This window comes from Amycolatopsis sp. NPDC049159 (genome assembly GCF_040648295.1).
Lineage (GTDB): Bacteria > Actinomycetota > Actinomycetes > Mycobacteriales > Pseudonocardiaceae > Amycolatopsis > Amycolatopsis pretoriensis_A.
This window is the reverse complement of the sequence record NZ_JBEZDL010000024.1, coordinates 1-107,623: the sequence shown is the minus strand read 5'-3', so window position 1 is coordinate 107,623 and position 107,623 is coordinate 1. Positions and strand designations below refer to the sequence as shown.

At 72.0% G+C, this 107,623-nt stretch carries 106 protein-coding genes and 1 pseudogene; 53 read left to right on the top strand and 54 right to left on the bottom strand.

Translation table 11 applies throughout. The annotated features are described in order from the left end of the window. On the top strand, positions 1-1,406 hold a 1,406-nt coding region (locus AB0B33_RS37445; protein ID WP_360780931.1), incomplete at its 5' end, for a hypothetical protein. Between the two features lies 1 nt (position 1,407). Here AB0B33_RS37445 and AB0B33_RS37440 read toward each other — a convergent pair. Then, entirely contained in the window at positions 1,408-2,802 is a 1,395-nt protein-coding gene (locus AB0B33_RS37440; protein ID WP_360780928.1) for an NAD(P)/FAD-dependent oxidoreductase, read from the bottom strand. A 133-nt stretch (positions 2,803-2,935) separates the two neighbouring features. On the opposite strand from AB0B33_RS37440, the gene AB0B33_RS37435 reads away from it, so the two are divergent. Next, the gene (locus AB0B33_RS37435) at positions 2,936-3,364 is read left to right on the top strand and encodes a histone-like nucleoid-structuring protein Lsr2 (RefSeq protein ID WP_360780925.1); all 429 of its coding nucleotides are present in this window, start codon (positions 2,936-2,938) and stop codon (positions 3,362-3,364) included. An 18-nt stretch (positions 3,365-3,382) separates the two neighbouring features. Here AB0B33_RS37435 and AB0B33_RS37430 read toward each other — a convergent pair whose 3' ends face one another. From AB0B33_RS37430 to AB0B33_RS37410, 5 genes are all read right to left on the bottom strand, one after another. Then, complete coding sequence (locus tag AB0B33_RS37430) at positions 3,383-4,114, bottom strand: lipoate--protein ligase family protein (RefSeq protein ID WP_360780922.1); 732 nt, start codon at positions 4,112-4,114, stop codon at positions 3,383-3,385. Next, on the bottom strand, positions 4,111-5,499 hold the full coding sequence (locus AB0B33_RS37425; RefSeq protein ID WP_360780919.1) for an NAD(P)(+) transhydrogenase (Re/Si-specific) subunit beta: 1,389 nt from the start codon (positions 5,497-5,499) through the stop codon (positions 4,111-4,113). The genes AB0B33_RS37430 and AB0B33_RS37425 overlap by 4 nt, the downstream gene beginning before the upstream one ends. Next, on the bottom strand, positions 5,496-5,810 hold the full coding sequence (locus AB0B33_RS37420; protein WP_086679991.1) for an NAD(P) transhydrogenase subunit alpha: 315 nt from the start codon (positions 5,808-5,810) through the stop codon (positions 5,496-5,498). Before AB0B33_RS37420 ends, AB0B33_RS37425 begins: the two co-directional genes overlap by 4 nt. Beyond that, complete coding sequence (locus AB0B33_RS37415) at positions 5,807-6,919, bottom strand: Re/Si-specific NAD(P)(+) transhydrogenase subunit alpha (RefSeq protein ID WP_360780915.1); 1,113 nt, start codon at positions 6,917-6,919, stop codon at positions 5,807-5,809. The genes AB0B33_RS37420 and AB0B33_RS37415 overlap by 4 nt, the downstream gene beginning before the upstream one ends. Positions 6,920-7,042: 123 nt before the next feature. Beyond that, positions 7,043-7,696: a TetR family transcriptional regulator gene (locus tag AB0B33_RS37410; protein WP_360780912.1), complete on the bottom strand. Its 654-nt coding sequence runs from the start codon at positions 7,694-7,696 to the stop codon at positions 7,043-7,045. Positions 7,697-7,788: 92 nt separating this feature from the next. Here AB0B33_RS37410 and AB0B33_RS37405 point away from each other — a divergent pair, with 92 nt between their 5' ends. The 6 genes from AB0B33_RS37405 (at position 7,789) to AB0B33_RS37380 (ending at position 13,022) form a co-directional block, all read left to right on the top strand. Continuing rightward, positions 7,789-8,856 carry an FAD-binding oxidoreductase gene (locus AB0B33_RS37405; protein ID WP_360780909.1) on the top strand — a complete coding sequence of 356 codons (1,068 nt, stop codon included), beginning with the start codon at positions 7,789-7,791 and terminating at the stop codon, positions 8,854-8,856. A 10-nt stretch (positions 8,857-8,866) separates the two neighbouring features. Then, positions 8,867-9,976 carry an acyl-CoA desaturase gene (locus tag AB0B33_RS37400; RefSeq protein WP_360780906.1) on the top strand — a complete coding sequence of 370 codons (1,110 nt, stop codon included), beginning with the start codon at positions 8,867-8,869 and terminating at the stop codon, positions 9,974-9,976. A 7-nt stretch (positions 9,977-9,983) separates the two neighbouring features. Continuing rightward, positions 9,984-10,184: a hypothetical protein gene (locus AB0B33_RS37395; protein ID WP_086859936.1), complete on the top strand. Its 201-nt coding sequence runs from the start codon at positions 9,984-9,986 to the stop codon at positions 10,182-10,184. A 451-nt stretch (positions 10,185-10,635) separates the two neighbouring features. Beyond that, positions 10,636-11,940 (top strand): sensor domain-containing protein, encoded by a 1,305-nt coding sequence (locus tag AB0B33_RS37390; RefSeq protein ID WP_360780904.1) that lies wholly within the window; start codon positions 10,636-10,638, stop codon positions 11,938-11,940. A 9-nt stretch (positions 11,941-11,949) separates the two neighbouring features. After that, on the top strand, positions 11,950-12,594 hold the full coding sequence (locus AB0B33_RS37385; RefSeq protein WP_125306195.1) for a response regulator transcription factor: 645 nt from the start codon (positions 11,950-11,952) through the stop codon (positions 12,592-12,594). A gap of 17 nt (positions 12,595-12,611) precedes the next feature. Next, positions 12,612-13,022 carry a secondary thiamine-phosphate synthase enzyme YjbQ gene (locus AB0B33_RS37380; protein WP_360780900.1) on the top strand — a complete coding sequence of 137 codons (411 nt, stop codon included), beginning with the start codon at positions 12,612-12,614 and terminating at the stop codon, positions 13,020-13,022. Here AB0B33_RS37380 and AB0B33_RS37375 read toward each other — a convergent pair. Further along, complete coding sequence (locus AB0B33_RS37375) at positions 12,960-13,964, bottom strand: ABC transporter permease (RefSeq protein ID WP_360780897.1); 1,005 nt, start codon at positions 13,962-13,964, stop codon at positions 12,960-12,962. The genes AB0B33_RS37380 and AB0B33_RS37375 overlap by 63 nt on opposite strands. 100 nt (positions 13,965-14,064) lie before the next feature. On the opposite strand from AB0B33_RS37375, the gene AB0B33_RS37370 reads away from it, so the two are divergent. Continuing rightward, a complete protein-coding gene (locus tag AB0B33_RS37370) occupies positions 14,065-14,760 on the top strand; it encodes an HAD family hydrolase (RefSeq protein ID WP_360780894.1) in 696 nt (231 codons plus the stop codon). Positions 14,761-14,870: 110 nt separating this feature from the next. Next, positions 14,871-16,994, top strand: coding sequence for a DUF2156 domain-containing protein (locus AB0B33_RS37365; protein ID WP_360780891.1), 2,124 nt, complete (start codon positions 14,871-14,873; stop codon positions 16,992-16,994). A gap of 206 nt (positions 16,995-17,200) precedes the next feature. Here the strand turns inward: AB0B33_RS37365 and AB0B33_RS37360 are convergent, their stop codons facing one another. Both AB0B33_RS37360 and AB0B33_RS37355 read right to left on the bottom strand, forming a co-directional pair. Continuing rightward, entirely contained in the window at positions 17,201-18,109 is a 909-nt protein-coding gene (locus tag AB0B33_RS37360; protein ID WP_360780888.1) for a hypothetical protein, read from the bottom strand. Beyond that, positions 18,109-19,857, bottom strand: a complete 1,749-nt coding sequence (locus AB0B33_RS37355) for a proline--tRNA ligase (protein WP_360780885.1) — start codon at positions 19,855-19,857, stop codon at positions 18,109-18,111. The genes AB0B33_RS37360 and AB0B33_RS37355 overlap by 1 nt, the downstream gene beginning before the upstream one ends. 122 nt (positions 19,858-19,979) lie before the next feature. Here AB0B33_RS37355 and AB0B33_RS37350 point away from each other — a divergent pair, with 122 nt between their 5' ends. Then, entirely contained in the window at positions 19,980-20,333 is a 354-nt protein-coding gene (locus AB0B33_RS37350) for a VOC family protein (protein ID WP_360780882.1), read from the top strand. Between the two features lie 38 nt (positions 20,334-20,371). After that, on the top strand, positions 20,372-21,274 hold the full coding sequence (locus AB0B33_RS37345; protein WP_360780879.1) for a 2-hydroxyacid dehydrogenase: 903 nt from the start codon (positions 20,372-20,374) through the stop codon (positions 21,272-21,274). 9 nt (positions 21,275-21,283) lie between these two features. Here AB0B33_RS37345 and AB0B33_RS37340 read toward each other — a convergent pair whose 3' ends face one another. Beyond that, on the bottom strand, positions 21,284-22,237 hold the full coding sequence (locus AB0B33_RS37340) for a GNAT family N-acetyltransferase (protein WP_360780877.1): 954 nt from the start codon (positions 22,235-22,237) through the stop codon (positions 21,284-21,286). A 55-nt stretch (positions 22,238-22,292) separates the two neighbouring features. Between AB0B33_RS37340 and yaaA the strand changes: the two genes are divergently transcribed. Next, the gene (gene yaaA, locus AB0B33_RS37335) at positions 22,293-23,039 is read left to right on the top strand and encodes a peroxide stress protein YaaA (RefSeq protein ID WP_360780874.1); all 747 of its coding nucleotides are present in this window, start codon (positions 22,293-22,295) and stop codon (positions 23,037-23,039) included. Here yaaA and AB0B33_RS37330 read toward each other — a convergent pair. Beyond that, positions 23,026-23,442, bottom strand: a complete 417-nt coding sequence (locus AB0B33_RS37330; protein WP_360780871.1) for a GNAT family N-acetyltransferase — start codon at positions 23,440-23,442, stop codon at positions 23,026-23,028. The two genes, yaaA and AB0B33_RS37330, sit on opposite strands and share 14 nt — an antisense overlap. Positions 23,443-23,534: 92 nt before the next feature. Continuing rightward, the gene (locus tag AB0B33_RS37325) at positions 23,535-24,605 is read right to left on the bottom strand and encodes an FAD-dependent oxidoreductase (RefSeq protein ID WP_360780867.1); all 1,071 of its coding nucleotides are present in this window, start codon (positions 24,603-24,605) and stop codon (positions 23,535-23,537) included. An 84-nt stretch (positions 24,606-24,689) separates the two neighbouring features. Between AB0B33_RS37325 and AB0B33_RS37320 the strand changes: the two genes are divergently transcribed. Then, a complete protein-coding gene (locus AB0B33_RS37320; protein ID WP_247012767.1) occupies positions 24,690-25,244 on the top strand; it encodes a suppressor of fused domain protein in 555 nt (184 codons plus the stop codon). A gap of 19 nt (positions 25,245-25,263) precedes the next feature. On the opposite strand, the gene AB0B33_RS37315 is transcribed toward AB0B33_RS37320, so the two are convergent. After that, positions 25,264-26,115, bottom strand: a complete 852-nt coding sequence (locus AB0B33_RS37315) for a LysR substrate-binding domain-containing protein (RefSeq protein ID WP_360780864.1) — start codon at positions 26,113-26,115, stop codon at positions 25,264-25,266. A gap of 82 nt (positions 26,116-26,197) precedes the next feature. Here AB0B33_RS37315 and AB0B33_RS37310 point away from each other — a divergent pair, with 82 nt between their 5' ends. After that, positions 26,198-27,085 (top strand): MBL fold metallo-hydrolase, encoded by an 888-nt coding sequence (locus AB0B33_RS37310; RefSeq protein ID WP_360780861.1) that lies wholly within the window; start codon positions 26,198-26,200, stop codon positions 27,083-27,085. A 6-nt stretch (positions 27,086-27,091) separates the two neighbouring features. Here AB0B33_RS37310 and AB0B33_RS37305 read toward each other — a convergent pair whose 3' ends face one another. Continuing rightward, on the bottom strand, positions 27,092-28,624 hold the full coding sequence (locus tag AB0B33_RS37305) for an NAD(P)/FAD-dependent oxidoreductase (protein ID WP_360780858.1): 1,533 nt from the start codon (positions 28,622-28,624) through the stop codon (positions 27,092-27,094). 271 nt (positions 28,625-28,895) lie between these two features. Between AB0B33_RS37305 and AB0B33_RS37300 the strand changes: the two genes are divergently transcribed. From AB0B33_RS37300 to AB0B33_RS37290, 3 genes are all read left to right on the top strand, one after another. Continuing rightward, positions 28,896-29,858 carry an RIO1 family regulatory kinase/ATPase gene (locus AB0B33_RS37300; RefSeq protein WP_360780855.1) on the top strand — a complete coding sequence of 321 codons (963 nt, stop codon included), beginning with the start codon at positions 28,896-28,898 and terminating at the stop codon, positions 29,856-29,858. A gap of 325 nt (positions 29,859-30,183) precedes the next feature. Continuing rightward, positions 30,184-31,785: a DEAD/DEAH box helicase gene (locus AB0B33_RS37295; protein WP_247012777.1), complete on the top strand. Its 1,602-nt coding sequence runs from the start codon at positions 30,184-30,186 to the stop codon at positions 31,783-31,785. Between the two features lie 96 nt (positions 31,786-31,881). Then, positions 31,882-33,057, top strand: coding sequence for an 8-amino-7-oxononanoate synthase (locus AB0B33_RS37290; RefSeq protein ID WP_360780851.1), 1,176 nt, complete (start codon positions 31,882-31,884; stop codon positions 33,055-33,057). Positions 33,058-33,136: 79 nt separating this feature from the next. Here AB0B33_RS37290 and AB0B33_RS37285 read toward each other — a convergent pair whose 3' ends face one another. Both AB0B33_RS37285 and AB0B33_RS37280 read right to left on the bottom strand, forming a co-directional pair. Continuing rightward, positions 33,137-33,571, bottom strand: coding sequence for a GNAT family N-acetyltransferase (locus tag AB0B33_RS37285; protein WP_360780848.1), 435 nt, complete (start codon positions 33,569-33,571; stop codon positions 33,137-33,139). 18 nt (positions 33,572-33,589) lie between these two features. Beyond that, the gene (locus AB0B33_RS37280; RefSeq protein ID WP_360780845.1) at positions 33,590-34,408 is read right to left on the bottom strand and encodes a serine protease; all 819 of its coding nucleotides are present in this window, start codon (positions 34,406-34,408) and stop codon (positions 33,590-33,592) included. 166 nt (positions 34,409-34,574) lie between these two features. On the opposite strand from AB0B33_RS37280, the gene AB0B33_RS37275 reads away from it, so the two are divergent. Beyond that, the gene (locus tag AB0B33_RS37275) at positions 34,575-35,435 is read left to right on the top strand and encodes a M15 family metallopeptidase (protein ID WP_360780842.1); all 861 of its coding nucleotides are present in this window, start codon (positions 34,575-34,577) and stop codon (positions 35,433-35,435) included. Between the two features lie 96 nt (positions 35,436-35,531). Further along, a complete protein-coding gene (locus tag AB0B33_RS37270; protein ID WP_360780839.1) occupies positions 35,532-36,926 on the top strand; it encodes a mycothione reductase in 1,395 nt (464 codons plus the stop codon). 45 nt (positions 36,927-36,971) lie between these two features. Here AB0B33_RS37270 and AB0B33_RS37265 read toward each other — a convergent pair whose 3' ends face one another. The 3 genes from AB0B33_RS37265 to AB0B33_RS37255 all read right to left on the bottom strand — a co-directional run bounded on the left by AB0B33_RS37265 (position 36,972) and on the right by AB0B33_RS37255 (position 41,026). Beyond that, positions 36,972-38,762 carry a proprotein convertase P-domain-containing protein gene (locus tag AB0B33_RS37265; protein ID WP_360780836.1) on the bottom strand — a complete coding sequence of 597 codons (1,791 nt, stop codon included), beginning with the start codon at positions 38,760-38,762 and terminating at the stop codon, positions 36,972-36,974. Positions 38,763-38,848: 86 nt separating this feature from the next. Beyond that, entirely contained in the window at positions 38,849-39,745 is an 897-nt protein-coding gene (locus AB0B33_RS37260) for an XRE family transcriptional regulator (protein WP_360780833.1), read from the bottom strand. Between the two features lie 51 nt (positions 39,746-39,796). Next, on the bottom strand, positions 39,797-41,026 hold the full coding sequence (locus tag AB0B33_RS37255; RefSeq protein ID WP_360780830.1) for an MFS transporter: 1,230 nt from the start codon (positions 41,024-41,026) through the stop codon (positions 39,797-39,799). 48 nt (positions 41,027-41,074) lie between these two features. Between AB0B33_RS37255 and AB0B33_RS37250 the strand changes: the two genes are divergently transcribed. From AB0B33_RS37250 to AB0B33_RS37230, 5 genes are all read left to right on the top strand, one after another. Beyond that, on the top strand, positions 41,075-41,758 hold the full coding sequence (locus tag AB0B33_RS37250; RefSeq protein ID WP_360780827.1) for a GntR family transcriptional regulator: 684 nt from the start codon (positions 41,075-41,077) through the stop codon (positions 41,756-41,758). Between the two features lie 91 nt (positions 41,759-41,849). After that, the gene (locus tag AB0B33_RS37245) at positions 41,850-42,338 is read left to right on the top strand and encodes a hypothetical protein (protein ID WP_360780824.1); all 489 of its coding nucleotides are present in this window, start codon (positions 41,850-41,852) and stop codon (positions 42,336-42,338) included. Between the two features lie 69 nt (positions 42,339-42,407). Further along, entirely contained in the window at positions 42,408-43,250 is an 843-nt protein-coding gene (locus AB0B33_RS37240) for a DUF4097 family beta strand repeat-containing protein (protein ID WP_360780821.1), read from the top strand. Positions 43,251-43,276: 26 nt separating this feature from the next. Further along, positions 43,277-44,233 carry an ATP-binding cassette domain-containing protein gene (locus tag AB0B33_RS37235; protein ID WP_247012799.1) on the top strand — a complete coding sequence of 319 codons (957 nt, stop codon included), beginning with the start codon at positions 43,277-43,279 and terminating at the stop codon, positions 44,231-44,233. Continuing rightward, the gene (locus AB0B33_RS37230) at positions 44,233-45,036 is read left to right on the top strand and encodes an ABC transporter permease (protein WP_247012801.1); all 804 of its coding nucleotides are present in this window, start codon (positions 44,233-44,235) and stop codon (positions 45,034-45,036) included. Before AB0B33_RS37235 ends, AB0B33_RS37230 begins: the two co-directional genes overlap by 1 nt. A 1-nt stretch (position 45,037) precedes the next feature. Here the strand turns inward: AB0B33_RS37230 and map are convergent, their stop codons facing one another. The 3 genes from map to AB0B33_RS37215 form a co-directional block, all read right to left on the bottom strand. Then, positions 45,038-45,895: a type I methionyl aminopeptidase gene (map, locus tag AB0B33_RS37225; protein WP_360780817.1), complete on the bottom strand. Its 858-nt coding sequence runs from the start codon at positions 45,893-45,895 to the stop codon at positions 45,038-45,040. 23 nt (positions 45,896-45,918) lie between these two features. Continuing rightward, on the bottom strand, positions 45,919-47,712 hold the full coding sequence (locus AB0B33_RS37220) for a penicillin-binding transpeptidase domain-containing protein (protein ID WP_360780814.1): 1,794 nt from the start codon (positions 47,710-47,712) through the stop codon (positions 45,919-45,921). A gap of 61 nt (positions 47,713-47,773) precedes the next feature. Beyond that, positions 47,774-48,628, bottom strand: coding sequence for a GNAT family N-acetyltransferase (locus tag AB0B33_RS37215; protein WP_247012807.1), 855 nt, complete (start codon positions 48,626-48,628; stop codon positions 47,774-47,776). Between the two features lie 100 nt (positions 48,629-48,728). On the opposite strand from AB0B33_RS37215, the gene AB0B33_RS37210 reads away from it, so the two are divergent. Beyond that, positions 48,729-48,935, top strand: a complete 207-nt coding sequence (locus tag AB0B33_RS37210; RefSeq protein ID WP_360780811.1) for a DUF4177 domain-containing protein — start codon at positions 48,729-48,731, stop codon at positions 48,933-48,935. A 56-nt stretch (positions 48,936-48,991) separates the two neighbouring features. Here the strand turns inward: AB0B33_RS37210 and AB0B33_RS37205 are convergent, their stop codons facing one another. Then, the gene (locus tag AB0B33_RS37205) at positions 48,992-49,384 is read right to left on the bottom strand and encodes a VOC family protein (RefSeq protein ID WP_360780808.1); all 393 of its coding nucleotides are present in this window, start codon (positions 49,382-49,384) and stop codon (positions 48,992-48,994) included. Further along, complete coding sequence (locus tag AB0B33_RS37200) at positions 49,381-50,187, bottom strand: AraC family transcriptional regulator (RefSeq protein WP_360780805.1); 807 nt, start codon at positions 50,185-50,187, stop codon at positions 49,381-49,383. The genes AB0B33_RS37205 and AB0B33_RS37200 overlap by 4 nt, the downstream gene beginning before the upstream one ends. 83 nt (positions 50,188-50,270) lie before the next feature. On the opposite strand from AB0B33_RS37200, the gene AB0B33_RS37195 reads away from it, so the two are divergent. Then, entirely contained in the window at positions 50,271-50,525 is a 255-nt protein-coding gene (locus AB0B33_RS37195; RefSeq protein WP_003057586.1) for a hypothetical protein, read from the top strand. A gap of 19 nt (positions 50,526-50,544) precedes the next feature. On the opposite strand, the gene ispG is transcribed toward AB0B33_RS37195, so the two are convergent. The 3 genes from ispG to dxr all read right to left on the bottom strand — a co-directional run bounded on the left by ispG (position 50,545) and on the right by dxr (position 54,236). Beyond that, on the bottom strand, positions 50,545-51,678 hold the full coding sequence (gene ispG / locus AB0B33_RS37190) for a flavodoxin-dependent (E)-4-hydroxy-3-methylbut-2-enyl-diphosphate synthase (RefSeq protein WP_247025242.1): 1,134 nt from the start codon (positions 51,676-51,678) through the stop codon (positions 50,545-50,547). 132 nt (positions 51,679-51,810) lie between these two features. Beyond that, positions 51,811-53,031, bottom strand: a complete 1,221-nt coding sequence (locus AB0B33_RS37185; protein WP_360780802.1) for a site-2 protease family protein — start codon at positions 53,029-53,031, stop codon at positions 51,811-51,813. A gap of 2 nt (positions 53,032-53,033) precedes the next feature. Further along, complete coding sequence (dxr, locus tag AB0B33_RS37180; RefSeq protein ID WP_360780799.1) at positions 53,034-54,236, bottom strand: 1-deoxy-D-xylulose-5-phosphate reductoisomerase; 1,203 nt, start codon at positions 54,234-54,236, stop codon at positions 53,034-53,036. 94 nt (positions 54,237-54,330) lie between these two features. Here dxr and AB0B33_RS37175 point away from each other — a divergent pair, with 94 nt between their 5' ends. Both AB0B33_RS37175 and AB0B33_RS37170 read left to right on the top strand, forming a co-directional pair. Beyond that, on the top strand, positions 54,331-54,585 hold the full coding sequence (locus AB0B33_RS37175; RefSeq protein WP_360780796.1) for a DUF2631 domain-containing protein: 255 nt from the start codon (positions 54,331-54,333) through the stop codon (positions 54,583-54,585). Positions 54,586-54,610: 25 nt separating this feature from the next. Beyond that, positions 54,611-55,273 carry a peptidylprolyl isomerase gene (locus AB0B33_RS37170; RefSeq protein WP_360780793.1) on the top strand — a complete coding sequence of 221 codons (663 nt, stop codon included), beginning with the start codon at positions 54,611-54,613 and terminating at the stop codon, positions 55,271-55,273. Position 55,274: 1 nt separating this feature from the next. On the opposite strand, the gene AB0B33_RS37165 is transcribed toward AB0B33_RS37170, so the two are convergent. The 3 genes from AB0B33_RS37165 to AB0B33_RS37155 form a co-directional block, all read right to left on the bottom strand. Further along, positions 55,275-57,476 carry a restriction endonuclease gene (locus AB0B33_RS37165; RefSeq protein ID WP_360780789.1) on the bottom strand — a complete coding sequence of 734 codons (2,202 nt, stop codon included), beginning with the start codon at positions 57,474-57,476 and terminating at the stop codon, positions 55,275-55,277. Positions 57,477-57,549: 73 nt separating this feature from the next. Next, positions 57,550-59,319, bottom strand: coding sequence for an MFS transporter (locus AB0B33_RS37160; protein WP_360780786.1), 1,770 nt, complete (start codon positions 59,317-59,319; stop codon positions 57,550-57,552). A 125-nt stretch (positions 59,320-59,444) separates the two neighbouring features. Next, positions 59,445-60,893, bottom strand: coding sequence for a PLP-dependent aminotransferase family protein (locus AB0B33_RS37155; protein WP_360780783.1), 1,449 nt, complete (start codon positions 60,891-60,893; stop codon positions 59,445-59,447). Between the two features lie 28 nt (positions 60,894-60,921). Between AB0B33_RS37155 and AB0B33_RS37150 the strand changes: the two genes are divergently transcribed. Continuing rightward, positions 60,922-61,698, top strand: a complete 777-nt coding sequence (locus tag AB0B33_RS37150; protein ID WP_360780780.1) for an L-histidine N(alpha)-methyltransferase — start codon at positions 60,922-60,924, stop codon at positions 61,696-61,698. Positions 61,699-61,783: 85 nt separating this feature from the next. Here AB0B33_RS37150 and AB0B33_RS37145 read toward each other — a convergent pair whose 3' ends face one another. Both AB0B33_RS37145 and AB0B33_RS37140 read right to left on the bottom strand, forming a co-directional pair. Beyond that, complete coding sequence (locus AB0B33_RS37145; RefSeq protein ID WP_360780777.1) at positions 61,784-65,029, bottom strand: tetratricopeptide repeat protein; 3,246 nt, start codon at positions 65,027-65,029, stop codon at positions 61,784-61,786. A 241-nt stretch (positions 65,030-65,270) separates the two neighbouring features. Next, positions 65,271-65,999: an alpha/beta fold hydrolase gene (locus AB0B33_RS37140; RefSeq protein WP_360780775.1), complete on the bottom strand. Its 729-nt coding sequence runs from the start codon at positions 65,997-65,999 to the stop codon at positions 65,271-65,273. Positions 66,000-66,045: 46 nt separating this feature from the next. Here AB0B33_RS37140 and AB0B33_RS37135 point away from each other — a divergent pair, with 46 nt between their 5' ends. The 3 genes from AB0B33_RS37135 (at position 66,046) to AB0B33_RS37125 (ending at position 69,037) form a co-directional block, all read left to right on the top strand. Then, positions 66,046-67,299 (top strand): cytochrome P450, encoded by a 1,254-nt coding sequence (locus AB0B33_RS37135; protein ID WP_360780772.1) that lies wholly within the window; start codon positions 66,046-66,048, stop codon positions 67,297-67,299. Next, complete coding sequence (locus tag AB0B33_RS37130; RefSeq protein WP_360780769.1) at positions 67,299-68,186, top strand: LysR family transcriptional regulator; 888 nt, start codon at positions 67,299-67,301, stop codon at positions 68,184-68,186. Before AB0B33_RS37135 ends, AB0B33_RS37130 begins: the two co-directional genes overlap by 1 nt. Positions 68,187-68,290: 104 nt before the next feature. Then, the gene (locus tag AB0B33_RS37125; protein WP_247012843.1) at positions 68,291-69,037 is read left to right on the top strand and encodes an SDR family oxidoreductase; all 747 of its coding nucleotides are present in this window, start codon (positions 68,291-68,293) and stop codon (positions 69,035-69,037) included. Positions 69,038-69,055: 18 nt separating this feature from the next. Here the strand turns inward: AB0B33_RS37125 and AB0B33_RS37120 are convergent, their stop codons facing one another. Both AB0B33_RS37120 and AB0B33_RS37115 read right to left on the bottom strand, forming a co-directional pair. Further along, positions 69,056-69,868: a carbon-nitrogen hydrolase family protein gene (locus tag AB0B33_RS37120; protein WP_360780765.1), complete on the bottom strand. Its 813-nt coding sequence runs from the start codon at positions 69,866-69,868 to the stop codon at positions 69,056-69,058. Then, complete coding sequence (locus AB0B33_RS37115; RefSeq protein WP_360780762.1) at positions 69,865-70,644, bottom strand: DUF1295 domain-containing protein; 780 nt, start codon at positions 70,642-70,644, stop codon at positions 69,865-69,867. The genes AB0B33_RS37120 and AB0B33_RS37115 overlap by 4 nt, the downstream gene beginning before the upstream one ends. Positions 70,645-70,674: 30 nt before the next feature. Between AB0B33_RS37115 and AB0B33_RS37110 the strand changes: the two genes are divergently transcribed. Both AB0B33_RS37110 and AB0B33_RS37105 read left to right on the top strand, forming a co-directional pair. Then, positions 70,675-71,166, top strand: a complete 492-nt coding sequence (locus AB0B33_RS37110; protein ID WP_360780759.1) for an emopamil-binding family protein — start codon at positions 70,675-70,677, stop codon at positions 71,164-71,166. Between the two features lie 11 nt (positions 71,167-71,177). Further along, the gene (locus AB0B33_RS37105) at positions 71,178-72,389 is read left to right on the top strand and encodes a threonine synthase (RefSeq protein ID WP_360780756.1); all 1,212 of its coding nucleotides are present in this window, start codon (positions 71,178-71,180) and stop codon (positions 72,387-72,389) included. Here AB0B33_RS37105 and AB0B33_RS37100 read toward each other — a convergent pair. Beyond that, entirely contained in the window at positions 72,386-72,739 is a 354-nt protein-coding gene (locus AB0B33_RS37100; RefSeq protein WP_360780753.1) for an arsenate reductase family protein, read from the bottom strand. The two genes, AB0B33_RS37105 and AB0B33_RS37100, sit on opposite strands and share 4 nt — an antisense overlap. 53 nt (positions 72,740-72,792) lie before the next feature. Between AB0B33_RS37100 and AB0B33_RS37095 the strand changes: the two genes are divergently transcribed. From AB0B33_RS37095 to AB0B33_RS37085, 3 genes and pseudogenes are all read left to right on the top strand, one after another. Continuing rightward, positions 72,793-73,392: a TetR/AcrR family transcriptional regulator gene (locus AB0B33_RS37095; protein ID WP_247012897.1), complete on the top strand. Its 600-nt coding sequence runs from the start codon at positions 72,793-72,795 to the stop codon at positions 73,390-73,392. Then, positions 73,389-74,012, top strand: coding sequence for an enoyl-CoA hydratase/isomerase family protein (locus tag AB0B33_RS37090; protein WP_360780749.1), 624 nt, complete (start codon positions 73,389-73,391; stop codon positions 74,010-74,012). The genes AB0B33_RS37095 and AB0B33_RS37090 overlap by 4 nt, the downstream gene beginning before the upstream one ends. A gap of 60 nt (positions 74,013-74,072) precedes the next feature. Further along, positions 74,073-74,291 (top strand): annotated as a pseudogene (locus AB0B33_RS37085) (transposase); the annotation flags it as partial. A gap of 106 nt (positions 74,292-74,397) precedes the next feature. Here AB0B33_RS37085 and AB0B33_RS37080 read toward each other — a convergent pair. The 3 genes from AB0B33_RS37080 to AB0B33_RS37070 all read right to left on the bottom strand — a co-directional run bounded on the left by AB0B33_RS37080 (position 74,398) and on the right by AB0B33_RS37070 (position 77,196). Further along, the gene (locus AB0B33_RS37080; RefSeq protein WP_360780746.1) at positions 74,398-75,339 is read right to left on the bottom strand and encodes a cold shock domain-containing protein; all 942 of its coding nucleotides are present in this window, start codon (positions 75,337-75,339) and stop codon (positions 74,398-74,400) included. 196 nt (positions 75,340-75,535) lie between these two features. After that, positions 75,536-76,816 (bottom strand): RNA polymerase sigma factor, encoded by a 1,281-nt coding sequence (locus AB0B33_RS37075; protein WP_360780743.1) that lies wholly within the window; start codon positions 76,814-76,816, stop codon positions 75,536-75,538. Positions 76,817-76,845: 29 nt separating this feature from the next. Then, the gene (locus tag AB0B33_RS37070) at positions 76,846-77,196 is read right to left on the bottom strand and encodes a YciI family protein (protein ID WP_247012903.1); all 351 of its coding nucleotides are present in this window, start codon (positions 77,194-77,196) and stop codon (positions 76,846-76,848) included. 133 nt (positions 77,197-77,329) lie between these two features. On the opposite strand from AB0B33_RS37070, the gene AB0B33_RS37065 reads away from it, so the two are divergent. From AB0B33_RS37065 to AB0B33_RS37055, 3 genes are read left to right on the top strand one after another with little or no spacing between them, the layout of a single operon-like run. Continuing rightward, positions 77,330-77,752, top strand: a complete 423-nt coding sequence (locus AB0B33_RS37065) for a hypothetical protein (RefSeq protein WP_360780739.1) — start codon at positions 77,330-77,332, stop codon at positions 77,750-77,752. Further along, complete coding sequence (locus AB0B33_RS37060) at positions 77,746-77,970, top strand: helix-turn-helix transcriptional regulator (RefSeq protein ID WP_247012907.1); 225 nt, start codon at positions 77,746-77,748, stop codon at positions 77,968-77,970. The genes AB0B33_RS37065 and AB0B33_RS37060 overlap by 7 nt, the downstream gene beginning before the upstream one ends. Beyond that, positions 77,967-78,929, top strand: coding sequence for an NAD(P)-dependent alcohol dehydrogenase (locus AB0B33_RS37055; RefSeq protein ID WP_360780736.1), 963 nt, complete (start codon positions 77,967-77,969; stop codon positions 78,927-78,929). Before AB0B33_RS37060 ends, AB0B33_RS37055 begins: the two co-directional genes overlap by 4 nt. Before the next feature lie 163 nt (positions 78,930-79,092). On the opposite strand, the gene AB0B33_RS37050 is transcribed toward AB0B33_RS37055, so the two are convergent. Continuing rightward, positions 79,093-79,461, bottom strand: a complete 369-nt coding sequence (locus tag AB0B33_RS37050) for a YciI family protein (protein ID WP_247012911.1) — start codon at positions 79,459-79,461, stop codon at positions 79,093-79,095. A 164-nt stretch (positions 79,462-79,625) separates the two neighbouring features. On the opposite strand from AB0B33_RS37050, the gene AB0B33_RS37045 reads away from it, so the two are divergent. After that, positions 79,626-80,708 carry an exo-alpha-sialidase gene (locus tag AB0B33_RS37045; protein ID WP_360780733.1) on the top strand — a complete coding sequence of 361 codons (1,083 nt, stop codon included), beginning with the start codon at positions 79,626-79,628 and terminating at the stop codon, positions 80,706-80,708. A 2-nt stretch (positions 80,709-80,710) separates the two neighbouring features. After that, positions 80,711-80,995 carry a ubiquitin-like small modifier protein 1 gene (locus AB0B33_RS37040; RefSeq protein WP_360780730.1) on the top strand — a complete coding sequence of 95 codons (285 nt, stop codon included), beginning with the start codon at positions 80,711-80,713 and terminating at the stop codon, positions 80,993-80,995. Here AB0B33_RS37040 and AB0B33_RS37035 read toward each other — a convergent pair. Next, on the bottom strand, positions 80,970-82,325 hold the full coding sequence (locus AB0B33_RS37035; protein ID WP_360780728.1) for an MFS transporter: 1,356 nt from the start codon (positions 82,323-82,325) through the stop codon (positions 80,970-80,972). The two genes, AB0B33_RS37040 and AB0B33_RS37035, sit on opposite strands and share 26 nt — an antisense overlap. Positions 82,326-82,349: 24 nt before the next feature. On the opposite strand from AB0B33_RS37035, the gene AB0B33_RS37030 reads away from it, so the two are divergent. Then, complete coding sequence (locus tag AB0B33_RS37030; RefSeq protein ID WP_360780725.1) at positions 82,350-82,781, top strand: MerR family transcriptional regulator; 432 nt, start codon at positions 82,350-82,352, stop codon at positions 82,779-82,781. Between the two features lie 93 nt (positions 82,782-82,874). Here the strand turns inward: AB0B33_RS37030 and AB0B33_RS37025 are convergent, their stop codons facing one another. Beyond that, positions 82,875-83,111, bottom strand: a complete 237-nt coding sequence (locus AB0B33_RS37025; RefSeq protein ID WP_360780722.1) for a hypothetical protein — start codon at positions 83,109-83,111, stop codon at positions 82,875-82,877. Positions 83,112-83,199: 88 nt separating this feature from the next. Further along, positions 83,200-84,318 (bottom strand): NAD(P)/FAD-dependent oxidoreductase, encoded by a 1,119-nt coding sequence (locus AB0B33_RS37020; protein WP_360780719.1) that lies wholly within the window; start codon positions 84,316-84,318, stop codon positions 83,200-83,202. Positions 84,319-84,508: 190 nt separating this feature from the next. On the opposite strand from AB0B33_RS37020, the gene AB0B33_RS37015 reads away from it, so the two are divergent. From AB0B33_RS37015 to AB0B33_RS37000, 4 genes are read left to right on the top strand one after another with little or no spacing between them, the layout of a single operon-like run. Next, positions 84,509-87,790, top strand: a complete 3,282-nt coding sequence (locus AB0B33_RS37015; protein WP_360780717.1) for a hypothetical protein — start codon at positions 84,509-84,511, stop codon at positions 87,788-87,790. A gap of 2 nt (positions 87,791-87,792) precedes the next feature. Continuing rightward, the gene (locus AB0B33_RS37010; RefSeq protein WP_360780714.1) at positions 87,793-89,094 is read left to right on the top strand and encodes a hypothetical protein; all 1,302 of its coding nucleotides are present in this window, start codon (positions 87,793-87,795) and stop codon (positions 89,092-89,094) included. Positions 89,095-89,154: 60 nt separating this feature from the next. Further along, positions 89,155-89,685 carry a hypothetical protein gene (locus AB0B33_RS37005; RefSeq protein ID WP_360780711.1) on the top strand — a complete coding sequence of 177 codons (531 nt, stop codon included), beginning with the start codon at positions 89,155-89,157 and terminating at the stop codon, positions 89,683-89,685. Next, the gene (locus tag AB0B33_RS37000; RefSeq protein ID WP_360780708.1) at positions 89,682-90,779 is read left to right on the top strand and encodes an MAB_1171c family putative transporter; all 1,098 of its coding nucleotides are present in this window, start codon (positions 89,682-89,684) and stop codon (positions 90,777-90,779) included. The genes AB0B33_RS37005 and AB0B33_RS37000 overlap by 4 nt, the downstream gene beginning before the upstream one ends. 4 nt (positions 90,780-90,783) lie before the next feature. On the opposite strand, the gene AB0B33_RS36995 is transcribed toward AB0B33_RS37000, so the two are convergent. The 3 genes from AB0B33_RS36995 to rlmN form a co-directional block, all read right to left on the bottom strand. Beyond that, positions 90,784-91,170, bottom strand: coding sequence for a hypothetical protein (locus AB0B33_RS36995; RefSeq protein WP_247012935.1), 387 nt, complete (start codon positions 91,168-91,170; stop codon positions 90,784-90,786). Positions 91,171-91,294: 124 nt separating this feature from the next. Beyond that, positions 91,295-91,561, bottom strand: a complete 267-nt coding sequence (locus tag AB0B33_RS36990; RefSeq protein WP_360781038.1) for a hypothetical protein — start codon at positions 91,559-91,561, stop codon at positions 91,295-91,297. A 33-nt stretch (positions 91,562-91,594) separates the two neighbouring features. Further along, positions 91,595-92,701, bottom strand: a complete 1,107-nt coding sequence (rlmN, locus tag AB0B33_RS36985) for a 23S rRNA (adenine(2503)-C(2))-methyltransferase RlmN (RefSeq protein WP_360780705.1) — start codon at positions 92,699-92,701, stop codon at positions 91,595-91,597. Between the two features lie 100 nt (positions 92,702-92,801). On the opposite strand from rlmN, the gene AB0B33_RS36980 reads away from it, so the two are divergent. Then, the gene (locus tag AB0B33_RS36980; protein WP_360780702.1) at positions 92,802-94,394 is read left to right on the top strand and encodes an SMI1/KNR4 family protein; all 1,593 of its coding nucleotides are present in this window, start codon (positions 92,802-92,804) and stop codon (positions 94,392-94,394) included. A 9-nt stretch (positions 94,395-94,403) separates the two neighbouring features. Here AB0B33_RS36980 and AB0B33_RS36975 read toward each other — a convergent pair whose 3' ends face one another. Continuing rightward, on the bottom strand, positions 94,404-95,123 hold the full coding sequence (locus AB0B33_RS36975) for a BTAD domain-containing putative transcriptional regulator (RefSeq protein WP_360780700.1): 720 nt from the start codon (positions 95,121-95,123) through the stop codon (positions 94,404-94,406). Positions 95,124-95,489: 366 nt separating this feature from the next. Between AB0B33_RS36975 and AB0B33_RS36970 the strand changes: the two genes are divergently transcribed. Then, on the top strand, positions 95,490-96,428 hold the full coding sequence (locus AB0B33_RS36970; RefSeq protein ID WP_360780697.1) for a hypothetical protein: 939 nt from the start codon (positions 95,490-95,492) through the stop codon (positions 96,426-96,428). 81 nt (positions 96,429-96,509) lie between these two features. Beyond that, positions 96,510-97,106: a hypothetical protein gene (locus tag AB0B33_RS36965; RefSeq protein WP_360780694.1), complete on the top strand. Its 597-nt coding sequence runs from the start codon at positions 96,510-96,512 to the stop codon at positions 97,104-97,106. Here AB0B33_RS36965 and AB0B33_RS36960 read toward each other — a convergent pair. Next, positions 97,103-99,406 carry a pyruvate dehydrogenase gene (locus AB0B33_RS36960; protein ID WP_360780691.1) on the bottom strand — a complete coding sequence of 768 codons (2,304 nt, stop codon included), beginning with the start codon at positions 99,404-99,406 and terminating at the stop codon, positions 97,103-97,105. The two genes, AB0B33_RS36965 and AB0B33_RS36960, sit on opposite strands and share 4 nt — an antisense overlap. A 106-nt stretch (positions 99,407-99,512) precedes the next feature. Continuing rightward, positions 99,513-99,998, bottom strand: a complete 486-nt coding sequence (locus AB0B33_RS36955) for an Lrp/AsnC family transcriptional regulator (RefSeq protein ID WP_247012954.1) — start codon at positions 99,996-99,998, stop codon at positions 99,513-99,515. A 117-nt stretch (positions 99,999-100,115) separates the two neighbouring features. Between AB0B33_RS36955 and AB0B33_RS36950 the strand changes: the two genes are divergently transcribed. Beyond that, positions 100,116-100,736, top strand: coding sequence for a PadR family transcriptional regulator (locus AB0B33_RS36950; RefSeq protein WP_247012956.1), 621 nt, complete (start codon positions 100,116-100,118; stop codon positions 100,734-100,736). Here AB0B33_RS36950 and AB0B33_RS36945 read toward each other — a convergent pair. Further along, complete coding sequence (locus AB0B33_RS36945; RefSeq protein WP_360780687.1) at positions 100,676-101,485, bottom strand: class I SAM-dependent methyltransferase; 810 nt, start codon at positions 101,483-101,485, stop codon at positions 100,676-100,678. The two genes, AB0B33_RS36950 and AB0B33_RS36945, sit on opposite strands and share 61 nt — an antisense overlap. Positions 101,486-101,598: 113 nt before the next feature. Here AB0B33_RS36945 and AB0B33_RS36940 point away from each other — a divergent pair, with 113 nt between their 5' ends. Next, entirely contained in the window at positions 101,599-102,444 is an 846-nt protein-coding gene (locus AB0B33_RS36940) for a VOC family protein (RefSeq protein ID WP_247012960.1), read from the top strand. Here AB0B33_RS36940 and AB0B33_RS36935 read toward each other — a convergent pair. From AB0B33_RS36935 to tsf, 5 genes are all read right to left on the bottom strand, one after another. Then, positions 102,432-103,754, bottom strand: a complete 1,323-nt coding sequence (locus tag AB0B33_RS36935; protein ID WP_360780684.1) for an MFS transporter — start codon at positions 103,752-103,754, stop codon at positions 102,432-102,434. The two genes, AB0B33_RS36940 and AB0B33_RS36935, sit on opposite strands and share 13 nt — an antisense overlap. A gap of 82 nt (positions 103,755-103,836) precedes the next feature. Beyond that, positions 103,837-104,697 (bottom strand): phosphatidate cytidylyltransferase, encoded by an 861-nt coding sequence (locus tag AB0B33_RS36930; protein WP_360780681.1) that lies wholly within the window; start codon positions 104,695-104,697, stop codon positions 103,837-103,839. A 497-nt stretch (positions 104,698-105,194) separates the two neighbouring features. Next, on the bottom strand, positions 105,195-105,752 hold the full coding sequence (frr, locus tag AB0B33_RS36925; RefSeq protein WP_360780678.1) for a ribosome recycling factor: 558 nt from the start codon (positions 105,750-105,752) through the stop codon (positions 105,195-105,197). 48 nt (positions 105,753-105,800) lie between these two features. Further along, positions 105,801-106,544 carry a UMP kinase gene (gene pyrH / locus AB0B33_RS36920; protein ID WP_003065595.1) on the bottom strand — a complete coding sequence of 248 codons (744 nt, stop codon included), beginning with the start codon at positions 106,542-106,544 and terminating at the stop codon, positions 105,801-105,803. Between the two features lie 116 nt (positions 106,545-106,660). Continuing rightward, positions 106,661-107,476, bottom strand: coding sequence for a translation elongation factor Ts (gene tsf, locus AB0B33_RS36915; protein WP_247012966.1), 816 nt, complete (start codon positions 107,474-107,476; stop codon positions 106,661-106,663). Positions 107,477-107,623: the final 147 nt, after the last annotated feature.

Genomic DNA, 107,623 nt, shown 5'->3' with positions numbered 1-107,623 from the left:
CACTCCCACCGGCCGAACCCGCGCTCGCCGCACCGCTCGCGGAAACAGCAGTCGCGCCAGAGCCGGAACTCCCACCGGCCGAACCCGCGCTCGCCGCACCGCTCGCGGAAGCCGAAGTCGCGCCGGAGCCGGAACTCCCACCGGCCGAACCCGCGCTCGCCGCACCGCTCGCGGAAACAGCAGTCGCGCCAGAGCCGGAACTCCCACCGGCCGAACCCGCGCTCGCCGAGCCCGCCACACCGCTCGCGGAAGCCGAGGTCGCGCCGGAGCGGGAATCTCCCGCCACCGACGCCACGCCTGCCGAGGCCGCGCCGAACCCGCCCACCACCTCCGAAACCGCGGCCGCTCAGCCCACGCCGAACCCACCCGCCACCTCGGAAACCCCGTCTGCCGAGGCCGTGCTGAGCCCGTCCGCCGCTTACGGAGCCGTGCCCGAGCCTCCCACCGCCGAACCGGCAGCTGCCGATCCCGCGCCGGCACCTCCCGCCGCCGATACCTCGCCCGCCAAGCCCGCGCCGCAGCCGAAACTCCCCATCGCCGCCGAAATCTCGCTCGCCGAGGTCGCGTCGGCTCCGGACCTCGCGCTCGCGGACACCGAACGCACCGAAGTCCTCCCCCTCGCACCGCCGGTGTTCCCGGGCACCGAAGCACCGAAGTCCACCCGGCCGAGTGAGCCCGCACCGTCCACCCCGGACACCGAGCGCACCGAGCGCACCGACAAGCTCCCCCTCCCCGCCGCACGAACGCCCCAGCCCTCGCCGCAGCCGCGACCCCGACCCCAGCCCCAACCGGAAGAAACCTCCCGCACCGTCCGCTGGCTCCCCCTCGGCGCCATCGGCCTGCTGGTGCTCCTGGTCGTCGCCGCGATCGCCGTCGCCACCACCGGGGACGACACCGCCGCCGCGCCGACCGGGCCGCCCACGCCCGGTACCCAGCCGCCGCCGGCCAGTCCGAGCAACGCCGCTCCCGCGCAGAGCCTGCAGTTCGCCCTGCGCGCCGCCGACGCCGATCAGCGGTGCGCATCGCACGCCTTCGGGGACGCCCAAGCCAGCCTGCAGCGGACCAGCTGCTCCGGGGTGCGGCGCGCCAGCTACGCCGCGACCGTCGACGGGCGGCCCGGGGCCGTCACCGTCGGGATCGTCCAGTTCCCCGACGCCTCGCAGGCGGCCGCCTTCAAGGCCGTCGCGGACACGCCGGGCGGGGGCGGCATCCTCGACCTCGCCACCGAGACCGGCAAGTGGGGCGACACCGCCCCGCCGCGCTTCGAGAACGCCGCCTACGCCTCCAAGGTCGAAGGCACGTCCGTGCGGCTGGTGCAGGCCGTCTGGGCGCCGGGACCGTCCACTCCGGACGATCCCGGCCTCGGCCGCGCCGCGAAGGCGGCGCTCGACCTGCCCACGCAGTGACTCAGAGCCCGTAGGCCTCGAGCAGCCGCAGCCACACCTCGCTGATCGTCGGGAACGACGGCACCGCGTGCCACAGCCGGTCCAGCGGCACCTCGCCGACGATCGCGATGGTCGCCGAGTGCAGCAGCTCCGAGACGTCCGGACCGACGAACGTCACGCCGAGCAGCACGTTCCGCTCGGTGTCGACGACGATCCGGGCCTTGCCGGTGTAGCCGTCCGCGTGCAGCGACGAGCCCGCCACCGCGATGTCGATGTCCACGACCCGGTCGGCCGACCCCGGCCGCGCGTCCGCCAGCCCGACCGCCGCGACCTCCGGGTCGGTGAACACCACCTGCGGCACGGCGTGGTGGTCGGCCGTCGCGGTGAAGCGGCTCCACGGCTCCGGAGCCACTTCGGTCCCCGCCGCCAGCGCCGCCACCGTGTCGCCGGCCGCGCGGGCGCCGTACTTGCCCTGGTGGGTCAGCGGGGCGCGGCCGGTGACGTCGCCCGCCGCGTACAGCCAGCCACCGTCCACTGCGGACACCCGGCCGGTGTCGTCGACCTCCAGCGCGGAGCCCGCCTCGACGCCGAGCGTCTCCAGGCCGAGCCCGGCGGTCGCGGGACGGCGCCCGGTCGCCACCAGGAACTCGTCGACGACGACCGTCTCGCCGTCCTTCAAGGTCAGCTCGGTGCCGGCCGCCCCGGCGGCGACCCGCTCGACGCCCGACTCCGTGTGGACGTACACGCCGGCTTCGCGCAGCCCGTGCAGCACGAGGTCGCCGGCGAAGTGCGCGTTGCGCGGCAGCGGGCGCTCGCCGGAGATCACCAGGTGCACCTCGGAGCCGAGCGAGGCGAACGCCTGCGCCATCTCGACACCGACCACACCGCCGCCGAGGACGCCGAGCCGCGCCGGGACCGACTCCGCCGACGTCGCTTCGCGCGAACCCCACGGCCGGATCGTGTCGAGGCCCGGGATCTTCGGCGTGCTGGGCACGCTGCCCGTGCACACGATCACCGCGTGCCGCGCGGTCAGCACGCGGTCGCCGCCGACGGTCACCTCCCGCTCACCGGTGATCGCGCCGTGCCCGCGGACCGGTTCGATGCCGGCGCCGCGCGCCCAGTCGACCTGTCCCGAGTCGTCGCCCTTGCCGGTGAACCAGTCACGGCGCGCGAAGACCGCCGCCGGGTCGACCCGGTCGCCGACCGGCACGCCGGGCACACGCTTGGCGGCGGCGAGGAGGTTTCCCGGCCGCAGCAACGCCTTGCTCGGGATGCAGGCCCAGTACGAGCACTCGCCGCCGAAGCGTTCGTGCTCGACGAGGGCGACCTTCAGGCCGCCGCGAGCGGCCCGTTCGGCGGCCACCTCCCCCACCGGGCCCGCGCCGATCACCACTACATCAAAAGTCTGTGCAGCCATGGGTTCAGCGCACACCACCGCGCGGGATCGCGCAAGCCAGCGGCTATCCTCGTCAGGAAGCTGCAAGTTTTCCTCGGCGGTACCGGGTGCCGTCGGCCCGGTGCGCGCGAAGACCGGAGCACGGGAGGTTGTCGTGGCCAAGAACACGGCTGTGCGGGTGCTGGATGATCTGACCGGCGAGGCCGCGGCGGAGACGGTCGGGTTCGGGCTGGACGGCATCGACTACGACATCGACCTCTCCTTCGCCAACGCCGACGCGCTGCGCGAGCTCCTGCAGCGCTACGCCGACGCCGGCCGCCGCACCGGGGGCCGCAAGCGCCGTCCGCGGATCGTGCCGGGCGCCAAGCGGCCCCGTGCGAAGGCCGCGGTGAAGAAGACGACCGCCAAGACCACTGCCAAGACCACGAAGGCGGCGCCGAAGGCCGCGGTCAAGGCGAAGACGGCCACCGCGAAGGCCGAGCCGGCGAAGACCACCCGCACCCGGAAGGCGGCGGAGCCGAAGAAGACGACGCGCGCGACGACGCGGAAGGTGCCCGGCGTCACGTTTTCGGCCGCCGAGTAAGTCCACTGTAGACAGCGGTCAGGTCGCGCGCTGGGCGCCGTCCGCGTGCCACGACGGGTAGTGGTAGCGGGTGTGCAGCAACGCCCGCTGCCGCGTCCGTTCGGCCTCGGTCGGCGGGCGCGGCACGAAGGTCCCGAGGATCTGCGACGCCGCCGCCCGCACCGCCGCCTCGACCGCCGGGAAGCCGGGCCGGACGCCGTGCTCGGCCAGCGACGCGACCGGGCTGCGGTGCGAATCGAGGGGCCGCGGGTCCGCCGGCGCGCTCGTCAGGTAGCGCCCGACCAGCGCCGCCGACGTCTCGACCAGCAGCGTCGAGTGCGCCAGCAGCCCGGTCTTGGTGCGGAACACGGCGAACCCGCACAGCTTCGCGTCGCCGATGAACAGCCCGCGGTCGCCGATCCGCGGCACCAGGCCCAGCTGGTCGACGGCGGCGCTCATCACCTGGCCGAGCGCCTCCAGCGGCCGGTCGGCCGGCCCGGGCAGCACCAGGGTCACGTTCAGGTTGCCCGGGTCGTGGAACACGGTGCCGCCGCCGCTGGCCCGCCGCAGCACCGGGACGCCGTCGCGCTCGCACTCCGGAACGCGCACCTCGCGCGCGATCCGCTGGCCGCGCCCCACCACGACGCAAACCGGGTTGCGCCAGAGCCACAGGACCGGTGACTCGGGCGCAACCCGGAGGAGTGCTTCGTCGAACGCGAGGTTCTCGGCGGGGTCGGTGAACGCGGCACGCACATCCGACCCGGTCGTCATAACGCCTTGAGTTCCTCCACGATCTCGCCCACCGACGACTTGGCGTCCCCGAAGAGCATGCTGGTCTTCGGATCGTAGAACAGGTCGTTGTCGATACCCGCGAAGCCGGAGCTCATGCCGCGTTTCAACACGATCACGGACCGGCTTTCGTTGACCTTGAGGATCGGCATCCCGTAGATCGGCGAGCTCGGGTCGGTCTGCGCCGCCGGGTTCGTGACGTCGTTCGCGCCGATCACCAGCGCGACGTCGGTCTGGGCGAACTCGGAGTTGATCTCGTCCATCTCCTTGAGCTGCTCGTACGGCACGTCGGCCTCCGCGAGCAGCACGTTCATGTGCCCGGGCATCCGGCCGGCGACCGGGTGGATCGCGTACGCGACCGTGATGCCCTTCTTTTCCAGCAGCTTCGCCATCTCGCGGACGGTGTGCTGGGCCTGCGCCACGGCCATGCCGTAGCCGGGCACCACGACGACCTTGCTCGCGTACGCCATCTGGATCGCCGTGTCGGCCGCGCTGGTCGAGCGCACCGGGCGCTCTTCCTTCGTCCCGCTGCCGGCCGAGACCGCCGGGCCGCCGCCGAAGCCGCCCGCGACGATCGCCGGGATGGACCGGTTCATCGCCTTGGCCATCAGGTTGGTCAGGATCGAGCCGGACGCGCCGACGATCATGCCCGCCACGATCAGCGCCGTGTTGTCCAGCGCCAGGCCCATCGCCGCGGCCGACAGGCCGGTGAAGGCGTTGAGCAGCGAGATGACGACCGGCATGTCCGCGCCGCCGATCGGCAGCACGACGGTCAGGCCGAGGATGCCCGCCGCGACGAGCAGCCCGACGATGAGCAGCCAGGAGTCGCCGCCGGCGATGATGGCCACCGCGCAGGCGAGCGCGACCAGCAGGAGCAGCGCGTTGACCGGCTGCTGCAGCTTGCCCATGCTGATCGGGCGGCCGCTGATCAGTTCCTGGAGCTTGCCGAACGCCACGTTCGAGCCCCAGAAGGAGATCGACCCGATGATCGCGGCGAACAGGGACGCGATCGCGATGTAGGCCGGTTCGTGCGCGTAGCCGTCGGTCGAGTTGAACTCCACCCACGCGATGAGCGCGACCGCGCCGCCGCCGACGCCGTTGAACAGGGCCACCATCTGCGGCATTGCCGTCATCTTGACCTTGCGCGCCGACGGGACGCCGACCACCGCGCCGATCGCGACGCCGAGGACGATGAGCAGCCAGTTGCCCATGCCCGGGGTGAGCAGGGTGGCGAGCACCGCGATGCCCATGCCGACCGCGGCGATCCAGTTGCCGCGGACGGCGGTGCGCGGGCCGGTCAGGCCCATCAGGCCGTAGATGAAGAGCGCGAACGCGATGATGTAGAGGATCGCGACGAAGTCGGTCACTTCTGCTCCTCCTCATCGGCGGGAGCGGGCTTCTTGCCCTTGAACATCGACAGCATCCGGTCGGTGACCAGGAAGCCGCCGACGACGTTGATCGTGCCGAAGGCGATGGCGATCACCAGCAGGATCTTGTTGAAGACGCCGTCGACGCCGAGGCCGAGCACGACCAGCCCGCCGAGCAGCACGATGCCGTGGATGGCGTTGGTGCCGGACATCAGCGGCGTGTGGAGGGTGTTGGGCACCTTGGAGATGACGGCGAAGCCGACGAACCCGGCGAGCACGAGCACCGCGAGGTTCTGCACCAGGGGACTCATGCCGGGCTCCCTTCGCGCCCGGCCACGCAGGCACCGGCGACGATCTCGTCTTCGAAGTTCAGCTCCAGCGCGCCTTCCTTCGTCACCAGCAGCTCCAGCAGCTCGGTGACGTTGCGCGCGTACAGCTCGCTCGCGTGCGAAGGCATTTCGGCGGGCAGGTTGAGCGGGGACGAGATGGTGACGTCGTGCTCCACGACGTCCTCGCCCGGCTTGGTCAGCTCGCAGTTGCCGCCGGTCTCGCCCGCGAGGTCGACCACGACCGACCCGGCGGGCATGCCCTTGACGGCGTCCGCGGTGACCAGCGTCGGCGCCTTGCGGCCCGGCACCAGCGCCGTGGTGATCACGACGTCGAACTTCGTGATGGCCTCGGTGAGCCGCCGCTGCTGCTCCTCGCGCTCCTCGGCCGTCAGCTCGCGGGCGTACCCGCCTTCGCCGACCGCTTCGATGCCGAGGTCGAGGAACTGCGCGCCGAGCGACTTGACCTGCTCGGCGACCTCGGGCCGCACGTCGTAGCCGGTGGTCTGCGCGCCGAGCCGCTTCGCCGTCGCGAGCGCCTGCAGGCCGGCGACACCGGCGCCGAGCACCAGCACCTTGGCCGGCGGGACCGTGCCCGCCGCGGTGGTGAGCATCGGGAAGAAGCGCGGGAGCTTCTGCGCCGCGAGCAGCACGGCGCGATAGCCGCCGATGCTGGCCTGCGACGACAGCGCGTCCATCGCCTGCGCGCGGGAGATCCGCGGGATCGCCTCCATCGCGAACGCGCGCAGGCCCGCTTCTTCGAGCTTCGCGAGCCCCTCCGGGTTGCCGCGCGGGTCGAGGAAGCCGACGAGCACGGATCCCCGGCTCAGCTTCGCGACTTCCTCCGGCGCGGGCGCGTTGACCTTCACGACGATCTGCGCGCCCCACGCGTCGCCGAGTTCGGCGCCCGCTTGGGTGTACGCGTCGTCACTCAGGTGCGCCCTGGCCCCGGCACCCGGTTCGACGACCACGCGCAGCCCTCGCTGCGCCAGCCGCCCGACCAGTTTGGGCACCATCGCCACCCGGCGCTCCCCCGGGCGTGACTCGGTCACCACACCCACGGTGAGCTGCTGACTCTGTTCGCTGTCCGTCACACGACCTCCTCATCGGCGAGGCACGGTCCGAGGGTTGTACCACGCCGGACCGACAGTCCCCAGTGACGTGAGTCGCAAGTCTCGGGGTTCTGCCGGGAAATACGAACGTCGTGCGGGAAACGTTCAGCGAGTTTTCCAGTGCGGGATGCCGAGCAGGATCAACCGCAGCCGTTTTTCCGCCGTTCCGGTGATTTTCGCGTCTTCACCTGGGCGGGCTTCCAGCAGTTCGACGGTCGTCGTGATCATCACGGAAACGATCAAGTCGGCCAGCATGTGCAGGTCTTCGGTGCTCCACGACCGCAGCGGCGCGAACCGGGCCAGGTCGATCGCCAGATCGCCGGAGAACATGCGCAGTTCGACGGCGATGGCGCGGGCGAGCGGCCCGCCGCCGTAGCGCTCGCGGGTCAGGAACCGGAAATGGTCCTCGTTCGCGCGCACGAATTGGTGCACGGTGGCCACCGAGGCGCTGATCATCCCCTGGTAGGTGTCCGGGTCGGTGCGGGCGGAGCGCATCATGCCGCGCAGCGTCCGCGTCGCTTCTTCGACGAGCGCGACGCCGAGTTCCTCCATCGTGGCGAAGTGCCGGTAGAACGCCGTCGGCACCAGGCCCGCGCCCTTCGCGACCTCGCGCAGGGAAAGCGTGGCGAACGGGCGGTCCGCCAGCAGGTCCAAGGCGGTGTCCAGCAACGCCTGGCGCGTGCGCTGCTTGCGCTCCTGGCGGCTCACCGGCTCCTCTGACACGTCCACCAGCGTACGGATGTCCACCGCGTTGCTCACGTCACATCCTCGCCTCTCCGCGTTGACAGCGGCTCCACTCCTGCAGTGCACTGTTCAGTGTACAGTCGTTCACTGTAATCGAGGAGGACGAGATGACGGCGCTCATCCCCCGGCGGGTGCGCAGCCTCGCCTCGCTGGCCGAGGCCCTGCTGACGCCGCACGGGATGGACCGGTACCTGGAGCTCGTCGACCCGATGCTGGTCCGCCGCGAGATCCGCGGGCTGGTCACGGCGGTGCGCAAGCAGACGCCGGACAGCGTCACCCTCACCGTGCGGCCGAGCCGCGCGTGGCCGGGCTTCACCGCCGGCCAGTACGTCCGCGTGCAGGTGGAGATCGACGGCGTCCGGCGCACGCGGTGCTATTCGCCGTGCGGTTCGCAGTACGACGGCGAACTGGAGTTCACGGTCAAGGAGCAGGGCCTGGTGTCCGGGCACCTCAACCGCGCGCTCGGCGTCGGCTCGGTCGTCAACCTGTCCACTCCGGACGGCGGCTTCACGTTGCCCGCCACCCGGCCGGAGCGCGTGCTGCTGATCGCGGGCGGCAGCGGCATCACGCCGGTGCTCGCCATGGCGCGCACCCTGGTCGACGAGGGCCACACCGGCGAGATCGTGTTCGTGCAGTACTCGAACGGCCCGGCCGACGCGCTCTACCGCACCGAACTGGCCGAGCTCGCCGCGCGGCACCCTGGCCTGCGGGTCGTGCACGCCCACACCCACACCGAGGGCGGCGAACTGCGCGGCTTCTTCTCCCCGGCGCACCTCGACCAGGTGGCGCCGTGGTTCCGCGACGCGGAGACGTTCGTCTGCGGCCCGAAGCCGCTGATGGACGCGGTGCGCGAAGAGCTCGGTGAACGCGTGCACACCGAAGAGTTCACGCCGCCGGCGTTGACCTTCGACACGGCGAACGCGGAAGGCCAGGTGCGCTTCAAGCGCAGTGGCCGGGAGTGCGCGAATTCGGGGAAGCCGTTGCTGGAGCAGGCCGAGGAGGCCGGGCTCTCGCCGGAGCACGGCTGCCGGATGGGCATCTGCTTCTCCTGCACCCAGCTCAAGACCGCCGGGCGCGTCCGCAACGCGCGCACCGGCGAGATCTCCGGCGACGAAGACGAAGAAATCCAGCTCTGCATCTCCGTCCCCGTCGGGGACGTCGAGATCGACGCGTGAGGAGACTGCCATGACGGGACTGCAGGACCGGCTGACCCCGGACCAGGTCGAGGAGTTCGGCCGCGAGCTCGACGCGCTGCGCCAGCGGATCGTCGACGACCTCGGCCAGGAGGACGTCGACTACATCCACAACGTCATCAAGACCCAGCGCGGGCTCGAGGTCGCGGGCCGGGCGCTGCTGTTCGCCGGGTTCTTCCCGCCCGCGTGGCTCGCCGGCGTCGGCGCGCTGTCGGTGGCGAAGATCCTCGACAACATGGAGATCGGCCACAACGTCATGCACGGCCAGTACGACTGGACGCGCGACCCGGCGCTGAGCTCGCAGCGCTTCGAGTGGGACACCGTGGCGCCGGCGGAGAACTGGCGGCACTCGCACAACTACATCCACCACACGTACACGAACATCGTCGACAAGGACCGCGACGTCGGCTACGGCATCCTGCGGATGGACACCGCCCAGAAGTGGCACCCGTACTACCTGGGCAACCCGGTGTACGCGACGCTGCTGGCGCTGTTCTTCCAGTGGGGCGTGATGCTGCACGACCTCGAGGTCGAGAACGTCGTCAAGGGCGAGCGGTCGTGGGCCGACAACGTGCCGGTCCTGAAGAAGATCCTGCGGAAGGCGTCCCGGCAGGTCGGCAAGGACTACGTCCTCTTCCCGCTGCTGACGGGTCCGCTGGCGCCGCTGACGTTCCTCGGCAACGCGACGGCCAACCTGACGCGCAACCTGTGGGCGTTCGCGATCATCTTCTGCGGCCACTTCCCCGCCGACGTCGAGAGCTTCACCGAAGAGGAGACGGCTTCGGAGTCGCGCGGCCAGTGGTACCTGCGCCAGATCCTCGGCTCGGCGAACATCTCGGGCAGCCCGCTGTTCCACATCATGAGCGGCAACCTGTCCCACCAGATCGAGCACCACCTGTTCCCGGACATCCCCGCGCGCCGCTACCCGCAGATCGCGGGCGAGGTGCGCGCGATCTGCGAGAAGTACGGCCTGCCGTACCACACGGGGCCGCTGCACAAGCAGCTCTGGTCGGTCGCCAAGAAGATCGTGAAGCTGGCTCTCCCGCAGACTTCGCCGTCGCCGACTACCGTGGAACCCGACCGGCAGCTCCGAGCAGCGTGAGGGTGACATGGTGGGCCAGTTCGAACGAGACAAGGACACCCTGCAGGTGATCACCGAATCGGCCGCGACGCACGTCGGCAACATAGCGTCGATCATCACCGGCGCGATCCGCGACATCGCCCGCGAAACGGGCGACTGGCTCACGGACGTCATCGAGATGCGCGAGGCCGCGCAGCGCGCCCGGGAGGACGACCCGGACACCCCGTGACCCGACGTTCGTGAAGGCCACCTCGAGGAACCCAGCGTTCCTCAAGGTGGCCTTCACGGCTTTCGCGGTCCGGAACTGTCGGTGGTCCCCGGTAGCGTGGAAGACGGGGGGCGCCCCCGCGGGCACCGCTCGTCCGCGCCGGCTTCCGCGATTTCCTCGGCCGGCCGCCGAACCGACCCGTCTGCGGACCACCGCTCCACGCCCCACCGCAACGGCAAGCGCGGCGCCCCGCGAGCCCGGTCATCCGCACCGGGCCACCTCCGCTCGCCGCGCAGGTCGCGAATGACTCATTCGCGACGCGAGCGAGCCGCCTCGCCGACCGCGGAGAGCCGGGCCCCGGACGTCATGAACGACCCTTTCACGTCACCAGACGCCGTGAACGACCCGTTCACAACATCCGAACCGGCCCCAACCCGGGCGCTTCCCCGAGTCCGCCCCGGGGGAAAACCGGATGGGCAACGCTCCCCACCCCGGCGAAACTGAACGCGTGACCAGCCTCGACCTGCCCCGTCCCCACCCGCTCCGCCGGGTCTTCGGCCCCCTCGCCGCGCGGGACTTCTGGGCCGAGTACGCCTGGCTGTGGCTCGCCGGCCCGCTCAGCCTGTTCGCCCTCTTCACCTTCGTCATCGTCGTCATCGCCGGCCTCTGGCTGACGCCGGTCCTGCTCGGCTTCCTCGTCCTCGCCGGCGCGCTCCTCTACGCCCGCGCCCTCGGCGCCGCCCACCGCGGCCTGGCGAAAGCCCTGCTCGGCGTCAGCGTCCCCGCGCCGCGCCGTCCCGAACTGAAGCCCGGGCTCTGGAGCTGGGTGAAGGCCCGCGTCGGCGACCCCGCGGGCTGGCGCACGGCCGGCTACCTGCTGCTGCGCCTCCCGCTGACCTTCGCCGGCCTGCTCGCCGTGGGCTCCGCGACGGTCTACGGCGTGGCCGCGTCGAGCTTCGCCCTCTTCTGGTTCCCGCTCGGCGAACGGGAGCTGCCGACCTTCGGCATCCGGGCCGACCACTGGGCGGGCGCGCTCGCCTGGTCCGCGTCGGGACTGCTGGTGCTCGTGGTGCTTCCGTGGGTGACCCACGCCTTCACCGCCCTCGACCGGCTGCTCGTCGTCGGCCTGCTCGGCGAACGCGTGCTGTCCGAACGGGTCCGCGACCTCGAGGCGAGCCGCGCGACCGCGGTCGAGGACGCCGCTCTCCGGCTGCGGCGCATCGAACGCGACCTCCACGACGGCGCCCAGGCGCAGCTCGTCGCGCTGTCGATGAAACTCGGGCTGGCCAAGGAAGAGCTGGAAGGCGCCGACCTGCCCCAGGTGAAGGAGCTGGTCACCGCCGCGCACGCCAACGCGAAGCAGGCGTTGACCGAGCTGCGCGACCTCGCCCGCGGCATCCACCCGCCCGCTCTGGACGCCGGGCTCGACGTCGCGCTCGCCACGCTCGTCGCGACGTCCGGGATCGACGCGCGGGTCACCGTGCACCTGCCGCGCCGCCCGCCGCCGTCGCTGGAGACGATCGTCTACTTCAGCGCCGCCGAGCTGCTCACGAACGCCGCGAAGCACGGCGGGACGACGTCCGTCGAAGTCACCGAGGAGCGCGACGTCCTCTGGCTGCGCGTGCGCGACGACGGGACCGGTGGCGCCCGGATCGTGCCGGGCGGCGGGCTGGCCGGCGTCGCCGAACGGCTGCGGACGGTCGACGGCGAGCTGGCCGTCACGAGCCCGGTGGGTGGTCCGACCGAAGTGATCGCACGGGTGCCGCTGCCCCGCTAGGGTCGCGGCATGCGGATCGTCATCGCGGAGGACTCCACCATCCTGCGCCAGGGTCTCGTCGAGCTGCTGACCTTCCGCGGCCACGAAGTCGTCGCCGCGGTGAAGGACGCCGACGCGCTGCGGACCGCCGTCGAGAGCCACACCCCCGACGTGTCCATTGTGGACATCCGGATGCCGCCGACGCACACCGACGAAGGCCTGCGGGCCGCGATCGCCCTGCGCGGTGAGCTCCCCGGCTGCGCGATCCTGCTGTTCTCCCAGTACGTCGAGACGAAGTACGCCGCCCAGCTGCTGGCCGACCGCGCCGGCGGCGTCGGCTACCTGCTGAAGGACCGCGTCGCGGAGGTGTCGGACTTCCTCGACGCGCTGCGCCGGGTCGCCGACGGCGAAACGGTGCTCGACCCCGAAGTCGTCAGCCAGCTGTTCTCCGCGACGCGCCAGACCGACGCGCTCGGCGGCCTCACCCCGCGGGAACGCGAAGTGCTGGGCCTGATGGCCGAAGGCCGGTCGAACTCCGCGATCGCGGCGAAGCTGTTCCTCTCGGCCGGTTCGGTGGAGAAGTACGTGACGTCCATCTTCGGCAAGCTCGGCCTGCCACCGTCCGAAGGGGACAATCGCCGGGTGCTCGCGGTGCTGCGCTACCTGGACTCCTGAGCCTTACGCTGGGAGTCATGTACTCCACCGAGATCGAGGTCCGCACCGGCTCCGAAGCCGTCGTCCACGACCTCACCCACGAGGCCGAGACCTTCCTGCGCGACGCCGACGCGACCGACGGGCTGCTGCACGTCTGGGTCCCGCACGCCACCGCCGGGCTGGCGATCCTGGAGACCGGCGCCGGCAGCGACGAAGACCTGCTGACCGCGCTCGACGAGCTCCTCCCCCGCGACGGCCGCTGGCGGCACCGGCACGGGACCCCGGGTCACGGCCGTGACCACGTGCTCCCGGCGCTGGTGCCGCCCTACGCGACGATCCCGGTGCTCGGCGGCGTGCTCGCGCTGGGCACCTGGCAGTCGATCTGCCTAGTGGACACCAACCTCGACAACCCGGTCCGCCGGGTGCGGTTCAGCCTCCTGGCGGGCTGAGCGGGCCGGCCACAGCGTCACCAGCAGGCCCGCGGCGAGCAGGGCACCCAGCACCCAGAGCCCGGTGGTGACGTCGGGCGCGCCCGGCACGCCCTGCAGCAGGCTGCGCAGTCCCTCGGCCGGGAAGCGGAACGGCGTCCACGACCACAGCAGCGCGCGGTAGGCCGGGTTCAGCAGCTCCGGCACCTGGCCGGCGACCGCAGGCGCGACCAGGTAGAGCGGACCGAGCACGGCCATCGCGCGCAGGCCGAGCAGGCGCAGCAGCCCGGCTTGCACCGCCGCGAACGCCGTCGCCGCGAGGAGGACGAAGCCGAGCACGCCGGCGTCCAGCGGGAGCGCGGAGTCCCACAGCGCGAAGAACCCGGCCACCGCCGCCGTGAGCAGCACGCCGACTGCGACGACCTGCAGGAACCGCGCTCCGGCGCCGATCTCGCGGCCGGTCCGCTTCGCCAGCTGCGTCAGGCCGAGGCCGGCGACCAGCGCGCCGATCCAGGTCAGCGCGGACGCGGCCAGCGGCGCGGTCCGCCCGGCCGGGCTCACCGGGTGCAGCACCTCCTGCTTCGGCGGCCCGGCCAGCGCGGTCGCGGCGCCGGTCAGCGCCTGCTGCGCGACCTGCGTGCCCGCCGGGTTGACCGCGCCCGACGTCACGACCGTGGCGACCGGGCCCGGCGCCAGTTCGAGCACGCCGTAGACCTTCTTGTCCGCCAGCAATTGCCGCGCTTCGGCCCGGGTCGCGACGGTCCAGGCGAGCTGGCCCCCGCCGTGCGCGGCGAGGCGCTGGGCGGTTTCGGGCGGTGCGGCGACGGCGACCGGGACGCCGTCGGGCGCGACGGTGGCCTGCGCGCCGAAGGTGAGGAACCCGAGCACCACCGCCACCAGCGCGCCGGCCGCGGCGGCGACCAGGGCGAGCGCCCCGGCGGGGCGCCGGACAGGACCGGTCATGACAACCTCCAGTTATTCGTCGCTTGTTGAATTCAAGCTACGATGTCCTCACCTCAGAAGTCAACACGTGTTGAATAGCGACCCCGGTAGCCTCGATCCCGTGACGAAGAAGCGGCTGGTGCTCTGGGACATCGACCACACCCTCGTGGACTTCACCGAGCTGGGTTCGGCCTGGTACGCGACGGCGTTCACCGCCGCGACCGGGGCCACCCTGCGCGTCAACCCGGTGTTCGGGGGCCGCACGGAGCTCGCCACGACGACCGACCTGCTCACCGCGAACGGCTTCGAGGCCGCGCCGGAGACGATCGAGGCGCTGTTCAAGGCCCTGGTCGCGGAGTCCGAACGCGCGGCGCACCGCTTCCCGGTGGAGGCCCGCGTGCTGCCGGGCGCGGCCGAGGCGCTGACCGCGTTCGCTGGGCACGACGGCGTCGTCCAGACGCTGGTCACCGGCAACCTGCCGGAGATCTCCCGGCACAAGCTCGCCGCGTTCGGCCTCCAGGAGCACCTCGACCTGGAGATCGGCGGCTACGGCACGCTCTCGGTGCACCGCCCGGACCTGGTCCCGCACGCGATGGGGCTGGCGGCGGCCAAGCACGGCACCGAGTTCGACGCCGACGAGGTCGTCGTCATCGGCGACACCCCCAACGACGTCAAGGCCGCGCTGGACAACGGCGCGGTCTCCGTCGCCGTCGCGACCGGCCACTTCTCCGCCGGGGAACTGTCCGCGGCGGGCGCGCACACCGTGCTGCCGGACCTGGCCGACACCGACGCCGTCCGGGCCGCCGTCCTCCGCTGACATCCTCCTGAGGAGGGGGAAACCCCTCAGTCGAAAGGACGACTCCCCTAGGGGAAATCTCGTCCCCATGCCCGATGTCCACGGGCGCCACCGCTCGACAGACTCTTCCCATGACTCAAACAGGGGCGGCGGGGAAGCTCGCCGGAGGGGGACGCGTCCGGGGGACCGTCGCGGTGCTCAGAGAGCGGCTGCCGTTCACCAGCAGCGTCACGGCCGCCATGCTCGTGCTCGCCGTCGCGTCCGGCGCGCTCTGGAGCGCGGCCGAAGACCGCGCGGCCTACCCGTTCATCGCCTACGGCCTGCCGTCGCTGGAAGCGGGCCGGTGGTGGACCATGCTCACCGGGCCGTTCTTCGCCGTCATCCCCTGGTACTACCTCCCGATGGTCGGCAGCTTCGCGCTCTTCGCCGGCTTCGCCGAGTGGCAGCTGGGCACGCGGCGGACGATGGCCGTGACCATCGGCGGCCAGCTCGCCTCCGTCCTCGTCGCCACCCAGTTCCTCGCGCTGTGCCGCAACTCCGGCTGGCTGTGGGCCGAGCGGGTCGCGGGCAGCCTCGACGTCGGGTTCTCCGGCGGCGCGCTCGCCGCGGTCGCGGTCGCCAGCGCGACGCTGCGGCCGCCGTGGGCGCTGCGGCTGCGGGCCGGGCTGTGCGTGTACGCCGGCGTCGCGATCGTCTACGTCGGCACCCTGGCCGACCTCGTGCACTTCTTCGCGCTGCTGCTCGCGATCCCGCTCGGCAAGCGGCTCGTCGGCCGGCACCGCGCCGAGGAAACGACGGGCCCGAACCTGCGGGAATGGCGGCTGCTGGCCGTCGCGGGGCTGCTGCTGCTCACCGTCGCCGAGATCGTAATGTTCCTCGTGCCGGGCGACGGCCCGTTCGGCTCGGCCGAGGGAGTTTCGCTGTCGGCGCCGGAGCTGGCGGTCCTGGTGGTGCTCGTGGTGCCGATGCTCAACGGGCTGCGCCGGGGTGGGCGCGTCGCGTGGCGCTGGGCCGTCGCGCTGTCGGCTTTCGTGACGCTGCAAGGGCTCGCCGTCGCCACGCTCGTCGGGCTGGCCGACGTCTTCGGCGGGGACTACGACACCGAGGGCCTGCCGCTGTTCTTCGTCGACAATCTCTTGTGGACGGTCGAGCTGGGCGTCCTGATCGCCGCCCGCCACGCCTTCCGCGTGCCTTCGCGACGCCGGCTGCGGCGCCACGCGCAGGGCCCGGGGCCCGCGCTGGCCCGCACGCTCCTGGGCCACCACGGCGGCAGCACGCTGTCGTGGATGACGACCTGGCCGCGCAACACCTACTTCGTCCGTGAGGACGGCCGGTCCTACCTCGCCTACCGGCGGCACGCGGGGGTTGCGGTCGCGCTCGGCGACCCGATCGCACCGGACGGCACCGCGGCGGCCACGGTCACCGAGTTCACCACGATGTGCGAGAACTCCGGCCTGGTGCCGTGCGTGTTCTCGGCGACGGAGGCCACCGTCGCGGCGACGCGCGAACAGGGCTGGCAGCACGTCCAGGTCGCCGAGGACAACGTGCTGGACCTCGAGGGCCTCGAGTTCCGCGGCAAGGCGTGGCAGGACGTCCGATCCGCGCTGAACAAGGCCGCCAAGCAGCAGATCGACTTCCGGCTGGTGCGCTTGGCCGACCAGCCGGAACCCATCCTCGCCCAGGTCCGGGCCCTCTCGGAGGAGTGGATCGCCGACAAGGGCATGCCGGAGATGGGCTTCACGCTCGGCGGGCTCGACGAGGCGATGGACCCGGCCACCCGGGTCGGCCTCGCGGTCGACGCGGAGGGCACCGTCCACGGCGTGACGTCGTGGCTCCCGGTCCACACCGGCGCGGGCAAGATCGGCGGCTGGACGCTCGACGTCATGCGCCGCAGCGCCCACGGCTTCCGCCCGGTGATGGAGTTCCTCATCGCCTCGGCCTGCCTGGCGTTCCGGGAAGAGGGCGCGCGGTTCGTCTCGCTGTCCGGCGCACCCCTGGCCCGCAGCGGCTCCGGCTCCGCGCGGCCGGTGGACCGGGCACTGGAGTCGCTGGGCCGCGTGATGGAGCCGTACTACGGTTTCCGGTCGCTGCACGCGTTCAAGGCGAAGTTCCAGCCGCGCCACGTCCCGCTGTACCTGGCGTTCCGCGACGAAGCCGACCTCCCCCGGATCGGCCTGGCGCTGAGCCGGGCGTACCTGCCGGACGTCCGCCTGCGGGAGCTGGCGAAGCTGGTCAGCAGCTCTCGGGCACGCTGATCCGCAGGGGGCAGCGGTCGAACGAGACGATGACGTGGTGGACCGCCTCGGCGTCGGCGACGGCCATCAGCACGGTGCCGTCGTCCTCGCCCGCCCCGGTCCACGCGGTGACCTTCGCCGCCTGCTCCTACCGCTCGCGCAGTTCCGGATCCGTGTGAGCCGTCTGTCCGCGTCACCGCCCATGCGAGCGGCTCGCCGAATTCCGGCTAGCGGTAGGTGGTCGGCGGCGGAGTCGTCGTGCCGCGGTCCGCCGCCGGCACGAACCGGTAGCTCCGCACGATCCCGACCAGGTCGTCACGCACCGAAGGGCCACCCCGGTCGCTGTCCGCGTACGCCACCACGATCCCGGCCGTCCCCGAGTCCCCGCCGAACGCCATCGCCGCCACGAGCGCGTGCTTCGCCGCGCACTCCCCCGTTTCCGTGGGGACGACTTCCGCGACGACGATCCGCGCCGGCGCTTTCGTCCCGTCGGCCTTCGTGAGCTGCGCGTCGGTCCCGGCGCCGGCGGTCACCGCGGCAAGCGGACCGTCGACCGGGCTGAACGCGCTGACCCCGACGTCGGTGACCGCCTTCCGGGCCGCCGCGTCGAGATCGGTCAGCGGCTCCGTGGACACGCCGGCGCCACCGAGGTCGCTGGTGCCGCAGAAGTGCTCGCCCAGGAACGCGCTCGTGATCAGGCGGAGCCCCGGGATCGCGCCGGTCTGCTCCCAGCCGTGCAGCGTGCCGGGCTCGGGCTTCCAGTTCGGCGGGACGTCGTAGGCGTAGGAACCGTCGCGGCCGGCCACCGACTGCCAGCCCGTGACCGCCGGCGGAACCGCTGCGCGCGGCAAGGGCGTGACCACCACCGGCGAACGCGGCGACGGCGTCGAGGACGCGTCATGCGGCTTGCCGACGCCCAGCGCGTTGAGCACCCCGGCGACCAGCGCGATGAACACCAGGCCGAACCACGGCGCCCGCCGCCACTTCAGCGGCTTCGCGGCCGGGCGGATCCGCTTCGGCCGCGCGCGCTGGACCTCCGGCGCGTCCGCGGGTTCGTAACCGCCGAACCCGCGGAGCGCCGCGTTGTCCTCGTACCCCGGCGTCGGGTCGTCGGATCGCCGGTGGAACCGGGCCATCAGGACCGGACGAGCTTCACCAGGTGCTCGACGACGGCGTCGACCGCGATCTCCTCGCGCTCGCCCGTCCGCCGGTCCTTGACCTCGACGACGCCGTTGGCCAGGCCGCGCCCGACCACGAGGATGGTCGGCACGCCGACCAGCTCGGCGTCGGCGAACTTGACCCCGGGCGTGGCCTTGCGGTCGTCGAGGATGATCTCCAGACCGGCGTTGTCCAGCTCGGCGGCGATCTTCTCGGCGCCGGCGCGCACCGCGTCGTCCTTGCCCGCGATGACGACGTGCACGTCGAACGGCGACACCTCGCGCGGCCAGATCAGGCCGAGGTCGTCGTGGTTCTGCTCGGCGAGCACGCCGACCAGCCTCGAGACGCCGACGCCGTACGAGCCCATCGTGATCCGGATCGGCTTGGAGTCCGGGCCCAGCGCGTCCAGCTCGAACGCGTCCGCGTACTTGCGGCCCAGCTGGAAGATGTGCCCGATCTCGATGCCGCGCGCGGCGACCAGGGTGCCCTGGCCGTCCGGCGACGCGTCGCCCTCGCGGACCTCGGCGGCCTCGATCGTGCCGTCCGGGGTGAAGTCGCGGCCGGCCAGCAGGTCGACGACGTGGTGGTCGACCTTGTCGGCGCCGGTGACCCAGGCGGTGCCGGAGACGATCCGGGGGTCGGCGAGGTAGCGCACGCCGTTGTCCTGCAGCGCCTTCGGGCCGATGTAGCCCTTGACCAGGAACGGGTTCTTCGCGAAGTCGGCCTCTTCGAGCAGCGCCACCTCGGCGGGCTCCAGCGACGCTTCGAGGCGCTTCATGTCCACTTCGCGGTCACCCGGGACCGCGACGCAGACCAGGTCCCACTCCTTCGCGCCCGGCTGGCGCGTCTTGAGCATGACGTTCTTCAGCGTGTCCGCGGCGGTGAACTCGCGGCCGAGCCCGGCCGCGTTGAGGAAGTTCACCAGCGACTCGATGGTCGGCGTGTTCGGCGTGTGGTGCACCTGCGCCTCGGGGCGGCCCTCGATCGGCTGCGCGGGCGGCGGGGGCGTCACGACGGCTTCGACGTTCGCTGCGTAGCCCGAGTCCGTGCTGCGGACGTAGGTGTCCTCGCCCGTCTCGGCGACCGCGAGGAACTCCTCGGACGCCGAGCCGCCCATCGCGCCCGACGTCGCCTTCACGACGACGTACTCGAGTCCGAGGCGGTCGAACAGCTTCGTGTAGGCGTCGCGGTGGGCCTGGTAGGAGCGCTCCAGACCCTCGTCGTCGAGGTCGAAGGAGTAGGAGTCCTTCATGACGAACTCACGGCCGCGCAGGATGCCGGCGCGGGGGCGCGCTTCGTCGCGGTACTTGGTCTGGATCTGGTACAGCGTGACCGGGTAGTCGCGGTACGAGCTGTACTCGCCCTTCACCGTCAGCGTGAAGAGCTCTTCGTGCGTCGGGCCGAGCAGGTAGTCGGCGCCCTTGCGGTCCTTGAGGCGGAAGAGGCTGTCGCCGTACTCGGTCCAGCGGCCGGTCGCCTCGTAGGGCTCCTTCGGCAGCAGCGCGGGGAACTGGATCTCCTGCGCGCCGATGGCGTTCATCTCGTCACGCACGACGTTCTCGACGCGCCGCAGCACCCGCAGGCCCAGCGGCAGCCAGGAGTACCCGCCCGGGGCGACCCGGCGGACGTAGCCGGCGCGTACCAGGAGCCGGTGGCTCGGTACCTCGGCGTCCGCCGGATCCTCGCGCAACGTGCGAAGGAACAACGACGAAGTCCTGGTGATCACTGCGGGGCTCCCTGCGCCGGGCGGGTGTGAAAGTCCCGCTCAGGGTAGTCACTCACCCCGCCGTGACTCCAACGGGTTACTCGGCGGCCGTTTTCGTCGGAGGTCGCCGCTAGCTTCGGGGCATGGCGATCCACATGGGCATGATCACGATCGACTGCGCGGACCCGCGCGGTCTGGCGCAGTTCTGGACGGCGGCGCTCGAGACGACGGTCGCGCAGGACTACGCGGGCGAGTTCCTCATCCTCGCGCCCGCCGAGGGCGGTCTCCCGCTGGCGCTGCAGCGGGTCCCGGAGCCGAGGGCGGGCAAGAACCGGGTGCACGTCGACTTCGGCGGCGACGATCACGAAGTCGAGGTGAAACGCCTGGTGGGGCTGGGTGCGAAGGAGCTCGCGGTGCACCAGGCACCGGGCCTGACCTGGACGGTGCTGGCCGATCCCGAGGGCAACGAGTTCTGCGTTTCGGGAGGTGAGCACTGAGCGCGCGGCGGCGCCCGGCGAGCGGGTAGAAAGGCGGCATGAGCGCTCGCGTACTGCTGCCCTGGACCGACATCGAGGTGCCGGAAGGGGTCGAGGCCGCGTACTACGACGGCGGCGAGGCGGTGCCGGACGGCCTCGCCGACGTCGAGTTCTACGTGCTGCCCTACGACCGCGGGCCCGAGCCGCCGAAGCTGATCAAGGACCTGCCCGCGCTGCGGGTGGTGCAGTCGCTGTCGGCCGGGGTCGAGGCACTGGTGCCGCTGCTGCCCCCGGCCGTCCGGCTGGCGAACGGGCGCGGGCTGCACGACCTGAGCGTCGCCGAGCACGCCCTCGCGCTGATCCACGCCGCCCAGCGGGACCTGCCACGCTGGTTCGCGCAGCAGGCGCGGGGCGAGTGGGTGCGCGAGCACACGCGGTCGCTGGCCGACAGCCGTGTCCTCCTGCTCGGCCACGGCTCGATCGGGCAGGCGATCGAGCGCCAGCTCGTGGCGGCGGAGGCGGTGGTGACGAGGGTGGCGAGCCGCCCGCGTCCGGACGAAGACGTCCACGGCGTCGCCGAGCTCCCGGAGCTGCTGCCGCACGCCGACATCGTGGTGCTGATCCTGCCGGACACGCCGGCGACCCGCGGCCTCGTCGGCCGCGCGGAGCTGGCGGCGCTCCCGGACGACGCCCTGGTGGTGAACGTCGGCCGCGGCACGGCGATCGACACCGACGCGCTGGTGGCGGAGACCCGCACCGGCCGGCTGCGCGCGGGCCTCGACGTGACCGACCCGGAACCCCTGCCCGCCGACCATCCACTGTGGACTGTTGCGGGCGTGGTGATCACCCCGCACATCGCGGGCGGCTCGGCGTCCTTCTACCCGCGCGCGAAGACACTGGCGGCCGAACAGCTGCGGCGGTACGTGCAGGGTGAGGAACTCCTCAACCTCGTGGAGCACTGAGGCTCCGGCTCACGCCAGCACGTACACGTACCACTCTTCGGCGACGCGGTACCCGCACCGCTCGTAGACACCGAGCGCCCGGTGGGCGTTGTCGACGTCGACGTTGAGCGCCGACCGGTCGAACCCCGCGGCCTTCGCGGCTCGGAGCGTGTGGCCCAGCAGGCCGGAGGCGACCCCTCGCCCGCGCAGCGCTTCGCGCGTTCCGACCCAGCTGGCGTTGAGCTCGCGGACGCCCGTCGCGGCGGCGTCGGACGCGTAGAAGTGGCTCAGCACGAACGCGAGCACCTTCTCCCCGTCGAGGACGAGGAACGACAGGTCCGGCCGGAAGTCCTTCGAGCCGGTGACCAGGTGCCGCCACGCCTCCGGCTCGTAGAGCGTGCTGCCCCAGTGGTCGGCGAACGTGTCGTTGCGCGCGTCCAGGACGGCGCGGTCGTGCTCGAACCCGAACGGCACCGCCTCGAAACCGTCCGGCAACGGCGGCTGCGGCGGCAGGTCCGCCAGCCCGACGCGCATGGTCACCATCGTCCGGCGATGCCGGTAGCCCGCTCCGGCGAGCACCCCGGCGATCCAGCGCTCGTTCTCGTGCAGACCGTGGTGCAGCTCCAGCGGCGCACCCGGGAAGGCACGCTCGTGGACCTCGCGGCTCGTCCGCGAGAACCACTCGGCCAGGTGCGCGCCGAGGACGTCGTCGCGGTGGTCCGGGTGCACGATCGACTGGAGCCGGATCATGTGCACGGGGTCGGCGGCGTCACGGCGGCGGATCAGGCCGTACCCGACGAGCCGGTCGCCCGCGAAGGCGCCGGTCGTGGCGCGGGCCAGGTCGATGCTGGGACCTTCCAGCTCCTCGCGGAGGTCTTCCTCGCTGAAGTGCTCACCCGTCCGGTCGATTTCCTCGGCCGCCGCGTACAGGCGGGTCAGCGCCGGAACGTCGGCGAGCGTCAACGGGCGCCAGGTCAGGTCCATGCCGGGAGGCTAGGCCGGACGGCGGCGCCCGCGCACCCCGATTTACGCTCGGACCGTGCTGGTCCTCCTCCCCCCTTCAGAGACCAAAGCCGACGGCGGCCGCGGCGGCCCCCTCGACCTCGGCGCGCTGTCGTTCCCCGAGCTGAACCCGGCGCGCGCGAAGCTCGCGGACGCGCTGGTCGAGCTCGCCGCCGACGTCCCGGCCAGCCTCGCGACCCTGGGCCTCACCGAGCGCCAGGCCGGGGAGGTCGCGCGCAACGCCGAGCTCTGGACGTCCCCGACGATGCCGGCCCTGCGCCGCTACACCGGCGTCCTCTACGACGCACTCGATGTGAAGAGCTTCACGAAAGCGGGCCTGGAGAAGGCCCACCGCCGCCTGGCGGTGACGTCCTCGCTGTTCGGCGTGGTCTCGGCGACCGATCCGATCCCGGCGTACCGCCTGTCGGGCGGCAACTCCCTGCCTTCCCTCGGCACCGTCCGCGGCCACTGGAAGCCGGTCCTCGAGCCGGTGCTGCAAGCGGTCGAAGGCCTGGTCGTGGACTTGCGTTCCGGCACGTACTCGGCCTTCGCCAAGCTCCGCCCGGACGCGGTGACGGTCCGCGTGGTCACCGAGAACGCCCGCGGCGAACGCGTGACGGTCAGCCACTTCAACAAGGCGTACAAAGGCCATCTGGCGCACGTACTGGCCGCCACCCGCGCCGAACCGTCCACTGTGGACCAGCTGGCGAAGGTCATCACGAAGGCGGGCCTGGTCGTCGAGCGCACGGGCGAGCACGCGCTCGAACTGGTCACAGAAGGCTGACGGCCCGCTCGAACAGGGCGCCGGAACCGCCGGCCCCGTCGGCGATCCGCACCAGCCGGAAGCCCGACCGCCGGTAGTAGGCGTGCAGGCGGGCATTGCTCTTCCACGCGTCGAGCCGCAGCCACCGCTTGCCCCGCCGCGCGGCCTCCTCCGCGGCTTCGTCGAGCAACCACGCCCCGACCCCGTGCCCAGCAGCAGCGCGGTCGACCGCGAGATGGCTGACGTACAGCGCGGCGGCCGGCTCGTCAGCCGGACGCCAGAACGACGCCGCTTCTTCGCCGAGAGTCATGGTCGCGACCGGCACCGGCGCCGGCCCCGCGGTTTCCGCCACCCGCAGCGCACCGGTCGCGAGGCCCGGCCGCAGCTCGTCGGCGCGCCACGGCGCTCCCGCCCATTGGTCCAATCCCTGCGAGCCGAGCCACGAGACGGCGCCGTCGAGGATCGTGAGCAGCGCGGCGAGGTCCGCCTCCTTCGCTGGGCGGAGGCGGTGGCCGTTCAGAAGCGATCCGGGCTGAACGGCGTCAGGTCGAAGCCCGGGTCCTCCCCCACTGCCAGCGCCGCGACGAGCTTGCCCGCGAACGGCGCGTTCGTCAGCCCGCCCGCGCCGAACCCCGTCGAAACGGCCAGCCCGGGACGGAGCAAGCCGAGGATCGGCAGGCCGTCCGGCGTGCCCGGGCGGAAGCCGACCCGGGTCTCCGAAAGCGTCGCGTCCGCGAGGCCGGGCGCGACCGCCAGCGCGTTGTCCAGCACCTCACGCTGCCCGGCGGCCGTGACGCGGTAGTCGAAGCCGGCCTCCGCCTCGCGAGTCGCGCCCGCGACGACCCGGCCGCCGCCGAACGCGAGCAGGTAGTGGCTGGTGCGCGGCAGCACCACCGGCCACGCCGCCGTGTCCGTGCCCGGCAGGTCGAAGTGGCTGATCTGGCCGCGGTGCGGCGTCACCGGCAGATCGATGCCCAGCGGCGCCAGCAGATCGCGGCTCCACGCGCCGGCCGCGACCACGACGCTGTCCGCCGCCAGCAGTCCCGCCTCACCCGCGACCGTGCCGTCGGCCCGGAACGCGACCTCCCCTTCGACGAATTTCGCGCCGTGGCGTTCGGCGTCGCGCAGCAGCGCGCGGCGCAGTTCGTGCCCGTCGACGCGGCCCGCACCACTCAGGTGCACCGCGGCCAGCCCGGGCGCCAGCGCCGGGAAGAGTTCGCGGGCCTGCGCCGGGTCGAGCCGGCGGACCTCGCCGACTTCCGGCGCGTCCGCCGCCCGCTTCGCCAGCCGTTCCTGTGCCTCGTCGAGTTCGGCCTCGTCGGCCGACACGATCATCCCGCCGACGACCTCGAACGACGAACCCTCGAGCTCCGCGGCGAATTCGCGGTAGTACCGGCCGGCGGCCGAGGCGAGCGGGTACACCGCGTCTTCCCACCGCGACGTCCACGGGCTGACGATCCCGGCACCGGCTTCGGTCGCCGTCCCCGGCCGCGCCGCGTCCGCCACGACCACTTCCACACCGCGGCGCGCCAGGTGCCAAGCCGTCGCCGCGCCGCCGATTCCGCTTCCGATCACGAGCACTCGCATGGTTTCCACCCTGCCCGAACATGCCGCGCCCGAGCCAGCGGGATTGTCCCGCACGGCCGCCCGGTCGGTCGTATGCTGCGCGCCATGCCCAGCCGTGCCGAGCGGTATGTCGCCCATCTCGACACCCTGACCGGGACCAGCGAACCCCGCCTGCAGCCGATCGCGTCGACCCACGACGGGCTCGACGACGTCATCGCGTTCGTCTACGCCGACGAACCGGAACCGCGCTACCTCACCGGCGCGACCTACGGGCTTTCGCTGGCCGAGCACCCGGACTGGCACGGCATGAGACCGGAGCTGTGGATCAGCGTCCGGTCCGACGACCCGACGTGGGCCCTGGCCATCGGCTACCTCGCCGAGCAGCTGCGCGGCACCTGCCCGTTCGTCTACGGCGACACCATCGACTTCGGCCAGCCGATCGCCGAGGAGTCCGCCATGACGGCGTTCGCCGTCTCCGCACCCGCGGGCCTCGACGCGCACCAGTACACGCTGATCGACGTCGGCGGCGCCCCGATCAGCATCGCCGGCTGCTACCCGGTGCACGACGCCGAACGCAAGTTCATCCGCGAGCACGGCATCGACGCGTTCTGGCAGCTGGACTGGGACCTCTACGACGTCCGCCGCCCCCCGGTGATCTAGGACGGAGCCGCAAGGACGCTCAGGTGCGGTACGCGGCCGTCGCGAGGTGGGCGAACGAGTGGACCAGCGGGTTGGTGGTGCCCTGCTGCCACGCCATGACCACCCGGCTGGGCGCCATCGCGGGCAGCGGCACCACGACCAGGTCGCCGGCCGGCTGGTGCCCGAGCGGGGTCAGTCCGACGGTGCCGTTCCAGAGGACCGCCTGCAGGCATTCCTGGACCGCGCGCACCACCGGGCCCTCCCGGGGTTCGCCGCCGTGCCAGTACGACTGCCACCGCGGGTCGGTGCCGTCCGGGAAGCGGAACCAGCGGCGGCCGGCCAGGTCGGCCAGGTCCAAGCGGTCGCGCGTGGCCAAGGGGTCGTCGGCGCGCAGGACCGCGCCGACCGGGTCCGTCCGCAGCTCGTGCACCGCGAGGCCGGTCTCGTCGAAGGGCGCGCGGGTCAGCGCCACGTCGACCAGGCCCGCGCGCAGGCCGCAGGTCGGGTCGGTCAGGTCGGTGTCGCGCACGCGGACCTCGACGTCCGGGTGCCGCTGCCGGTAGGCGTCGGCGAGCCGGACCGCGTGCGGGTCGGTGCTGTCGCCCAGGAGGCCGACGGTGAGCACCGCTTCGCCCGCCGCCGCGGCCACGCGCACGCGGGCGCGGTCGGCCTGGTCGAGCAGGGACCGTGCTTCCGCGAGCAGCGCCGCACCGGCCGGGGTGAGCGTGACCCCTGTGGCCGAGCGCAGCAGCAACACGGCACCGACGTCGCGCTCCAGCTGCTTGATCGCCCGGCTCAGCGGCGGCTGGCTCATGTGCAGCCGCGCGGCGGCCCGGCCGAAGTGGAGTTCTTCGGCGACGGCCACGAAGTACCGCAGCGTGCGCAGCTCCATGACCGGCGACGATAGTCATCCGGTATCGGCACCACCGAACCGGTCTTGGACGCCCGTGCACCGGCGGCGGTCGAATCGGGGTATGACCGAACTGACCGATCCCGCCGTGCACGTCGACGGCGCCGACGAGATCGCCCCGGACCTGCTGGTGATCCCCAACCGCCGGGTCGACCTGGTGCCCAACATCGGCGTCGTGGGCGGCTCGGAAGCCGTCCTCGTCGTCGACACGGGCATCGGCACCGCCAACGCGGAGCAGGTGCTCGCCTTCGCCACGGAGGTGGCGAAGGGCCGTCGCCTGTACCTGACCACGACCCACTTCCACCCCGAGCACGCCTTCGGCGCCCAGGTGTTCGCCGGCGAGGCGACCTACCTGGTCAACCGCGCCCAGGCCGACGACCTGACCACCAAGGGCCCGGGCTACCTGGAGATGTTCCGGGGCCTGGGCGAGGTGGTCGCCCGCCGCCTCGACGGTGTCCGGGTGCCGGTGCCCGACCTCGTCTTCGACGACGGGTACGACCTCGACCTCGGCGGCCGGACCGTCCGGCTGCGCCCCACCGGCCGCGGCCACACCAAGGGCGACCAGGTCGTCGAGGTGCCGGACGCCGGCATCCTGTTCACCGGCGACCTGGCCGAAACCGGGCAGTTCGCGATCTTCCCGTGGTTCCCGCCGCACGACGCCGACGTCTCGGGCGTGGGCTGGCTCGCCGTCCTGGACCGGCTGGCCGCCGCCGGGCACCGCGTGGTGGTTCCCGGGCACGGAGAGGTCGGCGGCGGTGCCGTACTCACCGACGTCCGTGACTACCTGCGGGAACTGCGGGACGAGACCTGGCTTCGGCGGGACTCGGCGATGGGCGTGGACGAGGTCGTCGCCGAGGTCCGCTCGCTGCTCGTCGAACGGCACCCGGAATGGGCGGGCCGGGAGTGGATCGAGCCGGGCGTCGCGTGTCTGTGCACCGAACACGACGCCTGACCCGGATCACCGGACGCCGAGAACCGCCATCGCCGCGTTGTGGCCGGGGATGCCGCTCACACCACCTCCTCTCACGGCTCCCGCGCCGCACAGCAGAACGCGTTCGTGCGGTGTTTCCACGCCCCAGCGGCCGGCCTGGGCCGGATCCTCCGCGAACGGCCAGGAAAGGTCCCGGTGGAAGATGTGCCCCGCCGGCAGACCCAGCTCGGCTTCCAGGTCCAGCGGGGTTTTGGCTTCCACACAGGGTTTCCCGTCCGGAGCGGACAGCAGGCAGTCCTCGATCGGCTCGGCCAGCACGCTGTTCAGAGAAGCGAGCGTCGCGCGCAACGCCGCTTCCCGCGCCTCTTCGTTGCGCCCCTCGAAGAGCCGCGCCGGCATGTGCAGGCCGAACAAGGTGAGGGTGTGCGCGCCGGCCGCGCGTTCGGCCGGGCCGAGGATGGACGGATCCGTCAACGAGTGGCAATAGATTTCGCACGGCGGCAGCGTGGGGATCCTTCCCGCTGCCGCCTCGCGGTACGCCGCCTCCAGTTGTATGAAGGTTTCGTTGACGTGGAAGGTGCCACCGAACGCCTCGGCCGGGTCGACGTCCGGGTCACGCAGCCTCGGCAGCCGCGAGAGCACCATGTTCACCTTCAGCTGCGCGCCTTCCGGCAGGCTCGGCGGCTCCTCGCCCAGCAGCCTCGCCAGCGTGGACGGCGCGACGTTGGCCAGGATGTGCCCTCCGACGGCGACGTGCTCGGCGTCGTCACGCCGGTACCGCACCTCTCCGCCGGGGTCCACCGAGAGCACCTCCGCACCGGTCACCAGGCGCGCACCCGCGGCGGCCGCGGCCGCCGCGAGCGAACCGGTGACCGCGCCCATGCCGCCGACCGGGACGTCCCAGTCGCCGGTGCCGTTGCCGATCACGTGGTAGAGCAGGCACCGGTTCTGCCGCAGGTCCTCGTCGCCCGCCGGGGCGAACGTGCCGATCAGCGCGTCGGTGAGCACCACGCCGCGCACCGTGTCGTGGCCGAACCACGACGTGAGCGTTTCGCCGATCGGCCGTTCGAACAGCGAGGACCACGCATCGGCGTCGCCGATGCGTTCGCGGAAGTCCACTTCGGACAACAGTGGTTCGGTGAGCGTGCCGAACGCGCGCCCGGCGACGCGCCCGGTCAGCTCGTAGAACCGTTGCCAGGCCGCGAAGTCCGAGGTGGACCCGGTGAGCGCCCGGAACGACGCAGCCGTCCGGCCGTCGTCGCCCGTGTCGACAAGGAGACCGGAGCCGCCCGACGGGGTGTACGACGACATCCGGCGCCGTCGCAGCTCCACGTCGAGGCCGAGGTCGGCCACGATCTTCTTCGGCAGCAGGCTGACGAGGTACGAGTAGCGCGACAGCCGGACGTCCACGCCCTCGAACGCGCGGAACGAGACGGCGGCGCCACCGGTCTCTCCCCGCCGTTCGAGCACGAGCACCGACCGGCCCGCCCGCGCCAGGTACGCGGCCGCGACCAGGCCGTTGTGCCCACCGCCGACGATCACCACGTCGTACGCGTCCATCTGCCCTCCCTCGTTCTGCCTGCCGGTTCATCGTGGCCACGGCCGCGGGCGGAATTCAAGGAAACGTCACGAACGGACCGTTCGCGCTATTCGGTTGCGCGGCCGGGGAACGGTCCGGCAAGCTGAACGCATCCGGCAGGGAGCCGGTGTGCAAGAGCGGGGAGGTGCCTGTCGTGATGGATGTCCGGGCCCTTTCGCGCCCTTGCCCACTCGCCCCCTGGAGCTGACCACGCGCCCGGTGGGGCATCCCTGATCGAGGAGAACCCCACCAGTGCGCCAGCACGACTTCGAAGACTTCGACCACTTCGACGACCAACCTTCCCGCCGTCGCGGAGCGCGTTCGCGCCGCGGGCGGTTCGACGACCCGGAGCCCACGCGCAGCGGGCGGCTCACCGCAGGCGAGCGCGTCCGGCTCGCCAAGCTCCGCGACGACGCCTACACCGAAAACCAGCTGCCCGACGGCGCCGATCGCTGGTCGACCTGGGACGACGCCGAACACGGCCCGCGACCCCGGCCGGACTGGGTGGTCACCGAGCTCGCCGCGGTCGACACCGACCTCGGCGTCCTGAAGACCGGCAAGGAGGCCGACGTCCACCTGCTGCGGCGCGGGTTGCCCGGCACACCCGGGACGCTGCTCGCCGCGAAGCGCTACCGAAGCGACGAGCACAAGCTGTTCCACCGCGACGCGGGCTACCTCGAAGGACGGCGGATGCGCCGCTCCCGCGAAATGCGCGCGATCGAGCACCGCACGGCGTTCGGCCGCAACCTCATCGCCGAACAGTGGGCCGTCGCGGAGTTCGCCGCGCTGAGTCGCTTGTGGACGCTCGGGGCACCGGTGCCCTACCCGGTGCAGCGCAACGGGACCGAACTCCTCCTCGAATTCCTCGGGGAGGAGGACGGAACCGCGGCGCCGCGGCTCGCCCAGGCGCGCCCGGAGCCCGGGGAGCTGAAGGACCTCTGGTTCCAGGCCACCGCGGCGCTCGAACTGCTCGCCGCCGAGGGGCTCGCGCACGGCGACCTCTCGGCCTACAACGTGCTCGTGCACCGGGGCCGGTTGATGGTGATCGACCTGCCGCAGATCGTCGACGTCGTGGCCAACCCCGGCGGCGCCGAGTTCCTGGCCAGGGACGTGCGCAACCTGGCGGGCTGGTTCCACGGCCGCGGGCTCGGCGAGCACGTGACGAACACCGACGAGCTGCTGGCGGAGCTCCTGTCCGCCGCCGGGCTCGGGTGAACGCGGGGCGGCGTCGCGGCTGTGGCGCGGAACACGTCTGCGACGCCGCCCACAACCAGTGACCTCCATGCGAAGTCCCAGCTCCGACTCGGGTACAGTATGTACAGACCGCAACCGGCGGCGTGGATGAGTTGGTGTCCGTCGCCTCCAGAGCCACCGAATGGCTCGCGGTGATCCGTAAATCCCATGCGGCGCGCAGTGTCGGCAAGCGAAGACACGGTGTGCCGGGTCCGTCCCTGTGAACGCCCACCGCACACCATCTTGCCCTGCCTGCGCGCGGGCAGCCCGGGCCTCCCTTGTGACGAACCGCGTCCGAGAGGCATTTGTGACAGTCACGTTCAATTCCGGCCACACCTCGACGTCCGCGCGCGCGGACCGTCCCGACCACAAGCCGCGCACCCGCCCGGCCGGTGGGGACATGCTGCGCGACGACGCGGTCGAGACCGTGGCCACCAAGACCTTCGCCCAGCTGGGCCTGCCGGAGCCGCTGCTCCGCGCGCTGGCTGACGCGGGCATCAACAGCCCGTTCCCGATCCAGTCCGCGACCATCCCGGACGCGCTGGCCGGCCGCGACGTGCTGGGCCGCGCCCAGACCGGCTCCGGCAAGACCCTCGCCTTCGGCCTGGCCATGCTGGCCCGGCTCGACGGCGGCAAGGCCCGCCCGAAGCGCCCCCGCGCCCTGATCCTCGTCCCGACCCGCGAGCTGGCCATGCAGGTCGCCGACTCGCTGACCCCGCTGGCCCGGGCGCTCGGCCTGTGGTGCCGCACCGCCGTCGGCGGCATGGCCTTCGCCCGGCAGGCGGACGCGCTCTCCCGTGGCGTCGACCTGCTGATCGCCACCCCGGGGCGGCTGTCGGACCACGTCCGGCAGGGCACCGCGAACCTGGGCGACTGCAACTTCATCGCCCTCGACGAAGCCGACCAGATGGCGGACATGGGCTTCATGCCGCAGGTCCGCGAGATCATGGACCTCACCCCGGCGGGCGGGCAGCGGCTGCTGTTCTCCGCGACGCTCGACGGTGACGTCAACCGCCTGGTCAAGCAGTACTTGACCGACCCGGTCACCCACTCGGTCGCGCCGTCGACCGCGAGCGTGACGACCATGGACCACCACGTGCTCCAGGTCTCGCACCAGGACAAGCAGGACGTCATCACGCAGATCGGCGCCCGCGAGGGCCGCACGATCATGTTCGTCCGCACCAAGCACCACGTCGACCGCCTCGCCGAGCGCCTGCGTGAGCAGGGCGTGAACGCGGCGGCGCTGCACGGCGGGAAGACGCAGGGGCAGCGCAACCGAGTCCTCGCCGACTTCAAGGAAGGCCACACCCCGGTGCTGGTCGCCACGGACGTCGCCGCGCGCGGCATCCACGTCGACGACATCTCGCTGGTGCTGCACGTCGACCCGGCGGCCGACCACAAGGACTACCTCCACCGCGCGGGCCGCACGGCGCGCGCCGGGGCGTCCGGTGTCGTCGTCACGGTCGTCACCAACGACCAGCGCCGGATGGTCAAGCGGATGACCGACCGGGCCGGCGTGCGCGCCGAGTCCACGATGGTCCGTCCGGGTGACGACGCGCTGTCCCGCATCACCGGTGCCCGCGAGCCCAGCGGTGAGCCGGTCATCGAGCGGCGGCGCGAGAGCCCGCGTCGTGGCGGCGGTGGCTTCCGCGGCGACCGCGGCTTCGGCGGTTCGGGTCGCGGCGGCTACCGCGGCGACCGCGACCGCGGCGGCGACCGGGGCAGCTACGGCGGCGACCGTGGTGACCGCGGTGGCGACCGTGGCGGGTACCAGGGTGCGCGTGAGGGTTCCGGCCACCGGGAAGGCCGCCCCGGCGGCTTCGGCGGCCGTGCCCGTCAGCCGCGGACGGGCAACGGCGGTGGCTACGGCCGCCCGAGCCGTGGCCCGCGTCGCGGCTACGACAGCTGATCCACTCCAGGAAGCCCCGGACCTCGGTCCGGGGCTTCCGGCGTTTCCAGGGCCCGCCACACGAGCACGCGGATCGCGGATGGGAGACTGCGGGACGTGACTACGCCGCCGACGCCCCCGCCCGATGAGGTTTTCGACTGGCTCGACGTCGAGGCGGAGAAGCGGGCGAACGCGGGGCTCGTGCGGCAGCTGCGGCCGCGTCCCGCGCGGGTCGACGAGCTGGACCTGGCCGGCAACGACTACCTCGGGCTGGCCCGCGACAAGCGCGTCGCCGGGGCTGCCGCGGCCGCCGCCCTCCGCTGGGGTGCCGGCGCGACCGGGTCCCGGCTGGTCACCGGGTCGACCGAGCTGCACACCGAGCTCGAGCTGGAGCTCGCCCGGTTCTGCGGCGTGCAGTCGGCGCTCGTGTTCTCCTCCGGCTTCGCCGCGAACCTCGGGGCGGTGACGGCGCTGTCGGGCGCCGAGTCCGCGATCGTCACCGACAAGTACATCCACGCGTCGCTGATCGAGGGCTGCCGGCTGTCGCGCGCCGACGTCGCCGCGGTCGCGCACTCGACGCCGTCGGCGATCAAGCACGCGCTCTCGACCCGGCGCAAGCCGCGCGCGCTGGTGGTGACCGACTCGGTGTTCTCGGTGGACGGCGACCTCGCGCCGCTCGGCGAGCTGGCCGGCATCTGCCGCGAGCACGGTGCGGCGCTGCTGGTCGACGACGCGCACGGCTTCGGTGTCCTCGGCGAAGGCGGCCGCGGCGCGGTCCACGCAGCGGGGCTCGCGGGTGCGCCCGATGTCGTCACGACGTTGACGCTGTCGAAGTCGCTGGGTGCACAGGGCGGGGCGGTGCTGGGGCCGCGGCGCGTGATCAAGCACCTCGTGGACACGGCTCGCAGTTTCATCTTCGACACCGCGCTGGCGCCGGCGAGTGCGGCTGCCGCGCTGGCCGCGTTGCACGCGCTGAAGGAAGAGCCCGGCATGGCGGAGAAGGTCGTCGAGAACGCCGGCAACCTCGCGATGTCGTTGAAGGCGGCCGGGTTGAAGGCGAGCCTGCCGGACGCCGCCGTCATCTCGGTCCAGGCTCCTTCGGCCGAGACGGCGGTCGCGTGGGCGGCGGCCTGCGCGGAGCACGGCATCCGCGTCGGGTGCTTCCGGCCGCCGTCGGTGCCGGACGGCATCTCGCGGCTACGGCTGACCGCGCGGGCCGACCTCACGGAGGCCGACGTGGACCGCGCAGTGAAGGTGATCACCGCGACCGCCCCACCGGGCGCGATCGCCTGACGCCGCGAGGGTGCTCGAGCAGCGGGTGAACTTCAGGTCCGCAGTCGGACCGGGCCGCCGCAGTCAGCGTGGCAACGAGTCAGCGCGCTAAGCGGCGCATGCGGATGTGGGGGATGCCGTCCTCGTCGGTGTACTCCGCGCCTTCCGCGATGAAGCCGTAGCGGGCGTAGAAACCCTGGACGTACGTCTGGGCGTCGAGGACGTACTCGCCCGGGATCTTCAGTGCCTCGTCCATCAGCCGGGCGGCCAGGCCCTGGCCGCGGGCGTTCGCCGCCGTCGCCACCCGGCCGATGCGGCGGACGTTGTCGGGGTCTTGCAGCACCCGGAGGTAGGACGCGACGCCGGACGGGGTCTCGAACCACAGGTGGCGGGTGTCGAGCGCGAGATCACGGCCGTCGAGTTCGGGGTACGCGGCTTTCTGCTCCACCACGAAGACGTCCACGCGCAGGCGGAGGATGTCGTGGAGCTGGGCGGCCGTCAGTCCGGGACCGGTCGCGTCGTGCAGGGTCGGCATACCCCTGCTTACCACGCTCTACGGGAAGAGCGTGCGCGGCTTCGCCTGGGCTTCGATGTCGTCGGTGTACGCCGAGACGCGGGTGTAGACGCCCGGTTTGCCCGCCTTGCCGCAGCCGTCGCCGAAGGAGACGATGCCGACCAGGGTGTCGCCCACGACCAGGGGGCCGCCGGAGTCGCCTTGGCAGGCGTCCTTGCCGCCGTCGGGGTAGCCCGCGCAGACCATCGTCCTCTGGTTGTAGACGTTGTAGTCGGAGCTGCAGTCGGTGTCGGAGACCAGCGGGACGTCGACGCTGCGCAGGTAGTCCGACCGGGCGCCGCCGTCGGCGACGCGTCCCCAGCCGAGGACCGTCGCCTTCGTGCCTGCCGCGTACAGGCTCGCGTCGCCCTTGCCCGGCAGCTGCGCGGGCCGGTAGTCGAGCTGGCCGCGGACGGACAGCACCGCGACGTCGTCGCCCTGCGTCGGGTCGCTGTAGCCCTTGCTGATCCAGACCTTCGAGACGCTGAGGACCTGACCGTCCTCCGTGCGCTTGTCCTCGCGGCCCGCCACCACGCGGACGTCCTGCTTCGCGACCGCCTTCGCGCAGTGGGCCGCCGTCGCGACCGCCGTGGAGCTGACGATCACCGCGCCGCAGAACTGGTTTCCGCCGCTGTCGGTCAGGTACACCGCGTACGGGTGTTCGCCGAGCGACGCCTTTTCGCCGCCGACGATGCGCGCCTGGTTGCCGGATCCGGGATCCGCCGACGCCGTGCCGACCACGACCGGGACGGCCACCGCGGCCACGGCGAGGAGCGCGCCGCTCGCGAGCAGCAGGGATCGACGGGACTTCACGGACATGGGACGTTCCCCTCATCAGACACGGCAAAGAACAAGCGCTCGGCACCCGGGCGACTCCGGTGCGTGAACGCCGTGCGCTGAATACCCTAATCCGAGTGGGCCCAAAGCGGTGTCACTGGAACGGGTGGACTCCGCGCTTTCCGGCCGCCTCTGTCAAGCTGGCCGGATGCGGCGGACGGCAGCGGTGTTCGGGGCGGTACTGGCCCTGACGCTGACCTCGTGCGCCTCCGAAGTGCCGTCGACGCCGCAACCCGTGCCCTCGACGCCGAGCACCAGGACAACCCCGGCGCCGACAACTCGAGCGCCGGTGACGGCGCCGAGCGCGCCCGCCGTCACCTGGCAGGTGGGTGCCCGGCCACTCCCCCGGCGCCCGGACGGGTTCGGCGAGATCGAACCGACGCCACCCGAACTGGTGAACCGGGCACTTCCGACAAAAGACCTCTTCCCGCCGCCCGCCGGCGACCAGTACGCCTCGACGGTCAGCGCGGTGCCCGCCGACGTCCTCGCGCGCAGCACCTGGCAGGCCGGGTGCCCGGTCGAAGCGACCGACCTGCGCTACCTGACGATGTCGTTCTGGGGTTTCGACGGCCGCGCGCACACCGGCGAAATGCTGGTCAACGCGAAGGGCGCCGCCGGGATCACCCAGGTCTTCGGAAAGCTCTTCGCGGCGCGCTTCCCCCTCGAAGAGATGCGCGTGACCAGCCCGGAAGAACTGACCCTGCCGCCGACCGGCGACGGCAACTCGACCAGCGCGTTCGTCTGCCGCCCGGCCCGCGGGCAGACGTCGTGGTCGGCGCACGCGTACGGCCTCGCCGTCGACGTCAACCCGTTCTGCAACCCCTACACCCAGGGTGATCTCGTGCTGCCCGAGCTGGCCTCGGCCTACGTCGACCGCTCGAACCGGCGGCCCGGCATGGTCCTGGCCGGCGACGCGACCGTGCGGGCGTTCGCCGCGATCGGCTGGAGCTGGGGCGGCGCGTGGACCAGCCCCAAGGACCGGATGCACTTCACCGGCAACGGCCACTGACCACGTAATACGACGTTAAGCACATCGGGGAACACCCGCTCCCCGCAGCCGGTTGGCTAGGGTGAATCGACCGGAGCCGACCCCGCGGAGGATGCAGTGCCCCACTACGACCTGGTGATCGTCGGGACGGGATCGGGGAATTCGATCCTCGGCCCGGATTTCGCCGGCAAGCAGACGGCGATCGTCGAGAAGGGCACGTTCGGGGGCACCTGCCTCAACGTCGGCTGCATCCCGACGAAGATGTTCGTGTACGCCGCCGACGTCGCGTACACGCCTTCGCACAGCGCGAAGTACGGCGTCGACGAAGAGCTGAAGGGCGTGCGCTGGCGGGACGTCCGCGACCGGATCTTCGGCCGGATCGATCCGATCGCCGCGGGCGGCGCGGAGTACCGCCGCAGCCACGAGGACAACGCCAACGTCGACGTCTACGACGGCACCGCCCGCTTCACCGGGCACAAGGAGCTGCGCGTCAGCTTCGCCGACGGGCGCCCCGACGAGGTGCTGACCGCCGACAAGTTCGTGCTCGCCGCGGGCGGGCGCCCGGTGATCCCGGAGATCCCCGGCCTCGACACCGTCGAGTACCACACCTCCGACACCGTGATGCGGCTCGACGAACTGCCCGAGCGCATCGTCGTCCTCGGCGGCGGGTACATCGCGGCCGAGTTCGCGCACGTCTTCGCGTCGTTCGGCGTCCACGTCACGCTGGTCAACCGGTCCGGGCGGTTGCTGCGCTCCGAGGACGACGACGTCAGTGCGCGGTTCACCGAGCTGGCTTCGGAACGCTTCGACGTCCGCCTCGACCGCAAGACCGTGCGGGCGCGCAAGACCGGCCACGGCGTCGCGCTGGACCTCGAAGGACCGCAGGGCGCCGAAACCGTCGAGGCCGACGTGCTGCTGGTCGCGACCGGCCGCCGGCCGAACTCGGACCTGCTCGACGTCGCCGCCACCGGCGTGACCACAATGGACAGTGGGCACGTCGTGGTCGACGACTACCAGGAGACCGTGGTCGAGGGCATCTACGCGCTCGGCGACCTTTCTTCGCCGCACGAGCTGAAGCACGTCGCCAACCACGAAGCCCGTGTGGTGCAGCACAACCTGGCGCACCCGGACGAGCGGATCACCGCCGACCACCGGTTCGTGCCGCACGCGGTGTTCACCCACCCGCAGGTCGCGTCCGTCGGGCTCACCGAGCGGAAGGCGCGCGAAAAGGGCGTCTCCTACGTGACTTCGAAGCAGGACTACGCCGGGATCGCCTACGGCTGGGCGATGGAAGACACCACGGGCTTCGCGAAGCTGCTGGCCGACCCGGCGACCGGCCGGTTGCTCGGCGCGCACATCATCGGGCCGCAGGCGTCGTCGGTGATCCAGCCGCTGATCCAGGCGATGAGCTTCGGGCTCGACGCGCGGAGCATGGCGCGCGGGCAGTACTGGATCCACCCGGCGATGCCGGAGCTGATCGAGAACGCCCTGCTCAACCTGCCGCTGGACTGAGTCACCGCGGGCCGGGCGGGGTTCAGCGCCCGGCCCGCGGGAGTCCTACAGCGTGAGGGACCAGGTGTCGAGGGTGCCGGTGTCGCCGGGCCCGTAGTCGGTGACGCGCAGCTGCCACTTGCCCGACGCCGGCGTGGCGGCCGCGGGAACGGTGAACGTCCGCAAGCCGGTCCAGGCCGTGCACGTGCCGCCGCCGCTGTACTTGAGCGCGTACGCCTTGCCCTTCGGGTCCAGCAGCGTGACGCCGAGGTCTTCGGCGCACGTGTGGCGGATGGTCACCGCGACCGACAGCGGGGTCGCCGCCTGGCCGGTCAGGGTGGACGTGATCGGGCTGAGCACCTGCTGGTAGTCGCGGATCGCGTAGTCGGTGTCGTTGGTCAACGTCCGGCCGCTGCCACCTGCCTGGGTCCTCGCCGGAACCGGGGCGCTGGCCGGCGACACGTTGCCGGCGGCATCGCGGGCCTTGACCGTGAACGTGTACGCGGTGTCCGGCGAGAGCCCGGTGACGGTCGCCGAAGTCCCGGTGACGCTCGTGGCGAGCGCGGAGCCGTTGTAGACGTCGTACGCGGTGACGTCGCCGGTGGACGCGTCCCAGGCCAGCGAGACGCTGGTGGCCGTCGTGCCGGTGACCCGCGGGGCGGCGGGTGCGCCCGGCGGCGTGGTGCCACCGCTGGTCACCAGCCTGAGCTGCCACTTGGTCAACGCCTCGGCCACCGGCTGGAACAGGGACAGGTCTCCGTCGGAGGGGTTGTCCACGCACTGCGACGGGCCGCCGTCGTGCAGGCCGGTGGCCTTGTCGCCGAGCAGCCAGCCGCCGCCGGAGTCGCCGCCGAGGGAGCACGCCGTCGTCCAGGTGAGGTCGTCGATGACCAGGCCGCCGCCGTAGTCGGCGGACTTGTGCGTGTACTTCACCTCGCCGCACTGCCAGTGCGAAGTGTTGCCGGAGTGGCAGACGCGGTCGCCGACCATCGCCTCGGCCGCGCCGGTCAGCGTGATCGCGGGCTGGCCCCAGGTGTTGACCGCCGCCGACAGGTTCCACCCGGCCTCGGTCACCGCGACGACGCCCATGTCGCCTTCACGCGCGTTGACGCTGTGGGTGCCGCCGACGTTCGACGTGCCGATCCGATTCTGCTGCCCCGACGCGCCGTACGCGGCTTGGTCGCGGTCGTTCGTGCAGTGACCCGCGGTCAGGAAGTGCTTGGCACCGCCCGGATCCGTCACCGGGAAGCCGACCGAGCAGTTGCTTTCGCTGCCCGGCCACCACGGGTTCCCGGTCTGGATCGTGCCCGACTGCTGCCGCGGGGACGACGCCGTCTCGGTGATCCGGACCCCGAGTTCCCTTGCCCGGGACAGAAAACTCTCGGTCGCCGCGGTCTTCTTCGTCCGGTCGACGTCCACGCCGACCTCGTTGCCGCGGACGTCCACGCCCCAGCCGTAGACGCCGGGTACGCCCGCACCGACCAGGGCACGGACCGCCGCGTCGGTGCGGTCCAGGTCGGCCTGGCTCCGCGCGACCACGCGAGCCTCCGCCCCCGCGGCACGTACCTGCGAGGCGGCTTCGGCCGTCGTGACGGCGACAGTCAGCTTCCCGGTGGCGGCGTCGAACCACTGCCCGGCCGACCGCGCGCGCACCGAAGCGGGCAAGGCGGCGGCCAGCCGGTGGGCGTCGTCCTGGGCGGTGAGCTGGGCGCGGGCCTCGTCCGCGGTGAGCCCGAACGCCGCGGCGACGCCCGTCACCTCGGCGTCCGGGTGCCCCGGAGCCGCTTCGGCGGGCGAGACACCCAGCCCGAGCGCGGCCAGCGCGGCCACGCCGGCGACGGAAACGAATCTGCGCATCGATTTTCTCCTCGGATCGGCGAGTGGGGTGCGCAGACGGTAAGCCGCCGGAAAGCCGGTTTTGCAGATCCGCAAGTCTTTAACAGTTAACTGGCGGGCCAATCCCATTCGAAGCCGTACCGGCCGGGGCCGAAGTTGAGCGCGACTCCGTGCACCGCATCGTCTTCCGGCACGACTTCGGTTTCTTCGCCGGGCTCGGCGAAGCGGCGGCAGACCGGCGGGACCGCCTCCGGCGAGAACCGGATTTCGAGTACGTATTCGCGGACCGGGAGCCGGAATTTGCGTTCGTAGTTCGTCGCGACCGGGTACGGCGCGCGGTTCACGAGCGTGTGCTCGGTGAGCACCGTTTCGCCGCGTTCGAGCGGCCTGGCGAAGAGCAGTTCGACGACGAGCAGGCCGTCTTCGGGCTTCAGCACGCTGCGGCCGGGGCGGCAGCCGCGCAGCGAGCGCAGTTCCGGCAGCGGCCGGTCGTGCTCGTCCAGGTGCAGGATGACCACCCACCGGTCCGGGCCGTCGGCCTCGGCGCGCAGCACCTGCCGCGACCGGAACTCCAACTCCTCACGGCCGGCTCCGACGGTGACGACGTCGTGCTGGCTGAGCCGGGTCAGCCGCTCGTCCCACCGGGTGTCCACATCGGACACCGCGGCGTCGATCCGCCGTTCGTCCGGCCAGAACCGGCCGATCTCCGCGGCCGCGGACCGGCGCGCGCGGGGCGGGCCGAGCAAGGCGACGAGCGACCCGGCCGGCACCTCCAGGACGGCTTCGAGCTGCCGCAACCCGCGCACCGACTCGTGCCGCTCGGGACGGCTGCGGCCGGACTGCCAGTAGCTCAACGTCGCCGTCGTGACGGAGACGCCGCGAGCGCGCAGGTGCTCGCGGAGCCGGTCCAGGCTCAGCCCGCGGGCGCGGATGGCCGCGCGCAGGGCGGCGTCGAACGGGCCCTCGCGCAGCAACGCCCCGAGGTCGGGGGACGGCACGGCCACCGGACGAGCTTAAGCCGCGCCGGCCCGGCGAACGGCGTTAACAGTTAAGAATCAGACGAACCGGCCGCGACCGGCGAGCGCGCCGAACACCACCTGCACGACGAGCAGGCCGAGCAGCATCGCCAGCGGCACGGTCCAGCCGCCCGCGACGTCGTGCAGCAGGCCGAAGAGGAACGGCCCGAGCGCGGCGAACAGGTAGCCGAAGCCCTGCGCCATCCCGGACAGCCGGGCGGTGTCCGCACCGGTCCGCGCCCGCAGCGCGATCACGGTCAGCGCCAGCGAGAACACGCTCATGCCGAGCCCGATCAGCAGGCTCCAGAGCAGCGGCGACCACGCCGGGGCGAGCATCAGCCCGGCGGTGCCGGCGAAGCCGAACACGCCGAGGGCCGCGATCCACGGACCTTGCCCGCGCTGCCGGGCGGCCATCGGCGCGACGAAGAGGCTGATCGGCACGGCGATCAGCGAGACCAGGCCGAACAGCAGGCCGGCGTCGTCGCGGGACACGCCCGCGTCCATCAGCACCTGCGGGAACCAGCCCATCGCCGCGTAGGCGTAGAACGCCTGCAGCCCGAAGAACACCGTGACGATCCAGGCCAGGCGGTTGCGCAGCAGCGACCGGCCGGCCTGGGCGGCATCGGTGTGCCTCGGTGCCCGGCCGGTGCCGCGGGCTGCGAGAATCCACGCCAGCAACGCGACGACGGCCACCACGGCCCAGCTGCCCAGTGCCGGGCGCCAGCCGCCGAACGCGTCGCCGAGCTGCGGGGTCACGGCCGACCCGAGCGCGCCGCCGCCCTGCAGGGCCGCGGTGTAGACACCGGTCATGACGCCGATGCGGGCCGGGAAGGAGTCCTTGATGACCACCGGGATCAGCACGTTGATCAGGGCGATGCCGGCGGTCGCCACGAGCGTCCCGCCGAGCACCACGGCCGGGCCGTCGAGCACGCGCAGCACGAGCCCGGTCGCGAGCGTCCCGAGCGCGATCCCGATGGCGGCGCCGATGCCGGCCCGGCGGGCGAGCAGCGGCGCGGCCAGCCCGGCGCCGGCGAAGCAGAGCGTCGGCAACGTCGTGAGCACGCCGGCCCAGACGCCGGACGTCCCCAGGTCCTGGCGCATTTCCGCGAGCATGGGGCCGACGCCGGTGATGGCCGGGCGCAGGTTGAGGGCGGTGAGCACCACCGCGACCGCGAGCAGCACGCCGGCGGCGACCACGCCCGGCGCGCGGAACTCCACGGCGCCGTCCAGTTCGGGTTCGAGGCCGGATTCACGGTGTTCGACGTGCATGACCGCTACTATCGCATACGTAGGATGATTGGATGAAGGGATAATCCTGTGCCTCTGGCCACCACCCGGCGAGCAGGCCTCGTCGACCAGGTCATCGACCAGCTGCGGACCGCGGTCACGCAGGGCGAATGGCCCATCGGCGAACGCATCCCCACCGAGGCCGAGCTCGTCGACCAGCTCGGCGTCGGACGCAACACCGTTCGCGAAGCCGTGCGCGCGCTCGCCCACACCGGCCTGCTGGAGGTCCGGCAGGGCGACGGCACGTACGTGCGCGCCACGAGCGAGGTGTCCGGCGCGATCCGGCGGCTCTGCGGGTCGGAGCTGCGCGAAGTCCTGCAGGTCCGGCGCACCTTGGAAGTCGAAGGCGCGCGCCTGGCCGCAGCCGAGCGAACCGAGGAAGAGGTCGCCGGGCTGTGGGCCGTGCTCTCCCGCCGGGAGACCGAGCTGCGAGAAGGGCGGTGGGAGGACTTCGCGCGCACGGACGCGGAGTTCCACTGCGCCGTCGTGCGCGCCGGCCACAACCGGCTGCTCACCGAGCTCTACCGCGGGCTGACCGAGGTCATCACGGCCAGCGTCGCGGCGACGTCCAGCATCACGCCGGGCGCGGAGCACGCACCCGAGATCGGCCACGAAGGGCTCGCCCGGGCCATCGCCGACCGCGACGCGGATCGGGCCGCCGCCGAGGCGTGCGGGTTCCTGGACGAGTTGCTGGAGCGCATCGAAAGCGCCTGACCTGCACATTCGCCACGCTGGCACCACGATCGACCCCTAAGGGTGCCAGTTCAGGGTTGTCATGGCACCACCGTGGCGCCATAGTTGTGCCATGGACCTGACGCCCTTCGTAGACGAACTCCGCCGGGAGCTCGCGGTCGCCGCCGAAGCGGCGGGCGAGGAAGCCGTCGCACTCGCCGAGCGGCTCACCGCGCCGCTCGAATCGGCGATCCGGCTCACCCTGCTCGACGCCCTTTCCGCGGCGGCCGACGAGATCACCCGCGACCTCGCGCCCGGTTCCGTCGAAGTCCGCCTGCGCCGCCGCGAAGCCGAATTCGCCGTCGCGCTGCCGACCGCTCCCGAACCGCCGCCCCAGGAAACGCCGCCGGCACCCCCGGAAACCGACGACGGCGCCGTGGCCCGGATCAACCTCCGGCTGCCCGAAGCGCTCAAGCAGCGCGTCGAAGAGGCGGCGAACCGCGAAATGCTCTCGACCAACGCGTGGCTCGTCCGGGCCGCGCACGCCGCACTCCGGCCCGGCAAGAGCCAGACCCAGCGCCGTTCGGCCTTCGGTGAGAAGTACACCGGCTGGGTCCAGTAACCCACCCCTCTTCCCTTCACGTCTCCGACCTGCGGAGACGCCACCAGAGCACCCCAGGAGGGCGCAGCCATGCCCGTTTTCGCCACCCCCGAGCCGATCTCGGCCACGCTCGACGTAAGCATCGCCGACATCCGGATCGTCGCCGGCGAGCGCGCGGAAACCACCGTCGAGGTCGAGCCCGCCGACCCGTCCGAACCCGAAGACGTGAAGGCGGTCGCCAAGACCCGCGTCGAGTTCGCGAGCGGCGAGCTGCTGGTCAAGGGCCCGAAGTACGCCACCAAGCTGTGGGGCCGGGGCGGCTCCCTGCACATCACGGTCGAACTGCCCGCCGGCTCGCGCCTGCGGTCCACGGCCGCCATGGGCGACATCCGGGTCAGCGGTCACGTCGGCGACAGCCGCATCAAGACCTCGGTCGGCGACATCCACGTCGACGAAGCCGCCCGGCTCGAGGCGAGCACCGCCACCGGCGACGTCACCGTCGAGCGGGCCACCGGGCACGTCGAGGCCCACACCGGCTCCGGCGAGCTGCGGATCCGCGAGATCGACGGCACCGCCGTGCTGAAGAACTCCAACGGCGAGACCCGCATCGGCGAGGTCACCGGCGACCTGCGGGTCAGCACCGCCAACGGCGACATCTTCGTCTCCCTCGCCCACGCGGCCGTGCACGCCAAGACCGCGTCCGGCGACATCCGGATCAACGAGGTCATCCGCGACGCCGTCGTCCTGGAGACCGCGGTCGGCGAGATCGAGGTCGGCGTCCGCGAAGGCACCGCCGCCTGGCTCGAGCTCAACTCCCTGACCGGCTCCGTGCGCAACACGCTCACCCCGTCCGAGGGGCCGGGCGGGACCACGGAAACGGTCGAGGTCAAAGCCCACACCTACACCGGCGACATCGTCATCCGCCGGGCCTGAAACTCCAAGCAGACAAGGGGAAGACCATGCCAGACGCCATCGTGGCCGAAGGGCTCGTCAAGAAGTACGGCTCCGTCACCGCGCTCGACGGGATGGACCTGCGGGTCCCGGAAGGCACCGTGCTCGGCGTGCTCGGACCGAACGGCGCCGGGAAGACCACCACCGTCCAGATCCTCACGACGCTGCAGAAGCCGGACGCCGGCCGCGCGACCGTCGCCGGGTTCGACGTCGTGAAGGACGCGCACGAGCTGCGTTCGCACATCGGCGCGTCGGGGCAGTACGCCGCCGTCGACCAGGAGCTGACCGGAGCCGAGAACCTCGAAATGGTCGGGCGGCTCTACCACCTGGGCACCAAGCGGGCCAAGGCCCGCGGCCGGGAGCTGCTGGCCCGGTTCAGCCTCGAAGACGCCGCCGACCGGCCGGTGAAGGGCTACTCCGGCGGCATGCGGCGCCGGCTCGACCTGGCCGGCGCGCTCGTGGCCAACCCGCCGGTGCTGTTCCTCGACGAGCCCACGACCGGGCTCGACCCGCGCGCCCGCACCGAGCTGTGGGACGTGATCACCGAACTGGTCGCCGGCGGCACCACGCTGCTGCTGACCACGCAGTACCTCGAAGAGGCCGACCGGCTGGCCGACAGCATCGCCGTCGTCGACCACGGGCGCGTGATCGCCCGCGGCACCGCCGACGAGCTCAAGGACCTGGTCGGCGGCGAGCGGATCGAGCTGACCGTCGGCACGCACGCCGACGTCGGAGTCGCGCAGCGGGCGCTGGCGCGGCTGGCCAGCGGGGAGCCGCAGGCCGAGGCGTTCCGGCTCACCGTGCCCGTGACCCACGGCGCGAAAGCGCTTACCGAAGCGCTCGCCCTGCTCGCCGCCGACGGCGTCGACGTCCGCGACGTCGGTGTCCGCCGCCCCACCCTCGACGACGTTTTCCTCACTCTGACGGGCCACGACGTGGCCGAGACCGCGAAGGAGGCCGTGTGATGAACGCGGTGCAGATGGCCGTGACCGACGGCGTGACCGTCGCCAAGCGCAACTCGATCAAGATCGTCCGGTCGCTGGACCTGCTCGGGTCCATCGTGTTCATGCCGGTGATGTTCGTGCTGCTCTTCGGCTACGTGTTCGGCAGCGTGATCGACATCCCCGGCATGTCGTACCGCGAGTTCATGCTCCCGGGGATCTTCACCCTCGCGGTGGCGATGGGCAGCATCGTCACCGGCTACGGGCTGACCGACGACCTGCAGAAGGGCATCATCGACCGGTTCAGATCGCTGCCGATGTCGCCGGCCGCGGTGCTGATCGGACGGACCACGGCGGATCTGATCCTCAACGTGACGAGCCTGCTCATCATGGGGATCGTGGGCTTGCTCGTCGGCTGGCGCATCCACACCGGCCCGCTCGAAGCGCTCGGCGGCGTCGTCCTGCTGCTCGCCTTCGCCTACGCGCTGTCCTGGGTGATGGGGACGCTCGGCCTGGCCGTGCGCAAGCCCGAGGTGTTCAACAACGTCTCGAGCGTGGCGATCTTCCCGCTCACGTTCCTGGCCAACACGTTCGTCGACAGCGGCCGCCTGCCCACCCCCCTGCGGGTGATCGCGGACTGGAACCCGGTCTCGGCGATCACGCAGGCGGCGCGGGAGCTGTTCGGCAACACGAGCGCGTCGATGCCGGTGCACGACGTCTGGCCGATGCAGCACGCGGTGCTGGCTTCGGTGCTGTGGATCGCGGTGCTGCTGGCGATCTTCGTGCCGCTTTCGGTGCGCTGCTACAAGAAGGCCACGAGCCACTGACTCACGGCAGCGTGAGGATCTCGCTGCCGTCGGCCGTCACCACGAGGGTGTGCTCGAACTGGGCCGTCCACTTCTTGTCCTTCGTGGTGACGGTCCAGTCGTCGGGCCAGATGTCGTAGTCGATGGTGCCCAGCGTGATCATCGGCTCGATCGTGAAGGTCATGCCCTCCTCGATGATCGTGTCGACGGAGGGCTCTTCGTAGTGCAGGACCGTCGGCGGCGTGTGGAACGCGGGGCCGACGCCGTGGCCGGTGAAGTCGCGGACCACGCCGTAGCCGAAGCGCTTGGCGTAGGACTCGATGACCCGGCCGATCACGTTGAGCCGGCGGCCCGGCCGGACCGCCTTGATCGCCCGCATCGTCGCCTCGCGGGTGCGCTCGACCAGCAGGCGGGCCTCCTCGGAGACGTCGCCGGCCAGGAACGTCCCGTTCGTGTCGCCGTGGACGCCGCCGATGTAGGCGGTGACGTCGATGTTGCAGATGTCGCCGTCCTCGATCACCGTCGAGTCCGGGATGCCGTGGCAGATGACCTCGTTGAGCGAGGTGCAGCACGACTTCGGGAAGTGGCGGTAGCCCAGCGTCGAGGGGTAGGCGTGGTGGTCGAGGACGAACTCGTGTACCACCTTGTCGATGTCGTCGGTGGTGGCGCCCGGCTTGACCGCCTTGCCGCCCTCTTCCAGCGCCTGCGCGGCGATCCGGCTCGCGATCCGCATCGCCTCGATCACCTCGGGCGTGCGCACGCCGTTGCCGGTGTCCCGCTTCGGCGCCGGCTTGTCCACGTACTCGGGACGGGCGATGGAACTGGGGACGTCACGGCGCGGCGTCTGAACGCCGGGAACCAGCGGGGCACGAACGGACATGCCCCCACTTTACGACGGCCCGCTCAGCCGAGCCCCGCCAGGAACCGGTGGGCCGCCTGCACCGCGGGTTTCGACGAGCCCGCCTCGGTCAGCAGCACGGCGAACGCCAGGTCGCCGCGGTAGCCGACGAACCAGCCGTGCGAGCGGGAGCCGTCGCCGAACTGGGCGGTGCCGGTCTTGCCCGCGACGTCGGGGATGTCCCGCAGGCCGGTCGCCGTCCCCGCGGTGACGACCTCGCGCATCATCCCGCGCAGCGCGTCGAGGACGTCCTGCGACGGCGCGTCGCCGACGTTCTTCGTGCTCGCCGGCATCCCCTTCACCAGCGACGGCGTCGGCACCTTCCCGGCCTGCACGGTCGCCGCGGCCAGCGCCATGCCGAACGGGCTGGTCACCACCGTGCCCTGGCCGAAGCCGTTTTCCGCGCGCTGGACGGCCGAGTCGCTGGCCGGCACGGCGCCGGTGACCGTGGTCAGGCCGGGCACGACGAAGTCCGCGCCGAGCCCGAACGAGCGGGCGGTGTCGGTGAGCGCCGAGGCAGGCAGGCCCGCGGCGAGCCGGGCGAAGGTCGTGTTGCAGGACCGCGCGAACGCCGTCTTCAACGGGACCCGGCCCAGGTCGAAGCGGCCTTCGTTCGGCACGACCCGGTTTTCGATCGTCGTGGTGCCGGGGCAGTCGACCGGGCTTTCGGCGTCGACGTCGCCGGTCGACAGCGCGGCCGCCGCCGTCACGATCTTGAACGTCGACCCCGGCGGGTAGCGCCCGGCCAGCGCCAGCGAGCCTTCGCCGTCGGCGGCGGCGTTCTGCGCCACGGCGAGGATGTCGCCGCTCGACGGCTGGATCGCCACCAGCGCGGCCGGGTACTCCTCGGTCTCGAGGGCCTTCTCGGCGGCGACCTGGATCCGCGCGCTGAGCGTGCTGGTCACGGCGGGCGCGGGCCGCGGCGGCTCGGCCTTGAGTTCGGCCGACTCGCCGCCGGTGACGTCCCGGGTGACGATCCGCCAGCCCGCCGCCCCGGCCAGCTCCTGCTCGACCAGCGCGCGGATGCCCGGCAGGACCTGCTGCCCGGACCCGCGGGTCACCGGCAGCAGCCGCTCCTGGCTGGCGAAGCGGACGCCGGGCAGGTCGTAGATCACCGGCTTGACCCGCTGGTAGTCGCCGGCCCGCAGGCTGATCACCGGGTAGGCGTCGCCGGGCTTGGTCTTGCTCATCCCGTCCAGCACCGAGCGGCCGGTGACCGACGGCTCGTACCGGTGCAGGGCCTTGGCGAGCGTCCCGGCGACGGCGCTCGGGTCGCCGGCCTTCTGCGGGTCGACGACCACGCCGATCACGGTCTGCGGGCGCATCAGCGGCACGCCGTCGCGGTCGAGGACCGGCGCGGTCTCCGGCAGCTGGGGCAGCAAGCCGAGGGTCTGGCCGACGGCCAGCTGCGGGTGCACGACGGTCGGCTGCCAGTGCACCTGCCAGCCGTTCTCGGCCGCGCGCAGCTGCGCGTCGGCGCGGTAGGACCAGCTGCGGCCGTGCGGCAGGTGCCAGGTCAGCCGGTAGCCGGCCGTGACGACGTCGCCGTCCGGCTGCTTCACCTCTTCGTCGTCGACGTCGAGCGACTCGGGATCGAGCACGCCCCGGACCTGGCTGAGCACGGTCTTCGCGGCGTCGGGCGAGTCGGTGTTCGCCGCGGCGGCGGCGATGTCCCCGGACGCGACGGCGTCCAGGAAGGCGGAGAGGGCGTCCTCGGGACCGTCGCCCGAGCACCCGGCCGTGGTCGCGGCGGCGAGCAGCAGCACCGCGAGCACACCGCGGCGTCGACGTGCACTCATGGCGGGATAATGCCTGGTCAGCGGGTGTCCGCCGGGCTGAAACGCCGCCACGGAAGAGTGGCTAGAACAGCACCGTCGCGTACTGGCCGACCTGCTGGAACCCGATCTTGCGGTAGGCCGCGAGCGCGGGGGTGTTGAACGCGTTGACGTACAGGCTCGCGGTGCGGCCCAGGCCGCGGACGAGCCGGTTGACGACCGCGGCCGTGCCGGCGGTGCCGAGCCCGCTGCCGCGGCGTTCGGGGTGCACCCAGACGCCCTGGATCTGCCCGACCGTCGCCGACATGGCGCCGATCTCGGCCTTGAAGACGACTTCGCCGTTTTCGAACCGGGCGAACGCGCGCCCGGCGCCGATCAGCTCCGTGACGCGGGCGCGGTAGCTGGCGCCGCCGTCGCCGCTGCGCGGGTCGACGCCGACCTCCTCGATGAACATCGACACGGCGGCGGGCAGGTACCGCTCGAGCTCGTCCGGCCGGACCGGCCGCACGAGGGGGTCGGCGGCCACGAGCGGCATGGCGTCGAGCGCCATCAGCGGCTGGTCGTCCCGGACCTCGCGGGCCGGGCCCCACTCGTCTTCCAGCTCGTCCCAGAGCCCGAGCACCTGCTCGGCCGGGCCGACGAGGGACGAGCAGGTGCGTTGTCTTCGCAGCGCGCGGTCGGCGAAGGACCGCAACGCGGGCGCGTTGCCGCGCAGGGGGATGAGGTTCGGCCCGGAGAAGCACAGCCCTTGGAGCCGCCCGGCGCGAACCGGGCGGCTGTCGGCGGCCCAAAGCTCACCACCGAGCCGCCACGGATCGAGACCGGCAGCCTCGACCCGGGCGCTGACCATGCAGCTGCCCACCGGGTCGGCGGCGAGCGCGGCACGGACCGCCGGATAGTCCCGATCATCGAGCAGCCGTGCACCTGCAAGCCGCAACACGAGGTCCAGGGTGCCAGATTCGGCCGGTAAACGGAACGCGAGGTCGTCGACACGCTGAGATGAACAGCCCGGTTCGCGTTCCGCGGGCAGAATCGGGCGTATGCAGCGGTACACGTACAAGGTCGTCGAGGTCCGCGAGAAGCTGCTCGGCGGGAAGATGTCGGGCGGCAAGCTCGAGAAGCTGCTCAACGACCACGCGGCCGACGGGTGGCAGCTCAAGGCGATCACCTCGGCGGAGGTGAAGGGCCGGGTCGGGCCCGGCGGGGTCGAGGGGCTGCTGGTCACCTTCGAGAAGCCGGTGGACTGATGGCGTGAACGACTCGTTCATGTCGCCTGGCGGCGTGAACGAGTCGTTCACGAGCTTCAGGCCGCGCCGCGGTAGGTGCCGATCGTCCAGGAGTTGCCCTCCGGGTCGCGGAGGCTGAACGTGTGCGAGCCGTACTCGGTGTCGGTCAGGGCGGCCGTGATCTCCGCGCCGGCGGCCCGTACCCGCGTGTGGATCTCGTCCACCTCGTCCGAGACGACGTAGATCGCGCCCGTGCCCGGCTTCATCGCGTCGTGGACGCCGTCCGGGCCGCGGACGCTGCCCAGCATCACCGCGCCACCCTCGGGCCAGCGCAGTTCGGCGTGCGCGATCAGGTCGCCTTCGGGCACCACCAGTGCCTCGGTGAAGCCCAGGATGTCGACGAGGAACCGGACCGCGGCCGGGGCGTCGTCGTACCGGAGAGCGGGCCAGACGTTCGGTTCAGGAGTCATGCTCGCGAGTCTTGCCCGGCGGCCCCCTCCTGGTCTTGGAGGAACGGGAGCTCCTCGGCGATCCACGTGCCCGGGGTGCACCCGGCCAGCGCGCGCCACTCGTTGCTCAGGTGCGCCTGGTCGTAGTAGCCGCACTCCACCGCCAGCGCGGCCAGGTCCGTGCGGCCCCGGCGCAGCAGCCGCCCGGCCCGCTCGAACCGCAGGACCCGCGCCGCCTGCTTCGGCGCCAGGCCCAGCTCCGCGCGGAACCGCTCGCCCAGGTGACGGCGGCTCCAGCCGACCTCACCGGCGAGGTCGCCGACGCGCACCCGCCCGTCGGAACCCCGCAGCCGGCGCCACGCCTCCCCCAGCTCGGGCGGCGGCGCCACCGGCTCGACGGCCCGGGCGGCCAGGACGTCGTCGAGCAGCGCGAACCGCTGCGGCCAGGTCGGCAGCTCCCGCAGCCGGTCCGGCAGCGAGCCGAGGCCGAAGCCGGCGAGGTCGGCCACCTCGCCGCTCAGCTCCGCCGCCGTGACGCCGAAGAGCGTGCGCACGCCCAGCGGGTCGAGCTCCAGCTGCAGGCCCTCCTGCACGCGGTCCTGCCGGATCAGGACCGCGTTCGTGTGCAGCCCGCCGATCAGCGCCCGCAGGCTGTGCCCGGCCATCCGGACCGGCCCGGCGAGGCTGATGACCAACGTCACGTGCCGGGACGGCAGGCCGCGGTGGACCGGCAGCGTCACCTCGTCCTGCCGGTACCCGACATAGCGCGTGACCAGGGGCCGCACCACGGGGTGCGGCTCGTGAACAGCCCAGGTCACGGTCACGAATGCCAGCGTAAACGTCACCACCGACAGTTCCGGTTCTGCTAACACGGAGGGTGCGTCCCCCACCGCGGAAGGAACCACCGATGACGATCCAGGAGCAGGCGCAGCAGCTGGAGCTGCTCGCCGACCAGGTGCCGACCGGCATCGCACTCGCGACCAAGAGCGACCTCGAAGACCTGCAGGCCCAGGTGCTCGGCCTGCTCGGGGAGACGTCCACCGCGACCGCGATCCAGGGCGCCATCCAGCTCGCTTCGCAGCAGATCGACGAGGTGGCGGCCGCGCTCGAGAACGTCCGCCTGCAGATCCGGGACGCCGCTCAGCACCACCTGCAGGGCTGACGCTCCCCCCAGGCCAGACTCAGCCGGCGGTGACCACGGGCTCGCCCTGGCCGAGGGACTCCCCGGCCTCCTCGGCGATGCGCATGGCCTCTTCGATCAGCGTCTCGACGATGGCGTGCTCGGGCACGGTCTTGATGACCTCGCCCTTGACGAAGATCTGGCCCTTGCCGTTGCCGGACGCGACGCCCAGGTCGGCCTCGCGGGCCTCGCCCGGGCCGTTGACGACGCAGCCCATGACGGCCACGCGCAGCGGGATCTCCATGCCCTCGAGCCCGGCCGTGACCTGCTCGGCGAGCGTGTAGACGTCGACCTGCGCGCGCCCGCACGACGGGCAGGACACGATCTCCAGCTTGCGCTGCTTGAGGTTCAGCGACTGCAGGATCTGGATGCCGACCTTGACCTCTTCGACCGGCGGCGCGGACAGCGAGACGCGGATGGTGTCGCCGATGCCCTGGCGCAGCAGCGCGCCGAACGCGACGGCCGACTTGATGGTGCCCTGGAACGCCGGGCCGGCCTCGGTGACGCCGAGGTGCAGCGGGTAGTCGCACTGCTCGGCCAGCAGCTCGTAGGCGCGCACCATGACCACCGGGTCGTTGTGCTTCACCGAGATCTTGATGTCGTGGAAGTCGTGCTCGGCGAACAGCGACGCCTCCCAGAGCGCCGACTCGGCCAGCGCTTCCGGCGTCGCCTTGCCGTACTTGTCCATGATCCGCTTGTCGAGCGAGCCGGCGTTGACGCCGATCCGGATCGGCGTGCCGTGGTCCTTCGCGGCCTGCGCGATCTCCTTGACCTGGTCGTCGAACTTCCGGATGTTGCCCGGGTTCACGCGCACGGCCGCGCAGCCGGCCTCGATCGCCGCGAAGACGTACTTCGGCTGGAAGTGGATGTCGGCGATCACCGGGATCTGCGACTTCTTCGCGATCGCGGGCAGCGCCTCGGCGTCGTCGGCCGACGGGCACGCGACGCGGACGATGTCGCAGCCCGCGGCGGTCAGCTCGGCGATCTGCTGCAGGGTGGCGTTGACGTCGGAGGTGAGCGTCGTCGTCATCGACTGGACGGAGATCGGGAAGTCGCTGCCGACGCCGACCGCGCCCACCTGGAGCTGGCGGGTCTTGCGGCGCTCGGAGAGGACGGGCGGGGGCAGGGCGGGCATACCGAGTGCGACGGTCACGCTTTCCAGCGTACCTACCCCGACCGGGCCACCTTCACCATGTCAACCGTCACGGTGAGCAGCATTACGGCCTGTGCGACCCGCCAGGGAGGGGCCGGAACCCCTCCGTGGCGGCTACTGCCCGATTCGAATCGGGTTGACGATGTCCGCCGTCACCGTGAGTAGCGTCACCGCGCCGCCGATGAGCACGAGGACCATGGTGATCCCGGACAACCGCGTGTAGTCGACCGGGCCGCCCGCCGTCTTGCCGCGCCGGGCGCGGATCCAGTCGCGGACGCGCTCGTACCAGACCACCGCGATGTGCCCGCCGTCGAGCGGCAGCAGCGGCAGCAGGTTGAACACCCCGATGAAGAAGTTCAGGCTGGCCAGCAGGAAGAAGAACAGCACCCAGATGCCCCGCTCGACGGCCTCGCCGCCGATCCGGCTCGCGCCGACGACGCTGACCGGGGTGTTCGGGTCGCGCTCGCCGCCGAAGATCGCGGTGACCACGGCGGGGATGCGCTCCGGGAACTCGACGAGCCGCTGCGCCGTCTCGGCGAACATCGTGCCGGTGAAGCTGAACGTGGCGCCGACCGCGGCGACCGGGCCGTACTGCGTGGTCGCCGAGGACTTCTGCGGCGAAGCACCGATCATGCCGACCTCTTTGACGCCTTCGGCGGTCCAGCGCTGCACCTTCGGCACGTCGACGGTGAGCGAAAGCCGCTGCTCACCGCGCTGCACCTCGAACGCGGTCGGGCCGCTGGTGGCCTGGACCGCGGTGAGCATCTCGTCCCAGCTCGCGATCGGCTTCCCGCCGACCGACAGGATCTTGTCACCCGCCAGGAGCCCGGCCGTCCTGGCCGGGGTGAGCGCGTCCGCGGCGCAGGTGGGGTTCTGCGCCTGCGCCTTGGCCTGCTCTTCCGTCGTGATCGACTGGGCGCACGACGTGGCCGACAGCACCGCCGGGGGCGGCGTGAGATTCGGCAGGCCCATCGTCACGGCCATCAGGTAGAGCACCACGAAGCCCAGGATGAAGTGGGTGATCGACCCCGCCGACATCACGACGGTGCGCTTCCAGGTCTTGAACCGCCACATCGCGCGCGGCGCCTCGTCCGGCGTCACCTCGTCGAGCGCGGTCATGCCGGCGATGTCGCAGAACCCGCCCAGCGGGATCCACTTGAGGCCGTACTCGGTCTCGCCGCGACGCCAGGAGAACACCGTCGGCCCGAAGCCCACGAAGTACCGGCGGACCTTCATGCCGAAGGCCTTCGCGGTGACCATGTGCCCGGCCTCGTGCAGCGCGACCGAGATGCAGATCCCCAGCGCGAACAGCACCACGCCGATGATGTAGGACACCGCTACTTCCCCTCGATGATCGAACCGGCCCGCGCGCGAGCCCAGCGCTCGGCGGCGAGAACGTCGTCGACGTCGCGCGGTTCGCGACGCCACTCGTCGGCGGCTCCCACCACCTCGGAAACAGTGTCCACTATCGACGTGAAGCTGGTGTTCTGCGCCAGGAAAGCGGACACGAGCTCCTCGTTCGCGGCGTTGTAGACGGCGGGCAGGCAGCCGCCCACGGTGCCGCAGTGCCGGGCCAGCTCGACGGCCGGGAAGGCCTCGTCGTCGAGCGGCTCGAACGTCCAGGTCGCGGCCTTGTCCCAGGTGCAGGCCGGTGCGGCGGCGGGAACGCGGTCGGGCCAGTGCAGGGCGAGCGCGATCGGCAGCCGCATGTCGGGCGGGCTGGCCTGGGCGATCGTCGAGCCGTCGGCGAAGGTCACCATCGAGTGCACGATCGACTGCGGGTGCACGGTGACGTCGATCCGCGCCGGCTCGATGCCGAACAGCAGGGCCGCCTCGATCAGCTCCAGGCCCTTGTTGACCAGGGTGGCGGAGTTGATCGTGATGAGCGGGCCCATGGACCAGGTCGGGTGCGCCATCGCCTGCTCGACGGTGACCCCGGCCAGCTCGGCGCGCTTGCGGCCGCGGAAGGGACCGCCGGACGCGGTGAGCACGAGCCGCGCGACCTCTTCCTTGCGCCCGGCGCGCAGGGCCTGGGCGATGGCGGAGTGCTCGGAGTCGACGGGCACCAGCTGCCCGGGCTTGGCCGCGGCGAGCACCAGCGGCCCGCCGGCGATCAGCGACTCCTTGTTCGCGAGCGCGAGGGTGGCGCCGGTGGCGAGCGCTTTGAGCGTGGGCTCGAGGCCGCGGGAGCCGGGCAGGGCGTTGAGGACGGTGTCGACCTCGACGGCATCGATCAGCTCGGTGACGGCGTCGGAGCCCGCGAAGAGCCGCGGCAGCTTGAACTCGCCCCGGGAGTAGCCCCGCTGCTGCGCTTCGGCGTACAGCGCGAGCTGCACGTCTTCGGCGGCGGTGGCCTTGGTCACGGCGACGGCCTCGACCCCGTGGGCGAGCGCTTGCGCGGCGAGCGCGGCCGGATCCGCCCCACCCGCGGCGATCCCGGCCACCCGGAACAGGTGCGGGTTGCGGGCCGCGACGTCGAGGGCCTGCACACCGATGGACCCGGTCGAGCCGAGCACGAGAACGCTTCGCGAGGTAGTCATCGCGGGCCATTGTCGCGCGGCCCGTGTCCGCGGCGCACCCGGAGGTGTGGGATCATCGGCGCGTACGTGGTTCACGGGTCTTGAGGAGTTCATCGTGGCAGGCAAGGCGGTCGAGAAGCGGCCCGAGGTCGACCCCCGCGACGAGCCGTCCGCGGCCTGGGGCTGGCACGGATCGTTCCCGAAGGGCACCCGGATCGCCGGCTGGGTCAGCGCGATCATCCTGCTGGTGATGATCAAGGGCAACCACGAGAACAACACCGAGAACGTGTGGCTCGTCGGCCTCGCACTGTTCCTGATCCTGCTGCTCGTGCTGGACATCCGCAAGCGCCGCACGGCCTGGCGCAAGTAGTCCGTGAAGGACTAACGTCCCCGGCATGAAGCTGCGCTGGGGTCTGGCTCTCGTCGGTGTCTTGAGTGCGTTGCTGGTGCCCGCCGTTCCCGCTTCGGCTGCTTTTTCGCCGGTGGTCCGGTGCGAGTTCACCCCGACCCCTTCGAACCCGGCCGCGCGTCCCGTGGTCCGTCCGCTGCCGTTCGCACTGACGCGCGGGACCGTGGACGTGACGTTCCGCTTCAACTACGGCCCGGTGACGGTGCGGTTGAACCGTGCGGGGGCGGCGCCGTGCGCAGTGCACAACATGGTTTCGCTGATCGCGCAGCGGTTCTACGACCGGTCCCAGTGCTGGCGGCTGTCGAACTCCTCCCGGTTGGGTGTCCTGCAGTGCGGGGACATCTACGAGGTCGAGAAGGGCGGGCCGGGGTACAAGTTCCCGGACGAGGTTTCGGGTGCCGAGACCTACCCGCGGGGGACGGTCGCGATGGGGAACCAGGGGCCGGGGACCAACGGGTCGGAGTTCTTCATCGTGCATTCGTTCGCGAACATCCCGGCGAACTATTCGGTGCTGGGGACGGTGGTGCGCGGGATGTCGGCGATCGATCACATGGTGAAGGACGGGATCATCCCGACCGCCCCGGACGGGCCGCTGGACGGGGCACCGGCTCATCCGGTGAAGATCCAGCGGGCTTCGGTGGGCTGGTAGGTCATTCGCCCTCGGCGGTCGCCAGCAGAATCCGCAACTGCTCCACGACCGCTGGAACGCTCGGCGCTGCTTGTTCCGGTTGGGTCGCCTGCGGGGTCGCGACCGAATCGAGGTCGGAGAACTTGGCGTCGCTTTCCGAGTTTGCCTTGAGAACGGCTCTGGCTCGCGAGTACCCCTCAGAAAGATCATCCGGCGAGTAACGTTCGACCACTTTCAACGCCCAGGACAACTCGGTCCAATCCTGCTGCTCTGATTCGCCAGCGAGGAACTCATCGATCAGCTCACGCGCGCAGCAGACGACGAAGACCGTGAACTCTGTGGCGAGATCCTCCGAAATGTACGGGCAGTGCCGGACGTAGTCCAGCAGGTCGGCCAAGTCCATAAAATCACCGGCCACCCCTGGCCGGAAACGCTCGACTGAGGCCAGGTCTTTCACCGCGTGTTCGGCGAGCCGCGGGGAGTGCAAATCCATCGAGTACGCCAGCACACTGGATACATGGCTCATCAGGCCGGACGTACCCAATTCGGCCGTGCTCGGACAGAGGTGTTCGTCGTTCCCCAGCGGGCACGGATCGACGATCTCGGCGAGAATGGCCGCCGAGAACTTTCGCTCGTGCTCGCGCAGCTTCTTCATGACCAGGCCGTCACGCACGTCTGCCCCGATGTAGAAGAGCTTCGCCAGGTGTTCCGGAACCTCGAGGATGCAAATCAGCACGCCGACGTCACACCTCCCGCGGTGCAACCGACCTTGCAGGTATTCCGCGACAGACGGGTTGTGCAACCCCACAGTCGACCGTCCGTCGAGATGAGTTCGGATGAGAAGCAGCGAACCGTTGAGCACCTTGACGGCACGGTGAAAACCTTGTGGATCAGCCCGAAACCCTAGGCATCGGCGATACCTGATCCAGACCTTCTCGAGTTCGTCGATATAAGTACCCGAATGAAGGTCCAGCACCGCCAGCAGTTCGAGAACCTGCACACAGGAGTCGTCCAACTCGTTTTCGACGACACGTCCCCACACCAGTTCTGGCTCGTCGAAGTTCGCCATCATCTGTTCCGGGACCCGGACACTCGGCACCCCGGCAAAGCCGCTCAGACCGAGCGTGCGCTCAGCGATCCGGGGGTTGAAATGTGGGCCGTAAACCAGCAAATACCAGGCATCCGACTCACCGAACCGGCGTTTCTCCCCCTCGGGGATTTCCGAATGGTAGACGAGGCTGTACAGAATTTCGGCCTTCACCCCCGGATCGAAGTAGGCTGAACTGACGAAATAGGTCAGCGGTGAAAGATCGGCCTCCTCCAGTGCGCCGTGGATCCGCTCGGCTTGCCGGAGGAGGTAGTCGCGAGTCGTCAGGACCACGCGCTTTCCCGGCGTCCGCCGCACACGCTCGAAGACCCTCAGCAGCCTGTTGTCCTCGTTCTTGCCCAGCTTGTCGCCGAGGGTGCTCCGCCCCAGGAAGTCATTGTAGTAGAAGAACTGAGGCACATCGGTGCGCCAAGCGGCATTGATCTCGTCGACGTCTTGCGAGATCTCGACGATCTCATAGCCCTCGTGGCAGTACCCCGCCGCCAGCATCTTGGCGATCGTGGTTTTGCCGATCCCGGGGGCTCCTGCGACGATGCAAACCGATCGCTCGTCGAGGAGCCGGCGCGCCTGCGAAAAAGCGGGCGTCTGAACGAATGTCCGGGAGCACCCCTCGATGTCCACGAGCAGATCTCCCGATCGCAGCAGACTCTCCTTGCGCAGGAGTGCTTGCAGCACCGCTGTTCCGCTGAGCCAAAGGCGAAAATGGCGTTCGACGATCTCCGGGCGTTGACGGAGTTCCGCCACGATCTGGTCCACGCCATAGATGTCGCCGGCCCCGGCGACGTGCGGCGCCAGGCCAGCCACCAGCTTGTCCTTCGCCTCGACGGTGAGTTCGACGCTGGTCGCCAGCAGGTACCTGTGCGGCGCGAGAGCCGCGATCTTCTCACGCTCGTCCTCGACCATCGTCCTGATCAGCCGGGCTCGGTTTCCGCGGGGCCAGTGCTTGCACTGCACGACGGTCAACGTGCCGTCTTCGGCCACGTGCCTCAAGTCGATGCCCTGGTCGCGTCCGCGAGCGAAAATCTCGAACGGCAGGCCGGTCAGCTGCTCGAAAAGATCACGACACAGCACCTCGAAGTCGAAATCACTGAGCCGCCCGAGGTCGAAGCTGTCCATCCGTCGAGTGTGCCCTCGTCCCCAGGACGCCGAAAGCCGGGTACCGCGGGCACCCGGCTTTCGGAACTGCCTTCTAACGTTCGCGCGAAGGCGACACCAATTCGCTCGGCCCGCCACCGGCCTCCCCGGCGACCGCCGCCAGCTCCTCGCCCACCGACTCGCGGTCCTTCGGGCGGGCGTCCTTCGTCAGCAACGACGCCACCGCGCCGATCAGGCAGACCACGATCGCGAAGCCGAACGCCACCGCCAGGCCGGACTGGAACGGGCCCGAGATCAGGTTCGGGAAGAAGCTGCGGCCGGTCAGGAACGACGCCTGGTCCGGGGGCAGGGACGACAGCTGGCTGCCCAGGAGCTGCTGGATCGGGTTGTAGCCCAGGAACGCCGCGAACAGCACCGCCACCGCCGGGAGGTTGGCCACCTGGGCCGCCGCTGCCTCGGGGACGCCGTGGGAGACCAAGCCGTCGTGCATCGTCGACGGGAGGCTGCTCGACAGGCCCGAGATGATCAGGCTGAAGAAGAAGCCGATCGACAGGACCATCGCCGCGTTCTGGAAGGTCGTCATCATGCCCGCGCCGGAGCCGCGCGCGTCGGCCGGGAGGCTGTTCATCACCTCGGCGCGGTTGGGTGACGAGAACATGCCCATGCCGATGCCGTTGACCAGCAGGATCGCCGCGAACGCCCAGTAGTCGAAGTTCACCGGCAGGATGATCAGCAGCAGGAACGTGATCGCCGTGATCAGCAGGCCGCTGGACGCCAGCAGGCGGCTGCCGATGCGGTCGGCGAGGATGCCCGACGTCGGGGCGGCCAGCAGGAAGCCGACCGTCATCGGGAGCATGTAGATGCCCGCCCACAACGGCGTCTGCTCGAACGTGTAGCCGTGCTGCGGGAGCCAGATGCCCTGCAGCCAGATGATCAGGATGAACTGCAGCCCGCCACGGCCGAGCGACGCCGTCAGGTTCGCGATGTTGCCCCAGGTGAACGAGCGGATCCTGAACAGCGACAGCCGGAACAGCGGGTTGGGCACCTTCATCTCGATGATCACGAACGCGACCAGCACCGCGACGCCGCCGATCAGGCACGAGAGCACCATCGGGCTGGTCCAGCCGGTCTGCGACGTGCCGTAGGGCTGGATGCCGTAGGTGATGCCGACCAGCACCGCGATCAGGCCGACGGCGAAGGTGATGTTGCCCCACCAGTCCATCCGCGCGTGCTTGCGGATGCCGGTGTCGTGCAGCTTGAGGTACGCCCAGATCGTGCCGATCACGCCGAACGGCACCGAGACGAGGAAGATCAGGTTCCAGTCGACCGGCGCGAGGACGCCGCCGACGACCAGGCCGAGGAACGAGCCCGCGATGGCCGCCACGCCGTTCATGCCCAGCGCGAGGCCGCGCTGGTTGGCCGGGAAGGCGTCGGTGAGGATCGCCGAGGAGTTCGCCATCAGGAAGGCGCCGCCGACGCCCTGCACGATCCGCCAGCCGATCAGCCACAGCGCGGCCGCGTCACCGCCGAACCAGGTGACGGCCAGCATGACGGAAGAAACGGTGAAGACGGCGAAGCCGAGGTTGTACATCCTCGCGCGGCCGTACATGTCGCCGAGCCGCCCGAAGCTCACCACCAGCACCGCGGTGACCACGAGGAAGCCCATGATCATCCACAGCAGGTAGCTGGTGTTGGCCGGCTCGAGGGGGTTGATCCCGATGCCCTTGAAGATGTCGGGGAGCGCGATCAGCACGATCGAGGAGTTGATCGTGGCGATCAGCATGCCCAGCGTCGTGTTGGACAGCGCGATCCACTTGTACCGCGGCCCCAGTTCCGCGATCGAATACGTCCGGCGTTCCGCCACTGTGCAACCCTTCTGCTGGCAAGTCCCTTAGCTAGGCTAAGCAAGTTGCTTGCGTATGGCAACCAAGTACGCGAAACACTTGGGAGAGCATGATCACAATGGGTTGACTGTCCTTTGTGGATCCTTTACCGAGGGACCAGCCGGCCCAGCAGCGCGACGCCCTCCTCGATCTCCGTCGCCGTCCGGGCCGCGTAGCCCAGCACCAGGCCGGGGCGGCCCGGCCGCTGGCGGTGCCAGGACAGCGGCTGGACCTTCACCCCCTCCGCCAGCGCGGCCGCCGCCACCGCGACGTCGTCGACCTCGCCGTCGAACGTGATCGTCAGGTGCAGACCGGCTGCCGCGCCGTGGACCCGCGCGGCCGGCATCGACGTCGCCAAGGCCCGGATCATCGCGTCCCGGCGACGCCGGTGGCGGGCCCGCACCACGCGCAGCTGCCGCTCCAGCTCGCCCGTCTCCATCAGCCGGGCCAGCACCAGCTGGGCCAGCACCGCGTTGCCCAGGTCCGCGAACCGCTTCGCCGCCACCAGGTCGTCGCGGAACCGGGGCGGCGCCAGCAGCCAGCCCACCCGCAGCGCGGGCGCCAGCAGCTTCGACACGCTCCCCGTGTAGCAGACCTCCGGCAGCATCGACCGCACCGCGGGCACCGGCGAGCGGTCGTAGCGGTGCTCGGCGTCGTAGTCGTCCTCCACCACGATCCCGCCGCCGGCCACCCAGCGCATCAGCTCGCGGCGGCGCTCGCCGCCCAGCACCACGCCCATCGGGAACTGGTGGGCGGGCGTCAGCAGCACCGCCGGCGCGCGCAGATCGGCCACGCGGACGCCGTCGTCGTCCACCGGGACCGGCGGGGTCGCCAGGCCGCAGTGGTGCAGGTGCTGGCGCGCGCCCAGCGAGCCCGGGTCCTCGACCGCGATCTCCGAGATCCCGTGCTGCCGCAGCACCTCCCCCAGCAGCGTCAGCGCCTGCGCGACCCCGGCCACCACGATGATCTCGCCCGGGTCGACGCGGATGCCCCGGTTGCGCGCCAGCCAGTGCGACACCGCCCGCCGCATCGACGGCGCGCCGCGCGGGTCGCCGTAGCCGAAGTGGGACGGCTCCAGCTCGTCCAGCACCGCCCGCTCGGCCCGCAGCCACGCCGCGCGCGGGAACGCCGTCAGGTCCGGGACGCCGGGCGTCAGGTCGAGCCGGGCCGGGATCGCGCGGATCGCGTCGAAGACCTCGACGCCGGGCAGCGGCGTGATCACCTTCGACGGCACCCGGGCGGGCGCGGGGTCCGGCGGCAGCACCGGCGCGGCGACCACGACCGTGCCCGCGCGGCCGCGCCCGGCGGCGTGCCCGTCGTCGATGAGCCGCTGGTAGGCCTCGGTGACGACGCCGCGCGATACGCGCAGCTCGGCCGCCAGCACCCGGGACGCGGGCAGCCGGCCGCCGACCGGGAGCCTGCCGTCGGCGATCGCGGCGCGCAGCCGGCCCGCCAGCCAGTCCGCGAGGCCGCCCGGCGGGGCCTCGCGCACGTCGAGCTGGAGGAAATCCGACCCTATGGACCCCTCCGAAGGACCTGCTTTGGCTCTGTCCACCGGACCATTGTCGCAGCACGCTGGGCTCATGGACACCACTTACGTGCACGGGTACGCCGCTCCCGAAGCCCGCCGCCTCGGCGACCAGGCCGACACCCTCGCCGCCCTCCTGCACGACGGCACGGCGTTCCCCGCCGGCAGCCGCGTGCTCGAGGTCGGCTGCGGCGTCGGCGCCCAGACCGTCCACCTCGCGGCCCGCAGCCCGGACGCGCACCTGACCGCGGTCGACGTCTCCGAAGCGTCGCTGCGGCAGGCCGCCGCGCGGGTCCCTGGCGTCGACTTCCGCCAGGCCGACCTGTTCGCCCTCGACGGCGAGTACGACCACCTCTTCGTCTGCTTCGTGCTGGAACACCTGCCGGAGCCGGAGAAGGCCCTCACCCACCTGAAGACCCTGCTGCGGCCCGGCGGCACGCTCACCGTGATCGAGGGCGACCACGGCTCGGCGTTCTTCCACCCGCGCAGCGAGCCCGCCCAGGCCGCGATCGACTGCCTCGTCCGCCTCCAGGCCGACGCCGGCGGTGACGCGCTGATCGGGCGGCGGCTGTACCCGCTGCTCGACGGCGCCGGCTTCGACGACGTCGTGGTCGAGCCGCGGACCGTCCACGTCGACGCGTCCCGGCCCGGGCTGGTCACCGGGTTCACCCGCGACACGTTCACCGCGATGGTCGAAGGCGTCGGCGAAACCGCCGTCGCCCGGGGTCTGGCGACCGCCGAGAGCTGGGCTCGCGGTGTCGCGGACCTGCGGCGGACCGAAACCGGGACCTTCCACTACACGTTCTTCAAGGCCACCGCGAGGACGTCGTGATCACCCGGCGGCTCGCGGGTAGCACCGATTTCGTCGACCGCGACCGCGAACGGCTGGAAAACGACCTCGCCGCGCTCGACCGCCGTCACCCGAGGGTGCGGTCCAAGGCGGCGAGGTGGTGGCGGACGCGGATCGCGCCCGGTACGCACTCCCCCGCGTAGCAGGCCAGCGCACGTTCCCAGTGCTCGCGCGCGGCCACCGCGTCGCCGAGTCCACAGTGGACTTCGCCGAGGCCGCAGTGGGCACGGCCCTGTTCGGGACCGCACCCGGTCTTCTTGGCCGCGGCGAGCGCGGCGCGGTGGTGGTCGAGGGCGTCCGACGCCGCTCCCCGCGCCGCCGCCACCGCGCCCAGGCTGTTGAGCACGCGCGATTCGACGCCCCGGTCGCCGCATTCCCGGGCCAGGCCCAGCGCTTCTTCCAGGTGCCGGGCCGCTTCCCCGGGCCGCCCCTGCGCCAGCCGGACGTCGCCGAGGTGCTTCAGGGCGACCCCGCGGTTGGTCGGGCTGCCCGTCTCGCGCGCGATTTCCATCGCCCGCTCGAGGTGCTGCGCGGCTTCGTCGTACCGGCCGCGCGCGTGCTCGATGTCGCCGAGGATGCCGAGCGCGTACCCCTCGCTCACCCGCACGCCCATGGCCCGGAAGTGCTCGAGCCCTTCCGCCAGCGAGCGCGCGGCTTCGTCGTGGTCGCCTTGCGCCGACAACGCGTCACCGAGGTTCACCAGCGCGTAGCCCTCGCTGGTGCGGTCGGCGGTTTCGCGCGCGAGCGCCAGGGCTTCCCGGTGGTACCCGGCCGCTTCCGCGTACCGGCCGATGCCGCGGCACGAGCAGCCGAGCACGATCAGGACCAGGCCTTCGCTGGTGCGGTCGCCCGTCTTCCTGGCCACCGCCAGCGCTTCCGTCGAGTAGGTGATGGCCTCGGCGAACCGGCCGAGCGCGCGGCAGACCAGGCCGAGCGTGTTGAGGACGTGGATTTCGGTGCGCCGGTCGCCGGTTTCGCGGACGAGGACGAGCGCTTCTTCCAGGTACCGCCGCGCTTCCCGCGACCGGCCGACGCGCCAGTGGCCGAGCGCGATCAGGGTCAGCGGTTCGGCTTCGGCGGCGCGGTCGCCGGCGTCGTGCGCCAGCGCGGACGCGTGCGTGTGCAGCACCAGCGCTTCTTCGTGGTAGCCGCCGACGTCGAGGTGGTGCCAGAGGATCCCCGACAGCAGGCGCAGGTGGTCGGCCCAGCCGTGCCGGGTGGCGTGCGCGGCGACGGCGAGCAGGTTGCGCCTTTCGGCTTCCAGCCAGGCTTGCGCCTCGATCACCTTGACGTCGGGGTCGGGCACGACCGGCCGCAGGTGCCGTTCCTGCGGCAGGACGACGTCCATGGCCTGGGCGGCGGAACGGACGTAGCAGTCGAACAGCCGCTCCTGGGCCGCGTGGCTCTCGTCCGGCTCGGCGGCCGCGAGCTCGGCGGCGTAGACGCGCAGCAGGTCGTGCAGCTGGACGCGGTCGTCGCCGGTGTGCTGCACGAGGTGGGCGCGCACCAGCACGCCGGTCAGCCGCTCGGCCTCGGGCAGCGGGACGTCGGCGAGCGCGGCGATGGTGACCGGCGTCAGGTCGCGGCCCGGGTGCAGGCCGCAGAGCCGGAACACGCGCGCGGCGTCGGAGGGCAGGTGCCGGTAGGACCACGAGAACACCGCGCGGACGGCGGTCAGCGGGTCGCCGCCGCCGTCGAGCAGGTCGAGCCGCCGCCGTTCGTCGGCCAGCTCCGCCACCAGCGCGGCGAGCCGCTCCCCTTCCCGGCCGAGGGCCAGCTCGGCGACCAGCCGCAGGGCCAGCGGCAGCCGGGCCGAGTACCCGATCAGCGCCGCGGTGGCCTCGGGTTCTTCGTCGACGCGCGGGCCGAGCAGCGCCCGCAGGAGGTCACGGGCTTCGGCGTCGGTGAGCAGGTCGACGAGCACCCGGCGAGCGCCGTGCCGGGCGACCAGTCCGGGCAGCGCGTCCCGGCTGGTCACCAGCACCAGGCACGTCGGCGAGCCGGGCAGCAGCGGGCGGACCTGCGCCACCGAGCCCGCGTTGTCCAGCACCAGCAGCATCCGGCGGCCGGCGAGCGCGGTGCGGAACTTCGCCGCGCGCTCGTCCGGCTCGGTCGGGATGTCGGTGCCGGGGACGCCGAGCGCGCGCAGGAAGCCGGACAGCGCGTCGCCCGGCTCCACCGGCCGGACCGTGCCGTAGCCGTGCAGGTCGAGGTAGAGCTGCCCGTCGGGGAACTCGCCGGGCGAGCGCTGCGCCCAGTGCACGGCGAGCGCGGTCTTGCCCACCCCGCCGGTACCGGAGAGGACGGCGATGCGCGCGCCGGTGTCGCCGTCTTCGCGGCGCAGCAGCGAGTCCAGCTCGGCCAGCTGGGTGACGCGGCCGCGGAAGCCGGGGACGTCGGCGGGCAGCTGCGCCGGGACGCGGGCCGGGGGCTCGGGGCCGGCGAAGTCCTGCCGCAGCACCTGGCGGTGGACGGCGCGCAGCTCCGGGCCGGGCTCGATGCCCAGCTCCTCGGCGAGCCGCCGGCGTATCTCCTCGAAGACGTCCAGCGCGGCGGCCTGCCGCCCGGACTCGGCGAGCACCAGCACCAGCCGGGCGTGCGCGGACTCGTTGAGCGGCTCCTCCGCGGTCAGCACCCGCAGCTGCACCGCCGCGTCCTCGGGGGCCGCGACCCCGGCGTAGGCCATCACGGCCTTGGCGCGCCGCATCGCGAGCGCGAGGCGGGCGGGGTGCTGGCGCAGGCGCTCGACGTCGGCGAGGGCCGGCCCGCGCCAGAGTTCGAGGGCCTCGCCGGGGGCGTCGCGCGCCAAGAGGGCCTCGAACTCCAGCAGGTCGAGCTCGCTTTCGCCGGCGGAGAGCCGGTAGCCGCCCTTGTCGGTGGCGATGAGGTCGGCGGGCCGCAGCGCCCGCCGCAGCCGGGCGACGTAGGTGTGGAGCAGGTCCAGGCACGACGGCGGCGGCTCGTCCCAGACGACGTCGACGAGGTCCTCGCGCCGGACGGTCCGGTTCGGCTGCAGGGCGAGCAGCGCGAGGATCAGCCGCTGCTTCTCCGCGCCGATCTCGACCGGCTCGTCACCCCGCGACACCGTCAGCGGGCCCAGCACGCCGATCCGCACCGGCTCGGGCGGGGCTTCGGCGAGCACCTCCCGCAGCCGCCGTTCGGTCTCCGGGCGCGGCCGCCGGACGTTGCCGAGCTCGGCGTTGCGCACCGCGCGGAGGCTCAGCCCGGCGCGCTCGGCGAGCTGCGCCTGCGTGAGCCCGGCGAGCACGCGGCGCGCACGGAGCCACCCGGCGAACGACCGGCCTTCGTCCACAGGCGTCCTCTCCCGCGTACCCGAGCGGAACGTACCCCTCAAGCATCACGATCGTGCCTCCCCACCTGTACCACCGAACGGCGAAGATAACCGTTTCCGCAGGTACCGACCGTGACCGCGGCGTGACTCGGCAGTACAGACGCTCGTCCACCACGAGTTCCTAAGCTTTCTCCCGTCCGGTGGTGACGAGGGGTTCGCGGAGCAGCCGTCGCGTGGGGTACGACGGCTGCACCCCGGGCTTTCAGACGCCGAAGCGCTCCAGCAGGGCGCGCACGGCGGCTGGGTCCTCGACGTGGGCGTTGTGCCCGAGGCCGGCGAGGGTGACCGCGTCCGGGTCCAGCGCACGCAACTGGCCGGGACGGCACATGGGGTCGTGCTCGCCCGCCGCCAGCACGACCGGGCACCGCGCCGCGGCGAGCAGCGCCGGCATGTCCGGTGCGCCGACGCCGAACGCGGCCGGGTCCATCGCGAGGCGCCAACCTCCCTCGGTCTCGCGAAGCCCGGCCGGGTCCGCGGGCGCGATCCCGAGCAGCCCGGACACCTTCAGGTACGCCTGCTCGGCGTCCACCCGCGTCTCGAACACCCGCGGCGGCTTGGCCGCGAAGCTCGCCGCGCGCCCGAGGTCGTCCTGGCTCCACTCGACCTTCACCCCGAGCGCCAGCACGCCGGCCACCTCGACGTCGTACTTCCCGGACGCCAGTTCGAGCGCCAGCACCCCGCCGAGCGAGTGGCCGGCGACGACGTACGGGCCCGCGCCGGGCAGCGCGCGGGCGACCGCGGCGGTGAGCGTCCCGAAGCTGTAGTGCGGCAGCGGCGCGGACGGGCCGTGGCCGGGCAGGTCGGGCACCAGGACGCGCCGGGCGAGCGGCGGGGCGAAGTGGGCCCAGACCGCGCCGGTCGCGCCGAGGCCGTGCAGCAGGAGGACGGCCGGTTCGCCCTCGCCGCCGGTGCGCATGTTCAGGGTGTCCATCCGCGCAGCTTCCCAAATTGTCGGTGGGCGCGGCTAGGGTCGGCTCGTGGCGATCACCGATCCGGACACCTACGTGCGAGGTGTCCCGTACGAGGAGCTGGCGCGGCTGCGGCGCGCCGGCCCGGTGGTGCGCGTCGACGACTTCTGGGCTGTACTCGGGCACGCCGAGGTGCGGCGGGTGCTGCGCGATCCCGCCGCGTTTTCCTCGCAGCTCGGCGGGACCCAGATCCGCGACGCGGCCGACCTCGCCTACGTGCGCCGGATGATGCTGAACATGGACCCGCCGGAGCACGGCAGGCTGCGGGGGTTGCTGACGAAGGCGTTCACGCCGAGGGCGATCGCGAAGCTGACTTCGCAGATCGAGACGTGGGCGCGGGATCTCGTCGCATCGGTCGCGGACCGGGGCGAGTGCGACTTCGCCGCGGTGGCCGCCGATCTGCCGCTGATCACCCTGGCCGGGGTGTTCGGCGTGCCGGAGCGGGACCGGCGGCTGATGTACGACTGGAGCAACCGCGTGATCGGCTACCAGGACGCCGAATACGCGGTCAGCTCGACGGTTTCCGTCGCCGAGGTGAGCGAGCTGGCGCGGTCCGCGCTCGCCGTCCGCCCGTCGCCGGGGCCGGACGGGTCGATGCCGGATCCGCGGACGCGCGCGGGCATGCCGGACCTCTACGCGTACGCGAACGCGCTCGGCGAGCACAAGCGCTCGCACCCGGGTGACGACGTGATGAGCACCCTGATGCGGCACGTCGGCGACGACGGCGGACGCGTCTCGCTCGCCGAGTTCGAGAACCTGTTCTGGCTGTTTTCCGTGGCGGGCAACGAAACCCTGCGCAACGGCCTGCCGGGCGGGATGCTCGCGCTGCTCTCGCACCCGGCGGAGCACCGGCGGCTGCTGGCCGACCGGTCGCTGCTGCCGTCGGCGGTCGAGGAGATGCTCCGGTGGTGGACACCGGTGATGCACTTCCGACGCACGGCCGTTTCCGACGTCCGGCTGTCCGATGTGGACATCGCGGCCGGGGACAAGGTGGTGGTGTGGTTTTCGGCGGCCAACCGGGATCCGGCCGTGTTCGCTTCCCCGGACACGTTCGACATCGGGCGGACGCCGAACGACCACCTCACCTTCGGCCACGGCCCGCACTTCTGCCTGGGCGCGCACCTGGCGCGGGTGCAGCTGCGGGCGATGTTCGAGGCGGTCCTCGACCTGCTCGGCCCCGTCGAGCTCGCGGGGGAGCCGGTCCGGCTGCGGTCGAACTTCCAGAACGGCCTCAAGTCGCTGCCGATCCGGTGGGGGCGCTGATGGAGATCCGCGAGATGCGGGCGTTCGTCGCGGTCGTCGAAGCCGGGACGATGTCGAAGGCGGCCCGCCAGTTGCACATCAGCCAGCCGGCGTTGTCCCAGACGATCACCGCGCTGGAACGGCGGCTCGGCCTGCAGCTGCTGGTGCGCACGAGCACCGGCGTGCAGACCACCGACGCGGGGACGACGCTGCTGGGCGAGGCACGGGCGGTGCTGGCGCGGCACGAGCAGGCCCTCGCCGCGCTGGCCCGGCACACCACGACGGGGGTGCTGCGCGTCGGCATCCCCCTGGAGCTGCCGCCCGAGCTGCTGCCCTCGGCGCTCGCGCGGCTGGCGGGGGCGTACCCGGACACGCGGGTGCAGGCCCGGCACCTGTCGTCGGTGGCGCAGGTGGCGGCGCTGCGGGCGGGCGAGCTGGACGTCGGGCTGGTGCGCGAGCGCCCGCCGGGCCCCGACCTGGACGCGGTGCTCGTCGTGGCGGAAGACGTCGGCGTGCTGCTGGCCGCGGACCTGGCGGAGAAGCTGGGTTCGCCGGTCCGGCTGGAGGACCTGGCCGGGCTGGAGTGGTTCGCGTTCGCCCGCGCGGGCAGCCCGGCCTGGTACGACGAGCTGGCGGCGATCCTGCGCAGCCACGGCCTCGACGTCGGCCCGGAGGTCCCGGAAGAGCAGCGGCTGATCGTCGAGCTGAAGATCCCGGCGGTCAACGCGGGCGGGGCGTACGCGTTCGCCCCGCCGCAGTGGCCGTACCCGCTGCCGGACACCGTGCGGTGGGTACCGCTCGCGGGCAACCCGATCGTCCGGCGGACGTGGGCGGTGTGGCCGGCGGCGGCGCACCGGCGTGACCTCGCGGAGTTCGTCGCCGCGCTGGAGGACTATCGACCGGACTGATCGCGGCCATAAGCAGCGCCGAACGCCGTTCCGGAAGTCCTTTCCGGCGCTCGCGTTTGAACCCTTCGACCGGGGAGACACCCGGGTCGCGGAGGAGTTGAACGATGAGTGCAGATCTGTCCGGGTCGACGGCGCTGGTGACCGGCGGGACGAGCGGCATCGGCCGCGCGACGGCGGTCGCACTGGCCGGGCTCGGCGCCCACGTGGTGCTGTCCGGCCGGGACGCGGCACGCGGCGCCGAGGTCGTCTCGGCCATCCGCGAGGCGGGCGGCAAAGCCGACTTCGTGGCGGCCGACCTGACCGACGCCGCGTCGGCGCGCGCCCTCGCCGAGCGGGCGCGGGAAGTGGGCGGCCCCGTCGACGTGCTGGTGAACAACGCGGGGATCTTCCCGACCGGCCCCACCGCCTCGACGACGGAGCCGGACTTCGACCGCGTGTACGCGATCAACGTGAAGGTGCCGTACTTCCTCGTCGCCGAGCTGGCCCCGGCGATGGCCGAGCGCGGGCGCGGCGCGATCGTCAACGTGTCCACGATGGTCGCGGCGAGGGGCATGACGGGCATGGCCCTGTACGGCTCGGCGAAGGCGGCGGTGGAGCTGCTGACGAAGGCGTGGGCGGCGGAGTTCGGCCCGTCCGGCGTCCGCGTCAACGCGGTCAGCCCCGGCCCGACCCGCACCGAGGGCACGGCGGTCTTCGGCGACGGCCTGGACGAACTGGCCTCGGCGGGCCCGGCCGGCCGCGTGGCATCCCCGGCCGAGATCGCGGCGGCGATCGCGTTCCTGGTGGCGGACGACGCAAGCTTCGTCCAGGGCGCGATCCTCCCGGTGGACGGCGGCCGGCTGGCGGTGTGAGCCCCGGCCGGGACGGCGTCACCGCAGGAAGGTGACGCCGTCCCGCGGGCGCTCGTCGACCGTCAGCGAGAAGACGTCCGGCCGCGCGTAGTGGCCCGACACATCGAGACTGTGCCGTGCCGCCACGATCTCCTCGCGGTCGATCTCCGCCGTGATCAGGCCTTCCGCGTCCCGCAGCGGCCCCGCCAGCACGTCGCCCAGCGGGCCCACGATCACGCTGCCGCCGCGGAACGGGTCGTCGCCGCCGGTCTCGTACGGGCACGCCGAAATCACGAAACACCGGCCCTCGTCGGCGATGTGGCGCATCGACGCCTGCCAGACGTCGCGGTCGTCCGCCGTCGGCGCGCACCAGATTTCTACGCCCTTCGCGTACATCGCCGCCCTGAACAGCGGCATGTGGTTCTCCCAGCAGATCGCCGCGCCCGCCAGGCCCGCCGCCGTCGGGACCGCCGGGAGGGTCGAGCCGTCGCCGCGGCCCCAGGCAAGGCGCTCGCGGGCGGTCGGGACCAGCTTGCGGTGCTTGGCGACCAGCCCGAGGTGCGGGTCGAGGAACACCGCCGTGCTGTAGAGCGTCGAGCCGTCGCGCTCGATGACGCCGACCACCAGGGTCGTGCCCGTGCGGGCCGCGAGCCCGGCCAGCGCCGAAACCTCCGGCCCCGGGACCAGTACCGACGCAGCGAAGTACGCCACGAACGGCACCCGGCCCGGGTACCCGCCGAGCACGGCCTCCGGCAGGACCACCAGGTCGGCGCCACGGATCTCGTCCTCGAACGCCAGGATCCGCCCGACGTCGACACCCGTGCCGAGCTGCAGCGCGCCGACGACCGTCATCCGCGGGCCGGCCACGGAACGACGGCGGACGTCCGCCGCTGGTAGTCCGCGTACTCCGGGTAGCGCGACTTCGTGATGCTCTCGGTGAACTTCGTCGATCCGACGAACAGCAGCGTGAGCAGCACCGCGCCGGCGACCGTCCACTGCAGACCGCCGGCGACGATCCCGAACGCCGCGATCACCCACCACTGCGCCTGCTCGAAGAAGAAGTTCGGGTGCCGCGAAAAGCGGAACAGCCCGCTCTGCAGGAACCGCGTCGGCGCGCGGCCCGCGTGCTTCTCGCGGTGGAACACCCACTGCTGCTGGTCCGCGACCGTCTCGCCGGCCAGGAACGCCAGGAAGACCACCGCGACGACGACGTCCGCCACCCCGAACGAGCCCTGGTGCTCCGAAGCGGTCAACGCGGGCAGCGTGATCAGCAGCAGGATCGCGTTCTGGTACAGCGAGATGAAGAAGAAGTTGAACACCTGGAACTGCCACGGCGCCATCCGTTCGCGCAGCACCGCCCACCGGTAGTCCTCGCCGCCGGGGGCGTAACCACCCTTCCGGGCGAAGTTGAACGTCAGCCGGATCCCCCACAGGGTGACCAGCGCGAACATCACGTTCAGCCGGGTGTCGGCGAACCCGGCGTCGGCCGCGAAGATCGCCAGGTACGCGACCGGGACGATCGACCAGATCCGGTCCACCCAGGAGTACTCCCTGGTCAGCACGGAAGCCAGCCAGGTGCCGAGCGTCACCCCGGCGAAGACGTAGAGGCAGACCCGCAACGCGTCCATCCCCTCACAATAGGACTTAAGATCGGCGGCATGAACCTGCCGCTGCGGGAACGGAAGATCGACGTCTTCTTCGCGGTGCTGTTCTCGGCCTTCACGGTGACGTCGCTGATCAGCGACCTGCTGCCGACCGTCGGGGTCGACTTCTCCCGGCCGTCGGGCAATTTCTTCGTGAACTCGAACTACTGGTACGCCCACGACGCCGACCCGCTGTTCATGCACCCGCCGGACTGGATGCGGATCGTCACCGGGCTCTCGGCGTTCGTCTACATGCCGTTCTACGTCGTGCTCGTCTTCGCGCTGCTGACCGGCAAGAACCGGATCCAGCTGCCGTCGGTGATCTACGCGACGATGATCGTCACGCTGACCGGGGTCGTCGTGTTCGGCGTCGAGTTCTTCGGCGACCCGGCCACGCGCACCGGCAACCCGGTGAAGTTCCTCGCCTTCAACCTGCCCTACGTCCTGGTGCCGCTCCTGCTGCTGGTCCGGATGCGCAAGCCACTCCCGTTCACCCGCCGTTTCTGACCGGAGGCGCAGTGCCGTACTCGTTCCTCAGCCACCTCGACTGCTCCCGGACCGGGGAGCGCTTCGACGCCGACGCCGTCCAGGGGCTTTCGCCGTCGGGTGGGCCGCTGCTCGCGCGGTACGACCTCGACGGCGTCCGCGAAGCCGTGACGCCGAAGGAGATCAGCGGGCGGGAGCCGACGCTGTGGCGCTACCACGAGGTGCTGCCGGTGCGCTCGCCCGAGCACGTCGTGAGCCTCGGCGAGGGCATGACGCCGCTGCTGCGGCTGCCGCGCTACGGCCGCGAGCTGGGGCTGTCCCGGTTGTGGATGAAGGACGAGGGCCTGGTCCCGACCGGCACGTTCAAGGCGCGCGGCGCCGCGGTCGGCGTCTCGCGGGCGGCCGAGCTCGGCGTGCGCGGGATCGCGATGCCGACGAACGGCAACGCCGGGGCGGCGTGGGCGCTGTACGCGGCCCGCGCGGGGCTGACGAGCCTGATCGCGATGCCGGACGACGCGCCCGCGATCACCATGCGCGAGTGCGTCGCCGCCGGCGCCGAGCTGTACCGGGTGGACGGTCTCATCGGCGACGCGGGCAAGCTCGTCGCCGCGGCGGTTCCGGGGCGGCCGGGGGTGCAGGACGTCTCGACGCTGAAGGAGCCGTACCGCATCGAAGGCAAGAAGACGATGGGGTACGAGATCGCCGAGCAGTTCGGCTGGCGGCTGCCGGACGTCATCCTCTACCCCACCGGCGGCGGGGTCGGGATCATCGGGATCTACAAGGCTTTGCTGGAGATGCGTGAGCTCGGCTGGGTGACCGGCGAGCTGCCAAAGCTCGTCGCCGTGCAGGCGACCGGGTGCGCGCCGATCGTCGACGCGTTCGCCCGTGGGGCGCGGGAAAGCGAGCCGTTCCCCGACGCGCGGACGGTCGCCTTCGGCATCACCGTGCCGAAAGCCATCGGTGACTTCCTGGTGCTCGACGCCGTGTACGCGACCGGCGGGACCGCGGTCGCCGTCACCGACGAGGAACTCCTTGCGGCGCAACGGGAACTCACCGAGCGCGAAGGCACTTTCGTCTGCCCCGAAGGCGGCGCGTGCTTCGCCGCGCTGCGGCACCTTCGCGAGTCCGGGTGGCTCGAAGGCGACGAAGACGTCGTCGTGCTCAACACCGGCGCCGGGATCAAGTACCCGGAGACGGTGCCGCTCGACGTCCCGCTGCTGGCGAAGACGGACTCGATTCCTTAGAGGACCGAGCGGACCGTTTCGGGGTCGCGGGCGACGACGGTGGTGCCGTCGTCGGCCGTGATGATCGGCCGCTGGATCAGCTTGGGGTGCTCGGCCAGCGCGTCGATCCAGCGGGTCCGGTCGTCGGGCGTGCGGCCCCACGACTTCAGGCCGAGGTCCTTCGCGACCGGCTCGGCCGTGCGCACGATGTCCCACGGTTCGAGGCCGAGGCGCTCGATCACCTCGGTCAGCTCCGCCGCCGTCGGCGGGTCGTCGAGGTAGCGGCGCACGGTGTACTGCGCGCCCGCTTCGTCCAGCATCGACACCGCCGACCGGCACTTCGAGCACGCCGGGTTGACCCAGATCTCCACGGCGGGAGCTTACCGCGCTGGTTTTGGAGCAGCTGTTCTGTTACGGTCGCGGCATGCCCCGCCCCCGTGTCCACGACCTCGACGCGCTGCTCGACGTCGCCGAGCGGCTGGTCGCGTCGTCGGGGTACGAGAACGTGACCGTGCGCGGGCTGGCGACGGCCGCGGGCGTGCCGAACGGCACGATCTACCACGCGTTCGGCTCGCTCAGCGAACTGCTGGCGCGGGTCTGGGTGCGCGCGGCGACGGCGTTCCTCGACCTGCAGACGTCGCTGGTGGACGCCGCGGAAACGCCGGTCGACGCGGTGGTCGCGGCGGCCGGCACCCCCGCGTTGTTCGCCGACCGGCGGCCCGACGCGGCCCGGATGCTGCTGAAGGTCCGGGGTGACCGGCTGTTCGGGCCCGAGCTGCCCGACGAGCTCGCCGACACCTTGCACGCGCTGGACAACCGGCTGGTCGCGCTGCTGGTGCGGCTCGCGCGACTGGTGTGGGACCGCGGCGACGGCTTGGCCGTCGAGGTGATCACGACCTGCGTCGTCGACCTGCCGACCGCGTTCTTCCGCCGTGACCTCACCGATCCACTGGTGCGGGCGCGGCTCGCCGCCGCCGTGCGGGCCGTGCTGACCGTGCCACCCCGAGAAAAGGACCGACCGTGACCGTTTCCGTGCTTCACCTGGGTGACGACGAGAACCGCTTCTCGCCCGAGTGGCTGCAGCGCGCGCATTCCTTTTTGGACGGTGTCGAAGGCGCGCTGGTGACCACCGGCGGCGGGAAGTTCTACTCCAACGGCCTCGACCTCGAATGGCTCACCGCGCACGGCGACCAGGCCCAGTCCTACGTCACCGACGTGCAGGAGCTGTTCGCGCGGGTGCTGACGCTGCCGGTGCCGACGGTGGCGGCGATCAACGGCCACGCGTTCGGCGCGGGCGCGATGCTGGCGATGGCGCACGACTTCCGCGTGATGCGCGCGGATCGCGGCTACTTCTGCTTCCCGGAGGCGGACATCAACATCCCGTTCACGCCGGGGATGGCGGCGCTGATCCAGGGCAAGCTGACCCCGGCGGCGGCGATCGCTTCGATGACGACGGGACGCCGGTTCGGCGGCGCGGACGCGCTGGAAACCGGGCTGGTGGACGAAATCGCGGGCGAGGCCGAGCTGGTGGAGGTGGCTTCCGGGCGGGTCGGGGCGCTGGCGGGCAAGGACCGCGGCACCCTGGGCGCGATCAAGGCGACGATGTTCGCCCCCGCGGTGACGGCTTTGCGCGCGCCTGCTTAGACCTGGTCTCGAAACTCAAGGGTGTGTCACTGCGCAACCTTCCGGTCCTGGTCGTCGATCGTGGGCAGTCGTGGCGAAGACGACGCAGCAGCGGCGGGTCGAAGACCGGCTCCGGGAGCTGATCGAACCCCTGATCCCGTCCCGGCCAGCGCCGCACTGGAGGGGATCTTGTTCGCGCTCGACACCGGCTGCCGTCGGTGAGACCTACCCGAGCAGCTCGGATGCGGTTCCGGGCACACCGCGTGGCGGCGGTTACGTGAGTGGCAGGACGCTGCGGTTCAAACGCCTCGGGCTGCGCTACGACCGGACCGAACGCACCACGCTGGCGCTACTCACGCCGGCCTGCACCGTGATCAACGTCCGCACCATCGGTGGGGCCGCCTCTTCAGAGGCGTTCGATGCGGTCGGCCTGCGGGCCCCGGTCGCTCTGACGCACCGCGTACCGGACCCGGTCACCCTTCTGCAGCGGCTCCGACCCCATGATCACGGACGCGTGGGCGAAGAGATCGTCGCCGCCCGCGTCCGGGGTGATGAAGCCGAAGCCGCGGTCGTCGTCGTAGCGCGCGACGACACCCTCGCCGCCTCGTGCGGGCACGTCCCGCGCCGCCGGCCCTGCGGCCGCGGCCGACCGCTGCGGCGCCGTCTGGGGCTCGGCGCCCCGGACCAGGTGCACGTCGCGGGCCTGCGGGCCCTTGTCTCCACTAGCCACCTCGTAGGCGACGCGGTCGCCCTCCGCGAGCCACGTCAGCCCCTCGGCCAGGGCCCGGGCGTGAACGAAGACGTCCCCGGCGCCGGAGTCGGGGTTGATGAAGCCGAAGCCCTTGTCCTCGTCGTACCAGGCCACCGTGCCGTCGGCACCGTCCGCGTTACCGGCCGCGGCGGGTGAGCCGGCCCCTGCTCCCAGCGGGATCACGTGCCCGGCCTGCGGGCCGCGCTCGCCTTCGACGATCAGGAAGGCCACCCGCTGCCCCTCGGCGACCACGCCGCCGGTCACGATGGCGGAGCTGTGCACGAAGATGTCGGCGCCACCGCCGTCCGGCGACGCGAAGCCGTACCCCTTGCCCGGTTCGTACCAGTTGATGGTGCCGAGCAGGCCCACGGCGCTGCCGGTGGCCGCATCGGCGGTGACGCGAACGCGCAGCGCCTGGGGCCCGCGGTCGTTCTCGCCGACCTCGAACTCGACGGCCTGACCCTCGCGGAGCAATTTCGCGCCGCCGTCCCCGACGATCTCGGAGGCGTGCACGAACACGTCCGGCGAGCCGTCCTCGGGCGCGAGGAAGCCGAACCCACGTTCGGCGTCGAACCAACGGACGGTCCCTTGCGGCATCAAAAGCTCCAGGTCGAGAGGGCGGGCACTGGCCCCCAGTCTCCCTGACCGACCTCCGGTCCGTCGGACCGGGCCCACAGGCGGGCGGTTCACCCAGCGACACGCCGAGTTCGAGACCTGGTCTTGGGCCTCCGGCCCCCGGTGTCCATTCTACCGGCGGGCACCGACAGTTCCGGGAAGTCCGTGACTGCCACCTTCACGGCTTGGCGACCTCGGCGAGGCGGCGGCGCAGGTGGGCGCGTTCCGGTTCCGTGCCCGCGAGGGACAGCGCCTCCCGGTAGGCCTCGGCGGCCTCGGGGTGGCGACCCAGGCGACTGAGCAAGTCGCCGCGGGCGGCCGGGAACGGGCTGTACTCGCGCAGGCGCGGCTCGCCCGCCAGGGCGTCGAGCAGGGACAGGCCCGCTGCCGGGCCGTCGCGCATCGCCACGGCCACCGCCCGGTTCAGGTCCACCACCGGGGAGGGGGCCAGGCCGCGCAGGACGTCGTACAGCGCGACGATCTGCGGCCAGTCCGTGCTCGCCACGTCCGGGGCCTCGTCGTGCAGCGCCGCGATCGCCGCCTGGACGCCGTAGAGCCCGGGTGGGCCGCCGGTCAGCGCCGTCTCGACCAGCGGCGTGCCCTCGTCGATCATCGCGCGGTCCCAGCGGGTGCGGTCCTGGTCGTCGAGCAGGACCACCGCACCGTCCGGGCCGGTGCGGGCGTCGCGGCGGGCGTGGATCAGCACCAGCAACGCCAGCAGGCCCGCGACCTCGCGTTCGGCGGGCAGCAGGCGGCGCAGGATCCGGGCCAGCCGGATGGCCTCCTCCGCCAGGTCGAGCCGCTGCAGCTCCGGGCCCGAGCTGGCCGCGTACCCCTCGGTGAAGATCGAGTAGACGACCTGGAGCACGCCCGGCAGCCGCCCGGGCAGCTCGGCCGGGTCCGGGACGCGGAACGGGATCCGCAGCGTGCGGATCCGGTGCTTCGCCCGGACGATCCGCTTCCCCATCGTCGCGCTCGGCACCAGGAACGCGCGCGCCACCTCCGGCGTGGTCAGCCCGGCGAGGCAGCGCAACGTCAGCGCCGTGCGGTCTTCCGCGGGCAACGCCGGGTGCGCGCACGTGAAGAACAGCTGGAGCCGCTCGTCCGGCAGCCCGCCGTCGGACTCCGGCGCGGGCGCCGCGCGCTCGGCCTCGACCTGCAGCACCGCGAGCCGGGCCGCGTAGGCCTGGTCGCGGCGCAGCCGGTCGACGGCCTTGCGCCGCGCCGTCGTCATCAGCCACGCGCCCGGCTTCGGCGGCACGCCCTCGGCCGGCCAGTGCACCAGCGCGGCTTCGATGGCCTCCGATGTGACCTCCTCGGCCAGGTCGAGGTCGCCGAACCGGCGGACGAGCGCGGCCAGCAGCAGCCCGCGCTCCTCCCGGAACACCGCCTCCAGTATCAACCGGGGCTTCGCCCCGGGCCGGGGGCTCTGCCACCCGGAACCCCCGAAAGCATCCATCGACGCCGCCGCTCGCTCCGACACCGCTGTCAGTCCCCGTAGGACGCGAGCGGGCGCACCACGATGTGGCCGCCGTCGCGGGAGCCGGGGCAGCGGGCCGCCCAGTCGAGGGCGACGTCGAAGTCCGGCACGTCGATGACGAAGTAGCCCCCGAGCACCTCGCGGGACTCGGCGAACGGCCCGTCGGTGACGATCCGCTCGCCCGTCTCGGTGACGCGGACCGCGGCGGCCGTGGTGAAGTCGGCGAGCGAGTTCCCGCCGACGTGGACGCCGGCGTCCTTCATGGACTTGTCGAACAACATCCAGTCCTCGGGCGTGCTGCAGCCGGTCGGCTCGCCCTGGGCGTCGAGGCTGGCGTTGATCAGCATCAGGTACTTCACGGGATCCTCCGGTGTCTCGGTTGTCGTACGCGATCACTACGAACGGCCGGCGCCGCCTTGGACACCCTCGCCGAAGATTTTCTCATGTCAAGAAACTTTGACACGGTGTCTGGTTTGTTTTACCTTGGCGAAGGTGACCCACGAAGAGAAGAACGCCTGGATCCGGGGGCTCGCCGCGGTGGTGAGCTACGCGGTCTACCTCGTCCTGGTCCTCGGCCGGGCCGGCGGGCGGCCGCTGGCCGAAGTCCCGTACACCGCGACGCTGCTCTGGACGATCGGCGCCTCCATCGCCGCGGCGATCGTGCTGAGCATCGTGGCCGCGGTGGTTTCGAAGGACGGCGAGAAGGACCAGCGCGACCGCGAGATCGGCCGGTTCGGCGACCACGTCGGGCAGGCGTTCGTCGCCATCGGCGCGGTGGCCGCGCTGCTGCTGGCGCTGGTCGAAGCACCGCACTTCTGGATCGCCAACACCGTCTACCTGGCGTTCACGCTCTCCGCGGTGCTCGGGTCCGCCGCCCGGATCTCCGCTTACCGCCGGGGTTTCCAGCCGTGGTGAAACCGACCCGCGTCACGAACTCGATCCGCGCCCTCCGGTTCGCCAACGGCCAGATGACCCAGGCCGACCTCGCCACCCGGATCGGCGTCACCCGCCAGACCGTCATCGCGATCGAGCAGGGCCGCTACTCCCCCTCGCTCGAGATGGCTTTCCAGCTCGCGCACGTGTTCGGCGTCCCGCTCGAAGAAGTGTTCCAGTACCCGGAGGAGTCCTCGTGAAAGCGATCGTCCAGTCCCGCTACGGAAGTCCCGGCCTGCTCGAATTCCGGGACGTCGACAGACCTTCGCCCGGTGCCGGCGAGGTCCTCGTGCGCGTGCACGCGGCCGGCGTCGACCCGGGCGTGTGGCACCTGACCACCGGGCAGCCCTACCTGTTGCGGCTCCTGGGTTTCGGCCTGCGGCGGCCGAAGCAGCCGGTGCGCGGCCTCGACTTCGCCGGCACGGTCGAAGAGACCGGCGACGGCGTGACGCGGTTCCGGCCGGGCGACGAGGTGTTCGGCGGCTGCGCGGGCTCGTTCGCCGAACTCGCCGTCGCCGACCAGGACCTCGTCGCGGCGAAACCCGCGCGCCTGTCGTTTGAACAGGCAGCATCAGTCCTGGTCTCCGGCGGCACCGCCCTGCAGGCCCTGCGCGACGCGGGCCGGGTCCAGCCGGGGCAGCGCGTCCTCGTCATCGGCGCGGCGGGCGGGGTGGGCTCCTTCGCCGTCCAGCTCGCCAAGGCCTTCGGCGCGCACGTGACCGGCCTGTGCAGCACCGCCAAGACGGACCTGGTCCGCGCGCTCGGCGCCGGCCACGTCCTCGACTACACGCGCGAGGACTTCACGACGGACCGGTACGACCTGATCATCGACACCGCGGGCCTGCGCTCGCTGACCCGCCTGCGCCGGGCGCTGACCCCGCGCGGAACGCTGGTGATCGTCGGCGGCGAAGGCGGCCGGTGGCTCGGCGGCATCCAGCGGGTGCTCTTCGCGGCACTGCTGAACCCGCTCGTGCGGCACCGGCTGCGGGGACTCGTCGCCCGCGAGCGCGGCGCGGACCTCGAAACCCTGCGGGAGCTGATCGAAGCCGGGAAGCTCACGCCGGTGCTCGACCGGACCTACCCGCTCGCCGACGCCGCGGCCGCGATCGGCCACCTCCACGCGGGCCGCGCGGCGGGCAAGGTCGTCCTGCTCCCCTGAAGCGGCCCGTCAGCGGAAGGCCTCGACGTGCGCGGCCGCCTCGCGCGCCCGCGCCGGCATGCCGGGGGAGCTTCCGCGCCGACGGTGCCGGTGGCGCCGGTGACCAGGAACATCTCCGCCCCCAGGATCGTCCTGGCCCACCGCAGCGCCACCGGCCGCCGCGTCAGCCCTGCTGCAGGTCCTCGAACTCGACGACCTGCCGGACCTCGACCTCGATCTCCATGTCGAACAGCTCGACGTAGCGCCGGGCGAACTCGACGGCTTCCGCGCGGTCCGCGGCGTTGATCAGCGCGAACCCGCCGATGACCTCCTTGGCCTCGGCGAACGGGCCGTCGGTGACGCGGATCGCGGCCCCGCGCGGCTTGCGGACCAGCGCACCCTTGTCGGACTTGTGCACGCCCTCCGCCGTGATCAGGATGCCCTTTTCCGCCGACTCCTGGATGAACCCGCCCATCTTCTCCACGAACTCCGGACTGGGGTTCCACGCCTGCGGGTCGCTCTCGTCGATCCGGTGCATCATGAGGAAACGCATGGTCTTGCTCCCTGGTCTTCCTGGCCGTGGTCCGGGGCCTTCCGGACGCGATGACCGGCCTTCACCCCCGCGTCGATCGGCCGCACGCGGCGTTCGACATTTCTCCCGGACATCTTCCCGGGCAGAGTGCTGTGACGCGCGTCACCATCGGCTGGAGGTGCCCGATGCCCGTCGTGCTCGCGATCGGAACGCGCAAAGGCCTGTGGCTGGCGACCAGCCACGACGACCGGAAGACCTGGGAGGTGACCGGCCCGCACCACCCGATGACCGACGTCCACGCCGTCGGCATCGACACCCGCCGCGCCACCCCGCGCCTGCTCGCCGGGGTGACCAGCGAGCACTTCGGGCCGAGCGTCGCCACCAGCGACGACCTCGGCGCGACCTGGGACGAACCCGGCCACGCGCCGATCGCGTTCCCGCCGGACACCGGCGAATCCCTCGCCAGGGCGTGGCAGCTCGTGCCCGGCCCGGCGAGCGAACCGGACGTCGTCTACGCCGGCACCGAGCCGTCCGCGCTGTTCCGCTCCACCGACGGCGGCCGCACGTACGAGCTGGTCCGCGGCCTGTGGGAGCACCCGCACCGGGAGCACTGGACGCCCGGGGGCGGCGGCAAGGCGATCCACACCGTGCTCCCGCACGCGACCGAACCCGGCCACGTCACCGTCGCGATGTCCACCGGCGGCGTCTACCGCACCGAGGACGGCGGCGAGTCGTGGCGGGCGAGCAACACCGGCATCAAGGCCGTCCACGTCCCCGACCCGTACCCCGAATACGGCCACTGCGTGCACAAGGTCGCCACGCACCCGGCCGCACCGGACCGCTTCTACGCGCAGGTGCACCACGGCGTCTACCGCAGCGACGACGGCGGCGCGAGCTGGCAGTCCATCGCCGACGGGCTGCCCAGCGACTTCGGCTTCCCCGTCGTCGTCCACCCGCACCGGCCCGAGGTGATCTACACGTTCCCGCTGGTCGCCGACGCCCTGCGGTTCCCCCCGGACGGCCGCTGCCGCGTGTACCGCAGCGAGGACGCCGGGAAGTCGTGGGAAGCGGTGGGCGCCGGCCTGCCGGACGGCTACTGGGCGGGCGTGCTGCGGGACGCGCTGTGCACCGACGACGCCGACCCGGCCGGGGTGTACTTCGGCTCGCGCTGCGGCGAGGTCTACGCCAGCCGGGACGACGGCGACAGCTGGCAGCTCGTCGCGGCGCACCTGCCCGACGTGCTGAGCGTCCGCGCGGCGACGGTGTGACCGTGCGGATCACCGTGCTGCTGCCCGGAACACTGCGCGAGAAGGCGGGCGGCGAGGCGAAGCTGGACGTCGAAGTCGGCGAGCCGGCCACGCTGGGCACCCTGCTCGACGCCCTCGCCGAGCGCTACCCGGCACTCGAACGGCGGCTGCGCGACGAGCAGGCGGGACTGCGCCGGTACGTCAACTTCTTCGTCGACGGCGAGGAGTGCCGCCACCACGGCGGCCCCGACGTCGTGCTCCGCGACGCCGCCGAGGTGCAGATCATCCCGTCGGTCGCGGGAGGCTGAGCGCCTCGGCCCGGCGCCGGGTGCCCACCAGCGCCAGCGCGAGCAGCCCGGCGCCGAGCCCGGCGACCAGCCACCACACGCCGTGCGCGCTGCCGGCGAGCGCGACACCCAGGGTGGTGCCGGTCTGCCGTCCGGTGGACGCCAGTGAGGCAGCCACCCCCGCCATCGACCCGGGCATCCCGGAGACGGCGGTGTTCGTGATCGGCGGGTTGACCGTGCCGAGGAAGACGCCGAACAGCAGGAAGACCGCGAGCACCAGGGGCAGCGGCGTCGCCGGGCCGAGCCACGCCGCCGCGGCGCCGCCGAGGGCGAGCGCGCTGCCGGCGACGACCAGCGGCAGCCGCGGCCCGGTGGTGCCGACCAGGCGCCCGGTGCGCGGCGACAGCACGAGGACCAGAACGCCGACCGGGAGCAGGCACAGCCCGGCCGCCAGCGGCGGCAGGCCGCGGACGTCCTGGAGGTACTGGGTGGCGGTGAACAGGAAGATCCCGAACCCGCACAGGGCCAGCACCGCCATCACGATCGCCGAGCTGAAGGCGACGTTGCGGAACAGGTGCAGCTCCAGCAGCGGGTCGGTGCGCCGCGGTTCGTGCACGAGCAGGCCGGCCACGCCGAGCGCGGCGACCGCGAACAGGCCGAGGACCAGCGGCGACGTCCAGCCCAGCGGGCGCGACTCGATCAGCGCGTAGACGACGCTGCCGAGCACCACCAGCACGAGGAGCTGCCCGAGCGGGTCGAACCGGCGGGCGCGGGGCGCGCGGGACTCGGGCACGAAGAGCGCGGTGGCCACGAGTGCCGCGGCGACGATCGGGACGTTGACCCAGAAGACCGCGCGCCAGCCGAAGCCGTCGACGAGCGCGCCGCCGAGGATCGGCCCGAGCGCCAGCGCCAGCCCGGACATCGAGCCGAACACGCCGATCGCGCGGGCGCGTTCGGCCGGGGCCGGGAAGGTGGTGGCCACGATGGCCATCGCGACCGGGTTGAGCATGGTGCCGCCGATCGCCTGCAGCGCGCGGGCCGCGATCAGCCAGCCGATGCCCGGCGCGAGGCTGCACAGCAGCGAACCGAGCCCGAACGCGGCGAGGCCGCACTGGAAGACCCGCTTGCGGCCGAACCGGTCGGCGGCCGAGCCGGCGAGCACCAAGAACCCGGCCAGCACCAGCGTGTAGGCGTCGACCGTCCACTGCAGCCCGGAGACGGACGCGCCGAGGTCGCGGCGGATCGAAGGCAGGGCGACGGTGACGATGGATATGTCCATCACCACCACGACGATGCTGGCGCAGCAGACGGCCAGCACGAGCGCGGGGCGATGAGCGGTCGGAGCGTTCATGCGATCGACGCTAGGATTTAGAGCGTGCTCGAAGTCAAACCGCCGATCCCCGCCGAGGGGCTGACCATCGCGGACGCGGCCCGCCGCACCGGGGTCAGCGCGCACACGCTGCGCTACTACGAACGAGCGGGTCTGGTGGTCACGAAGGTCGACCGCACGAGCGGCGGCCGCCGCCGCTACCGGAAGCTGGACCTGGACTGGATCAAGATCTGCACGAAGCTCCGGGCCACCGGCATGCCGATCAAGACGATCCGCCGCTACGCCGACCTGGTCTCGGCCGGCCGCGGCAACGAGCAGGAACGCCTGGCCCTGCTGGAGGAGCACCGCGCCGGCGTGCTGGCGAAGCTGGCCGAGCTGCAGGAGAACCTGCAGCTGATCGACCGCAAGATCGGCGTGTACCGCGGCCGCCTGGAAGCGGGCGACGCGGACGGCCTCTGGGCACCCGGGCAGCCGTAGAACCGCCCGGCGAGGACGGTTCACGGCAAGCGCAGAGCTTCCGCGCAAGGCGGGGCGACCTTCCGGCGGCAGGGTGGAAGCCATGAACCCCACCTACGAAGGCCACCCGCTGCCCCGGCCGCGTGACGAGGTCGTCGACCAGGGTCTCGGCGCGGCGGGTGCGGCGCTGACCGCCTGCGGGACTTCCTCCCCCGCCACGACTTCGGCCGCTTCGACGACCACCACCGCGTCGACGGGCGAGATCCCGGACGAGACCGCGGGACCGTACCCGGGCGACGGCTCCAACGGGCCCGACGTGCTGGAGCAGAGCGGCGTCGTCCGTGCCGACATCCGGTCCGGCTTCGACACCGGCAGCGACAACGTCTTCGGCGACGACGACGGCGGCCGGCGGCGGCCCGGGCGGACCGCCGCCGTCGCGCTAGTTCCCGGGCTTGAGCTCGTCGAACAGCGCGCGCAGCTGCGGCGGGATTTCGCCGCCGAACACGCTTTCCATGACGACGGCTTCGTCGACGGGGTTCGCGCTCCGGGTGAACATGGCTTCCTCGTAGACCGCCAGCGCTTCTTCGACGGGGTGCGCGGCGAGGGCCTGGCCGAGCTCGGCGCCGTCGAGCATGGCCAGGTTGGCGCCTTCGCCGTTCGGCGCGGTGAGGTGGGCGGCGTCGCCGACCAGGGTGACGCCGGGTACGCGCTCCCACCGCAACCCGACCGGCAGGGTGTGGTGCGGCCGCAGGACCGGTCCGGAATCGGCGTCGGTGAGCAGCGCGGTGAGCTCGGGCGCCCAGCCGTCGAACTCCGCCGCGAGCCGGGCGGCGGCCGCGGCGGGATCGCCGAAGTCGACGGCGTCGAACCACGCCAGCGGCCGCTCGAACTCTACGTAGGCGTGCAGGGTGTCCCCGCTTTCCCGATGCGCGTTGATCCCCTGCCCCGGTGTGGGGCCGGCGACGAACATCGACCCGCCCCCGACCGCCTTCGCCACGGCGGCGTGCCGGGTGTCGGCGTCGAAGAGGTAGGTCTCGACGAACGAAGTGCCGGCGTACTCGGGCGTGGCGGCGGTGAGCAGCGGCCGGACCCGCGACCAGGCCCCGTCCGCGCCGACGAGCAGGGTGGCCGTGACGCTGGTGCCGTCGGTGAAGACCACTTCGTTCCCGGCCCGCACCTCGGCGGCCTTGCGTCCCCAATGGACAGTGCCGGCGGGCAGCGAGTCCAGCAGCAGCTGCCGCAGCTCGCCCCGCTGCACCTCGGGCCGGCCGCCGGTGCCGTCGTCGCCCTTTTCGAACAGGACGGCCCCGGTCGAGTCGAGGACGCGCATCGCCTGACGGCCTTCGAGGACGAGGTCGCGGAACCCGGTCGTCAGCCCGGCGGCCTCGACGGCGAGCCGGCCGTTGTAGTCGTGGATGTCGAGCATGCCGCCCTGCATCCGCGCCATGGGTGAAGCTTCGGCTTCGTAGACGGTGGCTTCGATGCCGTGGACGTGCAGCACGCGGGCGAGGGTGAGTCCCCCGAGCCCGGCGCCGATGATGGTGACTGGGGTGCGCACGGTGACTCCTTCGGTCTCTGGAATTACGTTCCAGAGCTTGTCGGGAGCCGCTGGCAGCCGGCGCACACGGCCCTGGCAGGGGCCTGGCAGCGCGCACCCGCACTGCCCTCGAGGGCATCCCGAAGCACGCCCGGTTGCTCCCTTTGGTCGGTCCTCGTGCCCCCTCCCCCGGCACCGCGACGGCGCGACGATGACGGCCGACGATCGGGAGAACACCATGGCGTTGACCGTGACCTTCGCAGGCAGGACCCCGGCGACCAGCGGGGGCACCGCGTACTACCACGTCTGGACCTACACCGTGCAGGCGTCGTCGCTCGGGGAGTTCGGGCTCACCCAGCGGATCGCGCTCGCCCTGCCCGCCGCCGTCGACGTCCAGGACCCGCGCCGGTACCCGGACATCGGCGCGCTCGGCGGGGCCTTCCTCGAGAAGGACGCCGCGGGCAGCCGCCAGTACGCGGGGAAGGTCGTCGGGTCGCCGGGGACCACCCAGACGATCGCCTTCGTCGCGCCGGCCGCCCAGGCGGACCGGGAGCTGTTCCTCGTCGGGGCGAGCGGGACCGGCAAGCCGTGGACCGTGCTGCCGTTCGCGGTGACCGCGGGCGGCCCGGTCGCGAACGCGCAGGCCCTGCCCGCGCCGGCCGTCGGCGCCCGGATCACCACCGGGCGGCCGCTGGCCGAGTTCGCCGGCGCGCTGCCGTACGCGAGCGAGTCGTTCGGCCTGATCCAGCCGCTGCTCGGCTGGCGCTCGCAGCGGACGGTGGCCCGGTACGTCGAGGCGCTGCGGCGCGTCGACGACGCCGTGCTGGCCACCCTGTCCAAGGTCGTCACACCACGGGCGAAGTTCGTGCCGCCCGTCATCCACCTCCAGGGCGCCGAAGCCGGCTCGACCGACACACTGGAGCTGAAGACCGGCGACGCACCCGCCACCGGCTCGTACAACCCGCTGATCGCCTCGGTGCTGGCGGACCTGATCCAGGCGCGCGTCAAGGACAAGGACCCGCGCGCCCCGGCGACCTGGCTGCCCCTGCTGTCCCGCGCGAGCCTGGACCCGATCCTCGCGAACGAGGTGGCGCCGGTGCTGTTCACCCGCGCCACCGTCGTCGAGCCCACCGACCAGGCCAAGCGCCAGGCGCTGGTGGAGGCCATGGCGGCCAAGGAGTCCATGGTCGCCGGGCTGCTCAACTACCTCGCCGTGCAGAGCCTCGTCCCGACGCTCGCCGACCTGTTCTCCCCGCCCCGCGAAGGCGAGGTCGACACCCCGCAGTACCGCGGGCTGCAGCGGATGCTCGACCCGCTGGAGACCGCGAGCCGCGCGGAGGCGCTCAACCGCGTCAGCCTCTCCCCGGTCGGGATCGTGCACCTGTTCCGCCAGTACTTCTTCGAGTTCGACACCTTCCTCGGCCCGCCGGTCCAGCACGTCTGGCTCAGCCCGGGCAGCTCGCTGGAGCTGATCGAGTCGCAGACCCGGCGCACGCTGGTCGAGCGCGTGGTGGAGGAGGGCCAGGAGCTCACGCAGAGCCGGACCAGCGAGAACAAGCTCGACGACGAGGTGTCGACCGCGGTCAAGGACGAGAACGAGCGCAACACCAAGCTCGGTTTTTCGGTGTCGGCCAACCAGCGGTGGGTCTGGGGCGACGCCAACGAGACCGCGACGATGGACCTCAGCGACACCCAGAAGCAGGCCCGCGAACAAACGCACAAGCAGATGCGCCAGCAGAGCGAACGGCTGAGCACCGAGATCAAGCGCAGCTTCAAGACCACGTTCCGCACGGTCACCGAGACCACCGACACCTCGAGCCGCCGCTACGTCCTGGCGAACGGCACCGACAAGCTGATCAACTACGAGCTGCGCCGCAAGATGCGCCGCGTCGGGGTGCAGGTGCAGGACCTCGGCACCCAGCTGTGCTGGCAGTCCTTCGTGGACGACCCGGGTGCGGCGCTCGGGCTGGCCAAGCTGGTCCACCTCGCCGCACCGCCGGACGCGGCCGCGGTGGCGCCGGCCAACGAGCTGCCGATGCCCGAGGACTACACCGAGGACGTCACGGTCCAGTTCGGCTACCCCTTCAACGGCTACATCCGGCCGGTGGGCGGGTCCGGGACGGGCTGGTGGATCGCCGACGTCGAGCTCACCCCCCGGGACGGCTTCGAGCCCGCGAAGGTCGGCGAGGTGCGCTGGACGGCGGGGGCCGCGGCGGTGAAGCTCAAGCTGGGCCGCAAGACCCAGGACGCGCCGGAAGGCACGCCCGACCCGCGGCAGCCCGCGCTGTCGGTCTTCCTCTACAACGCCCACGGCGAGCGGAACGAGCTCTTCGCGTTCACCGTGCCGGTGACCTACCGGGCCTCGGCCGAAAAGCGCAAGCAGGTCAGCGACCAGAACCAGCTGCTCGCCGCGAAGCGGGACCTCGAACTGGACCGGAAGCAGCGCGAGGCGTACCTGACGGCGGCGCGGGAGCGGGTGGCCGCGGCCAGCAAGATCCAGGTCCGCGACTACGACGTGCTCCGCGAGGAGGAGCGCGTGGTCGTGTACCGGCGGCTGCTCGAACAGCTGATGCGGATCGACGGCACCCGGCCGACCCAGCCGGAGCTGCTGCACAAGCTCGCCGAGCTCATCAACTCGATGTTCGACGTCGAGGCCATGCTGTACTTCGTGGCGCCCGAGTGGTGGCGGCCCCGCCGGCACGAGGCGCACCCGACGTTCGCCCCGGAGCTCGACCGGCTGGGCGACCCGCGGCTCGAAACGCCCGGCGGCACCCCGGCGCGGGACCCGTCGCTCGAGACGGCCGTCGAGCACCTCGTCCGCGACAGCCCCACCGGTCTCGACGACCACACTGTCGGCTGGGCCAACGAGGGCGACATGAGGCGGCGCGACAACTACTTCATCACCGAGGACTCGGCGCCGGCCCGGCTCGGCAGCTCGCTGGGCTGGCTGCTGCAGCTCGACGGCGACCACCAGCGCAACGCGTTCCTGAACGCGCCCTGGGTGAAGGCGGTCGTGCCGATCCGGCCGGGCAAGGAGCTCGCCGCGCTGAACTGGCTGTCCGACCCGAGCATCGAGGGCGCCGACGGCCTGGACGACCGCTACCAGCCGGCCACCGGCGGCGAGAGCACCCGGATCCTCACCGGGCTGCGCGCTTACCCGTGGTCCGACCCGGCGCTGGTGACCCGCTACCGCGACCTGGCCCCGGCCGACCTGACCATCCGCGACGTCCTGCGGTACGTGGCCGTCACGGTGCTGGCCAAGCACGAAGCGGGCACCGAGGTGATCACCGAGCAGCTCGAACCCGGCGTCACGCTGAACTACCTGCGCCCGGACATGGTGTACGAGAAGGGCTTCGACCCGCTCGACAAGGGGTTCAAGGCCGAGAGCGAGAAGGGCTACGAGGTCTTCGACCAGTGGGTGGAGGTCCTGCCGACCGACCAGGTCGCGGTCGTCGAGGTCGAGTACGACCCGAAGACCGGGCAGCAGGTCTGAGCGTGCTCACCCTCAGGGACGTGACGGCCACGACGTGGACGACGCTGAGCAACCCGCCCACCGGCCAGGCGGTGCCGGTCGAACCCAGCGCCGAGTGCCTGCGCGACGTGAAGACGTGCAAGCTCCAGACCGCGAACCGGAAGGACGAGAAACCCTTCCTGGCCCGGAACCGGAACTGGGATCCCCTCCCGCTGCCGGACGTCACGAAGCCGATCTCCTGGCCGTTCCTGAAGCCGTCGCTCTTCAAGAGGTCGGCGTTCGCGAAGTGGGACGTCCTCGACCTCGAGTTCGTCCGGCAGCCGCCGGCCGGTTACACGGTGAAGGTCTACAGCGTCACCTACGACGGCGACGAGCGGCCGCCGCGGTTCGTCGCCGTCGCCGTCCCGATGGACCTGGACACTTCGAAGCCGCCGCCGTTCCTGGTGCACTACAAGCACATTCCCGGCCAGGACGAGAAGGCGCACCTGTTCACCCACTTCCGGCCGCTCGGGTTCGACTGGCTGTACTACGACATCTGGAGCTGGTGGGTCTACAACGCACGGCCGGGAGCCGGCGGCAGCGTCAAGGTCGACATGCCGTTCCTCTCGCCACAGCAGGGGTCCTTCGGTTTTCCCTACCAGCTGCGGCACGCGAACAAGCCGTACGTGGTCGTGCTGCCCCAGATCAGCCGGGTGTTCGACCAGGCCACCCGCCAGCTGCGCGACTACCAGCTGTATTCGGCGGCGACCCTGCGCACGCTCCTGCTCGCGATCCAGGGCGACATCCTGCCGATCCACGGCGACACCCTGTCCCACGTCGCGATCTCCGCCAACAGCAGCGGGTGCAACGTGGTCGCGAAGTTCCTGACCGACAACGTGGCCGCGGCCAAGCGCGACCCCACGGCCGGGACCTTCATGAACGACGAGTTCAACGAATTCTTCGTCTTCGATCCGCCCGACGGCTTCACCGACCCCATGATCGCCGCCGCGGGCGGGTGGTCGAAGCTGACGAGCGGGCGCAGCACGGCCAAGGGCAAGAGCGTGCGCTTCTACACGCATTCCTTCCCGACGGCCACGACCGCGCTGACCGGGGGCAAGGCGAACCCGTTCACCCGGGGGAAGAACGGGCTGGCGGAGTCACCCGACAAGCGGGTCTCGGTGGCGTACCTGCCCTTCGACGCGCGCGACGGCAACGACGTGTGGCAGCAGACGTACGACGAAAACCTGCCGGACGGCCGCTTGCGTGTGAACAATTTCGACTTCGTCCACCACGCGATCCCGGCGCTCTGCCTGACCGACGCGGCCGCGCGCAGCCTCTACGTGTGAGATCGGCGTCGTCTACGGTAAGGGACCGGACAGGTGGGCACGGCGACGGCAAGGTGACGGGTGAGGGAACGCGAACTGCGCCGCCGCTGCCGGCGGTTGCTGAAGGAACTGGGCATCCGGCCGCCGCTCGACGTCGTCGAGCTGTGCCGGAGCGTCGGGGACCAGCGCGGGCGGCCGATCCGGCTGATCGCGCACCGGATCCCGGTGCCGGGCCCGTTCGGCGCGTGGATCGCCACCGAGCGCGCCGACTACATCGTCTACCAGCGGGACACGAGCAAGGCCCACCAGAGCCACATCATCCTGCACGAACTGGGCCACATGCTGGCCGGCCACCACGCCACCGCGGAGGACGACAGCCTGGTCGCCGGGCTGACCCCGCCCGGGCCGTACCCGGACCTGACGCCCGAGCCGGTCCGGCGCGCGCTGCTGCGGACCTCCTACGACACCGACCACGAGCGGGAAGCCGAGACGGTCGCGACGATCATCCTGGAGTGGGCATCCGTGCTGGACCGGGTCACGCCCGAGTCGTCGGGCGAGCGCACCGCGCAGCGGATCGAGAACGCGCTGGACGAACGGCTGGGGTGGCTGTGAACAGCAAGATTGCGCTGCTCGTCGTCCAGGGCGTGCTCCTCTACCCCGCCCTGCTGTGGAAGGTCTACCAGCTCACCCGGGCCCCGCGGGACGTCGCGCGCTGGATGGTCACGGCCTGCCTGGCCTGCTTCGCGGCGTCCTTCCCGTTCGGCCTGCTGGCGGGCGACGTGAACCAGCCGGACCCGGGCGCGATCGTGCCGCTGCTGTTCCAGCACGTCTTCCTCTGCGGGCTGGTCTATTCACTGGCGTGCTTCTTCTTGTTTTCGGCGCTGCCGGCCGACCGCGCCCGGCGTCGGGCCTGGGGGGAGGCGGTCCCGCTGGCCACGGCGATCCTGGTGATGGCGGTCGTCGCGGTGCTGATGCCCGGCGGCCCGCCGTCGACGTACCCGCGTGCCGGGGTCTCGGTCTTCTACCTGGCGGCCGACCTGTACCTGACCTACGGCATCGCGAGCGCGTGCTTCCTCGCCCGCCGCTACGCCCGCGGCGCGGCCCCCCGCCTGGCCCGCGGCCTGCTGGTGGCATCGGTGGGCTTCGCGTTCGGCGCGGTGGGCGGCGCGACACTGGTGGCGGTGGTGCTGGTCCACTGGGCGGGCGCGGCGATCCCGTGGCTGCTGGTGCAGGCGACGGTCTTCCTGGTCTTCCCGAGCGCGATCCTGCTGGTGATCGGCCTGTCCTACCCCGGCGTCACCACCCGCGTGGCCGCGACCCGCGTGTGGTGGCAGCACTTGCGCACGTACCACCGTCTCGGTCCACTGTGGACCCGGCTGCACGAGGCGTTCCCGGAGGACGCGCTGAGCCGGAAGCCGTTGAGCCCCCGGCGTGACGCGCTGAGCGTGCTGGGCGTGCACCGGCGGTACTACCGGCGGGTCATCGAGTGTCGCGACGGGCTGGTCCGGATCAGCCCTTACCTAGCCCACCGGCCGTCCGAGGGGCCATTGGCGTTGCGGCTCACGGAGGCCCTGGACGCCCACGCCCGCCGCGAGCCGGTCCCGGATTCGGGAATGCCGGTCGCCGTCCCCGAGGGCGGCGGCCTGGACGACGACGTCCGGGAGCTGGTGGCGCTCTCGGAGTCCCTGCGGACGGTTGCCGCCTGACGGGCTAGGAAGCGTGCCACCACGGCACGTCGGTCTCGCCGAACAGCACGAAGAACAAGGACACGAGGACCCGCCCGTTCCACGCGCGGAAACCGTCGACGGTCGTCTCGACCTCTTCGGCGCTGAGCAGCCGAACACCGGCCTCACGGAGCAGGGCGAGGACGCGGTCTCCTTCCGGAGGCATGTCCGGTCCGGTACCGACGACCACATCGGAGCGGACCAGCTCGGCGCCCGCGGCGGTGCAGGCCAGCAGCGCGAACGGTCCCACCGCCGACAACCACAGCGACCACGCCGGTGAATCCCGGCTGACCTGCAGGACGTACGAGAAGCTGACGTCGTCCTCGCGGTCGGTCCAGTCCTCCACCAGCAGGAGCTGCCGCAACCGATCCACCAGGGGTTCCCAGGGCCGCACTCGCAGTGCGTCGGAAAAGAATCCGTAGTCCGGCTTCCGCAGGTCTCCGTACGCTCGTCGCGCGTGTTCGAGGAACTCCTCCACGCGCCGCTACCGGATCAGATCAGCGGTCGAGCCACGGAGCGAGCAGCTTCTCCAGGTCCGCGTCCGACAGCGCCCGCGGGCCGCCGTGGAACTCGTGCCAGCGCGCCGCGTCGCACGCCGCCGTGTACTCCACCTCGAACGCTCGCATCAGCACGTACATGAACGTCACCGAGCTGAACCGGTCGCCCAGCAGCGTCCGGGCACCGCGGGCCACGTTCGTGGCGCCGGTGAAGTCCGCGAGCCGAAGCTCCTCCGCAGCCGGGTCGAGCAGGCTGGGGGCATACATCACGACAAACACTCCATCACTGAAAGGGAAAACTCAGCCTTCGGCAGCAAGCTGCCCACAGGCGGCGGCGATCTCCTGGCCGCGGGTGTCCCGCACCGTGCACGCTACTCCGCCGGCGTTGACCAGCCGCACGAACTCCCGCTCCACCGGCTTCGGCGACGCGTCCCACTTCGAACCCGGGGTCGGGTTCAGCGGAATCACGTTGACGTGCACCAGCTGACCCAGGTGCTTGCGCAGCCGCTTCGCGAGCAGCTCCGCCCGCCACGGCTGGTCGTTGATGTCCCGGATCAGCGCGTACTCGATCGAGACCCGCCGGCCGGAAGTATCGGCGTAGTACCGGGCGGCGGAGAGCACCTCGTCGACCGACCAGCGCTCGTTCACCGGCACCAGCGTGTCACGCAGCTCATCGTCCGGAGTGTGCAGCGACACCGCCAGCCGCACCTGCATCTTCTCGTCCGCCAGCTTCCGGATCGCCGGCGCCAGCCCCACCGTCGACACCGTCACCGAACGCTGACCGATCCCCAGCCCACCCGGAGCCGGGTCCGTGATCCGCCGGACCGCCGCGACCACACGCTTGTAGTTGGCCAGGGGCTCGCCCATCCCCATGAAGACGATGTTCGACAGCCGCCCCGGGCCACCGGGCATCGTGCCGTCGCGCATGACCGCCGCCGCGGAGCGGACCTGGTCCACGATCTCCGCCGTCGACAGGTTGCGGTCGAGGCCGCCCTGGCCGGTCGCGCAGAACGGGCACGCCATGCCGCAGCCCGCCTGGCTCGAGATGCACAGCGTCGCGCGGTCCGGGTAGCGCATCAGGACGCTCTCCAGGAGCGTGCCGTCGTGGGCTCGCCACAGCGTCTTGCGCGTCGCGCCCCTGTCAGCCTCCAGCGCACGGACCTCGGTCAGCAGCGTCGGCATCAGATCCGAGACCAGCCGGTCCCGCGAGGCCGCCGGGATGTCGGTCATCTCCGCCGGGTCGACCGTCAGGCGGGAGAAGTAGTGGTTCGACAGCTGCTTCGCCCGGAACGGCTTCTCCCCCAGCTCGGCGACGGCGGCCGCGCGTTCGGCGAGCGTGAGGTCGGCGAGGTGGCGCGGCGGGAGGCCGCGCTTGGGGGCGTCGAAAACGAGCGGGAGGGCAGTCATAACCGGTCAAGTGTCCCACGCCCCGAAACCCGCACCCGGCCCGCCCCGGCCGGGTGTCCGCCGGGTCACACCCAGGTCGGGGGCTCGGTAGCCTCGCGGGGTGAATCCGGGGGAAAGCGACTACGCCGCCATCGCCGCGTCCATGGCCGAAGCCCTGCGCGCGGGCGCCGGCACCGCGTGGGCGCACGCCACGCTCCAGCTGCGGCACACCGGCGGGTCCGTCTCGTGCACGGCGTGGAGTGACACGCGGGACGGCCTTCGCGTGGACTACGGGCCGATCGCGGAGCGGCTGTTCGAGCGCCCGCCCGCGGTGCTGGAAGTCCGGCTCGACGTCTCGGGGGCGTACCGCTTCACCGCCCGGCCGGACCTCACCGCCGTCTCGCCCGGGCAACTCGTCTTCGATCCGGGCTTCCGCTACCCCGGCCACCCCTTGCCGGGGCGCCCGCGGCCCGCGGGCGCCGAACCGACCGGCGCGCCGACGGATCCCTTGGTGCGCGCCGAGATCCTCAGGCTCACCGGCGAGTACGCGGCGGCGTACACCCGCATCAAGGGCACGCCGCCCCGGTGGCCCGCGGGCAAGACCGAAGCGGAGCTGGCCGGCGCCGAGGCGCGCATGGGCGTCCGGCTGCCCGAGGACCTCCGCGCGCTGTACCTGGTGGCGGACGGCGATCCGTGGGAGACCGGCCTGCTCGGGCCCTACTCCCACGACCCGCTGGACCGCGTCGTCGACACCTACCTCGAAGGCGCACCCGGTTCCTACGGCTGGGAAGACGCGCTGGACGACGACGGCGTCGTGTTCGAGACCGTGCCCTTCGGCGCGGTGAAACGCCTGTCGCGCAACGACTGGTGGATCACCTTCGGCGGGGACCGGGCGATGAACTACGTCGCGGTGGACGTCGACCCCGCCGCGCGGGGGCACGCCGGCCAGGTCCTCGAGTACGGCCGCGACATCTACGGCCCGCTGCGCTACGTCGCGACGTCGATCACCGCGATGCTGACCGAGGTCGTGGCCGCCCTGCGGGCCGGGCGCTACGAAGACCCGGGCGAGCAGTACCTCTTCGCGGAGACGGATCTCCGCGACGCCGCCGAGCGGTCGTACCACGAAGTGATCTCCGAGGCGGCCACGCTGGACCTGCCGTCGGTGGTGGCCGGGCTGCCCGGCCGGGAGCTGGTGCAGGAGGTCTACCTGAACGACGCCGCCGACGTCGACCTGGGCGTGTTCGCTCCGCTGCCGTCGCTGCGGCGGCTGAGCGTCAACCGCGCCGGCGCCGTCACCGCGTCGATCGGCGGGCTCGGCGCGCTGGAGTCGGTGCGGATCGAGGCCACGCGCGCGGACCTGGCCGGGCTCGCCGGGCACCCGGCGCTGTGGGACCTGGGGCTCGAGAACGTCCGGGAGCCGCTCGACCTGGAGGTGCTGCGCACGCTGCCCCGGCTGACGAGGCTGGACCTCGCCGGCTCGGCGGTGCCGGACCTCGGCCCGATCGCCGACCTCCCCGGCCTGCGCGTGCTCGGGCTCGACGCCGGGCAGGTCCGCCGTCTGCTCGACCTCGGGAAGCCACTGCCCCGCCTCGCGGCGCTGTTCGTCGCCGGGCGGACGACGCTGCCGGAGATGGCCGGGCTGCGGGCCGCGTTCGGCGGCGACCGGGCCGGCCCGGTGACCGAGTTTTCGGCCGTGCTGCCCGGCCGGCCCTGACAGCGTGCTTCACGGCGCCCCGTGCGCCGCGACCAGCCTCGTCATGTGCGGGGACGGGCGCACACCCAGCTCGCGGTGCAGCAGCGCCCGGTAGTGCTGGTAGTGCCGCAGTGCCGAGCCGCCGTTGCCCTGGGCCAGGTGGGCCGCGATCACCGTGCGGTGAGCGCTTTCCCGGACCGGGTCGATGCCGATCGCCGTGAACGCCGCCTCCAGCGCGGCCAGGTGCGCGCCGGCCGTGATCAGGCGCTGGGCGATCGCCTCCAGTGCGTGCAGGCGGACCTGCTCCCAGCGCTGCCGTTCCGCGGTGAGCCACTCCTCGGTCCAGTCGGGCAGCAGGTCGCGGGACAGGGCGCCGACGAGCCCCTCGGGCGCCGGGCGGGCCGAAGCCGCGACGACGTGGTGGGCCGCTTCGAGGGCGCCGCGGAAGTCGACCGGGAGGGCCGGGGACAGCCGCAGGTGGTCGACCGGGGTCTCGACGACCGGGGCGGCCGTGGAGCGCCGGACGTGCCACAGCGCCTGACGCAGGTTCGCCGCCGCGCGCTGGCGGCGGCTCTCCGGCCACAGCTGCTCGGCCGCCGCGTTGCGGTTCACCGCGGCGCCGTCGCGCACCGCCAGGAACGCCAGCAGGCGCTGCGCCGCCCGGGGCAGCGCGACCCGCTCGCCGCCGTCCAGCAGCTCGAACCGGCCCAGCAGCACCAAGTCCACGCGAGATCTGTCGCCCTCGTCCATCGCGTCCCCTCGTCTCCGTCGACGCCGTTCGCCGGTCTCCGAGCATGGCACCGGCGGTGTCTCCCGGGCGTCTCACCGCTCCCTCACGCCGCGTCGGGACCACGGCTCCCGCGCGATCGCCACTCAGCCGTGCGCGGGCTTGACCGATCACCCGGACGGGAGCCGCCGCGACGGCGCGTCGCCGGACACCCCGGCCGCCGGGCGCCCGGATCGCCAATGGCCCAACGGGACTGGTCCGCCCTGGTTTAGCCCATCGTGTGACGCCCGACGGCGTGCGGCACGCGGGACCGACGCCCGCGCGACGGCGGCCCCGGAAGGTCTGTCCCGAGGGCCGCACCGGCCCGCACGAACCGAGGAGCGGAAACCATGACGGACGGACAGCTCAAGAGCGTCGACATCCAGATCGCCGCGGAGGACCTGAAGACGCTGAAGAAGAACGAGTACAAGCTGTGCTTCGCGAAGAAGGTGAACGACACCTACAACGTGGTGTGGCAGTCGGCCGACAAGTACCTCTCCGACAACACCTTCTCGTGGCAGCCGCTGTACGAGCTGTTCGGCAGCAACGAGTTCAAGGGTGACGTGACGGTGCGCGTCTCGACGAACCGGGTCTCGATCGGCCTGGGTGACGAGTCGGTGCTCGACTCCAGCGGCTTGCTCGGGGAATCCTCCTCGGGCGGCCCGGCGACCGGCATCACGCTGGTCAACGACTACGGCACGATCCACCCCGGGCTGTGCGCGTTCTCGACCAACCTCGACGGCAGCACGTCGACCAGCCCGATCTACGTGGCCGAGAAGGCCATCGTGACCGGCTCCGACGTGCTGACCCCGGTCGAGTGCGTGCAGGTCTGGTTCGAGCAGGACGTCGCCACCAGCACGATGTTCAGCACCGCGCGGTCCAACGCGATCGAGATCGACCTCACCGAGGTGAACTCGGCGGCCCGGCTCTACAGCAACGGCGAGTGGACGACACCGCGGGTGAGTTCGCTCTACGTCGACACGAAGGCGATCGTGACCATCATCGCGGCGCTGACCGCGGCGGTCAGCGTCCAGCAGCTCCTGGCCAAGATCACCTCGAAGCTCACCGGGGTCTACCAGGACATCCAGGTCGACGTGAAGGCCGCGGGCGGCAACAGCGTCAGCATCGTCTACTCCGAGAAGCCGAAGCTCTCCGCGATCCGGGGGAACCAGACGCGGCTGCTGCTGCGGAACCCGGCCGTCGTCGACCAGCTCGCCGGGTTCGCGCTCGAGGCGTTCGCGCAGCTGAAGGCTGGCTACGTCTCGCTCACCGCGACGGCAGCCGCCTGATCCCCGGCGCACGGGCGGCCTTTACGGTGAAACCGGACGGGCCGCCCGGGCGTCCGAGGGTCCGACGAAAGAGGTGAGCCCGTGTCCTTCCGGCACTGCGTCCTGGTTCTCGCGGTGGTCTTCAGCACCGCGGCCTGCAGCACATCGACCGCGGGGCAGGCCCAGCCCGTGCCGACGGTGACGGCGGCCGCGGGGCCGCAGGTGACCGTCGGGACGATGCGCGTGACGCTGCCGCCGGGCGCGACCTTCACCGAGCACAGCCAGGACGGCCTCCTCGACGGCTGCATCGCCGAAGGCACCACGGTCTGCGAAGCGCGGATGCTGGACCTGCGCGAACTGACTTCGGACCCCAACGCGCCCATCAACCTCCCGAGCGCGAAGCGGCCCTTCGGCTGGTACACCGGCACGGACGTGCCGACGTGCATCACGCCCGCGTCGCCGCCCGGGCAGGCCGCGGTGGCCACCGGCAGCACGCTGCTCGACTCCGGCTTCGCCCCGATCGGCACCAAGAAGGCCGAGTACGGCCGCTGGCAGGTCACCTGTGAAGACGCGACGCAGAACAACCAGGTCCGCATGTGGTGGCTGCCGACGAGCAAGATCCTGGTCGTCGAGTACGGGTCCTTCCCCGGCTGGGACGCCAAGATGGACGCACTGCTGACCGGCGCCACCTTCGCCTAGGCGGTCACGTCCAGCGCGGCCCGGATGATCGCGTCGGTGTCGATGCCGTGGTACCGGTAGACGTCCTCGAGCGAGCCCGACTGGCCGAAGCCCGTGACACCCAGCGAGACCGACGGGACCCGGTTGATCCCGGCGAGGAACGCCAGCGTGTGCGGGTGGCCGTCGAGGACGGTGACCAGCGGCTTCGCGCGCGCGGCCGGGAAGACCTGGTCGAGGATCCACGACTCGCCGGCGCCCCGGCCCGACCGCGCCTGGAGCGCCTCGAACAGCAGGCCCGGGCTGGTCACGCAGACGACGTCGGCCTCGACGCCGACCTGGGCCAGCCGCTCGGCCGCCGCCAGGGTGTCCGGCACCAGCGCGCCCATCGCCGCGAGGGTGACCGAAGGCGCCGAAGCCCGCCGCAGCAGGTACGCGCCCGCCACGACCTGGCGGCGACGCCGTTCGCGCGCCGCCGGGTCGGCCGGCACCGCGGCCAGCGTCTGGTCGACCGGGCGGGTCGAGAGCCGGAAGTACGACGACGTGCCGCCCGGCTTGCCGAGCCGGCCGAGCGCCGCCAGCAGCGTCCACTCGGTGTCGATCGCGAACGCCGGTTCGTAGCTGACGCAGCCGGGCTGCTCGATGCCGATCGACGGCGTGGTGATCGACTGGTGCGCGCCGCCTTCCGGGGCGAGCGTGACGCCGGACGGCGTGCCGATCAGGATCGACTGCCCGCCCGCGTAGATGCCGAACGACCACGGCTCCAGCGCGCGCTCGACGAACGGGTCGTACATGACGCCGATGGGCAGCAGCGGCTCGCCCCAGCGGCTCCAGGTGGCACCGAGTTCGCCCAGCAGGCCGACCAGGTTCGTCTCGGCGATGCCCAGCTCGACGTGCTGCCCGGTCGGCTTTTCCCGCCAGTGCATGATCGTTTCGGGGTCGTCGTCGAACCAGTCGCGGCGCTCGGTGGCCGACCAGACGCCGACCTTGTTGACCCAGCCGCCGAGGTTGGTCGTCGAGCTGACGTCCGGGCTGACCGTCACAACGCGCTTCGCCGCTTCGGGCGCTTCGCGCGTCAGGTCCAGCAGAACGCGGCCCAGCGCCGCCTGCGTCGTCGCGGTCCCGGACGGCGTCCGCCCGATGTCGGTGGGCAATTCGAGCGAAGGCAGCGAAGGAACGTCGGGACGGCGAAGGCGCGAAGCAACCTCGGCGCACAACGCGGCTTCGGCCGTTTCAGCCGCGAAGCCCTCCCAGGGCGAAGCGAGGTCCGTCCCGAGCGACGACGCCAGCTCTTCCATCTGCGCGGCGGTCAGCAGCGAGGAGTGGTTCTGCGGGTGCCCCTGGGTCGGGAGACCGCGGCCTTTCACGGTGTAGCAGAAGATCACCGTCGGCCGGCTGTCCGAAATGGACGCGAAGGCGTCGTCGAGCGAGCCGAGGTCGTGGCCGCCGAGGTTGCGGATCGCGGCCAGCAGCGTCTCGTCGTCGAGCGAGGCGACCAGCTCGGCCAACGCGGCGTTCCCCGCGGGCAGCCGGTCGCGCACCTGGGCGGCGTCGCAGCGCAGCAGCCGCTGGTACTCCGGGTTCGGCATGTCGTCGATCCGCGCACGCAGCTCCGCGCCGCCGGGCCGGGTGAACAGCTCTTCCAGCAGCCGCCCGTACTTCAGCGTCAGCACCTGCCAGCCGGCGGCGTCGAACATGCCCTGCAGCCGCCCGGCCGCGATGTTCGGGACGACGCGGTCGAGCGACTGGCGGTTGAGGTCGACGATCCAGACGATCTCGCCCAGCTCGGCGACGCCCGGGTCGAGGATGGCCTCCCAGATCGCGCCTTCGTCGAGCTCGGCGTCGCCGACCAGCGAGTACTGGCGGCCGGTTCCCGCGGCGCCGCCCCGGGTCGTCAGGTAGCGGCGGGCCAGCGCGCCCCAGATCGGGGCGGTCGCGCCGATGCCGACCGAGCCGGTCGAGTAGTCGACGGGGTCGGGGTCCTTGGCGCGGCTCGGGTAGCTCTGCAGGCCGCCGAACTCGCGCAGCGTCGGCAGGTAGTCCTCGTCCAGCTCGCCGAGCAGGTAGTTGATCGCGTGGAGCACCGGCGACGCGTGCGGCTTGACCGAGACGCGGTCCTCGGGGCGCAGGTGCCGGAACCACAGCGACGTCATGATCGACACCAGCGACGCGCACGACGCCTGGTGCCCCCCGACCTTCAGCCCCGACGGGTTCGGCCGGACGCGGTTGGCCTGGTGCACGATCGCCGTGGCGAGCCACAGCACCCGCCGTTCGATCGCGGCGAGCGTGCCCGTCGCCGGAACGGTCGCGGAGGGCTGGGTCATCGTCGACACCTTTCGTGCAGGAAGCACCCCCAGAACAGCACTGGTGGACGCTTCGCACAACCGATGCCGATCCGGCTGCGCAGAATGCACACCGGAACCGGACGGCTCAGGCCTCCGGGTGCGCAGAATGCACGCGCTCCAGCAGAGGCGTCAAGCGGTACGGGACGAGCTCGCGCATGACGAGCGAGATGTTCGTCCGCTCGACCCCGGGCGAGGCCAGGATCCGCCCGGCGATCCGGTAGAGGTCGTCCGCGTCGACGGCGACGACCTGCACCATCAGGTCACTCGCCCCGGTCAGCCCGCACACCTCGGTGACCTCGGGGATTTCGGCCAGGGCTTCGGCGATCTCGGCGAGGCGCCGCTGGTCGACCTGCGCGTTGACGAACGCCCGCAGCGGGTAGCCCAGCCGCGCGGGGTCGATGCGGCGTTCGAACGACCGGAGCGCACCGCGCTGCTCCAGCCGCGCGAGCCGGGCCTGCACCGTGTTGCGGGACAGGCCCAGCCGCTCGGCCAGCGCGACCGCCGTGGACCGGGGGTCCTCCCCCAGCGCCTGGAGCAGCCGCGCGTCGATCTCGTCGATGGTGTCGGGCACGGCCCGATCTTCCCACCCGGACGCGGCCGTGACCGGGCTCACCTCCAGCAGGTTGTCATCCGACCGTTTCCGATATATCGTGAAGCAGTCGCAACAGTTCGAGAAAGGAACACAGACATGCGTAGGCAACGACACCCCTTCGCCCACGAGCGTGGGCGCACCCCTTTCGGGCCCTTCGGTGGTTTCGGCGAGTTCCCCCCGGGTTTCGGCCCCGGTGGACGCGGCCGTGGCCACGGACCGGGCCGGCGGGGTCACGGCGGACGGCGCAGCCGCCGCGGTGACGTCCGCGCCGCGATCCTGGCGCTGCTCGCCGAGCAGCCCCGGCACGGCTACGAGATCATCCGCGAGATCGGCGAGCGCTCCGGCGGCTTCTGGCGCCCGAGCCCCGGCTCGGTCTACCCGACGCTGCAGCTGCTGGCCGACGAAGGCCTGGTCGTCAGCAAGGACGAGCACGGCAAGAAGCTCTTCGAGCTGACCGACGCCGGCCGCACCGCCGCGGAAGAGCAGGACAGCACCCCGCCGTGGGAGCACATCGCGCAGGACGTCGACCCGACCGAGGTCGGGCTCGCGAAGGCGGGCAAGAACCTGGCCGCCGCGGTCGTGCAGATCATGCGCGCGGGCACCGAGAGCCAGCAGGCCCGCGCGGCCGAGGTGCTCAACGACGCCCGGCGCTCGCTCTACGGCATCTTGGGCGAAGACGAGGACGAGTCCTCGGCTCCCGAAGAAGCAGCCGAGTGACCTGGCAGGACGAGGCCGGTGGGCTTGCGCCGCGCGTGAACGCGGTAACCCACCGGCAGCGTCAGGTCTTCGCCGCGATTCCCGTTACGCTGCAAGGACTCCGTGATCGCCTGTTCGGCGACGGGCTTGCTGAACTCGATCTTCAGCACGGCTTCGAGGTCGGCCGCCGTCGCGAACCGCCAGTCGGTGGCGACGCGGCGGCAGCCGAACCCGGCGCGGGCGAAGAACCGTTCCACCGCGGCCGGGTCGTAGTGCGGTAGGTCGGCGCGCATCCAGCCGCCGTAGGGCTCACCGGTCACGTCGAGGTCGACGATCAGGATCTTCCCGCCCGGCCGCAGGACCCGGTCGGCCTCCGCCAGCCCCGGCTCGCACCCCGGCCCGAAGAAGTACGCCGTGCGCGCGTGCACGACGTCGACGCTCGCGCTGCGGACCGGCAACCGCTGGGCCCGGCCCATCCGGACGTCCACGTTCGACAGTCCCTCGACGCGCTTCAGCGCGCTTCGCACCAACGGCTCGTGCGGCTCCACACCGAGCACCGAGCGCGCGTCGCGGGCGAAGACCGGCAAGTGGAAACCGTCCCCGCAGCCGACGTCCAGCACGTCCCGGCCGGTCCAGTCGCACTCCTCGCGCAGCACACGCCAGATCTCGCCGCCGCTGTCCTGCGCGCGGTTCTCGCGCTCGTAATCGGCCTGGTAGTACCAGATGTTGGGGCTCGGCACGACCTCCGCGCGCCGCGACGACCACCGCACCCCGCTGCTCCTTCCGGGTCCTCGTCGCCGTCCAGTGCTCGCCCGGTGGCGAATTCTTGGCGGAAACCTCACGGATCACGCCTAGAATCCGGTGGGTATCGGGAGGAGCACCCATGGCAGTCGACCCGTCCAGTACCCCGTCCCCGGTCCCGGCCGGAATCCCGTGCTGGATCGAGCTGGCCTGCCGCGAGCAGGCCGTGGCGGAACAATTCTACGGTGCCCTCTTCGGCTGGGAGTACACCACTCAACGCGATCCGGCGACGTCCGACGGCCGGTACGCCATCGCGACGCTGAACACGCTCCCGGTCGGCGGTCTCTACCGCGCCGCGCAGGGGGCGCCGCTCGGCTGGATGCCGCACCTGTCCGTGCCGCACACCGCCAGCGCGGCGGAGTGGGTCGAGCACCTCGGCGGACGGCTGACGCTCGGCCCGATGCCGATCCCGCAGCGCGGCACGATCCTGCACGCCTACGACACGAGCGGCGCGCCGGTCGTGTTCTGGGAGGTGCCGCCGGACTGGGAGTTCGTCACCGGGATCCCCAACACCTTCAGCGGCGCGGATCTCAACACCCACGACGGCGCCGCGGCGGATCACTTCTACACCAAGCTCTTCACCTACGGCAGCCACCAGATCGGCGACGGCGAGACCCTCGACTACGTCGAATGGCTCATCGAGCACCAGCCGGTGCTGTACCGGTACGTGATGGGGTCGGAGTACAGCCTCGACACCCCGCCGCACTGGCTCGTCTACTTCGACATCGACCCGGCGCGCGGCGCCGACGCGGTGGCGGGCGAGGCGCTGATGCACGGCGGCACCGTCGTGATCCAGCCGTACGACACCCCGTTCGGCCGGATGGCGATCCTCGCCGACCCCGAGGGCGCGGTGTTCGCCGTGATCGACCACTCGCGCGTCTCCGAGGAATGGGGCCGCGCCGAGGTCGACGACCCCTACGACGACTGACGCGCGGCGAACGCCAGCCCCGCGACCAGCGCGTACCCGGCCGCCACCAGCCACATCCCGGCGGCCGGGACCAGCGCGCCGACGAGCGCGACCCCGATCGCTCCCCCGGTCTGGCGCGACGCGTTGAGCACCCCCGCGGCCAGCCCGGCCTGCCCCGGCAAGGCGTTCATCGCCAGCGACGTCATCGCGGGCATCGCCAGCGAACAGCAGCCGAAGACGACCGAGACCACGGAGAACGCCACCAGCGCGCGATCCGCGGGCAGCAGCGCGAATCCGGCCGCGCCGACGAGCCCGGCCAGCGCGCCCGCGACCATCGGCGCACGCGGGCCGGAGCGTCCGGTGAGGCGTCCGCTGAAGAAGGCGTTGAGCCCGACCACCGCCGTCAGCGGCACCAGCGCGAGCCCGGCGGCGAGCGCCCCGAGCGACCAGGCGCGTTGCAGGTACAGCGCCAGGCTGAAGAGGGTGCCGTAGAGGCAGAAGTTGAACAGGCCGCCGATGCCCGTGGCCACCGCGAAGTCCCGGATCTTCAGGATGCCCAGCGGCAGCACGGGTTCGGCGACGCGCTGCTCCACGGCCACGAACACCGCGCCGGCCACCACTCCTCCGGCGAGCAGCGCGAGGGCGGCGGGCGCGCCCCATCCCGCGTGCCCGGCTTCGATGAACCCGGCGACGAACGCGGCCAGCGACACCGTGCCGGCGACCTGCCCGGCGAAGTCGAGGTGCGTCTCCCGGCGCGGGGGTTCGGTGACCGCCCGCCGCGTCAGGACGATGGCGAGGATCCCGACCGGGACGTTGACCGCGAAGACCAGGCGCCAGTCGGCGAGGCCGACGGCGAGCCCGCCGAGCACCGGCCCGGCGGCCAGCCCGGCCCCGCTCATGCCACCCCAGACGCCGAGCGCGTGGGCCCGCTCCCGCGCGTCCGGGAACTGGTGGACGATCAAGGCGAGCGACGACGGCAGCAGCGCGGCGGCCCCGGCCCCCTGCACGGCCCGCGCGGCGATCAGCCAGACCGCGTCCCCGGCGAGCGCACAGCCGCTGCTGGCGACGACGAAGACGGCGACGCCCGCTTCGAAAACGCGTCGTGAACCCCACCGGTCCCCGGCGGCACCCCAGGTCAGCAGGAACGCGGCGAGGGTGACGGTGTAGGCGTCGACCACCCACTGCAGCGCGGCCGTCGACGGCTCACCGAAGTCGGCGCCGATCGCGGGCAGGGCCAGGTTCACGATGGTCGCGTCGAGCGTGATCATCAGGAAGCCCAGGCAGACGGCGGCCAGCGCGAGCTTCGCCGGGGCTCGGGTTTCGGTGCTCATGCCCCCGAGTGAAACCCGCAGAAGCTTCGGCCGTCCACGAACCGTTGCCTCCCGAGTGGGAGCTTGCGGCTCCCACCGCAGGTCAGCCCAGCGGGACGAACGCGGACAGCAGCAGCCAGGAAACGACGGCCGAGGGCAGCAGCGAGTCGAGGCGGTCCATGATGCCGCCGTGACCCGGCAGCAGGGTGCCCATGTCCTTGACGCCGAGGTCCCGCTTGATCAGCGACTCGACGAGGTCGCCCAGGGTCGCGGTGAGGACGATGGCGACGCCGAAGATGACGCCCTGCCAGACGTGCCCGTCCAGCAGCAGGCTCAAGGTGAGGGCGCCGGCGACGATCCCGCCGACCAGCGAACCGCCGAAGCCTTCCCAGGTCTTCTTCGGGCTGATGGTGGGCGCCATCGGGTGCTTGCCACCGAGCACACCGGCGATGTAGCCCCCGGTGTCCGAGGCGACGACGCCGATGAGGAAGGTGAGAACGCGCCCGACACCGTCCGACGGCGGCACGAGCATGGCCGCGAACGCCCCGAAGAGCGGCAGGTAGGCGGCGGCGAACGTCGACGCGCTGATGTCCCGCAGGTAGCCCTTCGCGCCGCCGGGCAGGCGCCACAGCAGGCAGGCGAGCACGGTCAGGACGAACGCGGTGAGCGCGCCTTCCCGCCCGAACGGCCAGGCGAGCCAGATCATCGCCTGCCCGCCGACGAGCACCGGGATCATCGCGATCTTGGTATCGGCGACCCGGCGCAGCACCCCGGCGAATTCGAAGGTGCCGACCGCGATCGCGATCGCGATGATCCCGATGAAGAGGAAGCGCACGGTGAGCAGGGAAACGATGATCGCGGCCCCGAGCAGCAACGCGACCCCGATGGCGGCGGGCAGGTTCCGCCCGGCCTTGGAAGCCTTCTTGGCTTCCGGCGCCGCCTCGGCACCGGGAGTCCCCGGCACAGAGGTCGGCTCAGCGGCCCCGGCCGCCGACAGCCGGCTCGCCTCGCCGGTTCCCGAGGACGCCCCGGCACCGGCAATCGAGCCAGCACCCGCGGTTTCGGCCGACGCCGAGTGGTCCGCACCGCCAGTACCCGAGGACGCCCCGGCACCGGCGATCGAGCCAGCACCCGCGATCCCAGCCGACGCCGAGCGATCCACACCGCCAGCACCCGAGGACGCCCCGGCACCGGCGATCGAGCCAGCACCCGCGGCCCCGGCCGCCGCCGAGCGATCCGTACCGCCGGTCGCTGCGGCATTTCCGGCCGCAGCCGAGCGGTCCGTCCCCTCGGTTCCCGAGGTCACGCCCGTGCCCGAGGTCTCCGGCGCGGCGCCCGTCCCCGGGAACTCCGGCGTGGCCGGGGTGCCGGCTCGCGCCGGCTCCGGCGTCCCGGGCGCGGCCGCCGGGTGTTCTCCGGTGGCGTCCACCCGGTCCTCGCGTTCCTCGCTCACCTGTGCCATCAGACCTCGAGCAGCTCGGCTTCCTTGTGCTTGACCAGCTCGTCGACCTTGTGCGAGTAGGTGTCGGTGAGGTTCTGCAGTTCCTTCTCCGCGCGCACGACCTCGTCCTCGCCCGCTTCGCCGTCCTTGCCGATGCGGTCGAGCTCTTCCTTGGCCTTGCGGCGGATGCTGCGGATGGTCACCCGGGCGTCCTCGCCCTTGCCCTTGGCGACCTTCACCATCTCCTTGCGCCGCTCCTCGGTGAGCTGCGGGATGACGATCCGGATCACGTTGCCGTCGTTGCTCGGGTTGACCCCGAGGTCGGACTCGCGGATCGCCTTCTCGATGGCGACCAGCTGCGTCTGGTCGTAGGGCTTGATCAGCGCCATCCGCGCCTCGGGCACGTTGACGCTGGCCAGCTGGTTCAGCGGGGTCGGCGCGCCGTAGTACTCGACGACGATGCGCGAGAACATCGACGGGGTGGCCCGGCCGGTGCGCACCGACGTCAGGTCGTCCTTCGCGACGGACACCGCTTTTTCCATCTTCTCCTCGGCGTCGAGGAGGGTCTCGTCGATCACGGCTACTCCCGTTGTTGTGATGGGTGGCGCTTGCTGATCCCAGCAGGTCTAGGCCGGCACCCCGTCGGCGGGGGTGCTGACCAACGTGCCGATTCTTTCACCACTCACCGCGCGGGCGATGTTCCCCTCGGTGAGCAGGTTGAACACGATGATCGGCATGTTGTTGTCCATGCAGAGGCTGAACGCCGTCGCGTCGGCGACCTTGAGGTCCCGTTCCAGCACCTCGCGGTGGGTGATCTCGCGGAACATCTCGGCGGTCGGGTCGGCCTTCGGGTCCGCGGTGTAGACGCCGTCGACGGCCTTCGCCATCAGCACGGCTTCGCAGCCCAGCTCGAGCGCCCGCTGCGCGGCGGCGGTGTCGGTGGAGAAGTACGGCATGCCGACCCCGGCGCCGAAGATCACGACGCGGCCCTTCTCCAGGTGCCGCTCGGCGCGGCGCGGGATGTAGGGCTCGGCGACCTGGCCCATCGTGATGGCGGTCTGCACGCGGGTGGGCAGGCCCTCCTTCTCCAGGAAGTCCTGCAGCGCCAGGCAGTTCATCACGGTACCCAGCATCGCCATGTAGTCGGCGCGGTCGCGGTCCATGCCGCGCTGCGAGAGCTCCGCGCCGCGGAAGTAGTTGCCGCCGCCGATCACGACCGCGACCTGGACGCCGGTGCGGGCGACGTCGGCGATCTGCTGCGCGACCGAGTGGACGACATCCGGATCGACGCCGATCGAACCACCGCCGAACATTTCGCCGCCCAGTTTCAGCAGCACCCGCCGGTAGCCACCTTCGACCCGGTCACCCATCTATGTCGCCTCCTACGCCCTCGGCCGTGCATTTCTTCTCTGGACCCGACAGTGCCCCGTCCCCGGTGGGCGGAGACGGGGCACTGTGGGTGTGAAACCTACGCCCTGGCCTGGTGTCAGGCCTGGCCGACCTCGAACCGCGCGAACTTGGTCAGCGTCACGCCGGCCTCGTCGAGCAGGGCCTTGACGGTCTTCTTGTTGTCCTTGACCGAAGGCTGCTCGAGCAGGACGTTGTCCTTGTAGTAGGCGTTGACCTTGCCCTCGATGATCTTGGACATGGCCTGCTCCGGCTTGCCCTCTTCGCGGGCGGTCTTCTCGGCGATCGAGCGCTCGTTCTCGACGATCTCGGCCGGGACCTCTTCGCGGGTCAGGTACTTCGCGCGCAGCGCGGCGACCTGCATGGCGGCACCGCGGGCGGCCTCGGTGTCGTCACCGGTGAACTCGACGAGCACGCCGACGGCCGGCGGCAGGTCGGAGCCGCGGCGGTGCAGGTAGGTCGCGGTCTGGCCCTCGAAGGCCACGACGCGGCGCAGCTCGAGCTTCTCGCCGATGCGGGCCGAGAGCTCCTGGACGACCTCGTTGACGGTCTTGCCGTCGAGCTCGGCGGCCTTGAGCGCCTCGACGTCGGAGGTCTTGACGGTCTTCGCGACCTCGACGATCTTCGCGGCGAGCGCCTGGAAGTCGGCGTTCTTGGCGACGAAGTCGGTCTCGGAGTCGAGCTCGATGAGGACACCGCCCTCGCCGGTGACCAGGCCCTCGGCGGTGGCGCGCTCGGCGCGCTTGCCGACGTCCTTGGCACCCTTGATGCGCAGGAACTCGACGGCCTTGTCGAAGTCGCCGCCGTTCTCCTCGAGCGCCTTCTTGCAGTCCATCATGCCGGCGCCGGTCATCTCGCGCAGGCGCTTCACGTCAGCGGCGGTGTAGTTCGCCATTCTGGTAGATCCGTCCTTTTCAGGTACGTAAGTCTTGGAGGGTGCTACGCCCGTGGGGGCGGCCGGAGCCGGCCGCCCGGGCGGGGGTAAAAAAGGAGGTGGCGGTCGCCGGCGCGGTCGGGGGCGCGACCGGAGGCACCACGGCCG

Bases quoted from the DNA above. Each gene is read 5' to 3' on its own strand.
- AB0B33_RS37440 (WP_360780928.1), bottom strand. From the start codon at position 2,802: ATGGCTGCACAGACTTTTGATGTAGTGGTGATCGGCGCGGGCCCGGTG.
- AB0B33_RS37430 (WP_360780922.1), bottom strand. From the start codon at position 4,114: ATGACGACCGGGTCGGATGTGCGTGCCGCGTTCACCGACCCCGCCGAG.
- AB0B33_RS37420 (WP_086679991.1), bottom strand. From the start codon at position 5,810: ATGAGTCCCCTGGTGCAGAACCTCGCGGTGCTCGTGCTCGCCGGGTTC.
- AB0B33_RS37405 (WP_360780909.1), top strand. From the start codon at position 7,789: ATGACGGCGCTCATCCCCCGGCGGGTGCGCAGCCTCGCCTCGCTGGCC.
- AB0B33_RS37400 (WP_360780906.1), top strand. From the start codon at position 8,867: ATGACGGGACTGCAGGACCGGCTGACCCCGGACCAGGTCGAGGAGTTC.
- AB0B33_RS37395 (WP_086859936.1), top strand. From the start codon at position 9,984: ATGGTGGGCCAGTTCGAACGAGACAAGGACACCCTGCAGGTGATCACC.
- AB0B33_RS37390 (WP_360780904.1), top strand. From the start codon at position 10,636: ATGGGCAACGCTCCCCACCCCGGCGAAACTGAACGCGTGACCAGCCTC.
- AB0B33_RS37385 (WP_125306195.1), top strand. From the start codon at position 11,950: ATGCGGATCGTCATCGCGGAGGACTCCACCATCCTGCGCCAGGGTCTC.
- AB0B33_RS37380 (WP_360780900.1), top strand. From the start codon at position 12,612: ATGTACTCCACCGAGATCGAGGTCCGCACCGGCTCCGAAGCCGTCGTC.
- AB0B33_RS37375 (WP_360780897.1), bottom strand. From the start codon at position 13,964: ATGACCGGTCCTGTCCGGCGCCCCGCCGGGGCGCTCGCCCTGGTCGCC.
- AB0B33_RS37365 (WP_360780891.1), top strand. From the start codon at position 14,871: ATGACTCAAACAGGGGCGGCGGGGAAGCTCGCCGGAGGGGGACGCGTC.
- AB0B33_RS37360 (WP_360780888.1), bottom strand. From the start codon at position 18,109: ATGGCCCGGTTCCACCGGCGATCCGACGACCCGACGCCGGGGTACGAG.
- AB0B33_RS37350 (WP_360780882.1), top strand. From the start codon at position 19,980: ATGGCGATCCACATGGGCATGATCACGATCGACTGCGCGGACCCGCGC.
- AB0B33_RS37345 (WP_360780879.1), top strand. From the start codon at position 20,372: ATGAGCGCTCGCGTACTGCTGCCCTGGACCGACATCGAGGTGCCGGAA.
- AB0B33_RS37340 (WP_360780877.1), bottom strand. From the start codon at position 22,237: ATGGACCTGACCTGGCGCCCGTTGACGCTCGCCGACGTTCCGGCGCTG.
- AB0B33_RS37325 (WP_360780867.1), bottom strand. From the start codon at position 24,605: ATGCGAGTGCTCGTGATCGGAAGCGGAATCGGCGGCGCGGCGACGGCT.
- AB0B33_RS37320 (WP_247012767.1), top strand. From the start codon at position 24,690: ATGCCCAGCCGTGCCGAGCGGTATGTCGCCCATCTCGACACCCTGACC.
- AB0B33_RS37315 (WP_360780864.1), bottom strand. From the start codon at position 26,115: ATGGAGCTGCGCACGCTGCGGTACTTCGTGGCCGTCGCCGAAGAACTC.
- AB0B33_RS37310 (WP_360780861.1), top strand. From the start codon at position 26,198: ATGACCGAACTGACCGATCCCGCCGTGCACGTCGACGGCGCCGACGAG.
- AB0B33_RS37305 (WP_360780858.1), bottom strand. From the start codon at position 28,624: ATGGACGCGTACGACGTGGTGATCGTCGGCGGTGGGCACAACGGCCTG.
- AB0B33_RS37285 (WP_360780848.1), bottom strand. From the start codon at position 33,571: ATGCCGACCCTGCACGACGCGACCGGTCCCGGACTGACGGCCGCCCAG.
- AB0B33_RS37280 (WP_360780845.1), bottom strand. From the start codon at position 34,408: ATGTCCGTGAAGTCCCGTCGATCCCTGCTGCTCGCGAGCGGCGCGCTC.
- AB0B33_RS37275 (WP_360780842.1), top strand. From the start codon at position 34,575: ATGCGGCGGACGGCAGCGGTGTTCGGGGCGGTACTGGCCCTGACGCTG.
- AB0B33_RS37265 (WP_360780836.1), bottom strand. From the start codon at position 38,762: ATGCGCAGATTCGTTTCCGTCGCCGGCGTGGCCGCGCTGGCCGCGCTC.
- AB0B33_RS37255 (WP_360780830.1), bottom strand. From the start codon at position 41,026: ATGCACGTCGAACACCGTGAATCCGGCCTCGAACCCGAACTGGACGGC.
- AB0B33_RS37245 (WP_360780824.1), top strand. From the start codon at position 41,850: ATGGACCTGACGCCCTTCGTAGACGAACTCCGCCGGGAGCTCGCGGTC.
- AB0B33_RS37240 (WP_360780821.1), top strand. From the start codon at position 42,408: ATGCCCGTTTTCGCCACCCCCGAGCCGATCTCGGCCACGCTCGACGTA.
- AB0B33_RS37235 (WP_247012799.1), top strand. From the start codon at position 43,277: ATGCCAGACGCCATCGTGGCCGAAGGGCTCGTCAAGAAGTACGGCTCC.
- AB0B33_RS37230 (WP_247012801.1), top strand. From the start codon at position 44,233: ATGAACGCGGTGCAGATGGCCGTGACCGACGGCGTGACCGTCGCCAAG.
- map (WP_360780817.1), bottom strand. From the start codon at position 45,895: ATGTCCGTTCGTGCCCCGCTGGTTCCCGGCGTTCAGACGCCGCGCCGT.
- AB0B33_RS37220 (WP_360780814.1), bottom strand. From the start codon at position 47,712: ATGAGTGCACGTCGACGCCGCGGTGTGCTCGCGGTGCTGCTGCTCGCC.
- AB0B33_RS37210 (WP_360780811.1), top strand. From the start codon at position 48,729: ATGCAGCGGTACACGTACAAGGTCGTCGAGGTCCGCGAGAAGCTGCTC.
- AB0B33_RS37205 (WP_360780808.1), bottom strand. From the start codon at position 49,384: ATGACTCCTGAACCGAACGTCTGGCCCGCTCTCCGGTACGACGACGCC.
- AB0B33_RS37195 (WP_003057586.1), top strand. From the start codon at position 50,271: ATGACGATCCAGGAGCAGGCGCAGCAGCTGGAGCTGCTCGCCGACCAG.
- ispG (WP_247025242.1), bottom strand. From the start codon at position 51,678: ATGCCCGCCCTGCCCCCGCCCGTCCTCTCCGAGCGCCGCAAGACCCGC.
- dxr (WP_360780799.1), bottom strand. From the start codon at position 54,236: ATGACTACCTCGCGAAGCGTTCTCGTGCTCGGCTCGACCGGGTCCATC.
- AB0B33_RS37170 (WP_360780793.1), top strand. From the start codon at position 54,611: ATGAAGCTGCGCTGGGGTCTGGCTCTCGTCGGTGTCTTGAGTGCGTTG.
- AB0B33_RS37165 (WP_360780789.1), bottom strand. From the start codon at position 57,476: ATGGACAGCTTCGACCTCGGGCGGCTCAGTGATTTCGACTTCGAGGTG.
- AB0B33_RS37150 (WP_360780780.1), top strand. From the start codon at position 60,922: ATGGACACCACTTACGTGCACGGGTACGCCGCTCCCGAAGCCCGCCGC.
- AB0B33_RS37140 (WP_360780775.1), bottom strand. From the start codon at position 65,999: ATGGACACCCTGAACATGCGCACCGGCGGCGAGGGCGAACCGGCCGTC.
- AB0B33_RS37130 (WP_360780769.1), top strand. From the start codon at position 67,299: ATGGAGATCCGCGAGATGCGGGCGTTCGTCGCGGTCGTCGAAGCCGGG.
- AB0B33_RS37125 (WP_247012843.1), top strand. From the start codon at position 68,291: ATGAGTGCAGATCTGTCCGGGTCGACGGCGCTGGTGACCGGCGGGACG.
- AB0B33_RS37120 (WP_360780765.1), bottom strand. From the start codon at position 69,868: ATGACGGTCGTCGGCGCGCTGCAGCTCGGCACGGGTGTCGACGTCGGG.
- AB0B33_RS37115 (WP_360780762.1), bottom strand. From the start codon at position 70,644: ATGGACGCGTTGCGGGTCTGCCTCTACGTCTTCGCCGGGGTGACGCTC.
- AB0B33_RS37110 (WP_360780759.1), top strand. From the start codon at position 70,675: ATGAACCTGCCGCTGCGGGAACGGAAGATCGACGTCTTCTTCGCGGTG.
- AB0B33_RS37095 (WP_247012897.1), top strand. From the start codon at position 72,793: ATGCCCCGCCCCCGTGTCCACGACCTCGACGCGCTGCTCGACGTCGCC.
- AB0B33_RS37080 (WP_360780746.1), bottom strand. From the start codon at position 75,339: ATGCCGCAAGGGACCGTCCGTTGGTTCGACGCCGAACGTGGGTTCGGC.
- AB0B33_RS37075 (WP_360780743.1), bottom strand. From the start codon at position 76,816: ATGGATGCTTTCGGGGGTTCCGGGTGGCAGAGCCCCCGGCCCGGGGCG.
- AB0B33_RS37050 (WP_247012911.1), bottom strand. From the start codon at position 79,461: ATGCGTTTCCTCATGATGCACCGGATCGACGAGAGCGACCCGCAGGCG.
- AB0B33_RS37045 (WP_360780733.1), top strand. From the start codon at position 79,626: ATGCCCGTCGTGCTCGCGATCGGAACGCGCAAAGGCCTGTGGCTGGCG.
- AB0B33_RS37035 (WP_360780728.1), bottom strand. From the start codon at position 82,325: ATGAACGCTCCGACCGCTCATCGCCCCGCGCTCGTGCTGGCCGTCTGC.
- AB0B33_RS37025 (WP_360780722.1), bottom strand. From the start codon at position 83,111: ATGTCGGCACGGACGACGCCGCTCTGCTCCAGCACGTCGGGCCCGTTG.
- AB0B33_RS37015 (WP_360780717.1), top strand. From the start codon at position 84,509: ATGACGGCCGACGATCGGGAGAACACCATGGCGTTGACCGTGACCTTC.
- AB0B33_RS36990 (WP_360781038.1), bottom strand. From the start codon at position 91,561: ATGTATGCCCCCAGCCTGCTCGACCCGGCTGCGGAGGAGCTTCGGCTC.
- rlmN (WP_360780705.1), bottom strand. From the start codon at position 92,701: ATGACTGCCCTCCCGCTCGTTTTCGACGCCCCCAAGCGCGGCCTCCCG.
- AB0B33_RS36975 (WP_360780700.1), bottom strand. From the start codon at position 95,123: ATGGACGAGGGCGACAGATCTCGCGTGGACTTGGTGCTGCTGGGCCGG.
- AB0B33_RS36970 (WP_360780697.1), top strand. From the start codon at position 95,490: ATGACGGACGGACAGCTCAAGAGCGTCGACATCCAGATCGCCGCGGAG.
- AB0B33_RS36960 (WP_360780691.1), bottom strand. From the start codon at position 99,406: ATGACCCAGCCCTCCGCGACCGTTCCGGCGACGGGCACGCTCGCCGCG.
- AB0B33_RS36950 (WP_247012956.1), top strand. From the start codon at position 100,116: ATGCGTAGGCAACGACACCCCTTCGCCCACGAGCGTGGGCGCACCCCT.
- AB0B33_RS36940 (WP_247012960.1), top strand. From the start codon at position 101,599: ATGGCAGTCGACCCGTCCAGTACCCCGTCCCCGGTCCCGGCCGGAATC.
- AB0B33_RS36935 (WP_360780684.1), bottom strand. From the start codon at position 103,754: ATGAGCACCGAAACCCGAGCCCCGGCGAAGCTCGCGCTGGCCGCCGTC.
- pyrH (WP_003065595.1), bottom strand. From the start codon at position 106,544: ATGGGTGACCGGGTCGAAGGTGGCTACCGGCGGGTGCTGCTGAAACTG.
- tsf (WP_247012966.1), bottom strand. From the start codon at position 107,476: ATGGCGAACTACACCGCCGCTGACGTGAAGCGCCTGCGCGAGATGACC.